The sequence below is a fragment of the Sutcliffiella sp. NPDC057660 genome, from assembly GCF_042800035.1.
Taxonomy (GTDB): domain Bacteria; phylum Bacillota; class Bacilli; order Bacillales; family Bacillaceae_I; genus Sutcliffiella_A.
In genome coordinates, this window is the sequence record NZ_JBHVHV010000014.1 from 1 (window position 1) to 115,343 (window position 115,343).

119 protein-coding genes, 10 tRNA genes, 1 rRNA gene, 3 pseudogenes and 1 riboswitch (1 of these 134 running past the window's edge) are annotated in these 115,343 nt (G+C 43.4%); of the genes and pseudogenes, 43 read left to right on the forward strand and 90 right to left on the reverse strand.

From position 1 onward, the window contains the following. The 12 genes from ACFVAD_RS16485 to ACFVAD_RS16540 all read right to left on the reverse strand — a co-directional run. A 16S ribosomal RNA gene (locus ACFVAD_RS16485) occupies window positions 1-60 on the reverse strand; the annotation flags it as partial. A 124-nt stretch (window positions 61-184) separates the two neighbouring features. After that, a tRNA-Gly gene (locus ACFVAD_RS16490) sits at window positions 185-258 on the reverse strand. An 11-nt stretch (window positions 259-269) separates the two neighbouring features. After that, a tRNA-Pro gene (locus ACFVAD_RS16495) sits at window positions 270-343 on the reverse strand. Window positions 344-357: 14 nt separating this feature from the next. Then, window positions 358-434, reverse strand: a tRNA-Arg gene (locus ACFVAD_RS16500). Between the two features lie 99 nt (window positions 435-533). Then, window positions 534-616 (reverse strand) — tRNA-Leu (locus ACFVAD_RS16505). A gap of 21 nt (window positions 617-637) precedes the next feature. Next, window positions 638-721 (reverse strand) — tRNA-Leu (locus ACFVAD_RS16510). Between the two features lie 24 nt (window positions 722-745). Then, a tRNA-Gln gene (locus ACFVAD_RS16515) sits at window positions 746-820 on the reverse strand. Window positions 821-856: 36 nt separating this feature from the next. Beyond that, window positions 857-932 (reverse strand) — tRNA-Val (locus ACFVAD_RS16520). Between the two features lie 49 nt (window positions 933-981). Next, window positions 982-1,053, reverse strand: a tRNA-Glu gene (locus ACFVAD_RS16525). Between the two features lie 10 nt (window positions 1,054-1,063). Further along, window positions 1,064-1,154 (reverse strand) — tRNA-Ser (locus tag ACFVAD_RS16530). 5 nt (window positions 1,155-1,159) lie between these two features. Then, window positions 1,160-1,234: transfer RNA gene (locus ACFVAD_RS16535), tRNA-Asn, on the reverse strand. Between the two features lie 165 nt (window positions 1,235-1,399). Then, window positions 1,400-1,873, reverse strand: a complete 474-nt coding sequence (locus ACFVAD_RS16540) for a SprT family protein (RefSeq protein ID WP_386642399.1) — start codon at window positions 1,871-1,873, stop codon at window positions 1,400-1,402. 93 nt (window positions 1,874-1,966) lie between these two features. On the opposite strand from ACFVAD_RS16540, the gene cmpA reads away from it, so the two are divergent. Continuing rightward, window positions 1,967-2,077, forward strand: a complete 111-nt coding sequence (gene cmpA, locus ACFVAD_RS16545; protein ID WP_204418464.1) for a cortex morphogenetic protein CmpA — start codon at window positions 1,967-1,969, stop codon at window positions 2,075-2,077. 43 nt (window positions 2,078-2,120) lie between these two features. Here the strand turns inward: cmpA and ACFVAD_RS16550 are convergent, their stop codons facing one another. The 14 genes from ACFVAD_RS16550 to acpS form a co-directional block, all read right to left on the reverse strand. After that, entirely contained in the window at window positions 2,121-4,304 is a 2,184-nt protein-coding gene (locus ACFVAD_RS16550) for a Tex family protein (protein WP_386642403.1), read from the reverse strand. Between the two features lie 101 nt (window positions 4,305-4,405). Further along, the gene (locus tag ACFVAD_RS16555; protein ID WP_386642406.1) at window positions 4,406-5,005 is read right to left on the reverse strand and encodes a PP2C family serine/threonine-protein phosphatase; all 600 of its coding nucleotides are present in this window, start codon (window positions 5,003-5,005) and stop codon (window positions 4,406-4,408) included. Further along, on the reverse strand, window positions 5,002-5,787 hold the full coding sequence (gene sigB / locus ACFVAD_RS16560; protein ID WP_386642409.1) for an RNA polymerase sigma factor SigB: 786 nt from the start codon (window positions 5,785-5,787) through the stop codon (window positions 5,002-5,004). The genes ACFVAD_RS16555 and sigB overlap by 4 nt, the downstream gene beginning before the upstream one ends. Then, a complete protein-coding gene (gene rsbW / locus ACFVAD_RS16565) occupies window positions 5,762-6,238 on the reverse strand; it encodes an anti-sigma B factor RsbW (RefSeq protein ID WP_224841089.1) in 477 nt (158 codons plus the stop codon). Before rsbW ends, sigB begins: the two co-directional genes overlap by 26 nt. Before the next feature lie 22 nt (window positions 6,239-6,260). Then, window positions 6,261-6,569, reverse strand: a complete 309-nt coding sequence (locus tag ACFVAD_RS16570) for an STAS domain-containing protein (RefSeq protein WP_386642412.1) — start codon at window positions 6,567-6,569, stop codon at window positions 6,261-6,263. A gap of 76 nt (window positions 6,570-6,645) precedes the next feature. Further along, window positions 6,646-7,653, reverse strand: coding sequence for a PP2C family protein-serine/threonine phosphatase (locus ACFVAD_RS16575; protein ID WP_386642415.1), 1,008 nt, complete (start codon window positions 7,651-7,653; stop codon window positions 6,646-6,648). Between the two features lie 14 nt (window positions 7,654-7,667). Further along, window positions 7,668-8,069, reverse strand: coding sequence for an anti-sigma regulatory factor (locus ACFVAD_RS16580; protein ID WP_386642787.1), 402 nt, complete (start codon window positions 8,067-8,069; stop codon window positions 7,668-7,670). 3 nt (window positions 8,070-8,072) lie between these two features. Then, a complete protein-coding gene (locus ACFVAD_RS16585) occupies window positions 8,073-8,429 on the reverse strand; it encodes an STAS domain-containing protein (protein WP_010195165.1) in 357 nt (118 codons plus the stop codon). After that, window positions 8,426-9,253, reverse strand: coding sequence for an RsbT co-antagonist protein RsbRA (locus ACFVAD_RS16590; protein WP_386642419.1), 828 nt, complete (start codon window positions 9,251-9,253; stop codon window positions 8,426-8,428). The genes ACFVAD_RS16585 and ACFVAD_RS16590 overlap by 4 nt, the downstream gene beginning before the upstream one ends. Before the next feature lie 254 nt (window positions 9,254-9,507). Further along, entirely contained in the window at window positions 9,508-9,858 is a 351-nt protein-coding gene (gene ndoA, locus ACFVAD_RS16595; protein ID WP_010195163.1) for a type II toxin-antitoxin system endoribonuclease NdoA, read from the reverse strand. Window positions 9,859-9,862: 4 nt separating this feature from the next. Then, window positions 9,863-10,144, reverse strand: a complete 282-nt coding sequence (locus ACFVAD_RS16600; protein ID WP_078382395.1) for a CopG family ribbon-helix-helix protein — start codon at window positions 10,142-10,144, stop codon at window positions 9,863-9,865. A gap of 148 nt (window positions 10,145-10,292) precedes the next feature. After that, entirely contained in the window at window positions 10,293-11,465 is a 1,173-nt protein-coding gene (gene alr, locus ACFVAD_RS16605; RefSeq protein ID WP_386642423.1) for an alanine racemase, read from the reverse strand. Window positions 11,466-11,611: 146 nt separating this feature from the next. Further along, window positions 11,612-12,628, reverse strand: coding sequence for a LolA family protein (locus tag ACFVAD_RS16610; RefSeq protein WP_386642425.1), 1,017 nt, complete (start codon window positions 12,626-12,628; stop codon window positions 11,612-11,614). Window positions 12,629-12,772: 144 nt separating this feature from the next. After that, window positions 12,773-13,132: a holo-ACP synthase gene (gene acpS / locus ACFVAD_RS16615; RefSeq protein ID WP_386642427.1), complete on the reverse strand. Its 360-nt coding sequence runs from the start codon at window positions 13,130-13,132 to the stop codon at window positions 12,773-12,775. 102 nt (window positions 13,133-13,234) lie between these two features. Between acpS and ACFVAD_RS16620 the strand changes: the two genes are divergently transcribed. Continuing rightward, complete coding sequence (locus tag ACFVAD_RS16620) at window positions 13,235-13,942, forward strand: rhomboid family intramembrane serine protease (RefSeq protein ID WP_386642429.1); 708 nt, start codon at window positions 13,235-13,237, stop codon at window positions 13,940-13,942. A gap of 29 nt (window positions 13,943-13,971) precedes the next feature. Here ACFVAD_RS16620 and ACFVAD_RS16625 read toward each other — a convergent pair whose 3' ends face one another. From ACFVAD_RS16625 to ACFVAD_RS16680, 12 genes are all read right to left on the reverse strand, one after another. Then, entirely contained in the window at window positions 13,972-15,441 is a 1,470-nt protein-coding gene (locus ACFVAD_RS16625; protein WP_386642432.1) for a PH domain-containing protein, read from the reverse strand. Then, a complete protein-coding gene (locus ACFVAD_RS16630; protein WP_386642434.1) occupies window positions 15,431-15,910 on the reverse strand; it encodes a PH domain-containing protein in 480 nt (159 codons plus the stop codon). Before ACFVAD_RS16630 ends, ACFVAD_RS16625 begins: the two co-directional genes overlap by 11 nt. 76 nt (window positions 15,911-15,986) lie before the next feature. Beyond that, the gene (gene uvsE / locus ACFVAD_RS16635; protein WP_386642437.1) at window positions 15,987-16,952 is read right to left on the reverse strand and encodes a UV DNA damage repair endonuclease UvsE; all 966 of its coding nucleotides are present in this window, start codon (window positions 16,950-16,952) and stop codon (window positions 15,987-15,989) included. Window positions 16,953-17,125: 173 nt separating this feature from the next. Next, the gene (gene cshA, locus ACFVAD_RS16640; protein ID WP_386642440.1) at window positions 17,126-18,637 is read right to left on the reverse strand and encodes a degradosome RNA helicase CshA; all 1,512 of its coding nucleotides are present in this window, start codon (window positions 18,635-18,637) and stop codon (window positions 17,126-17,128) included. 505 nt (window positions 18,638-19,142) lie between these two features. Continuing rightward, a complete protein-coding gene (locus ACFVAD_RS16645) occupies window positions 19,143-20,507 on the reverse strand; it encodes a UDP-N-acetylmuramoyl-tripeptide--D-alanyl-D-alanine ligase (RefSeq protein WP_386642443.1) in 1,365 nt (454 codons plus the stop codon). 96 nt (window positions 20,508-20,603) lie between these two features. Continuing rightward, complete coding sequence (locus ACFVAD_RS16650) at window positions 20,604-21,674, reverse strand: D-alanine--D-alanine ligase (RefSeq protein ID WP_386642446.1); 1,071 nt, start codon at window positions 21,672-21,674, stop codon at window positions 20,604-20,606. A 513-nt stretch (window positions 21,675-22,187) separates the two neighbouring features. Continuing rightward, window positions 22,188-24,083, reverse strand: coding sequence for a beta-propeller domain-containing protein (locus tag ACFVAD_RS16655; RefSeq protein WP_386642449.1), 1,896 nt, complete (start codon window positions 24,081-24,083; stop codon window positions 22,188-22,190). Window positions 24,084-24,199: 116 nt separating this feature from the next. Further along, a complete protein-coding gene (locus tag ACFVAD_RS16660; RefSeq protein WP_386642451.1) occupies window positions 24,200-24,835 on the reverse strand; it encodes a nitrite reductase in 636 nt (211 codons plus the stop codon). Window positions 24,836-24,847: 12 nt separating this feature from the next. After that, on the reverse strand, window positions 24,848-25,726 hold the full coding sequence (locus ACFVAD_RS16665; RefSeq protein WP_386642454.1) for a hypothetical protein: 879 nt from the start codon (window positions 25,724-25,726) through the stop codon (window positions 24,848-24,850). A gap of 16 nt (window positions 25,727-25,742) precedes the next feature. Further along, window positions 25,743-28,160 carry a heavy metal translocating P-type ATPase gene (locus ACFVAD_RS16670; protein ID WP_386642457.1) on the reverse strand — a complete coding sequence of 806 codons (2,418 nt, stop codon included), beginning with the start codon at window positions 28,158-28,160 and terminating at the stop codon, window positions 25,743-25,745. 84 nt (window positions 28,161-28,244) lie between these two features. Continuing rightward, entirely contained in the window at window positions 28,245-28,451 is a 207-nt protein-coding gene (copZ, locus tag ACFVAD_RS16675) for a copper chaperone CopZ (protein WP_386642460.1), read from the reverse strand. Between the two features lie 21 nt (window positions 28,452-28,472). Next, on the reverse strand, window positions 28,473-28,826 hold the full coding sequence (locus tag ACFVAD_RS16680) for a metal-sensitive transcriptional regulator (protein ID WP_386642463.1): 354 nt from the start codon (window positions 28,824-28,826) through the stop codon (window positions 28,473-28,475). Window positions 28,827-28,932: 106 nt separating this feature from the next. On the opposite strand from ACFVAD_RS16680, the gene ACFVAD_RS16685 reads away from it, so the two are divergent. Then, window positions 28,933-29,481 (forward strand): TVP38/TMEM64 family protein, encoded by a 549-nt coding sequence (locus tag ACFVAD_RS16685; protein WP_386642466.1) that lies wholly within the window; start codon window positions 28,933-28,935, stop codon window positions 29,479-29,481. 370 nt (window positions 29,482-29,851) lie between these two features. On the opposite strand, the gene helD is transcribed toward ACFVAD_RS16685, so the two are convergent. Then, window positions 29,852-32,152, reverse strand: coding sequence for an RNA polymerase recycling motor HelD (gene helD, locus ACFVAD_RS16690; RefSeq protein WP_386642469.1), 2,301 nt, complete (start codon window positions 32,150-32,152; stop codon window positions 29,852-29,854). 262 nt (window positions 32,153-32,414) lie between these two features. Here helD and bioB point away from each other — a divergent pair, with 262 nt between their 5' ends. Next, the gene (gene bioB, locus ACFVAD_RS16695) at window positions 32,415-33,425 is read left to right on the forward strand and encodes a biotin synthase BioB (protein ID WP_386642472.1); all 1,011 of its coding nucleotides are present in this window, start codon (window positions 32,415-32,417) and stop codon (window positions 33,423-33,425) included. Between the two features lie 52 nt (window positions 33,426-33,477). Here the strand turns inward: bioB and ACFVAD_RS16700 are convergent, their stop codons facing one another. Further along, window positions 33,478-33,801, reverse strand: coding sequence for a YciI family protein (locus ACFVAD_RS16700; RefSeq protein WP_386642475.1), 324 nt, complete (start codon window positions 33,799-33,801; stop codon window positions 33,478-33,480). A gap of 156 nt (window positions 33,802-33,957) precedes the next feature. Here ACFVAD_RS16700 and ACFVAD_RS16705 point away from each other — a divergent pair, with 156 nt between their 5' ends. The 3 genes from ACFVAD_RS16705 to glsA all read left to right on the forward strand — a co-directional run bounded on the left by ACFVAD_RS16705 (window position 33,958) and on the right by glsA (window position 36,025). Then, window positions 33,958-34,503 carry a hypothetical protein gene (locus ACFVAD_RS16705; protein ID WP_386642478.1) on the forward strand — a complete coding sequence of 182 codons (546 nt, stop codon included), beginning with the start codon at window positions 33,958-33,960 and terminating at the stop codon, window positions 34,501-34,503. A 134-nt stretch (window positions 34,504-34,637) separates the two neighbouring features. Beyond that, entirely contained in the window at window positions 34,638-34,931 is a 294-nt protein-coding gene (locus ACFVAD_RS16710; protein WP_224841110.1) for a hypothetical protein, read from the forward strand. Window positions 34,932-35,068: 137 nt separating this feature from the next. Next, window positions 35,069-36,025: a glutaminase A gene (glsA, locus tag ACFVAD_RS16715; RefSeq protein WP_386642482.1), complete on the forward strand. Its 957-nt coding sequence runs from the start codon at window positions 35,069-35,071 to the stop codon at window positions 36,023-36,025. Between the two features lie 34 nt (window positions 36,026-36,059). Here the strand turns inward: glsA and ACFVAD_RS16720 are convergent, their stop codons facing one another. From ACFVAD_RS16720 to ACFVAD_RS16735, 4 genes are all read right to left on the reverse strand, one after another. After that, complete coding sequence (locus ACFVAD_RS16720) at window positions 36,060-36,938, reverse strand: SDR family oxidoreductase (RefSeq protein ID WP_386642485.1); 879 nt, start codon at window positions 36,936-36,938, stop codon at window positions 36,060-36,062. An 82-nt stretch (window positions 36,939-37,020) separates the two neighbouring features. Further along, window positions 37,021-37,155 carry a hypothetical protein gene (locus ACFVAD_RS16725; protein ID WP_386642488.1) on the reverse strand — a complete coding sequence of 45 codons (135 nt, stop codon included), beginning with the start codon at window positions 37,153-37,155 and terminating at the stop codon, window positions 37,021-37,023. Continuing rightward, window positions 37,152-37,526: a hypothetical protein gene (locus ACFVAD_RS16730; protein WP_386642491.1), complete on the reverse strand. Its 375-nt coding sequence runs from the start codon at window positions 37,524-37,526 to the stop codon at window positions 37,152-37,154. Before ACFVAD_RS16730 ends, ACFVAD_RS16725 begins: the two co-directional genes overlap by 4 nt. 55 nt (window positions 37,527-37,581) lie before the next feature. Then, window positions 37,582-37,779 (reverse strand): CsbD family protein, encoded by a 198-nt coding sequence (locus ACFVAD_RS16735; protein ID WP_386642494.1) that lies wholly within the window; start codon window positions 37,777-37,779, stop codon window positions 37,582-37,584. A 237-nt stretch (window positions 37,780-38,016) separates the two neighbouring features. On the opposite strand from ACFVAD_RS16735, the gene ACFVAD_RS16740 reads away from it, so the two are divergent. Both ACFVAD_RS16740 and ACFVAD_RS16745 read left to right on the forward strand, forming a co-directional pair. Continuing rightward, the gene (locus ACFVAD_RS16740; protein WP_386642497.1) at window positions 38,017-38,163 is read left to right on the forward strand and encodes a lmo0937 family membrane protein; all 147 of its coding nucleotides are present in this window, start codon (window positions 38,017-38,019) and stop codon (window positions 38,161-38,163) included. Between the two features lie 179 nt (window positions 38,164-38,342). Then, window positions 38,343-38,489 carry a lmo0937 family membrane protein gene (locus ACFVAD_RS16745; protein WP_204418430.1) on the forward strand — a complete coding sequence of 49 codons (147 nt, stop codon included), beginning with the start codon at window positions 38,343-38,345 and terminating at the stop codon, window positions 38,487-38,489. A gap of 70 nt (window positions 38,490-38,559) precedes the next feature. Here ACFVAD_RS16745 and ACFVAD_RS16750 read toward each other — a convergent pair whose 3' ends face one another. Then, complete coding sequence (locus tag ACFVAD_RS16750; RefSeq protein ID WP_386642501.1) at window positions 38,560-39,489, reverse strand: manganese-dependent inorganic pyrophosphatase; 930 nt, start codon at window positions 39,487-39,489, stop codon at window positions 38,560-38,562. Window positions 39,490-39,798: 309 nt separating this feature from the next. Here ACFVAD_RS16750 and ACFVAD_RS16755 point away from each other — a divergent pair, with 309 nt between their 5' ends. Further along, entirely contained in the window at window positions 39,799-40,461 is a 663-nt protein-coding gene (locus ACFVAD_RS16755) for a hypothetical protein (protein ID WP_386642504.1), read from the forward strand. A gap of 89 nt (window positions 40,462-40,550) precedes the next feature. Beyond that, window positions 40,551-41,036 carry a hypothetical protein gene (locus ACFVAD_RS16760; protein WP_386642507.1) on the forward strand — a complete coding sequence of 162 codons (486 nt, stop codon included), beginning with the start codon at window positions 40,551-40,553 and terminating at the stop codon, window positions 41,034-41,036. 34 nt (window positions 41,037-41,070) lie between these two features. On the opposite strand, the gene ACFVAD_RS16765 is transcribed toward ACFVAD_RS16760, so the two are convergent. Then, the gene (locus ACFVAD_RS16765) at window positions 41,071-41,595 is read right to left on the reverse strand and encodes a hypothetical protein (protein WP_386642510.1); all 525 of its coding nucleotides are present in this window, start codon (window positions 41,593-41,595) and stop codon (window positions 41,071-41,073) included. Between the two features lie 116 nt (window positions 41,596-41,711). Then, window positions 41,712-42,010: pseudogene (locus tag ACFVAD_RS16770) on the reverse strand (MBL fold metallo-hydrolase); the annotation flags it as partial. An 86-nt stretch (window positions 42,011-42,096) separates the two neighbouring features. Here ACFVAD_RS16770 and ACFVAD_RS16775 point away from each other — a divergent pair. Beyond that, window positions 42,097-43,647 (forward strand): FAD-dependent oxidoreductase, encoded by a 1,551-nt coding sequence (locus ACFVAD_RS16775; RefSeq protein WP_386642513.1) that lies wholly within the window; start codon window positions 42,097-42,099, stop codon window positions 43,645-43,647. 422 nt (window positions 43,648-44,069) lie between these two features. Here ACFVAD_RS16775 and ACFVAD_RS16780 read toward each other — a convergent pair whose 3' ends face one another. After that, a complete protein-coding gene (locus tag ACFVAD_RS16780; RefSeq protein WP_386642515.1) occupies window positions 44,070-44,621 on the reverse strand; it encodes a general stress protein in 552 nt (183 codons plus the stop codon). Window positions 44,622-44,712: 91 nt separating this feature from the next. After that, window positions 44,713-46,422, reverse strand: coding sequence for an ABC transporter ATP-binding protein (locus tag ACFVAD_RS16785; RefSeq protein WP_386642518.1), 1,710 nt, complete (start codon window positions 46,420-46,422; stop codon window positions 44,713-44,715). Between the two features lie 224 nt (window positions 46,423-46,646). On the opposite strand from ACFVAD_RS16785, the gene ACFVAD_RS16790 reads away from it, so the two are divergent. The 4 genes from ACFVAD_RS16790 (at window position 46,647) to ACFVAD_RS16805 (ending at window position 49,994) form a co-directional block, all read left to right on the forward strand. After that, a complete protein-coding gene (locus ACFVAD_RS16790; protein ID WP_386642521.1) occupies window positions 46,647-47,315 on the forward strand; it encodes a response regulator transcription factor in 669 nt (222 codons plus the stop codon). Between the two features lie 4 nt (window positions 47,316-47,319). Further along, entirely contained in the window at window positions 47,320-48,699 is a 1,380-nt protein-coding gene (locus ACFVAD_RS16795) for a HAMP domain-containing sensor histidine kinase (protein ID WP_386642524.1), read from the forward strand. Further along, window positions 48,689-49,243, forward strand: coding sequence for a PepSY domain-containing protein (locus tag ACFVAD_RS16800; RefSeq protein ID WP_386642527.1), 555 nt, complete (start codon window positions 48,689-48,691; stop codon window positions 49,241-49,243). Before ACFVAD_RS16795 ends, ACFVAD_RS16800 begins: the two co-directional genes overlap by 11 nt. Before the next feature lie 166 nt (window positions 49,244-49,409). Next, complete coding sequence (locus tag ACFVAD_RS16805; protein ID WP_386642530.1) at window positions 49,410-49,994, forward strand: PepSY domain-containing protein; 585 nt, start codon at window positions 49,410-49,412, stop codon at window positions 49,992-49,994. A gap of 291 nt (window positions 49,995-50,285) precedes the next feature. Here the strand turns inward: ACFVAD_RS16805 and cydC are convergent, their stop codons facing one another. Then, window positions 50,286-52,004, reverse strand: coding sequence for a thiol reductant ABC exporter subunit CydC (gene cydC, locus ACFVAD_RS16810; RefSeq protein ID WP_386642533.1), 1,719 nt, complete (start codon window positions 52,002-52,004; stop codon window positions 50,286-50,288). Beyond that, window positions 52,001-53,734 (reverse strand): thiol reductant ABC exporter subunit CydD, encoded by a 1,734-nt coding sequence (gene cydD / locus ACFVAD_RS16815; protein ID WP_386642536.1) that lies wholly within the window; start codon window positions 53,732-53,734, stop codon window positions 52,001-52,003. The genes cydC and cydD overlap by 4 nt, the downstream gene beginning before the upstream one ends. 598 nt (window positions 53,735-54,332) lie before the next feature. Next, window positions 54,333-54,456, forward strand: a riboswitch (SAM riboswitch). 123 nt (window positions 54,457-54,579) lie between these two features. Between cydD and ACFVAD_RS16820 the strand changes: the two genes are divergently transcribed. The 5 genes from ACFVAD_RS16820 to ACFVAD_RS16840 all read left to right on the forward strand — a co-directional run bounded on the left by ACFVAD_RS16820 (window position 54,580) and on the right by ACFVAD_RS16840 (window position 62,760). Further along, a complete protein-coding gene (locus ACFVAD_RS16820; protein ID WP_386642539.1) occupies window positions 54,580-55,710 on the forward strand; it encodes a methionine biosynthesis PLP-dependent protein in 1,131 nt (376 codons plus the stop codon). After that, window positions 55,707-56,903, forward strand: a complete 1,197-nt coding sequence (gene metC / locus ACFVAD_RS16825) for a cystathionine beta-lyase (RefSeq protein ID WP_386642541.1) — start codon at window positions 55,707-55,709, stop codon at window positions 56,901-56,903. Before ACFVAD_RS16820 ends, metC begins: the two co-directional genes overlap by 4 nt. Beyond that, complete coding sequence (locus tag ACFVAD_RS16830; protein WP_386642544.1) at window positions 56,887-58,743, forward strand: bifunctional homocysteine S-methyltransferase/methylenetetrahydrofolate reductase; 1,857 nt, start codon at window positions 56,887-56,889, stop codon at window positions 58,741-58,743. The genes metC and ACFVAD_RS16830 overlap by 17 nt, the downstream gene beginning before the upstream one ends. After that, entirely contained in the window at window positions 58,736-62,191 is a 3,456-nt protein-coding gene (gene metH, locus ACFVAD_RS16835; RefSeq protein ID WP_386642547.1) for a methionine synthase, read from the forward strand. Before ACFVAD_RS16830 ends, metH begins: the two co-directional genes overlap by 8 nt. 110 nt (window positions 62,192-62,301) lie before the next feature. Continuing rightward, complete coding sequence (locus ACFVAD_RS16840; protein ID WP_386642550.1) at window positions 62,302-62,760, forward strand: DinB family protein; 459 nt, start codon at window positions 62,302-62,304, stop codon at window positions 62,758-62,760. A 62-nt stretch (window positions 62,761-62,822) separates the two neighbouring features. Here ACFVAD_RS16840 and ACFVAD_RS16845 read toward each other — a convergent pair whose 3' ends face one another. The 12 genes from ACFVAD_RS16845 to ACFVAD_RS16900 all read right to left on the reverse strand — a co-directional run bounded on the left by ACFVAD_RS16845 (window position 62,823) and on the right by ACFVAD_RS16900 (window position 75,668). Beyond that, window positions 62,823-64,127, reverse strand: coding sequence for a DUF4179 domain-containing protein (locus ACFVAD_RS16845; protein ID WP_386642553.1), 1,305 nt, complete (start codon window positions 64,125-64,127; stop codon window positions 62,823-62,825). After that, the gene (locus ACFVAD_RS16850; protein WP_386642556.1) at window positions 64,114-64,641 is read right to left on the reverse strand and encodes a sigma-70 family RNA polymerase sigma factor; all 528 of its coding nucleotides are present in this window, start codon (window positions 64,639-64,641) and stop codon (window positions 64,114-64,116) included. The genes ACFVAD_RS16845 and ACFVAD_RS16850 overlap by 14 nt, the downstream gene beginning before the upstream one ends. Before the next feature lie 184 nt (window positions 64,642-64,825). Continuing rightward, entirely contained in the window at window positions 64,826-66,820 is a 1,995-nt protein-coding gene (locus ACFVAD_RS16855) for a methyl-accepting chemotaxis protein (protein WP_386642559.1), read from the reverse strand. A 184-nt stretch (window positions 66,821-67,004) separates the two neighbouring features. After that, a complete protein-coding gene (locus ACFVAD_RS16860; RefSeq protein ID WP_386642562.1) occupies window positions 67,005-68,102 on the reverse strand; it encodes an ABC transporter permease in 1,098 nt (365 codons plus the stop codon). Next, a complete protein-coding gene (locus ACFVAD_RS16865; protein WP_386642565.1) occupies window positions 68,103-69,371 on the reverse strand; it encodes an ABC transporter permease in 1,269 nt (422 codons plus the stop codon). Between the two features lie 12 nt (window positions 69,372-69,383). Then, complete coding sequence (locus tag ACFVAD_RS16870; RefSeq protein WP_386642567.1) at window positions 69,384-70,316, reverse strand: ABC transporter ATP-binding protein; 933 nt, start codon at window positions 70,314-70,316, stop codon at window positions 69,384-69,386. 458 nt (window positions 70,317-70,774) lie between these two features. Then, a complete protein-coding gene (locus ACFVAD_RS16875) occupies window positions 70,775-72,055 on the reverse strand; it encodes a DUF58 domain-containing protein (RefSeq protein ID WP_386642570.1) in 1,281 nt (426 codons plus the stop codon). 6 nt (window positions 72,056-72,061) lie between these two features. Beyond that, complete coding sequence (locus tag ACFVAD_RS16880) at window positions 72,062-72,694, reverse strand: response regulator transcription factor (RefSeq protein WP_386642572.1); 633 nt, start codon at window positions 72,692-72,694, stop codon at window positions 72,062-72,064. Then, entirely contained in the window at window positions 72,695-73,822 is a 1,128-nt protein-coding gene (locus ACFVAD_RS16885) for a sensor histidine kinase (protein WP_386642574.1), read from the reverse strand. A gap of 50 nt (window positions 73,823-73,872) precedes the next feature. Then, the gene (locus ACFVAD_RS16890) at window positions 73,873-74,547 is read right to left on the reverse strand and encodes an AlkZ-related protein (protein WP_386642577.1); all 675 of its coding nucleotides are present in this window, start codon (window positions 74,545-74,547) and stop codon (window positions 73,873-73,875) included. A 97-nt stretch (window positions 74,548-74,644) separates the two neighbouring features. Next, a complete protein-coding gene (locus ACFVAD_RS16895; protein WP_386642580.1) occupies window positions 74,645-75,196 on the reverse strand; it encodes a hypothetical protein in 552 nt (183 codons plus the stop codon). Between the two features lie 82 nt (window positions 75,197-75,278). Beyond that, window positions 75,279-75,668 (reverse strand): hypothetical protein, encoded by a 390-nt coding sequence (locus ACFVAD_RS16900; protein WP_386642582.1) that lies wholly within the window; start codon window positions 75,666-75,668, stop codon window positions 75,279-75,281. A 222-nt stretch (window positions 75,669-75,890) separates the two neighbouring features. Between ACFVAD_RS16900 and ACFVAD_RS16905 the strand changes: the two genes are divergently transcribed. Genes ACFVAD_RS16905 through ACFVAD_RS16915 form a run of 3 tightly spaced genes read left to right on the forward strand, consistent with a single transcriptional unit; the run spans window position 75,891 to window position 77,684 of the window. After that, window positions 75,891-76,226: a PadR family transcriptional regulator gene (locus ACFVAD_RS16905; protein WP_386642585.1), complete on the forward strand. Its 336-nt coding sequence runs from the start codon at window positions 75,891-75,893 to the stop codon at window positions 76,224-76,226. Next, window positions 76,219-76,902: a DUF1129 family protein gene (locus ACFVAD_RS16910; RefSeq protein WP_386642588.1), complete on the forward strand. Its 684-nt coding sequence runs from the start codon at window positions 76,219-76,221 to the stop codon at window positions 76,900-76,902. Before ACFVAD_RS16905 ends, ACFVAD_RS16910 begins: the two co-directional genes overlap by 8 nt. 14 nt (window positions 76,903-76,916) lie before the next feature. Further along, window positions 76,917-77,684 (forward strand): HAAS domain-containing protein, encoded by a 768-nt coding sequence (locus ACFVAD_RS16915; protein ID WP_224841141.1) that lies wholly within the window; start codon window positions 76,917-76,919, stop codon window positions 77,682-77,684. Window positions 77,685-77,729: 45 nt separating this feature from the next. Here the strand turns inward: ACFVAD_RS16915 and ACFVAD_RS16920 are convergent, their stop codons facing one another. The 3 genes from ACFVAD_RS16920 to ACFVAD_RS16930 form a co-directional block, all read right to left on the reverse strand. Beyond that, window positions 77,730-78,182, reverse strand: coding sequence for an SRPBCC family protein (locus ACFVAD_RS16920; RefSeq protein WP_386642591.1), 453 nt, complete (start codon window positions 78,180-78,182; stop codon window positions 77,730-77,732). After that, the gene (locus ACFVAD_RS16925; RefSeq protein ID WP_386642593.1) at window positions 78,179-78,523 is read right to left on the reverse strand and encodes a MerR family transcriptional regulator; all 345 of its coding nucleotides are present in this window, start codon (window positions 78,521-78,523) and stop codon (window positions 78,179-78,181) included. The genes ACFVAD_RS16920 and ACFVAD_RS16925 overlap by 4 nt, the downstream gene beginning before the upstream one ends. Before the next feature lie 303 nt (window positions 78,524-78,826). After that, on the reverse strand, window positions 78,827-79,594 hold the full coding sequence (locus ACFVAD_RS16930) for a MerR family transcriptional regulator (protein ID WP_386642596.1): 768 nt from the start codon (window positions 79,592-79,594) through the stop codon (window positions 78,827-78,829). Window positions 79,595-79,896: 302 nt separating this feature from the next. Here ACFVAD_RS16930 and ACFVAD_RS16935 point away from each other — a divergent pair, with 302 nt between their 5' ends. The 4 genes from ACFVAD_RS16935 (at window position 79,897) to ACFVAD_RS16950 (ending at window position 83,162) form a co-directional block, all read left to right on the forward strand. After that, a complete protein-coding gene (locus tag ACFVAD_RS16935) occupies window positions 79,897-81,459 on the forward strand; it encodes a glycoside hydrolase family 10-like protein (protein ID WP_386642598.1) in 1,563 nt (520 codons plus the stop codon). 186 nt (window positions 81,460-81,645) lie between these two features. After that, window positions 81,646-82,515: a cation diffusion facilitator family transporter gene (locus ACFVAD_RS16940; RefSeq protein WP_386642601.1), complete on the forward strand. Its 870-nt coding sequence runs from the start codon at window positions 81,646-81,648 to the stop codon at window positions 82,513-82,515. A 101-nt stretch (window positions 82,516-82,616) separates the two neighbouring features. Continuing rightward, window positions 82,617-82,955 carry a hypothetical protein gene (locus ACFVAD_RS16945; protein ID WP_386642604.1) on the forward strand — a complete coding sequence of 113 codons (339 nt, stop codon included), beginning with the start codon at window positions 82,617-82,619 and terminating at the stop codon, window positions 82,953-82,955. 30 nt (window positions 82,956-82,985) lie between these two features. Next, window positions 82,986-83,162, forward strand: coding sequence for a twin-arginine translocase TatA/TatE family subunit (locus ACFVAD_RS16950; RefSeq protein ID WP_386642606.1), 177 nt, complete (start codon window positions 82,986-82,988; stop codon window positions 83,160-83,162). A 46-nt stretch (window positions 83,163-83,208) separates the two neighbouring features. Here the strand turns inward: ACFVAD_RS16950 and ACFVAD_RS16955 are convergent, their stop codons facing one another. From ACFVAD_RS16955 to ACFVAD_RS16970, 4 genes are all read right to left on the reverse strand, one after another. Continuing rightward, the gene (locus ACFVAD_RS16955) at window positions 83,209-83,733 is read right to left on the reverse strand and encodes a GNAT family N-acetyltransferase (protein WP_386642609.1); all 525 of its coding nucleotides are present in this window, start codon (window positions 83,731-83,733) and stop codon (window positions 83,209-83,211) included. Between the two features lie 6 nt (window positions 83,734-83,739). Next, complete coding sequence (locus ACFVAD_RS16960; RefSeq protein ID WP_386642612.1) at window positions 83,740-84,054, reverse strand: YbjQ family protein; 315 nt, start codon at window positions 84,052-84,054, stop codon at window positions 83,740-83,742. After that, window positions 84,035-84,238 (reverse strand): hypothetical protein, encoded by a 204-nt coding sequence (locus ACFVAD_RS16965; protein WP_386642615.1) that lies wholly within the window; start codon window positions 84,236-84,238, stop codon window positions 84,035-84,037. The genes ACFVAD_RS16960 and ACFVAD_RS16965 overlap by 20 nt, the downstream gene beginning before the upstream one ends. Before the next feature lie 87 nt (window positions 84,239-84,325). Further along, a complete protein-coding gene (locus ACFVAD_RS16970; RefSeq protein ID WP_386642617.1) occupies window positions 84,326-85,243 on the reverse strand; it encodes a bifunctional helix-turn-helix transcriptional regulator/GNAT family N-acetyltransferase in 918 nt (305 codons plus the stop codon). Between the two features lie 157 nt (window positions 85,244-85,400). Between ACFVAD_RS16970 and ACFVAD_RS16975 the strand changes: the two genes are divergently transcribed. The 4 genes from ACFVAD_RS16975 to ACFVAD_RS16990 all read left to right on the forward strand — a co-directional run bounded on the left by ACFVAD_RS16975 (window position 85,401) and on the right by ACFVAD_RS16990 (window position 88,559). Further along, window positions 85,401-86,003, forward strand: coding sequence for a TetR/AcrR family transcriptional regulator (locus ACFVAD_RS16975; RefSeq protein ID WP_386642619.1), 603 nt, complete (start codon window positions 85,401-85,403; stop codon window positions 86,001-86,003). Window positions 86,004-86,118: 115 nt separating this feature from the next. Next, on the forward strand, window positions 86,119-87,060 hold the full coding sequence (locus ACFVAD_RS16980; RefSeq protein ID WP_386642622.1) for an ATP-binding cassette domain-containing protein: 942 nt from the start codon (window positions 86,119-86,121) through the stop codon (window positions 87,058-87,060). After that, complete coding sequence (locus tag ACFVAD_RS16985; protein ID WP_386642625.1) at window positions 87,057-87,833, forward strand: ABC transporter permease; 777 nt, start codon at window positions 87,057-87,059, stop codon at window positions 87,831-87,833. Before ACFVAD_RS16980 ends, ACFVAD_RS16985 begins: the two co-directional genes overlap by 4 nt. Window positions 87,834-87,911: 78 nt before the next feature. After that, on the forward strand, window positions 87,912-88,559 hold the full coding sequence (locus ACFVAD_RS16990; protein WP_386642628.1) for a spore coat protein: 648 nt from the start codon (window positions 87,912-87,914) through the stop codon (window positions 88,557-88,559). A gap of 56 nt (window positions 88,560-88,615) precedes the next feature. On the opposite strand, the gene ACFVAD_RS16995 is transcribed toward ACFVAD_RS16990, so the two are convergent. Further along, entirely contained in the window at window positions 88,616-88,948 is a 333-nt protein-coding gene (locus ACFVAD_RS16995) for a YdeI/OmpD-associated family protein (protein WP_386642630.1), read from the reverse strand. Between the two features lie 168 nt (window positions 88,949-89,116). Between ACFVAD_RS16995 and ACFVAD_RS17000 the strand changes: the two genes are divergently transcribed. Together ACFVAD_RS17000 and ACFVAD_RS17005 are read left to right on the forward strand one after the other, a co-directional pair. Beyond that, complete coding sequence (locus ACFVAD_RS17000; protein ID WP_386642633.1) at window positions 89,117-89,893, forward strand: hypothetical protein; 777 nt, start codon at window positions 89,117-89,119, stop codon at window positions 89,891-89,893. Between the two features lie 21 nt (window positions 89,894-89,914). Further along, window positions 89,915-90,130, forward strand: coding sequence for a hypothetical protein (locus tag ACFVAD_RS17005; protein WP_386642636.1), 216 nt, complete (start codon window positions 89,915-89,917; stop codon window positions 90,128-90,130). Between the two features lie 382 nt (window positions 90,131-90,512). Here ACFVAD_RS17005 and ACFVAD_RS17010 read toward each other — a convergent pair whose 3' ends face one another. Beyond that, a complete protein-coding gene (locus ACFVAD_RS17010; RefSeq protein ID WP_386642639.1) occupies window positions 90,513-91,103 on the reverse strand; it encodes a TetR/AcrR family transcriptional regulator in 591 nt (196 codons plus the stop codon). A gap of 87 nt (window positions 91,104-91,190) precedes the next feature. Here ACFVAD_RS17010 and ACFVAD_RS17015 point away from each other — a divergent pair, with 87 nt between their 5' ends. Both ACFVAD_RS17015 and ACFVAD_RS17020 read left to right on the forward strand, forming a co-directional pair. Then, window positions 91,191-91,742, forward strand: a complete 552-nt coding sequence (locus ACFVAD_RS17015; protein WP_386642642.1) for a hypothetical protein — start codon at window positions 91,191-91,193, stop codon at window positions 91,740-91,742. 120 nt (window positions 91,743-91,862) lie between these two features. Further along, a complete protein-coding gene (locus tag ACFVAD_RS17020) occupies window positions 91,863-93,560 on the forward strand; it encodes a glutamine--tRNA ligase/YqeY domain fusion protein (protein WP_386642645.1) in 1,698 nt (565 codons plus the stop codon). Between the two features lie 56 nt (window positions 93,561-93,616). Here the strand turns inward: ACFVAD_RS17020 and ACFVAD_RS17025 are convergent, their stop codons facing one another. Continuing rightward, window positions 93,617-93,814: a hypothetical protein gene (locus ACFVAD_RS17025; protein ID WP_386642648.1), complete on the reverse strand. Its 198-nt coding sequence runs from the start codon at window positions 93,812-93,814 to the stop codon at window positions 93,617-93,619. Between the two features lie 419 nt (window positions 93,815-94,233). On the opposite strand from ACFVAD_RS17025, the gene katG reads away from it, so the two are divergent. Further along, window positions 94,234-96,420: a catalase/peroxidase HPI gene (gene katG / locus ACFVAD_RS17030; protein WP_386642650.1), complete on the forward strand. Its 2,187-nt coding sequence runs from the start codon at window positions 94,234-94,236 to the stop codon at window positions 96,418-96,420. 47 nt (window positions 96,421-96,467) lie between these two features. On the opposite strand, the gene ACFVAD_RS17035 is transcribed toward katG, so the two are convergent. After that, window positions 96,468-96,926, reverse strand: a complete 459-nt coding sequence (locus tag ACFVAD_RS17035; RefSeq protein ID WP_386642653.1) for a GNAT family N-acetyltransferase — start codon at window positions 96,924-96,926, stop codon at window positions 96,468-96,470. An 89-nt stretch (window positions 96,927-97,015) separates the two neighbouring features. Between ACFVAD_RS17035 and ACFVAD_RS17040 the strand changes: the two are divergent. Next, window positions 97,016-97,570, forward strand: a pseudogene (locus tag ACFVAD_RS17040) (putative glycolipid-binding domain-containing protein). A 75-nt stretch (window positions 97,571-97,645) separates the two neighbouring features. On the opposite strand, the gene ACFVAD_RS17045 reads toward ACFVAD_RS17040, so the two are convergent. Together ACFVAD_RS17045 and ACFVAD_RS17050 are read right to left on the reverse strand one after the other, a co-directional pair. After that, window positions 97,646-98,485 (reverse strand): alpha/beta fold hydrolase, encoded by an 840-nt coding sequence (locus ACFVAD_RS17045; protein WP_386642656.1) that lies wholly within the window; start codon window positions 98,483-98,485, stop codon window positions 97,646-97,648. A gap of 111 nt (window positions 98,486-98,596) precedes the next feature. Beyond that, window positions 98,597-99,268, reverse strand: a complete 672-nt coding sequence (locus ACFVAD_RS17050) for a GntR family transcriptional regulator (protein ID WP_386642659.1) — start codon at window positions 99,266-99,268, stop codon at window positions 98,597-98,599. Between the two features lie 230 nt (window positions 99,269-99,498). Here ACFVAD_RS17050 and brnQ point away from each other — a divergent pair, with 230 nt between their 5' ends. Then, window positions 99,499-100,851, forward strand: coding sequence for a branched-chain amino acid transport system II carrier protein (gene brnQ, locus ACFVAD_RS17055; protein WP_386642662.1), 1,353 nt, complete (start codon window positions 99,499-99,501; stop codon window positions 100,849-100,851). A gap of 1,368 nt (window positions 100,852-102,219) precedes the next feature. Next, window positions 102,220-103,224: pseudogene (locus ACFVAD_RS17060) on the forward strand (DUF3231 family protein). Window positions 103,225-103,721: 497 nt separating this feature from the next. On the opposite strand, the gene ACFVAD_RS17065 reads toward ACFVAD_RS17060, so the two are convergent. The 10 genes from ACFVAD_RS17065 to ACFVAD_RS17110 form a co-directional block, all read right to left on the reverse strand. Then, window positions 103,722-104,027, reverse strand: a complete 306-nt coding sequence (locus ACFVAD_RS17065) for a hypothetical protein (protein ID WP_386642665.1) — start codon at window positions 104,025-104,027, stop codon at window positions 103,722-103,724. Further along, on the reverse strand, window positions 104,027-104,290 hold the full coding sequence (locus ACFVAD_RS17070) for a hypothetical protein (protein WP_386642668.1): 264 nt from the start codon (window positions 104,288-104,290) through the stop codon (window positions 104,027-104,029). Before ACFVAD_RS17070 ends, ACFVAD_RS17065 begins: the two co-directional genes overlap by 1 nt. Next, window positions 104,287-104,742, reverse strand: coding sequence for a hypothetical protein (locus ACFVAD_RS17075; RefSeq protein ID WP_386642670.1), 456 nt, complete (start codon window positions 104,740-104,742; stop codon window positions 104,287-104,289). Before ACFVAD_RS17075 ends, ACFVAD_RS17070 begins: the two co-directional genes overlap by 4 nt. Window positions 104,743-104,899: 157 nt before the next feature. Further along, a complete protein-coding gene (locus ACFVAD_RS17080; RefSeq protein ID WP_386642673.1) occupies window positions 104,900-105,031 on the reverse strand; it encodes a hypothetical protein in 132 nt (43 codons plus the stop codon). Window positions 105,032-105,106: 75 nt separating this feature from the next. Beyond that, window positions 105,107-105,496 carry a hypothetical protein gene (locus ACFVAD_RS17085; protein ID WP_386642676.1) on the reverse strand — a complete coding sequence of 130 codons (390 nt, stop codon included), beginning with the start codon at window positions 105,494-105,496 and terminating at the stop codon, window positions 105,107-105,109. Window positions 105,497-105,571: 75 nt separating this feature from the next. Next, on the reverse strand, window positions 105,572-106,087 hold the full coding sequence (locus ACFVAD_RS17090) for a hypothetical protein (protein ID WP_386642679.1): 516 nt from the start codon (window positions 106,085-106,087) through the stop codon (window positions 105,572-105,574). Between the two features lie 1,060 nt (window positions 106,088-107,147). Next, a complete protein-coding gene (locus ACFVAD_RS17095) occupies window positions 107,148-108,047 on the reverse strand; it encodes a tyrosine-type recombinase/integrase (RefSeq protein ID WP_386642681.1) in 900 nt (299 codons plus the stop codon). Window positions 108,048-108,270: 223 nt separating this feature from the next. Beyond that, on the reverse strand, window positions 108,271-108,606 hold the full coding sequence (locus ACFVAD_RS17100; RefSeq protein WP_386642683.1) for a hypothetical protein: 336 nt from the start codon (window positions 108,604-108,606) through the stop codon (window positions 108,271-108,273). Window positions 108,607-108,681: 75 nt separating this feature from the next. After that, the gene (locus ACFVAD_RS17105) at window positions 108,682-108,933 is read right to left on the reverse strand and encodes a hypothetical protein (RefSeq protein WP_386642686.1); all 252 of its coding nucleotides are present in this window, start codon (window positions 108,931-108,933) and stop codon (window positions 108,682-108,684) included. Window positions 108,934-109,123: 190 nt separating this feature from the next. Next, complete coding sequence (locus ACFVAD_RS17110) at window positions 109,124-109,447, reverse strand: hypothetical protein (RefSeq protein WP_386642689.1); 324 nt, start codon at window positions 109,445-109,447, stop codon at window positions 109,124-109,126. 218 nt (window positions 109,448-109,665) lie between these two features. Here ACFVAD_RS17110 and merR point away from each other — a divergent pair, with 218 nt between their 5' ends. Then, window positions 109,666-110,067, forward strand: a complete 402-nt coding sequence (gene merR / locus ACFVAD_RS17115) for a mercury resistance transcriptional regulator MerR (RefSeq protein ID WP_386642692.1) — start codon at window positions 109,666-109,668, stop codon at window positions 110,065-110,067. Between the two features lie 10 nt (window positions 110,068-110,077). Beyond that, window positions 110,078-110,542, forward strand: a complete 465-nt coding sequence (locus tag ACFVAD_RS17120) for a putative iron-sulfur cluster-binding metallochaperone (RefSeq protein ID WP_386642695.1) — start codon at window positions 110,078-110,080, stop codon at window positions 110,540-110,542. A 135-nt stretch (window positions 110,543-110,677) separates the two neighbouring features. On the opposite strand, the gene ACFVAD_RS17125 is transcribed toward ACFVAD_RS17120, so the two are convergent. From ACFVAD_RS17125 to ACFVAD_RS17140, 4 genes are all read right to left on the reverse strand, one after another. Beyond that, entirely contained in the window at window positions 110,678-110,923 is a 246-nt protein-coding gene (locus ACFVAD_RS17125) for a hypothetical protein (RefSeq protein WP_386642697.1), read from the reverse strand. Between the two features lie 1,716 nt (window positions 110,924-112,639). After that, window positions 112,640-113,065, reverse strand: coding sequence for a hypothetical protein (locus tag ACFVAD_RS17130; protein WP_386642700.1), 426 nt, complete (start codon window positions 113,063-113,065; stop codon window positions 112,640-112,642). Window positions 113,066-113,144: 79 nt separating this feature from the next. After that, window positions 113,145-113,627 (reverse strand): crossover junction endodeoxyribonuclease RuvC, encoded by a 483-nt coding sequence (locus tag ACFVAD_RS17135; protein ID WP_386642703.1) that lies wholly within the window; start codon window positions 113,625-113,627, stop codon window positions 113,145-113,147. 66 nt (window positions 113,628-113,693) lie between these two features. After that, entirely contained in the window at window positions 113,694-114,086 is a 393-nt protein-coding gene (locus ACFVAD_RS17140; protein WP_386642706.1) for a hypothetical protein, read from the reverse strand. Window positions 114,087-114,515: 429 nt separating this feature from the next. Here ACFVAD_RS17140 and ACFVAD_RS17145 point away from each other — a divergent pair, with 429 nt between their 5' ends. Further along, window positions 114,516-115,343, forward strand: the 5' portion of a protein-coding gene (locus ACFVAD_RS17145) for a TOTE conflict system archaeo-eukaryotic primase domain-containing protein (protein ID WP_386642709.1). The gene runs 660 nt beyond the window's last position; 828 of the gene's 1,488 nt are visible here — the first part of the coding sequence; its start codon is at window positions 114,516-114,518; its stop codon lies beyond the right edge, outside the window.

Here is a 115,343-nt window from a genome sequence, read left to right on the forward strand (position 1 = left end):
TTGCATGTATTAGGCACGCCGCCAGCGTTCATCCTGAGCCAGGATCAAACTCTCCAATAAAGAGTTTGAGCTTATGCTCAAATGTTGACTAGCTTATGTTACATTTTTCGTCCTTTGTTAATCCCTATAAGATTAACGTGGACGCTGTTGTTTTGTTTAGTTTTCAAAGATCATTAAATCATTTTGGAGCGGGTGATGGGAATCGAACCCACGACATCAGCTTGGAAGGCTGAGGTTTTACCATTAAACTACACCCGCTAAAAACAAAATCGGGAAGACAGGATTCGAACCTGCGACCCCTTGGTCCCAAACCAAGTGCTCTACCAAGCTGAGCTACTCCCCGTTTAATTTATATGTTGGCGCGCCCGAGAGGACTCGAACCCCTAACCTTTTGATCCGTAGTCAAACGCTCTATCCAATTGAGCTACGGGCGCTAAATTAAGTTGTAATTTTCGCTTGCCGCTCAATGGCGACTTGACTATCATACCAAGTACAGCATTCAATGTCAACACTTTTTTAAAAAGTTATTTCGATGCGGCCGAGAAGAGTCGAACTTCCACGGGGTTGCCCCCACTAGGCCCTCAACCTAGCGCGTCTGCCATTCCGCCACGACCGCATATATAAGGCTGAAAAAATATGGTGCGGGTGAAGGGACTCGAACCCCCACGTCAATGACACTAGATCCTAAGTCTAGCGCGTCTGCCAATTCCGCCACACCCGCAAGGTGTTAATACAAAGATAAAGATGGCTGGGCTAGCTGGATTCGAACCAACGCATGTCGCAGTCAAAGTGCGATGCCTTACCGCTTGGCTATAGCCCATCGAATAGATGCTTTATTAAAAGAACAAGTTCCCTCTGGTGGAGGATGACGGGATCGAACCGCCGACCCCCTGCTTGTAAGGCAGGTGCTCTCCCAGCTGAGCTAATCCTCCAGGATAGAAATGGGAAGCAAAACATGCAGTTTTGCATCCCACTTAGTAGTGACCCGTACGGGATTCGAACCCGTGTTACCGCCGTGAAAGGGCGGTGTCTTAACCGCTTGACCAACGGGCCTTAAATTTTATGGCGGAGAAGGAGGGATTTGAACCCTCGCGCCGCTTACACGACCTACACCCTTAGCAGGGGCGCCTCTTCAGCCACTTGAGTACTTCCCCGAATATGGCTCCACCAGTAGGATTCGAACCTACGACCCTTCGGTTAACAGCCGAATGCTCTACCGCTGAGCTATGGTGGAACGGTACAAAAACCATTAACAAATCGCTATTCTTTCAAATAGGCGACTTCTTTTATTTTAATAAGCTTGCCTTAAAATGTCAAGCCTTTTTAAAACGGTAAAAGATATATGATTATAACGTTTTGTGGGCTTTGTAAAATAGCGACTTAAATAAAATAGCACAGGTTAATCCTTTCTGTCAATACGGTCTGTGACTTCTTTTAACCTTCCTCTGCATTTCCCGCAACGGTACTTCACTATATTAACTCTTCTTACCCGTTTATATACTTGCCGGCATTCTACACATTCATAATAGCGATAGTTTTTCGGTTTGTTGGAAGGGGCTTCTATCGGTGTACAGAAGCGAGGCGCCCCTACCTTTTTCAGGAGGATCCTGAAGTCCTGGTCACGGTGCTTATACCCCATCCCTCTTTGATGAAGGTGATAGTGGCAAAGTTCATGCTTGATAATGCCGATCAGCTCATCCATTCCTAGGGCATCGTAATATCGTTTATTGATTTCGATATCGCCTGAAGATGTCAGGTACCTTCCTCCGGTCGTCTTAAGACGCGGGTTGAAAGAACCTTTATGGATAAATGGAAGGTTGAAGTGTTTTAAGGAGGTTTCTTCAATCAGGGTTTGCAGCTGTTTGTCATCCATGTGTATCTTCCTTTCCTTTGAACCAACACAAGTATACTGCATAAACTACTTATACATAAAGGAAAAGTATTTAAATTTAAGGAGGTAAGCCCTATGCCCTCTTGGTTTAAAAAACAGATGCAACGCGCCTATTTGGAAAAAGACAGATATCAGATTAAGATGCTGAATCAATGTTGGTTTTTTTATCATAAAAAGAACGGATAGAAAAAATGCCGCTCCTGTAAAAGGGGCGACACTTCTTTTATATTTAGACCTCTTGTTTTTCAGGGGCAAGCATGGTGAGGGAGACTCTTCCTTTGTTCACCTCTACACCATCCACCCAGACTGTAACGATATCTCCTACAGAGACGACATCGAGTGGATGCTTAACAAAGCGGTTGCTGAGTTTTGAAATGTGGACAAGTCCATCCTGTTTGACTCCGATATCAACGAAAGCGCCGAAGTCTACGACGTTACGGACGGTTCCTTCGAGCTCCATACCTTTTTTCAGATCTTCAAGCTGCAGGACATCCTGCTTCAATAGAGGTGTAGGCATATTATCTCGCGGATCACGCTCCGGGCGGATCAGAGAATTGATGATGTCCTGAAGCGTAATGTCACCGATGCTCAGGTCTCTGGATAGCGCTTCGATGTTGACATCCTTCAAAGCCAACTGCAGCTTCTCGGTCCCGATTTCCTTTTCAGATACTCCCAATTGCTTTAAGAGCTTTTTTACATCCGGATAGGTTTCGGGGTGGATATCTGTTCGATCTAACGGTTGCTTGCCGTCGATGATACGCAGAAAGCCGATACACTGTTCATAGGTTTTGGCTCCGAGTCTTGGAATCCCCTTCAATTCTGAACGGCTGCTGAACTTTCCTTGCTCATCCCTCTTTTTTATTATATTGTTGGCCACCGTTTTCGATAATCCTGCCACATACTGCAAAAGGGAGGATGATGCGGTGTTAACATTTACGCCTACTTGGTTTACTACTGTTTCGACCACAAAGTTAAGGGATTCAGCCAATCGTTTTTGGGCAACGTCATGCTGGTACTGCCCTACACCTACTGATTTCGGATCGATTTTCACCAGTTCCGCCAATGGGTCCTGGAGACGACGGGCAATGGAAACGGCACTTCTTTCTTCTACTTGAAGGTTAGGGAACTCCTCCCGTGCAAGATCGGAGGCAGAGTAGACGCTTGCTCCGGCCTCATTTACGATCAGGTAGGAGATGCTTTTTCCTGATTGCTGGATTACTTCTGCAATCAATTGTTCTGTTTCCCTTGAAGCGGTTCCATTCCCAATCGCTACCACCTCGATGTTATGGGTACGGAGTACATCCAGTAGTTTCTGAATCGCTTCTTTTCGTTTATTGACCGGGGCATGCGGATAGATAACCCCAATCGTAAGGACCTTACCGGTTTCATCCACCGCGGCAAGTTTACACCCGGTACGATAAGCAGGATCTACACCAAGCACGACTCTGCCCTTCAAAGGTGGTTGCAGCAAAAGATTTCGCAGGTTTTCCGAGAAGATATGAATGGCCTGCTCCTCCGCCTTTTCCGTCAGCTCTTTTCTCAGTTCCCGTTCAATTGAAGGTTCGATCAAGCGCTTATAGCTGTCCTCGATCGCCTCCTTGATTAAGGGTGAGGCTATCGACTGTTCTTTTTTTACCACCTGTTTGTATAAATAAGAAAGAACTCTTTCTGCAGGTGCCTTAATGGAGACGCGTAGGACGTCCTCTTTTTCCCCACGGTTAACAGCGAGTATTCTATGTGGCAGTACTTTATTAATCGGTTCTTCGTATTCGTAGTACATCGCAAAGACTTGTTTTTCATCTTTCTCTTCCGACTTAACAACTGACACGATTCGGCCCTGCTTAAAGGCTAAATCACGGATGTATTGCCGGTAAGCTGCCTCATCCGATACCATTTCCGCAATGATATCCTTTGCACCTTCCAACACTTCCTCCACAGTGGTTACTTCTTTTTCCTCTGACAGGAACTCCTGTGCTTTTTCCTCGATTGATGGTGCGGAAGGAAAGCTCAACAGCCATAATGCATATGGCTCCAATCCCTTTTCCTTTGCAATGGTCGCTTTTGTACGGCGCTTTTGTTTATATGGTCGATAAAGGTCTTCCACCTGTTGAAGCTTCATGGCTTTCATTAAACTGCTCCGAAGCTCTTCTGTCAGTTTGCCTTGTTCATCAATTAATCTGATAACCTCTTCTTTTCTATTCTCTAGATTCTGTATGTATTGCCACTTTTCCATGACTGCCCGTATTTGGACTTCATCAAGTGAGCCGGTTTGCTCTTTTCGATATCTGGCGATAAAAGGAACCGTATTCCCTTCTTCTAATAGTGAGATCACTTTTTTTGCTTGTGATTTTGTAACCTCAACGTCTTTTGCAAGTTGATTGAGTAGCTGTTCGTTTTTCTGATTCCATTCCACTAGTTTTGCCTCCCAACGTTAAATCCCATTTCCATTTTATCAAAGTTTCAGGAAAAAAAGAAAAGACTAACAACATTTGTCGTTAGTCAAAAGCATAAATATTATTGAATTTCACCTGATATGATGGTTACATCGTCCATGCCATCCGTTGTGTAGACAGCTGCAATCTCCAGCAGTGAAGCGGCAGATGGAATATCCTTGATGTATTTGCGCACGGAGGGAATATTCAAACCATCCGAGTATACAAAGAACTTCATTTTTGATGAAAAAGGAAATCGATGAGTTTTCACATTTTGAGGTTTTCCAGATAAGTAGCCTTTGACCGGAAGAGGATAAATAAGCTTTTCTGACGGAGGGTAAAGGAAAAAGCGGATATTACCTACGCAGCTGTAAACAACCTCTTGTTTGTTGTAGTTTACTTTAAAGACAGATACTGCAGCTCCACGCTTATTTTTCATAGCTTCGTTACAAGCTTTCATTATCTCTGTAACGTCTTCCTTTTCATGGGCTTTGGCAGCGGAGATTACCGCTTGCGAAGCATCATGTGCAAATTCCCCACTACCCAAGCCATCAGCTACGACACATATAAAGTAATCCTCTGTAGCGTTCACATAGTAGCTATCTCCACAAAAGTACATTCCGTTTTTGGGATTCTGATAGGCATTCACGTTCACTTTTTCATGTTGGAACTGTTCAATCATGAAAAGATCTCCGCACTAGAGTTATCCGCTAAAAATGCTTGCTTCAATTTTGTTAAAGCTTTTCTTTGCAATCTTGATACATGCATCTGTGAAATTCCCAGCTTCTCACCGGTTTCCTTCTGGCTCATATTATGAAAGAAGGTGCACTCAATGATCTGCTTTTCTCTTTCGGAGAGTACATGGAATATTTTTTGCAGAAGCATCTGTTGATCCACCTGTTCAAAACCACTGTCTTTGTTACCGACAATATCAAGAATCGTGACGGTGCTTCCATCAGAATCAGCTTCTATTGCATTATCGACGGAAAGTGCTTGATAATTCTGGCTCATCTCCATCGCTTCCAATACTTCTTCCTCTGTAACCTCTAGATAATCGGCAATTTCGTACACTTTTGGCGAACGCTGAAGCTCATTCGTCAGCTCTTCTACTGCCGATTTTATTTTCGGACCAATCTCTTTTATTCTGCGCGGAACATGGACACTCCACGTTTTGTCTCTTAGGAATCGTTTAATTTCTCCGATAATAGTTGGAACAGCGAATGCCTCAAAGCTTCTTCCAAAGCTTGGGTCAAAACGCTTCATGGCACCAAGCAATCCAATCATTCCCACTTGGGAAAGATCTTCATGAAAGGATTTTCCTCTCGAATACTTACGAGCGATGGATTCAACAAGTGCAGTATAATGCTCGACTAATTGCAACTGCGATACTTCACAGTTTTCCTGTTGGTACCGCTCCAATAGCATATTAACATCCAATTTATTGGACGGAGATTGTTTCTGCATCCCTTTCCACCTGCTCTCCTTGTACATACTTTGTCATGAAGACTGTAACGCCCTGATTACTGTGTACTTTCACATCATCCATCAGCGTTTGGATTAAGAATAATCCTAACCCTCCTTCAGGCAAAGTTTCTACGGGTTGTGATTCGGTATAAGGTCCAAGCTCCTCTCTGACTTTCTCGAAGTCAAAGCTCTTCCCGTTATCCGCAACCACTAGTTCCAGACGGTCCTTGTAGATTCCAAAACCCAATCTGATATTCCCTTCTTCATCCTGCTTATAGGCATGCTCCACAGCGTTGGTACATGCTTCACTGAGAGCAATTTTGATATCTTCAATTTCATCGTAGGAAAATCCCATACGATTAGCTATTCCAGATAAAGTAAGACGGATAACTCCGACATATTCAGCCTTAGCCGGAAAAGCCATTTCTATATAATCATAAGCCCGGTTCATTGTTCCCCCACCTTTAGTGAACTTATTTAATTTCCATTATTCCTGCTAAACCAGTAATGTCAAACAGCCTTTTCAGACGATCTGAAAGTCCAATCAGACGGAAGATTCCGTTGTTTGCTTTTACTGTTTTAAAAAATCCGACAAACATCCCTAAACCTGTACTGTCCATATAAATAACATTCGTTAAGTCAAAAACGATTTCTCCACTGAAGCCCTCCAGCATCGGGGCAACCTTTTCCTTCACCTTTGGAGCGGTGTAGGCATCGATTTCTCCTTCTAATACAACGATCGTTTGGTTTAATTCTTCTTTTATTTGAATTTCCATATTCATTTACATCGTCACCTCAAACATGAATTAGAATTCCATTTTTGGTCATCCCAATACTAAATACCCGATACATAAATATCTAAACATTTCTTTTTAAAATTATTAAAGTGAAGTCATCCCTTAATTGGAAATCCTGTATCTTTTCAAGGTCCCTGTAAACCAGCTCTACGATTGCTTGGGGAGGCAGGTGAATATAGGACCTGATGAGATCAATGATTTTATCAACCTCGATAAAACCTTCTTCCGTGCGGCATTCCGTTACACCATCGCTGAAGAGGATGACCAAATCATTTATCCCAATCTGCTTTTCGTACTGTTCGTAGGTGGCATGGCGATCGATTCCGAGCACAAGTCCTCTGGCATCAAGTTCAAAAAAACTGTCTGTAGCAGAGTCATAGTATAACGGTGGTTCATGGCCGGCGGACGCAAAGGAAAATAGATGCTTTGTCAGGTCATACATGCCATAGAACATCGTGATGAACATACTGGCATCCACATTCTGCTCTACTACTCTATTTAAATTGCCGAGCACATAGCTTGGTGCAACTCTCGTATCAGGCAAGCTGTCCATTGCATATTTGATCATCGACATACACATGGCAGCGGGAATACCCTTCCCGATGACATCGGCTATCGCCACACTGAACGAGTCATTTTCATTATGCACAAAGTGGTAATAGTCTCCACTCATCAGTTTTGCCGGTACACTGATTGCTCCAATTTCGACAGCATCCGTCTGCGGGATCTTTGTTTCCAGCAAGGTCTGTTGAACATTGACAGCTATCTCGATCTCCGTTTGTATCTCCTGTTGGCGATGACGGAGGCTCTGGTGCTCGCGGTATGCGATCCCGTAGCCGATCATCACTTCAAGCAGCACATCCAAGGAATGCAGAATGTCTTCCGGTATATCCGGGGACAAGTCTTGCAGCATCGCCTTATGAACACTGATTATCTCTTCAGGGGATACCTTTTCTGCCAAAAGCTTGCGGCTGAACTCCTGCCCCTTGTATAAAGCTTCCTCGGATTGCCTGTTTAGATAGGCTGATAATATCTCTTTATATTGTGATTCTATCTCCTCAAAATTCACGGGTTATCTCCCCCTTAACGAACCCACTTTACTGCATTGATTGTTGTTCCTTGACCAGATTCAGAGTCAATCGAAAACGAATCCATCAGACGCTTTACCCCTGGCAAACCCGCTCCAAGTCCCCCTGACGTCGAAAAACCGTCTTCCATCACTTGCCTGATATCCGCAATTCCAGGACCGTCATCCGTCGCGATGACTCTAAGGCCTATCTTTCCGTATTCATTCATTTCTTCGATGCATATTTGACCTGCGCCTGCATACAAATAAATATTCCGCGCCAATTCGGATATGGCTGTGGTGATTCTAGCCTGGTCCACAGTACCGAAGCCTAGATCCTTGGCAACATTCCTACCCATCTGTCTGGCAGCTACAATGTCCCACTCATTCCTTATTTTCACACAGGATTGGACAGTCATCATTTACTCCCCCAATTCCTGTTGTAATTTCTCCAGACCTTTTTCTAAATCCAATGCTGTAAAAACTTCGTCAAGTTGAATTCCGAGTTCAACTAATGTAATGGCAACAGCCGGTTGAATTCCTGTTAAAACAACTTGCGCACCCATAAGTTTTGACATGCTTATTACATCACCAAGCACTTTTGCAATGAATGAGTCGATCATGTCGACAGAAGTCAGATCGATCACTACTCCATTTGCGCCGGTTTCATGTATTCGATTTAGAAGATCTTCTTGAAATTGCAATGCCGTTTGATCATCTAATTCCCATTGAATAGAAATAAGTAGACAGTTATGAAGTTTTAATATCGGAATTCTCACTCTGGATCCCCCGCAGTCACAATTTTCCTATTAGTAATTTCCAACGCTGTTTCAATTCCTTTTTTCAAGGAGTTCTTCGTAATGATCTGATCTAGGTTGATTCCAAGATTTACGATTGTTTGCGCGATTTCCGGCCTGATCCCGACCAATAGGCATTTCGCTCCAACGAGACGCACCGCTTCTGCAGCCTGGATAATATGATGAGCAACCATGGTATCTACTACAGGAACACCCGTGATATCAATCAGTACAACTTCCGCACGATGCTTTACGACACCTTGAAGCAGGTTTTCCATGATTTGTCTCGCACGTTCCGTATCAATTGTACCAACAAGTGGCATGACCGAGATTTTATCGAATACCGGGATCAATGGCGCAGCAAGCTCCTGAAGGGCAATCTTCTGCATGGAAACAGTGTGCTCCCATGTTCCAGTATATGTTTTGACGATTTCGTTATAGACAGGACGCAGCCATTGATCGAAATCATACATGATAGCGATCTTATCGGAATCACTCGCTTCTTCCGTCATTCCCTCAAATACGATTTTCCCAAATAGGGATAGGCCCTCGGTTACATATACTAGCGGCCAGCCGAAACGCACAATCTTTTCCGCAAAGTCCGTCAATTTAATGGAAAGGTTGTCCGTATTTTGGCTGATATTATTTAAGAGTAAATTGATGTATTCTCGACTTGTACTGAGGTACACTTTTTCAGAAATGGCCTTCAGTTCCTTTTTATCCCCAATTTCATCCATACCTTCGATCCACTGGTTAAAAATTGATTCTCGGTTCTTTTCGATATAACTGATTATCTCTCGATTCATTATCCCGGCTCCTTTTAGGTTGAATAATATATAAATTCGACAATAATATAAAAATTCCGCTAACTACACTATAAATTTTTCTTATTTTACCTGTCAAATATCTTCATTGGGAAACTATCCATAATTGTGGTTTATTTACCTAAAATTGGTGGTATCAAATAGTGACAGGAAACCAGCTTTTCCGGACACAAAATAAAAAAGCTACTCACTCGTTTTGGTGAATAGCTTTCATAATAGCAACTAATACAAAATATTTAGAAGTCAATAAGTCCTAAACTTATTTGTAGCGCTTCGTCTACTTTGTCCATCATTTCCTCATCTAGATGAGTTATTTTGTCAGTCAGTCTTTGTTTATCAATGGTTCTAATCTGTTCGAGCAAGATAACCGAGTCACGTTCAAAACCATAACGCTTTGCATCGATCTCCACATGTGTAGGAAGTTTGGCTTTCTGAATTTGAGCAGTAATTGCAGCAACAATAACGGTCGGGCTAAAGCGATTACCTATATCATTTTGGATGACAAGTACTGGTCGAACGCCTCCTTGCTCAGACCCGACTACCGGGGATAAATCAGCAAAATAAACGTCACCGCGTTTGACAATCAAATGATTACCCCCCGCTAACTAAGCGTTCAACCGTATGCTCCGCCTCATATTCTGCAAGAAAAGCTTCAGATGCAATGTTTAAATTAATCTTAGACATTTCCATGTAGCCACGTCTCATGGACTCGCGAATTTGGCGCTTTTTACGCTCGCGAAGGTACATCTTCGTCGCTTGATAAATTAATTCGTTTCGATTGCCGTTTTCTTGTTTTACCAAACCATCTAGCTCCGATACTAGGTTTTGAGGTAATCGAATTAAGATTTCAGTTGTTGCGCTGGATTCAGACACAGCATACACCTCCAAGAACTACAGACACATATAATTAATACTATTCCATATTCCATAATACCATCAATGCCGGAAATTGCAAAGTCAATTTCCTGAATTCCTACCTATTATCGCATCAAAAAGCCTTTTTTATACAAATGCTTCGCTTTTATCCCATTATTGGTTTGTCTTGCAAATAATTTCTCACTTCCATTATACTCCTATTTCTAAGAAACATGCGCGGCACCCGATAGCTGATCATACAAGGGATCTCATAGTTGATGGTATCGAGCTTCTCTGCCACATCGTCAGAGCTTATTGTCAGCCCTTCTTGATTGCCAATTAATGTAACAACCGTTCCTACCGGCAGTTGATATGGAAGCTTTATCATAAATTGATCCATGCAAATTCTTCCAACAATCGGAGCATATTGACCATCAACCAGCACATTCATCCCCTGCAGCTTTCTGGTCCATCCATCGGCATACCCGAGGGGCACCGTTCCGATCCATTCCTCTTCTTCCGTAGTGTAGGTCGCCCCGTAGCTTACACTTTCACCCAAAGTTAGCTTTTTCACATGCACCAATTTTGTATGAAGGGAAAAAGCTTCTTTTAATGGAAATGGCAAGGTTGGCACCATTTCAGGGGACGGAGTGAGTCCGTACATCGCAATCCCCACCCGTACTGCATTAAAAATGCGTTTTGGAAACCTTAGTGTAGCAGCACTGTTGCCGCAATGAATGAATCTGACCGATTGCAGCTCCTCCACCGACTGGATCAGTTCACCAAAACGCTCGAACTGCTTCTCCACATAGGTGGAATGGATCTCATCCGCAGTAGCAAAGTGGGTGTAGACTCCCTCCAATTGAAAGTTATCCATACTCTTGATCAAAGAGACAATCTCCTCGACCTCCTCTTTGGATCTCGCTCCTATCCTGCCCATGCCAGTGTCCAGCTTTAAATGCAATTTGATTCTAGCACCCCCAAGGCTGACCCTGCCCGCTTCTTCCAGCCATTCCCTCTGAAAGACAGTCAGGGTAATATCCTCCTTGGCAGCAAGTTCCAAATCGCTTACCCTTGATGCACCCAAAACAAGGATGGGAGCCTTTACCCCTTGCTGTCTGAGCGACATCGCTTCGTCGAGAAAAGACACGGCCAAATACTTCGCCCCTGCCTCAAGTGCCACGTTTGCCACCTGCACATCACCGTGACCGTAAGCATTAGCCTTCACAACAGCAATGACCGTCACATCATCCGTCACATGCTCCTGCACCGACTTTACATTCTCATAGATACAATCCAAATCAACCTCAACCCAAGTGTCCCGATGAAAGCTCGACATAACCCTTGCACTTCCTTTACCAACAATTCTTATTCCACAATCATACCATGTGGACGGGTCCCTTGTCCCACCTGGAACAAGGGACCCGTCCACGGAAAAAAAATTACAGGCCCCTTTTAGGGGGCCTGCTCGTTTTATATTCCAGCTTATTTTACCGCCGCACCCTGAACGGAGCGCGCAACCATCATCAATTCTTCCTGCGACAAATCCTGGGATGCCAAGGTGAAATCCATACCTTGATAGTTCCAAGTCAAGGTGTTTTCTGTCAGTGCACCTACCGTGAAGCCAAGATCTACCGGCTCTCCGCTTACAAAGGTGGATGTACTTACTTCGGAATAGCGTGCTTTTTCCTGAACAAGAGTAAACGTTTTGTCCCCGGTAAAGGTTGTGACTGCACGGTCGCCTTCATCCGTCGTGATTAGCGATTGCTCTTTGACTTCCGATCCAGCAGGAACATCCGACGGCATCAGCACATTGAATGAAGCATTTTCTTCATTAACCTGGCCTGATGTCGGTAGTCCCACCTGAGCACCAGCCATGTTCTTTTTCACATCGAATGCATCTTCATCGAAGCTTGCATCGAATTTGAAGTCGGAGAACTCGACAAGCACCAACGGCTTTTTATCCGGATCCATCACTTTAACGCTGACCGGAGTCATATCACTTTTATTTATTGTGATTTCCTGTGTAGGCAGTAGCTTGTTATTTTGATAGTTTGTTTTCGTTACGAACACGTAATGCTCTTCCGTTGCAGTGAACGTTGCCTCCGGGTCGTTTTTGATATCGTTCACCAACGATTCAAAAAGGTATGCCTGGCTGCTGTTTTGCGGCCACTCGCTATGAAAACGGAAGCTTTTATTAAGCGCAGGCGTCAGTACGAAGACCCCTTCATCATTGCGAAGGATTATCTGGCTTTGATCCTTTTGGGCATTTTTCAGGTTCACACGGTAATAGCCAGGCTTTTTGTGACCGATCTGCACTTCATACACCTGTGGCTCTGCGCCAGTTTGCAGCGTCATTTTCGCATTGGATTCGTAGCTTTTCATCTGTTCTACCTTCTTACCTAATGCTTGCGTGACGTCTTCTTTCGATTTTGTGCCGCACCCGGCAAGAACAAGGATACTCACAATTCCCACCATTAACAAAAGCCATGCTTTTCTCAATTTTTTCATCCCCTTTGCCTTAATTACATGTTTACCTTAGAGAAAAAGTGAGATTGCAGAGATAACAGAGCTGCCACCTCTTACTTGTACACCTTGTCTCCTTTCTGAACTATGTATATGAGGCAAGCCTAGGGAATATGCAGGCTAGCTTTCCAAGCTTTCAATAATTACTTGGGCAACCGCATATTGCTCGCTATGAGAAATGGATAAATGGACATTACTAGATAATGGTCTTGTAAAAAAGGGTTTTCCCTTTTCCGTGGTGGCGATATTCATATCCTGAAAACTCAGATCCTTCCCGATCCCTGTACCGTATGCTTTCGAAAAAGCCTCTTTCGCGGAGAATCTGCCTGCCAGAAATTCTACTTTTCTTTTATCGCCCAATGCTTGAAATTGTGTCTTTTCTTCATTAGTAAGGACTCTATCCACAAAGCCGGGCTGACGGTTCATTAATTTCCCTATCCGTTCGAGTTCCACAATATCGATACCCGTGCCAATAATCATACAATGACCTCCCTTTGACATATAGTTTATTATGTATGACAAGTTACTTAAAAGACTTTTCACAACAGTCATGGTACTCTAATTTTAGAAGGAGTGAAAAATATGTTTGTCCGGACTGAAAACTTTCGTACTTTCACAAAATTATATCCTATTATTACCACAATCGTAGCCATACATCTAGTACTGTGGCTGATTGTTCAATTCTCCGAGTATTTCCTCCACTTGACAGTAGGCTATAATCTATTGGTCTTTGAAGGGGAATACTGGAGGCTCTTCACCCCCATTTTCCTGCATGAATCCATCACACATCTGCTTTTCAACTCCCTATCCCTTGTCCTATTTGGACCAGGCCTGGAGAGGATGCTCGGAAAAGTAAAGTTCATCTCCATGTATCTGCTCGGAGGGATAGCGGCCAATGTAGCCACTCTATTGCTGGCACCGGTCTACTATTCTCATCTTGGGGCTTCAGGGGCAATATTCGCCTTATTCGGTATCTACTTTTATATGGTATTCTTCCGTCCCGACATGCTGAACACGGCGAATTCCCAAATCGTGCTGACCATATTGGCCATTTCATTGGTCATGACCTTCTTCACGGGTAACGTTAATATCTACGCCCATCTTTTCGGATTCCTGGCGGGAACGATCATGGCACCATTATTTCTTGGCAAGGGAACCTACACCCGCTCGTTAAGCCAGATCTTTCCGAATATAGGGCGTTCCCCTACTCGCGGCAGCAAGGGGCAATCGATTTTCTGGATTGTGCTGATTGTGTTGGTCGCCTTGGGGGCATTGTCCAGATTCATGTAAAAAAAGCAAGGATAAGGAGGGCGTCCCTCCTATCCTTGCTTTTTTTCATACGTATACCAATCAAAGATCTTCACACTGTCCTCTTTTTCCACATCCACCACTCGAAAGCTCTTGGAAGAGACGCTGCTTTTGATGGAAGCATTGATTGTCTGCAAATGTCGCCTCTTTTGGAATTCTGATTCCTTCCACTCAAAGGCCTGGACGCGCTTTCTATGGACCAGCACGATATTTTTATTCACTAACCGATAGGATAACTGAAGTTGCGAGCCTCTGACATTCCATCCTCCTGCCTTATATTGACCATATCCCAAAGCTCCTGCAATGCCTACAAGTATGAATGAAAAGAATCCATAGGGCTGAAAAAAATAGGACACGATGGATGATATGATTATTGCTGGAAGAATCAACCTTATCAGATAGCGGGGCAACGACCGTTTAGGCAGCGGCTGAATATGGTTCAGCATGTTATATTCCGGTGTGAATTCCTGCAAGAGTCCGCCCACTTCTTTTACATTCACCAAAGGAAACAGGATGGTCGAAAAATCCGATTCCTTCCCACCGGCACCACCCGCACTTTCGACAAAGACGGTTGCAAGCCCAAACGGCTGCCTTAACAGATTTTGCGAGATCCGAATGGCCTGGATCCTTGCGAGCGGGATCGTCAGCTGCCTCTTTTCGATGATACCTCTCGAGATTAACAGCTCGTCCCCTTGTTTGACTACGGTGAAGTTCCCGTACTTGATCATGGTCATCGCAATGGAAATCAACCAAGCCAAAAAAAGAACAAAAAATGCAACCGAAGCGATGAAGTACACACTCGTCTGCACCACCAGGTCAAAGCGGTCGACCACATCTTCATACGAAACAAACTGATCGAGCTGTGAAATAAACGCAACCACTGCGGATAATACGACCCCGATCCCCCCGGAGGTTGTCCCGACCAAAAACAAGGATCTCCAAGATATTGTGTATGTGGGCCTGGAAACCTCCCGCTCTTCCAACGGGGCACCGAGATCTCCATCCATCACATCCAAAAGACTTTCGGCCGGTCCTTTCTTGAGTAGCACATCACGGAGACGCTCTGCTTCTTCCTTCGTTACCGCCGAGAGCACCGCTTCCGCCTCCGTACCACCACCTGCTGTTTCCACCTGCACTTTCACCAGGCCGAAAATACGTTGAATGATTCCTTCCGAGGTATCGATCGTCTGGATCCTTTCTTGGGGGATATAACGCCGCTGTCTCACAAAGACGCCATTTTCAATACGCAACTCCCCATCCTCGATCCAATAATAGAAGCGATACCATTCGGCAACACTCCATCCTGATGTCGCAGCAAAAGCAACGACCAGGCCAGCGCCAATTAATAAGAGCCCCAGTGCTTCGCCATCCTTCACAGCAATGAAAATAAGAAATAATAAGGGCAAAACAATGCCTTTCATCCGTTTGAAAACACTTACCGCAATCACTGCAGGGTGCATTCTTCTTTTTTCAGACATCATCTTCTGTCACCCGCGCAAGTCTCGATATATAATCCCGTAACTGATCGGCCTGTTCCTCATCCAAAGCCGGTATCTCATGAATGGTCGCAGCAGTTGATATCGTAACAGTCGACAAATGGTACCTATGTAGAATCGGACCTTGCTTTGTATCAACATGCTGGACACGCACCATCGGGACAAGGGTTCTTCTTTTAATGAAAATACCCCGCTGGATATCTATTTCATGCTCATGAACCTCATATCTCCATCGTTTCCACTGCAAGGTAGGAAAAATAAAAATGGACACTATCAGGATAAGTATTAACAGCCCTGTAGCTATCGTAATAAGCCACCATGGCGTTTCGAAAAACTGCTGAATAAACCAAAAGCCAGCAAATAGCGCTATATAAAATAAACCATTGAGCACAGCCGCTATCCTCCATACGGACAGGGCCTTCCTATTGATTCTCTGACTAGGTTCAGGCCTCATCTCGCCCCCCACCTTTCTTCTTTCTCTAAGTCTCATCTTTACCCAGTATACTATTTATAGAAAGAATATGGAAAATTTAATGGATGATAAACGAACCTCCATCCAATTTTTCAATTTCGGGATATCTCTTCAGATCTTCCATCAGGCGGAACAATGCCTCATCCTTTTTCTTTGCCTCAATCATGCAATGAATCTCCTCCACACTTCCCTTGATCTTTGATAAAAATTCCATAAACATCTTCGGATCGATATAGTCTGCATGGGCCCTGAAATTTTTCTCATCCCTCGGACTCGAGATATGCATTTTTACTGGCAGCGGCGAGTATTCCCACGTCCCTGCCACCCTTTCCCACTCTTCTTCCCACTCTTCCTTTTCAAAATGGGCCAGGTGATGATGATAATCGAACACTAGCGGGACATTGAGCTTTTCACAGACGTATAAAGCATCCCGCAGATGGAATGTGGTATCGTCATTTTCCAGTATCAGCATTTCCTGCAGCGCCTGAGGGACCAGCGCCCAGTTATGTATAAATTGCTCGAGCGCAAGCTCCCTGTCCTCATAACCTCCACCGATATGCAGGACACAGCGGTGTTCAGTCGGCACCCTCATCCCTTTAAGGAGTGACCGATGCATGCTCAGCGTCTTGATGGTCTGGTTCAGGATGTCCTTGTTTTTCGAGTTCAGCAACACAAAATGGTCCGGATGAAAATCCACCCGCATCGGATGCTCCTCGATGTAATCCCCTATTTCATTTAATATTCCTTTCAACGGTCGCATGAACTTCCAGTCACTCAGTTCTTCATGATTCGCCAAAGGAATGAGCTTAGAGCTGAAACGGAAAAACTTTATATCATTCGCTACATTATGCCTCAATAAACGCAAGCAGTTCTCCAAATTCGTGACCGAAATACGCTCCAGCTTATCTATCGCCGCTTCCCGGTCCTTCAGCTTACTGAACTGCGCAAACGTCATTGTCTTCGACGGAGATGCATTATGCAATTGCATACTCATCGCTACATACCCCAACTTTACAAGCGTCATCACCTTCACTCCTTTTTCATTCCTCAGTTTCGGTTTGAAGTTAGTATGCCCAATTGGGGACAGGTCCATTGTCCCTTTTGCAGCAATGCAGGTGATTGCGCTGGGACAAGGAACCTGTCCCCTAAACGCGAAAAAAGCAGAAGAGGCAAGCCTCTTCTGCTTTTTATCATCTATTATACGCGTTCCTTACGGGAAGAGCGTTTGAAGCCTTGACGTTTTGTGCTAGCGTCTCTAGATCCAGATCCGCCACTTGGACGTTTGGACCAGTTTCCTTTACTGCCGCCTTGGCCGCCGCTACGGTTACGGTCTCCACCGCCACGATTGCGATCTCCGCCGCCTCGGTTGCCGCCACGGTCTCTTCTTGAGTGCATAGGCGCTTCTTCTGTTAAGCGGATTGGTGTTTCATCCGGCTCTTTTGTGAACAATTTAAGTGCTGCAGATACTAATGTAATCGCATCATGCTCTTCTAATAATTGTTCTGCTGCACTGCGGTAGAACCCAAGGTTTGACGCTTCAACTGCTTGAGTCAATTTTTCCATGGACATCTTTTGTTGGCCTTCTAGCGCTTCGTCCAGAGTTGGAGCCTTCATTTTGTCCATTTTACGTTTTGTTACTTTTTCCACATGGTGCAGGTAGCTAACTTCACGAGGGCTTACGAAAGTGATCGCCAATCCGCTCTTTCCAGCACGACCTGTACGTCCGATACGGTGAACATAGCTTTCAGGATCTTGTGGAATGTCAAAGTTATATACGTGTGTTACACCTGAGATATCAAGTCCACGAGCTGCTACGTCCGTTGCAACAAGTACATCGATGGAACCTTCTTTGAACTTGCGAAGTACGCTCATACGCTTCGCCTGGGAAAGGTCACCGTGGATTCCTTCTGCAGAGTACCCACGCACGTTCAATGCGTCAGATAGCTCATCTACACGACGTTTTGTACGACCGAAGATGATTGCAAGCTCTGGAGATTGAATGTCAAGAAGACGAGTCAATGTATCGAACTTTTTCTTTTCCGGAACTTCCACATAGTATTGTTGGATGTTGGAAACTGTTACTTCCTTCGTCTTTACCTTTACGCTTACAGGCTCAGTCATGAAGCGCTCAGCGATAGCACGGATTGGTGCCGGCATTGTTGCAGAGAAAAGTAATGTTTGCTTTTTCTCTGGAGTTTCAGCAAGGATCTTCTCGATATCCTCGATGAATCCCATGTTCAACATTTCGTCCGCTTCATCAAGAACAACTGTGTTCACATTTTGAAGACGAAGTGTCTTACGGTTGATATGGTCAAGAAGACGACCAGGCGTACCAACTACGATGTGAGGGTTCTTTTTCAATGAACGGATTTGTCTTGAGATGTCCTGGCCACCAAATACAGAAAGTACGCGTACACGTTTATGGTATGCTGCTTTGTAAATTTCCTCAGCTACTTGAATTGCCAGCTCACGTGTTGGAGCGATAACGATCCCTTGGATGGATTCATTTTTCACATCTACATTTTCCAGTAATGGTAAACCGAACGCGATAGTCTTCCCTGTTCCCGTTTGTGCTTGACCGATTACGTCTTTACCTTCTAATGCAACAGGAATTGTCTCTGATTGGATAGGGGTAGCTTCTTCAAACCCCATTCTGTTGATTGACTGCATAATATCATCTGATAAACCTAAATCTTTAAAAAACGCCAAATTATTCCTACTCCTTTATCTATACAAATTAATAAATTAGGCAAACGTCAGACGCTGCCTAATTCCTTATAAGTAGACATTATTAAACACATTAACTGTAATCATAACACTTCAGCTAATAAATAGCAATAAACGTTAATGCCAACTTATAGGAGAAAACTTCTTCCTCTTGTTCTTTTTCCATAAGAACACCGAACCATTTTCAAGCCATCTTACTGTAGATGGCCTTATCACTCTTATTAAGCATAAGGCCCTTTCTTTGCTTTCACAAGCATTTCCACCATTTTCCCTAAACGGGCAGATCTTTTTTTGCGCCTCCACTTGTTATACGCGCGTTTTTTGAGAAGCTGTAAGTCAGGAAATACGTTTACTTCTATTTTTTTCATTTACATCCGTTTGTATTCCCAACGTCTTTATTCTTTTAGCTCCCTATTTAGTTTTACCCCTTATGTAGGGACGGAAACATCAAGCTATAAATTATTTGAGACATATTCTGCTCAAATAATTATTGCAATCCCTGTACCACTTCTTCCAATCGCATGCCACGGGAGCCTTTCACGATTACCACATCATGAGGCTGCAACACTTTTAGTAGATTCTCTATCAGAATCTTCTTATCAGTGTAGGACTTCACTTTTTCAGAACCAAGGACGGCCGCAGCCCCTTCGGCGATGTTTTTGCCCAAGTCTCCATAGGTAAGAACAAAATCAATCCCTTTGTCCTGTACGTATCTACCCACTTCCTGGTGGAAGGGAATTTCCTGGTCACCAAGCTCCAGCATATCTCCAAGAACAGCAATTTTCTTTGAGTATCCTGTGAGGCTACCCAAAAGATCTATCGCAGCTTTCATCGAGGTAGGACTTGCATTATATGCATCATTTATTACGGTCCATCCGCCACTTGTTTCCACCACTTCATTACGCATGGCAGTCAGCGAGACTTTTTCTAACCCTTTTTTCCTATTTTCTTCATTCACGCCAAAAATTTCACCCACCACAATCGAAGCTAGGGCATTTGTCACGTTATGGGCACCTAAAACAGGAATCATGTAAGCAGTTTCTTCTATTATAAATTGCGTTCCATTCCCTTTAAGCACGATATCTTGTGCAACATAATCATTCTCGTCATTTAAACCGAAAGTAATCACATCACAATCGAAATCGGATACTTTATTTTTAAGCAGCGGCTCATCTCCATTGATAATCAGTTTTCCGCCTGGCTTGAGTCCTGCTGCAATCTCCAATTTTGCCTCTGCAATCCCTTCTCTGGAGCCGAGTTCCTGCATATGGGATTCCCCGATGTTGGTAATGATCGCTGCATCCGGCTTGGCAATATGGGACAGAAGTTCGATTTCCCCTCTGCCGCTCATCCCCATCTCCAAGACCGCTACTTCCGTGTCTTCTCTCATAGAAAGGATGGTGAGTGGTAGGCCAATATGATTATTATAGTTACCCGCAGTCTTATGTACGTTGAAAGTGGTTTGTAGCAGGGAAGTCACCATATCCTTTGTGGTTGTCTTTCCATTGCTTCCTGTTATCCCCACAACCTTCATCCCGATCTGGTCGCGGTAGCTGCTTGCAAGGTGCTGCAGCGCTTCAATCGTATCCTCGACAAAAATCAAATTCACATCTGCCGGAGGCTCCGGCTGATCCTTTTGCCATAGTGAAGCGACCGCACCTTTTTCCACAATCGCCTGTTGGACGAATTTGTGACCGTTAAAGTTTTCACCAATAATAGGAATATATAATTTGCCGCCCATGTTTTCCCGTGTATCTTTAGACACACCTTCAACCATGATTCCCCTATATTCAGGAGCTATTTCTTCACCTTTTGCCATCTCTTGTATTTCTTTCAGGGTTCTTTTTATCATCTTGGTCCACTCTCCTGGTTTTTTATTGCATAGAGAAGGGGCTGACATGGCCGTTTTAATTTCTTAAAACCCCGATGTCATCCCCTATCTGTCTACTTAGAATGTGTGTTTGATTTTCTGTTTATCCGCGTGTCTTTCCTGCGCGTACTGCACAAGCTTCTTGATCAGTTCCGGATAAGAAACATCCGTGTGCTGCCATAAAAGAGGGAACATGCTGAAAGGTGTAAATCCAGGCATCGTATTCACTTCATTGATATACAGTTTCCCTTCCTTTGTTAAGAAGAAATCCGCACGAACCAATCCGGATCCATCAATCGCCTTGAATGCCGTAATCGCCATTTCCTTTACTTGCTCATAAATATCATCGCCAATTTCAGCCGGGATGATCATCGCAGTATCCCCGTCCTCATATTTGGCTTTATAATCGTAGAATTCTGTTTTAGGAGCAATTTCACCCACTACGGAACACTCAGGCTCATCGTTTCCGAGTACCCCGATTTCAATTTCCCGCGCGCCTTCCAGCCCTTGCTCGACAATGATTTTGCGGTCATATTCGAAGGCTTCGCGGAATGCGTTTGCCAATTCTTCACGGTTCTTCGCCTTGCTGATTCCGACACTGGAACCCAGGTTGGCAGGCTTTACGAAGCAAGGGAATCCAAGCTCATTTTCCACCTTCTCATAAGTGGAGTCCGCAGCCTTTTCCCATTCAGAGCGAAGGAAATGAACATATCCTACTTGAGGAAGTCCAGCTTGATCAAAAAGGTTTTTCATGATGACTTTATCCATACCGGCAGAAGATGCCAATACTCCATTACCCACGTATGGAAGGTTGAGCAGTTCTAGCATTCCTTGAACTGTACCATCTTCACCATTCGGTCCGTGTAACAATGGGAATACTACCGTTTGCCGTTCTTCTGTCTGTTCGGATGAAGGCAATGCCAAAGGTGCAATCGTTGTGCCGCCGCCCTCCAATTTAAGCTGCTGAACACTTTCCGCAGGTCCGGATAGAAGACTTCCGCTGCGCCATTCACCTTGTTCGGTTATGTATAACGGATAAACGTCGAATTTTTCTGTATCCAATGCTTTTGTCACTGCCAAAGCAGTCTGTAGAGAAACTTGGTGTTCTGCTGATTTCCCACCATATAGTAAATGCAATTTTGTTTTCATGTTGCTCCCCCTCGCGCGAGTCCTCGATATATTTTCAAAAAAGCAATTTCATTCTTAGTTGTTCCTATTATATCACTTACAAATAAGAATTCGAAACTGGATCTATCATTTAAGTACGTCAATGCCCAAAAATCTTTTCTTAATATATGAATGTCATTCCACTGGCATGTTAAGTACAAACCTAATTACTAAGATAAAATTCGACAAGTTGCTTACCCGGGAAATATATTTGCTGAAATTGGTCGGTTTATTGTGTTTTACAATGAAGAAAGAGCGCGGGTTTTGCGCTCTTTCTGTAGGATGTGGATGTAGCGGTCCTATTGAACACCGCTGTTGATTTCCGCACTAGGCTGCGCTTTCCGCGGGGCGGTGCTTGAGCCTCCTCGGGCTTCGCCCTGTGGGGTCTCCAGCCTACCGCTGCCTCCCGCAGGAGTCTTCGCCTATTGCTCCAATCAACAGCTGGCATACATAAAATAACACTTTTCCTTAACATAGACTTGTTTTAATAAACCATTACCATGTTATTTCCTCAGCGGTTATTTTCTTAGGAGAAACTGCATAAAGGTGATCATTTATATATAACACTCTTTGTATGGTGCTTTCCCAGTCTTCGTATGGGGTGCCTTGTTCTTGATGTGTCATTTTTGTGTGGAGGGTGAAGCCTTTTTCAGGGTCGACTCCGTACACCAGGGCGCCTTCGAATTCGAAGCGGTAATCTTGTTTTTCTTTTTCACGGTACATCACGATTGGAAAGGCGAATATGTCTTTTTCCTTATTGAATAGAAGCGCCTTATGGTCGTAGTTTAATGGCGAATAGGTGGCCTGCCCGCCAATCACTTCCGTATGCTTCTCGATAGGGTTTGCCGGGTCGCTGACATCAAACAGTGAGATTTTCACTCCGTCCGTTACGACCCTTGTGCCGAATTGATCCTTTTCTATTTTCGTGTTGTGGCCAAAACCGATCAGGTGGTTTTCATCATATGGGTGAAGGTAGTTGCTGAAGCCTGGAATCTTCAATTCTCCCAGTACTTTTGGTGCCGTCGGGTCACTGAGATCAAATACGAACAACGGGTCAACTTCTTTAAATGTGACTACATATGCCTTCTCCCCCATGAAACGCACCGAATAGATCCGTTCCCCCCTTGCCAGGTCCTCGACACTGCTGATCACCTTCATGTCTCCATCCATGATGAATAGGTTGTTGCGTGAAGGCGAGGTTTCATCCCATGCCTGCCCATCTGTTGCAGCGACTCGGAAGTAACCATTGTACTCATCCATGGAAAACTGATTGAGCAGGTAGCCCGGTATGCTTCCGGTGCTTGCGTACTGCACATTCAATCCGTTTACGGAAAATTTATAGATGTCTGTATTGACATCAGCAGGCATCATCCGTCCAGTCTGATTGTAGGTTGGTACGGCCACATAGATATTTTCCTTGGACATGTATATCTGTTGCCCACTTCCGATATACGAAAGGACTGTTGCATCCTGATCCGGCTTGGTCATGTCAAAGGAGGCGATGGTCATGAAATTATCCTCCGAGGACTCCGGAAAATAATGAATGTCGGAATAGGCGATGCGCTTCATGTCTTCGGACTCTTCCTCCCCTGTTGTATCGGAAATTCTGGGGCGGAGATCCACTTCCGGATCTTCTTCAAGCATCCAGTAGTTTGGATACTGATTCACGATTACATAGACTTTCTCGTCGATCTTTCTACTTGAAAAGTAGCCACCTTCAAGGGTGAGTGTTTTTTGGACCTTCGGATTTGCCGCATCCGAAATATCATAGACAATCACTCTCGTCGCCTCATTCATAGGCATGATCAGGTCACGCGTGCCCTCTTTTGTAGAATGTGGCGCGAAGGTTTCTTTCCAATGGTGGCCGATAAGCACTAATTGGTTGCCGTCCAAGAACATCTGATAAGGCGAAAAGTCCTGATAGTTTATTTCTGTGATTGTTTCAATCGACTCGACCGGAGTCGCCTTTGTTATTTTCAGCTTTCCGTCAATAGCCTGGTAGATGTATTCACCATCCGTTTTGACGATATCCGCTTCATCCACGCCCTCTACCTGAACATTGGTGTCCGAATGCGCGGATGATGAACTGTCCCCATCCGATTTGCTGGTGTCGGCGGCAGAGCGCTCCGCTTCTGCACCGGCAGAAGAATCCTCAGCTGATTCAAAGACTATTCCAGAGCGCATCTGCTTTTCCCTTTTTTCAAGTCTATCCTGGAAAAGCTTGTTCAGTTCTTTTTTGGAACCTACTGTAGGAAGTCCATTTTCTTTATCCCAGTTGCCCTTGCTTACTGAACCTGTTGCGGAAGTTGGATCATATTTATAGTAAATGAAACCGAACACTGCAGCCATCGCTACAATGATAAGGAAAAAGATAAGTGCCCTTTTTTGCATGAGAATAAAACCCTCCTTTTTTTGTTAGACGAGAGGAGTGGTTAAAAAGTCACATTTTCAAAACAAAAAAACAACGCCCACACGCAATTCTGCGCTAGAACGCTGCTCTTTCTCCATCATAATACTGTCGACACTTCTTCTTTCAAACTTTCCATTCCATATCTGCGAATAAACTTGCCGAACTGCTCGCGCTTTTTGCCATTGGCAGCATAGGTATCTATCAGAAAGCCCACCATGCTGTAGAGCTCTTTTTCGGTTACTTCCCCAGCAAAAAGCTCTGCCGTTTTTGCGTCCAGACCTTTTGCCTTACCTCCCACATACAGGTCGTAGCGGTCATTCTGGCGCTTTATCACTCCGATATCGTTGACCAATGGCTCTCCGCATGCGGTTGGACATCCTGTGTATGCAGGTTTCAACGTGAATGGAACCGGCTTTCCTGCAATGCGTCGGTTCAATTCCTTCGCAATCGGCATGCCCTCCTCCAATTCCCCTTTACAGAAGTTGCAGGTACGGAGGCTTTTCACATAATTTCCGACAGGATAGCATTCAAGCCCTGCCGCTTCAAAGGCCAGCACCGCTTCATCCAGCCTGATTTCCGGAATATCCACATAGAGTTGCTGAAAGGTCGTAAGCTCTATTTCATCTTCTTCCTTCATATAGGCGGCAAGTATGAGCAATTGCTTGCTGGTTAGCTTTGCGCCAAAAGAAATTCCCCCGTTGACCGCGAGTTTCACCGTTTTTTCCTCAGTCATTTGTCTACCCCTTTATTCCGTGATTTCGATGACAAATGGAAAGGCATATACCTTGCCGTCCAATTTGAATTCACCCCAAAGCTTATACATGCCTGGCTTTGTGAAATGGGCCTCGAATACAGGTTCCGTTTCACTTGCTGGATGGACGTGGATGAATTGCTCGAGGGCTTCATCCACCACCACTACATGCCCTAAAGCCCCAAGGTAGTTTTCCGGTTTTGCCCCGTTCAAGTCAAAGGATAGGACTACATTTTCCTTCATCGAAAAGCTTTCCACATTCAGCGTTGCTTTATAGCCGTTCTGTTCTTTGGTCCAATTTGTTTCTGCTTCAAGATGAGCATGGTCATCCTTATGCTCTCCGTCGTCTTCATGCCCCTCATGTTCCCCGATCATCAACGATTTCGGTTCAACCTTATACTCCAGATTGGTTGGCTTAATGTCTACAAACGCTTGATACATTCCTTCCCCCAGATCTGCCTGGACTTCAAACACTCCAGGATCCTTCTTTTCTGGGTGCAGATGATGGAAGCTTTCCAGGTTTTCACTGATCACGATAAGGTGCATCAGCTTTTCATGATTCACGTCAAGCTCATCCATTGGATTGCCATCCTGATCTTCGAGGGAAACAGTGATGGCTCTGTTTTCCGTAACTAATTCCGTTTTCACCTCACTGGCAGACTCGCTGTCGTCATGTTCCCCATGACCACCATGCTCTCCGTCTTCACCTGTAGCTTTCTCATCATCTTCCCCATGTGCATGCCCCTCTGTTTCCGTCTCATGCTCATCATGATTGTTGGTGGCACCCTCGTCCTCCGCATAAAAGGAATAAGCGGTGTAGCCTCCTATCACAACCAATAGATAGATAACTGCGGAAAAAATCCACTTTTTCATCCTTTTCACCTGCTCTTTATAATTTTACTTTCTGCAATCTTAGTGCATTAAGCACAACAGAAACGGAACTGAATGCCATTGCGGCCCCCGCTACCCAAGGTGCCAGGAACCCAAGCGCTGCGATCGGGATTCCGATGGTGTTATAGGCAAACGCCCAGAAAAGGTTCTGCTTGATATTCTTGATGGTCTTTTTGCTCATCATGATGGCGTCGGCAATGCTGTTCAAATCACCGCGCATCAGGGTAATATCGGCGGCTTCCATCGCAACGTCCGTACCTGTACCAATGGCCATTCCGATATCTGCCGTTACAAGGGCAGGTGCATCATTGATACCGTCACCGACCATTGCCACCTTTTTCCCTTCAGCCTGAAGCTTTTTGATCTCCTCGGCTTTCTGCTCAGGCAGTACTTCCGCGATGACACGATCCACACCGGCAAGATCAGCAATTGCCTGCGCAGTGCGTTGGTTGTCACCTGTCATCATCACTACCTCTAAGCCCATATTCTTTAATCGTTTGATCGCAGCGGCAGAAGTTTCTTTGATTGTGTCTGCAACAGCAATGATTCCTTTATAATCGCCATCCACCGCAATCATCATTGCCGTTTTTCCATCAGACTCAAGCTTCTGGATTGTTGTCTCGGCTTCGGTCAAATCAATGCCATGCTTTTTCATAAGCTTGCGTGTTCCGACTACTACTTTTCTTTCTTGTATAACCGCTTCGATTCCATATCCCGGAATTGCTTCAAATGCCGTGGAATCGCCAAGTTCAATTCCTTTTTCCTTGATTCCATCTACCATCGCTTGTGCCAATGGATGTTCGGATTGCTTTTCCGCAGTCCCTACCAAACGCAGGATTTCCTCTTCTTCCCCTTGGTTGACCAGCAGAACATCTGTCAAAACAGGTTTACCATTCGTAACTGTACCAGTTTTATCCAGCACCACCGTTGTGATGCGGTGCGTCTGCTCCAAATGCTCGCCGCCTTTGAAAAGAATACCGAGTTCAGCAGAGCGGCCGGAACCAGCCATAATGGAAGTTGGCGTAGCCAGCCCCAGGGCACATGGGCAGGCGATAACAAGAACTGCAATCAGGTTTACCAAGGCACCTGCAAAGTTTCCTGGGTCCACGATAAAGTACCATACAAGGAATGTCAGTATGGCGATACCAACCACTATCGGAACAAAAATCCCCGAAATCTTATCTGCCAGGCGCTGTATTGGCGCTTTGGAACCTTGCGCCTGTTCCACAATCCGGATGATTTGCGCAAGCGCCGTTTCACGGCCGATCTTTGTTGCTTTCATTTTCAGAAAACCATTTTTATTAATTGTGGATCCATAGACCGTATCACCGATTTGCTTATCGACAGGAATGCTTTCACCAGTCAGCATGGATTCATCGACAGCTGATTGGCCTTCCAAAATCTCACCGTCAACCGGTATTTTCTCACCCGGTTTCACCGATAGGATATCGCCAACCAATACTTCCTCCAACGGAACTTCCATCTCTTTGCCGTCTCGGACCACCAATGCTGTTTTTGCCTGCAGTCCCATCAGCTTTTTGATTGCTTCGGAAGAACGGCCTTTTGCTCTCACCTCGAAAAGCTTTCCTAAAATAATGAGCGTAATGATGACAGCACTTGCCTCAAAATATTGCTCCACCATATGGGCACCAGAACCGATGGATGCGATGGATAGGTAAATGCTGTAGAAGTAAGCCGCACTTGTTCCTAGCGCTACCAGCACATCCATATTGGCACTTTTGTTTTTCAGGGCTTTATAGGCTCCTCTATAGAATTGCCAGCCAATGAAAAATTGGACCGGAGTCGCCAATGCCATCTGCACCCACGGGTTCATCAGCATATCTGGCAAGTAGATGAACGAAGTAAAGGAAAAGTGGCTTACCATCGCCCATAGTAACGGAATCGTGAGAATCAGGGAAAACACAAATTTCCCTTGCTGTTTCTCCAGCTCCTTCTGCCTGAAATCCTCTGCACCTTCATTTTTTTCCACTTTTAATGTCGCACCATATCCGGCTTTCTCGATTCGTGCAATGATGTCGGTTGGTGTAAGTTTGGATGGGTTATATTCCACTGTACCGGTTTCCAATGCAAGATTGACTGTTGCCGTATTGATGCCGTCGAGCTTGTTAAGTACCTTTTCGATTCTGCTTGAGCAGGCGGCACACGTCATTCCGGTAATAAGGAGCTCCGCTTTTTCCTTTACCACCTCATACCCCAGGTCGTGGACTTTTTTCTCGATGTCATGGGGACTCACTTCGTCAGGATTGTATGTTACCGAGGCGTTTTCCAACGCCAGATTTACATTGGCCTTCTCCACACCCTGAAGCTTATTCAAGCCCTTTTCAATTCTGGTGGAGCAGGCCGCACATGTCATTCCCATTATTTGCATCTGGGTTTCTTTTGACTTTTGACTCATAGCTTTCAACCTCCCATATACCTGTATGGGGTATATTTTATTGGTAAGAAAACGCGCTTTGGTTAAAGCACGCTGTTCTCGTAATTATTCTACTTCATAGCCTTCTTCGTCGATTGTTTCTTTGATCTGCTCAAGTGTTACATCTTCACTCTTATATTCAACTGCAACTGTACCGGACGCAAGGTCCACTTTCACGGAATTCACGCCAGATAGTTCTCCGACACTTCCCTCTACCGCTTTAACACAATGCCCACATGACATCCCACTTACTTTTAACGTTACTTGTTCCATTTCTCCATCTCTCCTCTATGTTTATTTCATTAATCTCTTTACGGTCACTAATAGTTCATCAATGACATCCGTGTCGCCCTCTTGGATTCTCTCGACCACACAGGATTTCAAATGCCCTTCAAGTAGCAGCTTTCCGACGCCGTTCAAGGCGGATTGGATCGCAGCGATCTGGGTCAGCACATCATCACAGTACGTATCCTCTTCAATAAGGCGCTTCACTCCCCTGACTTGCCCCTCTACACGGTTCAGTCGGGAGATCAGGCTTTTCTTGACTGTCTCCGAATGGTGGCTTTTCCGCTCCCCATTGTCGACATGGCAACACTCGCTTGATTCTGGATCTTGATTTAAAATAGGTTCTATTGGAAGGTTTTCCATGGTTGTTGACCTCCTCTCGATATTAAAGTAACATACCCCTATACGGTATGTAAAGCCTAATGTTTTATAATTTTAAAACAATTCTTTGATAAGGAAGCGTTCAAATATGTGGAAAGATTTTGTTCTGGAATGGCTGGAGATTGCTGGGCCATTCGCCATTTTACTTAGTATTATCTTCAATACGGTCATCAGCATTCTCGCATTCGTCCCAAGCGTTTTTATCACCGCCGCCAATATTGCCTTTTTCGGGTTTTGGGTGGGAACAATTGTTTCTTTTCTGGGCGAGTCGGTTGGTGCTGTTGTCAGTTTCCTGCTTTACCGGAAGGGATTGAAAGCTTTCTCCCCGAAGGCACTTGAGCGTAATAAATGGCTGGTCCGTTTGCAGGAAACGGAAGGATACCGGGCATTTTTGCTGGTGTTAGGACTCCGAATTTTTCCATTTGCACCATCAGGACTCGTCACATTGGCCGGTGCAACAAGCAGGATCAGCCTGATTCACTTTGCCATCGCAAGCACACTAGGGAAAATCCCTGCTCTCCTCCTCGAAGCCTACTCCGTCTACCGTGTACTCGAATGGGGCATTGAAGGAAAAATCATCCTCACCCTCTTCTCGATAGGGGTGGTGGGTATAATGATTTTTCGAAAAAGAAGATAGGGGGCCTAGGGGCAGGGTGCCAGACCCCGTCCAGAAATCTGGAAAAGCTCCCTCCACTTTGCAGTGGAGGGAGCTTTGTTGGGAATGTGCCTATTTTTCCGATTTGTTAGAATGAATTGGATTTCTGTTAGAATGATTTGCAAATTTGTTAGAATGTTATTGTAACCTGTTAGAATGATTCAGGACTTTGTTAGAATTTGGCCATTAATTCTTAGGATCCCACCAATAATGCAACTTTTTTGCAGTCCAAGAACATCATTTTCATTGAAACCCCTACTTTATCAACTCTTTTAGTAGTTAAAACTTTATTAATCAAACAGATTCAACATATTTTCTACCTTTAAACGTATCGGGCACTCCCTATAGCCTCTTAATCGACCAGTCCCTCGCCCACATGCTCGAGCAGGAAGGCAGAACGGTCCTTTCCATAGAAACTTAGGTGATGCAAAGGTCTTGTCATGGCAACATATAAGAGTTTTACATCGATTTCCGTTTCTGTATAGGCCTCATCGAGCGTACATAGCAGGACCGCATCGAACTCGAGCCCTTTTGCAAGCTGTGCATGTACAATGACGACGTCCTTCTGATTGATTTCTTCATTTTCCTTCAGCAGCTGGACAGACAAGCCTGTATGCTTCCGGAAAAGCGAGTCGATCTTCCCGCATTCTTTCTCCGTCTTGCCGATGATGGCGATCGTTTTCCGGCCCTCCGCATATAGCTTCTCAATATCGCGGGCCATCCCTGCCACCATTTCCGCGTCACTCTCTGTCCACTCCACAAACGCAGGCTTCGCACCATGCCTAACCACAGGCTCCACGCGAGGCAGCTCAAATGGAAGCAGCGCCAAAATGTCATTGGCTGCCTGCATGATTTCCACCGTTGTCCGGTAGCTTTTCTGGAGAGTGGTGTAAGCCGCTCTTGGGAAAATCTCTTCCTTCACCTTATTCCAGTCCTGAATGCCGCGATAGGAGTGGATGCCCTGCGCCAGGTCCCCCACTATCGTAAACATGTCCGTTTCCAGGGCACTTTTCAAAGCAGCCAATTGGAAATAGCTGTAGTCTTGTGCTTCATCGATTACCACATTCCTTGCACGCAGGTCCTTATCGATTCCGAACAGGTTATGCTGAAGGTAAAGAAGACCAGCCAAGTCTTCGAGTTCATAGTTTTTCTGTTTATGTAGGTTAGTCTGGTGGTTGATGAAATATTGGATCTGATAGTCATCCAGATACGTTTTTGCGTATTTCGCAAACCGCTCCCGGTCTGTGACAAGCTGCTCATAATAGTAGAAGAGTGTGTGCTTGGGGAGTTTTCTAATAAAGGCATTCACAGCCGTCCGTGATTCCTTCATGATCTCATTCACGAGCTCATCCTTCTTGTCCATCGCTTTTGTCACATAGCTTTTCCGCTTTGCCGGATCAAGGTTGGAATTGAAAAGAGCCTTATCCAGCTTGTGGTCATAGAACTTTTCCACTTTGAGTATAAGCGTTTTCTTCTCGGTTCGGACGTAGTTCTGCAGGACTTCCTTCACCTTTTCGATACGCCTGTAATAGGGGAGGTAGGTATATTCCCGCTTGATCAGCTGCTCCATTCTCTCAGCTGTATAGAGCTTGAATTTCTCGGTCAGATAGAAGTCTTCTTTTGGCAGCAATGTCTCCAGGATGTCGGACAGATAGGCATCCATTATCTCCTTAAACTCCAGTGACCCTTTGAAGCTTGCCAACCACTGTACCATTTCCGGGTCCTCATACTCGTGGTTGATAAAGCCCATCAGCTTTTCAGAAGGCGGTCTAAGTTTAATTTTCTTACCGATACAGCTCTTCACATAGTCGATAAATGTGGTCTGTAAAATCCGGTCCACCCCGAGCTCCGGGAGAACCTCTGAGATGTAGTCGATGAATAGATTATTCGGTGCCAGGATCATCAGCTGCTCTGGACGGAAATGCTCCTGGTAGGTGTAGATGAAATAGGAGATACGGTGTAAGGCAATAGTCGTCTTCCCGCTTCCCGCCGCTCCTTGGACAATAATTGGCTTATTGAGATCTGCGCGAATGATCCGGTTCTGTTCCTCCTGGATGGTGGATACGATATCGGTCAGACGGTTGCTTGAGCTTCCCGACAAGGATTCCTGCAGAAGTTCATCGGTCGTTGTCAGATCAACATCCCTGATTTCCTGCAGCTCCCCTTCTTCCATGATGTATTGGCGCTTCAAGGAAAGATAGCCATCATAGACTTCTCCCTCCGCCTCGTATTGGACGTCCCCAAGTCTGCCGTCATAGTATAGGTTGGCAATAGGAGAACGCCAGTCCACAATGATGGGATCCTGTGTTTCCCTATCAAACAGGGAAGCTTTCCCGAAATAGAGGACCTCTTCCTGCTCTTTTCCTTCTCGTCTATAATCGACTCTTGCAAAATAGGGCTTATGGTAGATTTTCTTTAAGCTGCGAATTTCCTCTTGTGTCCGCTGCAAAAGGTTGGCGTTGGTCAGCATGTTCATGTAGCTGAAACTGCTGTCACTGAAGTCCATCCCTTCGAGCGCTTCCTTGAAACTTGAGCGAAAGGACTCCTCGTCCATTTCAGACGCCTTGATGACAATATCCATGTATTTCTTCGTAAACAAAAGCCGTTCGACTTCCTGATCGAATTCAGGATGCTTCTTCTTTTTTTCTCCCAACCTCTTCACACTCCTTGCTTGTTTTGGAGACGCAAAAAACCATGAACTAGAGAAAACTCCATTCATGGTACAATCCTTGGGTTACATTTTTCAAAGTACGCAACGCTCTTATGTTCTTTTTTAGCCGGAAGAATTATTATAAACGCTTACAAGACAATTTGCAATTTTCTTTTTAAACTAAAAATAAACCTTGTCTATCCGCTCCCTCATATGTAAACTTTAAATAAGTTTAAGTTAACATATGACATAGGAGTGATACAAAATGACTTGGAAACAGCTTGCGGAAAAAGTGATTGGTGGTTATTCCCTTACTACGGATGAAGCACTTCAGATTCTTACCGAAAGTGATGAAAATGTGCTCGAGCTCGTTCAGGCGGCCTATCAAATCCGAAAACATTATTATAGCAACAAAGTAAAACTCAATCTGATCATTAATGCAAAAAGTGGACTTTGCCCGGAGGACTGCGGATACTGCTCACAATCGATGAAAGCCGATACCGAGATTGATAGTTATCCCCTAGTCAGCAAACAGGTTATCGTCGAAGGGGCCAGGGAAGCGAAGAAAAATAAAATCGGCACCTATTGCATCGTGATGAGCGGAAGAAAGCCGACCAACCGGGATGTCAACACGGTGGTGGCTGCGGTTCAGGATATCAAAAAAGACATTGAAAGCATCAAGATCTGTGCCTGTCTTGGGCTTGTAAATGATGAACAGGCCCATCTTCTAAAAGAAGCCGGGGTGGATCGCTTTAACCATAATATCAATACAAGCAAAGGGCATCACAGTGAAATCACGACGACCCACCAATATGATGACCGGATCAGGACACTGGAAACCTTGAAGAATGCCGGGATCTCCCCCTGCTCCGGCGTCATCTGCGGAATGGGAGAAACCTTGGAGGATATTGTGGAGATGGCGTTCAGCTTAAAAGACCTCCACGTGGATTCCATCCCGGTGAATTTCCTTCATCCTATCGAAGGAACAAAGCTTGAGCATCTCGATGATCTGACACCTCTGAAGTGTCTGAAGATCCTAGCTATGTTCCGCTTTGTCAATCCGACGAAGGAAATCCGTATCTCAGGTGGACGTGAATACAATCTGCGCACTCTGCAAAGCCTGGGACTTTACATGGCAAACTCCATATTTGTTGGTGACTATTTAACAACAAGCGGCCAGGCCTCACAACAGGATTATCAGATGATTGAGGACCTTGGCTTTGAGATTGAAGAGAATGCTTTTGAAACGGAAAGTCAGCATTTCGCCAAAATTTGATAACAAGAAGGCCTGTGACATACCATCGTGATGACGCAGGCTTTTACTTAGTTTAGTTTGCAAGCAGAGAAAATTGTTCATTGAGCAGGGCCAGGCGATAGCGTGATAATTCCGCTGTCATCACACCTTGTTGCACCGCCGGGTCATGATTTTTGAAATGTTCTGCGGCTTCCTTGTTTTCCGCCTGAAAGATGACAATGCCAAAACCTGTTGCGTCTGTCTGGTCGGTTCTTCCAGCCAGGATCACGACACCCTTTTCCACATTCTCTTTTAGATATTGAAAGTGCGCAGATACGATATTGTCCTCTTCCTCTGTCCAGTTAGCTGCGTCATAAAGTCTTTCCGGTAAGCGTAATACATAAATATAAGTATTCAATTTTTCTACCTCCTTTTTGTCTGTATCTTTAATTCTCCACTTTCGCTCAGATAACCTTCGACAAAATAATTCTCATCTTTTACCAGATGATGTATAATTATATTCGAATATTCCGAAACTTAAATTATTTTTTGGTATACAGGGGGATTATTAACGTTGGTAAATTACGAAAAAAAGCATCTTTATATGATGGGCGCCATCGCCGTTTTAATTTTGACACCTTTTTACATACTTGTTGGGCCTTTTATTTTTCAGGGGATCCTGTTTGATGATGTAAGCGTCTGGCTTCTTCAAACTCCAAGTACCGCCTATGGACTGTATGGGATATCAGCCCTGATGCTGGTATTGGGCTTATTCATATCCTCCTTTTTTGTTAAAAAGGCATTCTATTTCACAGGCCTGGGATTGGTATTGGCTGGAGTTTTATTTGTGATGGGGACCTACTCCTTCAAATCTTTGAGTACAGAGGAAATCGCCTGGGGAGAACCGTTTTCTTTTAAAACCCATACCTATTCCTGGGAGGAAGTAAAAGAGGTCATTTTGGTTTCTCCTCCCACCGAGGAAGAAAAGCACACCATGATCTTCTATTTCAAAGATGGGAAAGAAGTGACGTTTGTCAGGAACAATGAATTTCAGGCCGAGTTCTCCAACTTTAATACTGCAAAAAGACAGTACAATTTTCCTTTTAAAGCAAGTGAGTGATAGGAAAAACTAGCCTATATGAACGATTTATGGAAAATTGAAAGGATACTCCCCTCCTCTTGCAGAAACTATTAACAATCAGGTCATATTGTATGGTTGCAAATAGTTTCTACTAGACTATAGGAGGTTGGAAGATGGAATTTCTATTTGTATTGCTTATCCAGCTATTTATTGGCGGTATTATCACATTCGGTGTCTTCGGCATCATTCAAGTTATTTTACCAAAATTCAATGCGCTTTACCTTCTGGGATTGCTCTATGGTGCCGGAAGCGTGTTCGCCATTTTCAACAGCTGGACGCAGGAATGGATTTTCTTTACCATGCTCGCTACCATTGCTTTGTTAGCTATCCTTACAGTTAGATTTTATCGCTACATCTATCATCTGACAGAACAGAAAGCAAATAGTCTGAATGAAATAAATCTATAATGTAAAAAATGCCGTTCCTTTTAGTGGAATGGCATTTTTTTTAGGTTCTGCTCTTGTGCCCTCTGTCTGCTTATATTCCACCATTTTTGGGGTATAGATGTAATAGGAATCAAGCAAGATTTGAGGAGGAAGAATAATTGGTTGAACTTACAAATGAATATATAGAAGAAGTGGTGAAGGCATGCAGGCCTTTTGCCTCCCGCGGCAGGGTCATCGATCATATTCCCGATTTGGACCAGTCCCATCTGACCAATCTGGGAGTAACAATTGTCACGCTTGATGGGGAGACCTATTCTGCCGGTGAAGATCAGGACAACTTTTCCTTTCAAAGCATTTCAAAAGTCATTCTCCTGTTAATGGCTTTGGAGGATTTTGGAAAGGACATTGTCTTCCAGAAGGTCGGCATGGAACCTACGGATGATCTTTTCAACTCCATTTCCAATCTGGAGGAGTACGGTGGAAGGCGACCATATAATCCGATGATCAATTCAGGGGCAATTGCCACCGCAAGTCTGATCAAAGGCTCCACGGTGGAAGAACGCTTTGAAAGGATACTCGATTTCCTCCGTAAAATCACGGAAAACAATAAGATTACTATGAGTGAGGACGTATATAAGGCAGAATGTAAAAATGGCGCTCGCAATAAATCCCTTGCTTATTTCATGGAAAGCACCGGAGTCCTTTCCAGCCAAGAGTCAGATGCCGCGTTGGACCTGTATAATCGAGTGAATTCCATTGAGATCAATTCCCTGGCACTAGCCAAGATGGGCTGCTTCTTATCCAATCATGGAAAGCTGATCGGAGGAAAGAAACAAATCATCCAGCCGGAGAATATCCGAACGGTAAAAGCCATCATGCTGACATCCGGGATGTACAATGAATCCGGGACCTATGCAGTGGAGGTCGGTTTCCCTTTAAAAAGCGGCGTTTCAGGCGGGATTGTCGGATCCGTACCAGGCCGCATGGGCATCGGTATCATCGGTCCTGCCATCAACAAAAAAGGTAACAGCTGTGCAGGAGGGGAAGCACTGAGGATTCTCTCGCGTGACCTTGAATTAAGCCTGCTACATGACCGGAATGTCCGGAATTTATAAAAAATGCCCAGAGTCAGCTCTGGGCATTTTTTCTTTATCCGTTCACGACTGTTCCGCCATTCACATGAATCATTTGCCCGGACACATAGGTGGAATCGTCCGAAGCCAAGTAAACATAGGCTGGTGCAAGCTCCGAAGGCTGTCCTGGACGTCCCATGGGAGAGTCGGTGCCGAAATCCTCCACATCGTCTCCCGGGAAGGAAGCAGGTATTAATGGAGTCCAGATTGGACCAGGCGCCACCCCGTTGACCCTGATTCCGCTTCCTACGATATTGACGGATAAGGAACGGGTCAGCGCGACAATCGCGCCTTTTGTTGCGGCATAATCCATCAGAACCGGCTGTCCTTTATACGCGACAATGGATGCCGTATTGATAATGGAGCTTCCTTCTTTCAGATACGGCATGGCAGCCTGGATAAAATAGAAATAGGAAAAGATGTTCGTTTTGAAGGTTCGGGTCAACTGATCGGATGAGATATCCTCGATTTTCTCCTGGTAATGCTGCTCAGCGGCATTATTCACAAGAATATGTAGACCTCCGAGCTCCTCCACAGTCTGCTTCACTACATCTGTACAAAAACGCTCCTCCCCGACATCCCCGGAATACAGAAGACATCTAGTTCCGTAATTCTCCACCAGACGCTTCGTTTCCTTAGCATCCTCATGCTCATCCAAATACACGATGCTTACATTTGCCCCTTCTTTTGCAAAAGCAATGGCAACTGCCCTGCCAATCCCGCTGTCTCCACCGGTGATGATGGCATTTTTGCCTTCAAGCTTCCCACTCCCTTTATAGGAGGGATTATCAAAAATCGGTTCAGGTACCATTTTATGTTCATCACCTGGCTGCTTTTTCTGCTCCTGTGCCGGCTGTCCGTCTGTTTGCCGTTGTGTAATATCTTCTTTTTTCATATCTTCTCTCTCCTTTTCCACTTCATTTAATTGGAAGAAGCAGCCCTTGTCGGAGGCTGCTTTTTTATTAGTACTTATCACCTTAGTTGGAATTATTGGAGTTATTTGAGTTGTTGGATGTGTTTCCACCTTTTTTTCCGATCTCTGCAAAGTGTTCTGTTCCATATTTCTCTTTGACTTTTTCTCCACCTTTTCTCCCCGCCTCTTCACGGCTCATATTTCCTCCTCTGCTATCGCTGCTGTTACTGCTACTGTTGGTGGAGCTGCTGTTGCTGTTGCTGCTGTTCCCGCTGTTGCTGTTGTTCCCGCTATTGCTGCTGTTCCCGCTATTGCTGCTGTTCCCGCTGTTGCTGCTGTTCCCGCTATTGCTGCTGTTCCCGCTATTGCTGCTGTTCCCGCTGTTGCTGCTGTTCCCGCTGTTGCTGCTGTTCCCGCTATTGCTGCTGTTCCCGCTGTTGCTGTTGTTCCCGCTGTTGCTGCTGTTTCCGCTGTTGCTGCTGTTGCTGTTGTTTCCGCTATTGCTGTTGTTCCCGCTGTTGCTGTTGTTTCCACTGTTGTTATTACTGTTATTGTTATTGTTGTTATCATTATTGTTATTACTATTATTGTTGTTAGCCACTTTATCCATCTCCTCTTTTCATATTTAGTATGTTTTGTTCCAATCGTTCACTTCGCGTTCCGCTTCTTCTTTTGATTTTCCATACCGTTCTTGAATCTTGCCTACTAGCTTGTCGTGATCTCCCTCAACCTGCTGAAGATCATCATCTGTGAGATTGCCCCATTTCTTCTTAGCTTCGCCTTTCATCTGGTTCCACTTTCCTTTCATGGTTGCCTGATTCATGAAAATCACCTCCCAAATGTTTAGTTGTGACATTCTAGCTAGCTTGTCACTAGTTACTGAATTCCACCTTTGACAGTTTTAAAACCTGTAATTTCGCTTGTTCCTGAAATTGATTCCATCTTCCTAGACTATTTCCCGAAATAAATTTTTGTTTAATATTCTGAGCCTTGGGGAATTACCTTCTATGTAGACGTTGAAAAAATTTACCAAAAAACAACTATCGAGGAGGAACTTATTATGTTATGGACAGTATTTGCTGTATTAATCGTACTTTGGATCTTGGGATTCGCAATGGAAATTGGCGGGGGACTTATTCATATCCTTCTTGTACTTGCGTTATTGGCAATTGTATTCAACCTATTTTCAGGACGTCGTCGAGTCTGACCGCGTACACAAACATGAGGACAAGTTGACTGGCTCCATATGGAAAAAACAGTGGAGTCAGTCAGAAAACAGCTATCATATTGATTATCCATTTAGAAACAAATACTACGTTTATTTTGAAATGGCTTAGGGAAAACCAATCATAAGCTTTTAATAAGATTTTGAGGAGGCAACCGCATATGTTATGGACCGTATTTGCAGTTTTAATCATTTTATGGTTACTTGGATTCGCATTTGATGTAGCAGGTAACTTAATCCATATCGTTTTAGTAGTAGCACTTATCGCGCTGGTCTGGAATCTATTTGCTGGACGCAGACGGCCGTAGATATATGAAATAAAAAAGCTGGCAGGCATCGGTTTATTACGATGCCTGCCAGCTTTATTTATGGGTAAGATTATTTTGTTAAGGTATCCGTCAATACCGGAACAACCTGCTTCTTACGGGAAACTACTCCACGCAATAGAGCTGTGTTGTTTTCAAGTGTTACGTTGTAGGCCTTCTCCACAGCTGCTGTCTCTTTACCAAGAGCAAGTGCAATGGAATCATTTGTCAGGATATCTGTTACAACAAATACAAACAGGTCCAATCCTTTGCTCGCGATCGTATTAAGGATAGCCAGCTCCAGCTCTTCCTGCAGCTTTAATACATCAGCAGTATCCACTGTGTTCACCTGTGCGATCTCCACTTTGTAGTCGCCCATCTGGAACTCTTTTGCATCGAGTGTGATCAGCTGCCCGACTGTTTTGTCGCTCAGGTCAGCACCAGCCTTCAGCATGTCCAAGCCATAGCTGTTCGCATCCACTCCCGCAATTGCTGCAAGTTCATTTGCCGCTTGTACGTCCTGCTCGGTGCACGTCGGGGATTTGAATAGCAGGGAGTCAGAAATGATGGCAGAAAGCATCAATCCTGCAACCTCTTTCGTGATTTCCACATTGTTCTCTTTGTAAAGCTTGTTAAGAATCGTAGCTGTACATCCAACAGGCTCTGCACGATAGTACAACGGGTCGCTTGTCTCGAAGTTCGCAATACGGTGGTGGTCGATAACCTCCAGCACACGTACCTGATTAATGTCCCTCACGCTTTGCTGGAATTCATTGTGGTCTACAAGAATCACTTCCTGCACTTCATTTGCTGCCGTCTCAATTAATCGAGGCACTTCCGCATTGAAAGTTTTTAGCGCATATTCCGTTTCCCCGTTCAATTCACCAAGGCGAACCGGTTCTGCGTCCATCCCCAACTGTTTTTTCAATTCTGCATACGCAATAGCGGAACAGATGGAATCTGTGTCCGGATTTTTATGTCCTAATACAAATACTTTTGACATGTTATATTCTCCTTGCATCGTAATCTTTTTAATTGAGCTATCACCTGATTCCTTGATAGCCTTTCCTCTTTGAATTTTACCTTAAATGTGGGAGATTTTCAAAAGAGTATGTGAAATTCTTATATTAGGAGCATCGAATATTCCTAGAAGAATATCCCAAAAAGAAGGATAATTGGAAAAAACATCAAATATTAATAAGCGTGCGCGTACAGTTTTAGCAGATTCATGATTAAATGAATGGCGGCCCATACTTTTGCCTTATGGACGATAGTGTTTAAATTTCATTTAATGAAAAGGAGAGATTTTCTTTTGAGAAAAATTAAAATCTTATTTTTGTCGCTGCTACTTTTGCTAATGGTACCCGTATTTGCTTTTGCCAGCTCAGATTCTATGAATGATACATCAAAGACTCAAAAGGTAAGACTGAGTGACCTTGTCATAAACGAAGTTGATGAATTGCATGATCATGCGGCTGAACATAACATCCCTTTAGAGTTCGATGGAAAAAAATTATATAAAATAGAGTATGAATACATTGAGGAGAAACAAGAAAAAGAAGAAATTAACAATAATATAAACTCATATAGAGTAACGGTAACTGATTATGGCCACGGATTCTATAACAGTTCTGATGATTTGCTCCATCGGTTTGTTGTAGATGGGCCAGATACATTTAAAATTAGTAAAACAGAAGGGCACACTACAGAATTCGGATCTAATTTTGGTGCCAGTTGGTCTGTTATAGAAGCCGGTGTAAGTTTCAAATACAATACGAACTATTCAATCACAATGACAAGTAATACACCTGTTAGTTCCAGTCAAAAACTTGTCGTTAATATCTATAAGACATTTCTGAAGAAAAAGTATAACGTGTATAAGGACCCTCTTTTCGGGAGCGAATATTTAGCTGGATCAAGCTTCGCCTACAAGCCTACAGGGACCTATATCCAAAAAACTTTTTATAAGAAATAGAGTTAAATAACAAATGAAAAGCTAGAAGAGCTTTGCATTCTAGCTTTTCATTTCTACACTCCCAATAAACTTAAAAAGGAAGAAAATGCATGAGATACTTTGTGATTTCAATTTTTTTAATATCTGTATTTCTATCAGGGTGTTCTACACCACCTTCTTCCCCACAAAAGGCAGTGGATACGAAAACGAGCCAACGGATCAAACCTCCTGAAATTCAATTGGCGTTATCGGATGATGCATTACTCTATTCTGAGCACGGCGCATATAATTGGACGGAAAGAAACGGGGATACAGAAGAAAGTGTGTCCGTTGAAGCCGATACTCCAACTGTTATCGGGGCAAGAATGGATGCAGTGGAGCTGAAACCTGAAGAAAAAGTAGCCATTAAATTTGATTCAGATTCCGTTCCGGAGCTTGAGGTGTTTGTTCATTTGGAAGATGGAAATACCGAAGAAGTGGCTCTAGAGGGAAATACGATAGTTCTCCCTTCAGATATAGGGCGTTATATCTATGAGGTTAACGGCGAATGGCCAGAAGGAACAGCAAGTTATATATTTGTGGTTGAAATAAAGTAAGGAATGGTCCATTAACTTAGGGACCATTCCTTTTTTATGCTGCAAGCTGCTTCTTTACTTCATCGATAAAAATGACAACCTGCTCCTGGTATCTTTTGTCCCCTTCGTATTCCTTAGGAATGATCAGGACCTTTGCTTTCATCATTTTACCGAAGTAAAGTAAATGATTGCGTTTTGTCGTTACAAGCTTCAAATTATTATCAATCGGAATTTTGAGATTTTCTTTACCGGCTGTAAAATAGTCATCTCCAAGATGATATGTGATCCTGATCTTTTTTGAAAGATCAGAAAATGTCTTTTTGTATAAAATGCGGCCAAGCACCGATAGTCCGATAAAAATAAACACGTAAAAAACCACAAAAAATATCGCGCAGCCCAATATCAACAAAAGTATTATCTCAAAAGCACTCCATATTCCGGAAGAGATGGCCATAAGAACTACCATCAACGGCAGGATTACATATACCAGCCTTTCAACCAGCTTTGCACGAGGCAGATTTCTTAAGCCCTCTTTTGCATCTCTTGGCCCAAAACGATAACTCAGTTCAATTTTCTCCAACACTCTCCACCCTTTATTCGTTTCTTCTATCTACCATACTAAACGAGTTGGAGATGGAATTCATGGAATAAGGGGATTTTTTATACCGTTTTGGCAATCAACATCTCCGTCATCCATCAGATGAACCTCCCATGGTCGGGTATGGCTATGGTTTCAAAGTCCCGTACCAATTCCTCCAGTGAGCTTGCCAGCAGTTCCCCGGACATCGGTTCGCCATGATCTGTTGCGGCCACAGATGGATTCAGGGTGTGAAGCTTTTTCACCGAATCCCATGCCGCTTTCAATCGGTCGTCAAATAACTTGGAGGACCGCTTATCTCCTGTTCCTGGACCAATACTTTATAGAGTGATTCCTGTTTGACCGTCACAAATGCATCGCCGACAAGCAGCATGCCATCCTTTTCCCGGTACAGGGACACAAAAAATACCCGATATCCTTTGGAGGATTGATTCGAGTTTGATAGGGTACTAATCTTGTATAACAGATTTAAGGAGGCTGCAAATGAAAGAATTAAATGTGGAAATACCAAAATTCAGTAAATCCTTATGGAGAGAATACCCTCCCCTCTCTTCTTTCCAACCCTTAAGAGACAACATCATCACAGATGTCACGATTGTCGGGGCAGGAATCACGGGAATTACAACCGCCTATCTCCTTGCAAAAGAAGGGATTAAGGTTGTACTCGTGGATGCAGGAAAAGTAATCGCTGGAACAACCGGTTATACAACTGCGAAAATCTCTTCCCAGCATGGGTTGATATATAACGAGTTGATCCGGACGGTTGGCGAGGGTGTTGCAAAACAATATTACAACGCAAATCAAAATGCCCTTTCTTTTATCAGAAAAACATCCAAAGAATTGAATATTGACTGTGAGCTGACCTCTCAGAATGCCTATGTTTACGCCTCTTCATCCACCACAGAAAAGGAAATCGAAAAGGAAGCAGAAGCATATGAACGACTTGGCCTGAATGGTGGTTATGCTGCAAGCGTTGATGTTGACCTTCCATTCGAGTGGAAGAGTGCCATAGTGATAAGAGATCAGGCACAGTTCCACCCGGTCATTTACCTTCAGGGCATGTTGGCTGAATTCTTACGGCTCGGTGGAAAGGTGTTTGAACAGACACGGGCAGAGGAAATCGAAAAAGAAAAACAGCCGCTTGTAAAAACGACAGATGGCCATCAGATAAAAAGTAAACACGTCATAGTCAGCTCTCATTTTCCGTTCAATGATTTTGATGGACTTTATTTTTCCAGATTGCATGTGGAACGTTCCTATGCGATTGCGGTTAGTGTTCGTTCGGAGATTCCCGATGGCATGTATCTCAGTGCGGACAAACCATCACGCTCGCTTCGCTATTCCCTCAGTCCTGATGGCGAAAAGCTCCTGCTGCTCGGTGGGGAAGGACACCCTGTCGGACAAAGCAAGCAGGAAACCCTGCAGAACTATGAAAAACTGGCCGATTTCGGCGATCGCTATTTCGGCGGTATTATAGATATCCCTTATCGGTGGTCCTCCCAGGACATCTTTACGCTCGACAAAGTCCCTTATATCGGACAAATGCGTTCCGGCAACAATAACGTGCTGGTTGCAACCGGTTATGCTAAATGGGGCATGACAAACGGAACAGCGGCTGCATTGGTTCTTAAGGACTTGATTCTTCATCAAGCAAATCCCTACAAGGAGTTGTTTGATCCGAGCCGAAGCGAATGGAAGCCTGCCTCCATCAAAAGCTTTGTAAAAGAGAACGCCAATGTCGCCAAAGAGCTTGTAAAAGGTAAAGCAAAGCGACAGGATCGCCTGCTTGAAGACCTGGGTCCCGATGAAGGCGCATTGGTCAAAGTGGACGGCAAAAAAGTCGGCGCCTATAAGGACACCGCCGGACACTGCCACCTCGTCCACCCTACCTGCACCCACATGGGCTGCGACGTCGAATGGAACAACGCCGAACGCTCCTGGGACTGCCCATGCCACGCCTCCCGCTTCAACTACAAAGGAGAAGTCATCGAAGGACCGGCAGTGAAGGATTTGTCGAAATTTGAAGGGGCCTGACCCCTTCTTATTTTTATATAACAATTTAAAAAGTTCATTTTTCGACAATAGGCTGCATGCAATGGGAAGTCTGCATTTTGTTTCTCGTTTAATCAAACGTTTGTTTAAAAATAGCTATATTGGTATATGGGTTTCGGAGGGGCTGGTTCTGGGGTGTACATGGAACATGTGGGTTGTTCGGGGGCTGAATTTTGTTAATCTGTCCAAAAGTGGCAATAATCGGTCCAAAATGTCCAGGAATCGGTCCAAACCACGCCCTAATCTGTCCATTCCACCTGTTAATCGATCCAAAATGACTCATTATCTGTCAACTTTCCAATTAAAGGGAAAATTACATTATCATCGCATTCCACCTGCATCTGCACGTACCCTGCCAACACCCGCCAAAAAAAAGCGCCTACACCAAAGTGTAAGCACCCATCTTATAGCTTATATAGATCTGCCTGCTTCAGCATATCCGCCTCTCTTTTGGCACGGGCGGTCTTTGTTTCTTCATCGATTCCTGTGAAGGGATTATGCTCCTTAGGGTTAGCATGCTCTTCCAATGGATCAACTCGATAGGAAGGTTCAGTCTGTTCCTCCATAACGGAAATCGGCTTTGTACTTTCTACCGGCTTTCCTCTATGATTCGCTTCATCCACCAGTACGACAATTCTGCCGTTCTCGATATCCGTTGCATACATTGGCGCTTCTCGGTCTGATACTCCCATTGCAAGCAGGCGGTTTCCGACACCTTCTGTTTCTTGTGCTTCATCCGGCATAATGGCGTGCTTTATCTTATCCATGACGGAATCATCCTCTGGCTCCGTCGTCACCCTCTCAACATTGGTGCCCTCCGGAAAATCGGAGCTGCTCATTTTATGCTGGGACACTACTGAAATCTCATTTGCAGTATAGCCATGGACAATCAGGCCTTCCACTACATTTTTGGTTTCCAATTCCGAATCGTATACACCTAATATTGTTTTTCTCATCTATAATTCCTCCTAGAAATGTATTAGTTGTTGTTATCTCTTACATTCCCCGGAGGCATTTATTCGAAACGCGGATTACTAATAATTCTCCTTATCCGAACTGGGCAGCATGGAGCCTGCTGTAGATTCCCTCCGCCTCGATCAGTTCTTCATGGCGTCCCTGCTCGGCAATTCCATCCTTCGTGACAACCATGATCCGGTCGGCATTCTTGATGGTGGCCAGTCGGTGCGCAATGACAAGGGTGGTTCTATCCTTGGAGAGCTCATTCAACGCCCCCTGAATGGCGCGTTCTGTTTCTGTATCCAGCGCGGAAGTCGCTTCATCCAGAATCAAGATCGGCGGATTTTTCAGGAAGATGCGCGAAATGGCCAAACGCTGCTTCTGCCCGCCGGATAGCTTCACGCCTCGCTCCCCAATGATGGTATCTAGACCATGAGGCTGCGAGGCAATAAACTCATCCAATTGCGAGCGGCGGGCAGCTTCCATAATTTCCTCATCTGCGGCATCCAGTTTGCCGTATGCGATATTTTCACGCACGGTACCGGAGAATAGGAATACATCCTGCTGGACAATCCCGATCTGGCTTCGCAAGGACTCCAGTGTCAGTTCGCGCGTGTCATAACCATCAATCAGAATGCTACCTTCCTCAAGCTCATAGAACCGCGGCAACAGACTGCACAGCGTCGTTTTCCCGGCACCAGACGGACCGACAAACGCCACTGTCTCCCCTGCACGAATGTTCAAGTTTATATTCTTCAGCACCCGCTCCGTACCCTCATAGCCGAAGGTAACGTTGTGATAATGAATCTCGCCTTCAAGCTCTGCCGCCACGGCCCCCGGTGCATCGGCGATATCCGGCTCCGTATCCAGGATTTCCACATAACGCTTGAATCCGGCAATTCCCTTCGGATAGCTCTCAATGACTGCATTGATTTTCTGAATAGGCCCCATTAAAACATTTGACAGTAAAATAAAGGCGACAAATTCCCCATAAGTCAAATCGCCTCGAATGACGAAGAACGTACCGAACAGCAGTGTGAACAGTGTAACAAGACGCATCAGCATATAGTTCGCCGTCACGTTCTGGGCCATGATTTTATAGGATGCCAGTTTCGTATTACGGTAGTTTTCATTGTTTACGGCAAATTGCTTCTGCTCATGCTTTTCATTGGCAAAGGCCTGCACGACACGGATCCCCCCGATGCTGTCCTCCACCCTCGCATTGATTTCCGCCACATCCCCGAACATTCGGCGGAATGTGCGGGTCATTTTTTTATTAAAATGAATGGCGAGCACCATCAGCAATGGAATGACCAAAAATGAAAGGATCGCGAGCTTCCAGTTGATGGACAGCATGAGCGCAAATGAACCGATCAGGGTCATCACAGCGACGAACACATCCTCCGGTCCATGATGCGCCACCTCGCCGATTTCCTCGAGGTCCTTTGTCAGACGGGAGATGGAATGTCCGGTTTTGTTGTTGTCATAGTAGCTGAAGCTAAGCTTCTGCATATGCTGAAAAAGCTTGCGGCGCATATCGGTCTCAATATTGATTCCGAGCATATGCCCCCAGTAGGTCACGACAAAATGCAGACCTGTGTTGATTGCATATATCGCCATCAGTCCGATGCAGGCCCAGACAATGAGCGTCCAGTTGGATTCCGGCAAGAGTCGGTCGATTACCTGATTGACAGCGAGTGGAAAGGCAAGCTCTAGCAGCCCAACAAGAACCGCGCAGGAAAAATCGAGGATAAACAGCCATTTGTACGGCTTATAGTAAGAAAAAAAACGTCGCAGCACGCTTTTCCCTCCTTTTTTCTATGTAGTATTTTTCTATAGTGTACCTGTAAATCTCATAATCTAGTATTATTTTCTTCGAGACACTAATGAGAATGATTTTCAATTACTCCTAATATACTACTTCCTATCATCTGTCGTCAACGACACTTTCTAGGAATACAGCGATAATTTATGTTATAAAGAATACAAACGGATCCTATTTTTACAGAACAGGAGAAATAGCGATGACCAAAATATTGATTGTGGAAGATGAAAAGAAAATTGCGCGGGTTCTTCAGCTTGAACTGGAGCATGAAGGCTACGAAACGGATGCTGCCTTTACCGGCTTAAGCGGACTGGAAAAATTCAAAGAAGGCAGTTGGGACCTTGTCCTCCTTGATGTCATGCTCCCTGAGCTTAGCGGCATGGAGGTCTTGCGCCGGATACGTGCCACCGGCTCCACCACGCCGGTCATCCTGCTGACAGCGAGAAATTCCATTCCGGACAAAGTCAGCGGACTGGACCTGGGTGCGAACGATTATATGACGAAACCATTTGAAATCGAGGAGCTGCTTGCAAGGGTCCGGGCGACCATCCGTACGGTGAGTGCCCGACCGGATACTAGCGACATCCTCACGTTTCATGACCTTTCCGTTAATGAAAAGACGAGAGAAGTGAAACATCTGGACGAACAGATCGACCTGACCCCAAAGGAATTTGAGCTGTTCGCCTTTTTTATCCAGAATAAGGGCCAGGCCCTGAACCGGGAGCAGATCCTTACAAAGGTATGGGGCTTCGACTATTATGGCGACACCAATATAGTAGATGTGTATGTGAGGCATCTTCGGAAAAAACTGCCCGTCACTGACTCACTTCAGACCATCCGCGGTGTCGGGTATCGCCTAAAGGAGTAGAAGGATGAAGATAAAAAGTAAAATCCTCCTGTTTTCGAGCGTCTGGCTCGTCATCATGCTCCTTTTAATTAACGGGGCTATCTATTTCCTTTTTCAAAAAATCATTTTTGACAATGAAGTCAGCCGTGTGACCGAGCATACCAAAACGGTGGTAAAAGAGGTCAACGATGCGATAGCGGTGGATGATAATCTCGACAATCTGCTGCGTGCCTATCTTCCGGCAAACGGCATGATCCGGGTGATCGACGAAGATACCAAATCCGTCTTCGCCACCTCGCGCAAAGCCTATATGAGGCAATTGCCCACCAAATTTCAAAGCCAGCAATCCATGGAAATCCGCAGGTTCGACGATATTGCCTATGCCGTTGTATCGATTCCTATCATATGGACGGATGGCACCATCGTGATGCTCGAGGTGACGGAAAGTCTCGAGGAATCGCAGAATACGCTGCGGACTTTGCTGATTGTACTTTCCCTGGCATCACTATTTGTCCTATTACCTGCATTGTTCTTTGGGAACATGCTCAGCAGGTTGATTTTGACACCGATCCATGCACTTACCAGCACCATGAAGCAGATCCAATCCACCGGGGACTACCAGAAAATCGAGCTGACCTCCTCCTCCAAGGATGAGCTCTATACAATGGGACTGACCTTCAACCAGATGATCGATCTTCTGGAAAAGAACTATCAAAAGCAGCAAAGGTTTGTTTCCGATGCTTCCCATGAACTGAAGACGCCACTGACGGTCATTGAAAGCTATGCCAGCATGCTGAAGCGCTGGGGAATGCGAAAGCCTGAGCTTCTTGAGGAATCGGTTAATGCGATCTATTCCGAGGCGGTGCGGATGAAGGAGATGACCGAGCAGATGCTGGAGCTCGCGAATGCCGATTCGAGATTGGCGCTTGAAAAGAACGAGCTCGATCTTTTGCAGATATGCGAAAATGCCGCTAAGCATATGAGAGTCACCTTCCAACGTGATATCGAAATTATTACCATTGGTTCAGACTTTCGCCTATGGGCAGATGAAAACAAGATAAAGCAAGTGGTCTATATTTTACTGGACAATGCCCGAAAATATAGTGGGGACAGCATCACGTTGACATTGAACGAAACGTCGGGAACCTGCTCTTTTTCCGTACAGGATAGGGGCGTCGGAATTCCACAGGAAGACAAGGATAAGATTTTCGACCGCTTCTACCGGGTGGATAAAGCACGTACCCGCGAGACAGGCGGGGCGGGACTTGGACTGTCCATTGCCAAAAAAATAGTCGAGGAGCACAAGGGCAGCATCTCCCTCGACAGTACGGAGGGAATCGGTACGACGGTGACGGTCACGCTTCCTAAACAAGGGGAAAGGAAGGCAGAAATAGATGAAAAGTAAATGGATATTGCTTGCAGTTCTATTGTTTGTGTTAGCTGGCGCAACCTCCGTCTACTTCCTCTTTTTCAAGGAGACCGCAGCGCTTGCTTCAGAAGAGGAAATCCAGGAGTTGGTTGAGACGCAATATGAAGACAGTAGCATCCAGTCGATTTCTGTTATGGGCACTGAGTATGTTGTCATGATTGAAAATGAAAAAGGGGTGTACCAGATCGTCATAGACGGAGAATCCCGGGAGGTTACCTCCTTGAAGCGCCTGCAAGCAAATGATGATGCTACGCCTCCTGCTGGCGATGAACCAAAACCGGCCGATCCACCAGCAGAAACTCCGCCATCTGAAGAAGCACCTCCCCCTACGATGTTAACTTCGCAGCAGGCCATGGAAATCGCGTTGCAGGAGGTTTCAGGGAAAGTGGACGACATCGAGCTGGACGAGGAAAATGGCATCAAGATCTACGAAGTGGAAATCGAAGTGGACGAAGAAACGGAGGCACTTGTCATCATTAATGCCTATACCGGAGAGATTCATTCGTTGACTTGGGACTAAAATTAGGACTGTCAGGCAAGCCCTGCTTAATTGTTGCGCGCTTGCCGACGTTCCTTTTTGCTTTCATTAAAATATTTTAATGTTCCACTCCTTTTCTATTAATGTTCGCTGGCTATAGTGTAAGTGTAGCAAGTTACAGTTAGAGAAATTAAAGGAGGAAAATATAATGAAAATTTTCACAGCAGTCATGGCAGGGGCCGTCCTGATCGGCGGAGTCAGTGTTGGAGCAGAGGTTTTGAAGAAGGATAACAAGGAGCAGAACCTTCAGCAGGTGGAAAACGCAGAAACAGAGCAGAAGGGAATCACTCTCGATGAAGCATCCAAGATCGCATTGGCAAAAGTAAAGAACGGCGTCATTACAGAAGCGGAGAAGGACCGTGAAAACGGCCGCTATGTGTATGAAATCGAAGTGGAAGACGACCAGTTTGAATATGATTTCAAAATCTCCCAGGAGAATGGCGAAATTTTAAAAGAGAAAAAGGAAAACCGCGATGACGACAGCAGCCGTCATAAAGAAGCTTCTACAGAAAATAAAGATGTAACGTTGATCACTTTGGAGAAGGCAGAAGAGGTTGCGCTAAAAGAAGTAAAAGGTACTGTTGAAGGTGTAGAGCTTGACCGGGAAAACGGATCCCACGTATACGAAGTGGAGATTGACACAGGCAAGAAAAACGGAGACGACGATGATGACGTGACCGTTTATGTGGATGCCGTGACAGGGAAAATGCTTTATGTAGAGTGGGATGACTAGGATTAATTTTGGGGAGCAGGCAACTCGGTGGAGTTGGCTGCTTTTTGTTTGCCGGTCCGGTCTTCGAAATGCGCGGATCAGCTTGAACCAGTAATTCGAAAAAGTCCGATAGAACGTGAAAAATGTTCGATAGGATAGCTAAATTAGTTCGATAGAAGTTCAAAATTGTCCTATAGACCTCAAAAAAAGTTCGATAGACTCCCACAGCACAGCGACGAACCCTAATACCCTCAGCTTAAAAACGCAAAAAGAGACCGCCCCACTCCAAAATCGGGGCGATCTCCACAAAAGTCACATAAACACGCTCTTCTCTATCTGTTTCATTTCATAAAAGTACCCTTTTCGTCCCATCAACTCGGCAAAGCTTCCCGATTCCACGATGCGTCCCTGTTCCATCACGATGATCTGGTCCATTTTTTCCAAGCCGGTCAAACGGTGGCTCACCAGAACGATCGTATCCTCCTTCGCCTGCTCAAATAGATGGTCAAAAATCATTTTTTCCGTCAACACATCGACAGATGAGGTCGGCTCATCCAAGAGCCATAACCTGCCGCCCTTCAGCATAGCGCGTGCAATGGCCAAACGCTGCTTTTCGCCTCCTGAGAGGTTTTCTCCTTTTTCCAGCACCCTATCATCCAACGAGAAGTGGTCGAGCCGGACTTTCGCAAGAGCTGTCAGCATTGACCAGTCCTCCAGCTCCTCCCCCGCAAGCATCAGATTATCCCTGATGCTGCCGTAGAAAAAGTGATTCTCCTGCAGGACAACATTCGTGTTCTCCCAAAGATTTTCCTGTACCATCTGTGAAATCGGGATACCACCCATACGAACCGATCCGGTGTCCGCCTCCTGGATTTTCAGCAGCAGTTGCAGAACGGTCGATTTACCAGAACCGCTCGGGCCGACAATCGCTGTTTTGGATCCGGCAGGCAAGCTCAAGCTGATTTCATTCAATGTAACCCGCTGCTCGTCGGGAAAAGTAAAGCTGACCTTCTCAAGCTCCACATCCAGTGCTTCGCCAATCGGAAGCATCTCAACAGGCTCCTCACCGTTCACCTTGTTCTCATCCTTCACCACCGAATACAATCTCGCGGCTGCCCTGCGGCTGTCCTCCAGATGGTTCGGGAACACCGCCATCGGAGTGGCATTTTCAAATACGGTCAACGAGATCATCACGAGCATCGCAAGGAACAAACCGTTCAAATCGCCTTTCACCACTAAAAATGCCCCAAGCGCCAGCACCATCCAGGATACAAAAAGTGAAGCAAAGGAGTTCACCGATTGATTGAACATCGCCTGCACACCTTCGCGCTCCTGCTCCTTCAGATAGGAATCGGCCGCCTTCACGAGCTGCTCCTCTTTTCCGGTAAGTTTCTGGTAAATTTTCAAATCACGGAAACCATAAAGCAGCTCCGTTACTTCCGTTGAAAGCTCTCCACGCTCTTCCCTCACCCTGCTTAGTACCTTGCGCTGCTTCCACGCGAAAATCGCCGGGACAACAAACCCTGTTAACAGCAGTCCCAAAAAGATCACGAGTGCAATGTAAACCGAATAGAACGAGAGAAAGAAAATCGTACTTAAAAATACGATGACCAGCACAATCGGCGGATAGAAGATGCGCAAAAAGAAATTCTGCAGGCTTTCCACGTCTCCGACGATTCTTGAAAGCAGGTCGCCGCTCCGGTATTTTTGAAAGATCCCCGGTGCAAGGGGCTCCAGCTTCTCGTAAAAAGAAACCCTCAGGTTGCTAAGAATCGTAAACGTCGCACGGTGGGAAAAATACCGTTCCCCATATCGGCTAAGCGCGCGTGCAAAGCCAAACAGCTTCAAGAGGGCTATCATGACGGTCAGCGCGTAGATCGGAGGCATGAGCGCCGCTTTTGAAATCAAGTATCCGCTTGATGCGAAAAGCCCCACCGCCGCAATTCCTGCTGTGAATCCAAGCAAGATGGAAAGGAAAATATCCTTCTTCTCTATCATCATCAGCTTTATCACGATCGCTAAATCTTTCATTCCGCTCCACCTCCCTGCTGTACGGAAACCATTTGCCTGTAAGCGGGAACTGAGCTGAGAAGCGCTTCATGAGTACCCTCGGCGATCAGCTCCCCACCTTCCAACAAAAGGATTTTATCCGCTTTTTTTATCGTGTGCAGACGATGCGCCACTGTGATGACGGTCGACGTCTTCGCCAATTCCTCCATCGACCTCTGCAAAATCCGCTCCGTCTGCAAATCCAAACCTGTCGTCGGTTCATCGAAAAGAATGATATTCGGCCTCTTCAGGAAAGCCCTCGCCAAGGCAAGCCGCTGCTTTTCGCCTCCTGAAAGGCCTCTACCTGCTTCCCCGATTAATGTATCGAATCCATGCTCCAGTGATTGGATTAGTGGAAGAATGCCCGCCTTTTTCGCCGCGTGCTCCATTTCCTCGCGAGTAGCGTCAGCTTTTCCACCAATGGCGATGTTTTCGGCAATCGTTCCGGAAAAAAGATACGGGTTCTGTGAGATGTAGCTGAGCTGATCGAACCATTCTGATTCCCTGTAGCTATATAACGGTTGACCGTCTACCCGCACTTCCCCTATAGTCGGGGGGATCAGTCCAGCCATCAGATTAAGCAGCGTGGATTTCCCAGCCCCGCTTCTCCCGACAATGGCGATTTGTCCATAAGCAGGGATTTGAGTTTGTATGTTTTTCAGGGTGAAGCCGGTTGGCGCATAACTGAAACCGATGTTTTTCAGTTCGATGACTGGAGGCAATTCCGGGTTGGCCAGCTCTCCGCTGCCCCATTCGATCGGCTCTTCCTCCACCGCCAGCTCGTCTGTCACCTTTTTCGCTGCTCCCATGCTGCCACGCCCTGTATGGAACGCACTCCCTAGATCCTTCAGGTACAAGTAGAATTCAGGTGCCAGCACCAGAACGAAGAACGCCGGAAAGAATGTCATATTTTTAAAAACGACCATTTGCAGACCAATTTCCAATGCGATAAGTCCAATTGCAAGCATCGAAATCAGCTCTAGCATAAGTGAAGAAAGAAACGCAATCTTCAGCACTTCCATTGTCGCTTCACGGAAAGAAAGGCTGCTGTCACGGATGGTTTCCTTTTGCCTTTGTGACCTGCCGAACAGCTTCAAAGTGGTCAAGCCTTGCAGCGTATCAAGAAACCTTCCGGAGAACGCAGCAAGCTTATCCATCTGTTCTTCGGATTTCTTCTTCGTTTTAAGCCCCACTACAATCATAAATATGGGGATGAATGGTGCTGTGACAATAATGATCCATCCCGAATTCATATGCTGCGTGAAAATCGCAATCAGAATCATGATCGGCACTACAGATGACTGGATCATTTGCGGAATATAGCGGCTGAAATAGGGATCTATCTCATCCACCGCATCCATCATCACGCTTACCTTCTGCCCCGACTGACCCTTCAAGGAAGCAGAAATCGGGCTTTTAGAAAATTTATTTAAAAGTGCATGCCGGAAATCCCGTTTTACCTTTGATGCCATCTTCACACCAGCCACCCCGTTCAGATAGGTGAGCAAGGCTCTTGCCGCCATGACAGCCAAAAGTCCACCGAGGAATGGGATGATCTCCTGGAAAGTATGGCCTTTCAGGAAGATGCGATCTACTATCGTCACGAAAAAGTAAGCCTGCCCAATGACAGTGAACCCCGACAGAACAGCCAGAAAAATCAGCACCGCTCTAGTATTCCGTTGTGCCTTTGCTATCGTTTTCAGATCATTCATCGTTTGCCACTTCTCCTTTTAGATTGGCGTATATGTTAAGGTTAGTTAGTTTAAAATTAAGTTCGTGAAACATTTCACATACTATGTTTATTATAATGCATCCTGATTCAGTATGCCCGTCTGGAGATTGACCTTTTTATGACAATTTGTCTGTTCCCGAAAAGGAGAGGAATAAATCTTTTCCAGGCATACAAAGTTGGGCAGAAAATAGATTTGTTAGAATGATGTGGTGATTTGTTAGAATGACGGACCAATTTGTAAGAATGTTATCTAATTTTGTTAGAACGTTCTCTAGTTTTGTTAGAATGAGAGAACAATTTGTTAGAATCAGCAGAAAACAGGGCCTTAAACCAGCTCTATTCACTACCCATCACAAGAAAATCTCCCTCACAGCATGCTTTTCTACCTTTTGTGATCTATTTAAAAGAAGAATCGGCATCGGTTAATCAAAAATGATACCATCACCCAACAATTCATGTCTATTCCCCCCACCCCCAGCATAAAAATAATTTAATCGAGAAAAAAACATTGCATTCCACTCTCACCTGTTGTAAATTAGTTAAATAATCAAAATGATTCGTAAATTTCATAGTGAACTTTCTTATCCAGAGAGGTCGAGGGAAATGGCCCGTAGACACCTCAGCAACCAGCAGCGTCTCCACAGACGACTGAAAAGGTGCTAATTCCAGCAGGTTTTCATTTAAAACCTGTACAGATGAGAAGAATGAACTTTTTTGCAAAAGTCTTCTTCTTACAGAAGGCTTTTTTATATTCCCCCAAAAAAAGTCCCTGTCCTCCTCTCTGGTGATGAACGTTGTCCACTTACCATAGAGGAGGATATTTTTATGTATAAAACAGAAACGAAGCTAGCGCAAATTGGCAATCGCAGTGAAACGGCCACAGGCACCGTGAATCCCCCGGTCTATTTCTCGACCGCTTACCGTCATGAAGGGATCGGCCAGTCATCAGGCTACGATTATGTACGTACCGGAAACCCGACCCGCCAATTGCTCGAGCAGGCAATCGCGGACCTTGAGCATGGCGATCAAGGCTATGCGTGCAGTTCCGGTATGGCAGCAATCCTGACCGTACTTTCCCTTTTCCAATCCGGCGATGAGCTGATTGTCTGCAAGGACCTATACGGTGGGACATATCGTTTGTTTGAAGAGGGCTATAAAAAATGGGGGCTGTGTTGCAAGTATGTGGATACTAGTGATCTATCTTGCATTGAAGAGGCCATCACCCCGCAAACAAAAGCCATTTTTATAGAATCCCCTACCAATCCCCTGATGGTGGAAACGGATATAGAGGCAGTGGCACGCATATCGAAAGCGCATGGGCTGCTATTGATCTGTGACAATACGTTTTATACTCCCATTCTCTTAAAGCCGATCGAGCTTGGCGCAGATATTGTGGTGCATAGTGCAACCAAGTATCTTGGTGGACATAACGATGTGCTTGCAGGACTGATTGTGGCAAAAGGACGTGAGCTGTGTGACTCACTTGCTCTCTATCACAATGCGGCAGGCGCTGTGCTCAGTCCGTTCGATTCCTGGCTGCTCATCCGCGGCATGAAGACGCTCGCCCTCCGGATGGAACGGCATCAACAGAACGCAGCCAAAATAGCGGACTTCCTGAAACAGCACGGAGCGGTTACCGATGTGCTATATCCAGGAAAAGGAGGGATGCTTTCATTCCGCATCAAAGAAGAATCGTGGGTAAACCCATTTCTTCAGAATCTCAATCTCATTACCTTCGCTGAAAGCTTGGGCGGTGTGGAAAGCTTCATCACCTACCCTGCCACACAGACGCATGCCGATATCCCGGAGGAAATCCGATTAAGCACGGGAGTATGCAACCGTCTGCTTCGCTTTTCAGTCGGGATTGAAGATAGTGATGACCTGATCCACGACCTGAACGGAGCATTCGAGCAAGCTGCCAAGATCGCATCCATCACAAAGGAGGTGCTGTCGTGAGCCATTCCTTTCAAACGAAGCTATTACACAACAAGCATAAGGTCGATCCGCAGACTGGCGCGGTGAGTGTACCTATCCAGCACGCGTCCACTTTTCATCAGTTTGATGTCGACCAATTCGGCAAATACGATTACGGACGCTCGGCGAATCCAACCCGAGAGGCACTTGAAGATACGATTGCCCACCTTGAAGAAGGAACGAGGGGATTTGCATTTTCCTCCGGGATGGCAGCCATCTCCACAGCTTTTCTGCTCCTGTCACAGGGGGACCATGTCCTGATTTCAGAGGATGTGTACGGCGGAACCTACCGGATGGTTTCCGAGGTCCTCACACGCTACGGCATTCAATATACGTTCGTGGACATGACAGATCTAGCAAAAGTGGAAGCCGCCATTTTGCCAAATACAAAGGTCCTATACGTCGAGACCCCATCCAATCCGCTCCTTAAAGTGACGGATATCGAGGCGGTTGCAAAGCTCGCAAAATCCATTGGTGCATGGACCTTCGTCGACAATACCTTTTTGACACCGGCGCTTCAGAAGCCACTCACGCTTGGCGCAGACCTTGTGCTCCACAGCGCCACCAAATTCCTTTCCGGCCATAGCGATGTTGTGGCTGGGCTTGCGGTTGCACGAGATGAAGAGCTTTCCAACAAGCTTGGCTTTCTGCAAAATGCATTCGGCGCCATTCTTGGTGTGCAGGATGCCTGGCTCGTCCTCAGGGGCTTGAAAACCCTGCATGTCCGGATGGAACAATCGGTAAAATCGGCAAGCAAAATCGCGGCGTACCTGGAAAAACACCCGCTCGTAAAAAAGGTCTACTACCCTGGGCTCGTCTCCCATAAAGGCTGCGGGCTGCAGCACCGGCAAGCCAAAAGCGCAGGCGCCGTTCTTTCCTTTGAATTGGAAAATGAAGATGCCCTTCGCACCTTCGTCTCCAACGTGGAAATCCCGGTTTTCGCCGTAAGTCTCGGAGCTGTGGAATCGATTCTTTCCTATCCTGCAAAAATGTCCCATGCCGCCATGCCGGAAGTGGAACGCGCAAAACGAGGCATTTCCAACTCCCTGCTCCGTCTATCGGTCGGCTTGGAGGATGAGCAGGACCTGATTCATGATTTTGAAAAAGCATTGCAAGCAACAAATGTTCTAAAAGCAAATGTCAACGGGAGGGTATACCATGGGAATCTTGGATAGCTTACGAGAGGATAAAATATTGATCGCCGACGGTGCGATGGGAACCCTCCTCTATTCCTACGGCTCGGATTGCTGTTTTGAGGAACTGAACCTCTCCCAGCCCAATCAGATCTACAACATCCATCAGGCCTACCTGAATGCAGGGGCCAATATCATCCAGACCAATACGTACGCAGCCAACTATCACAAGCTGGAGCGCTACGGCCTGCAGGATCAGGTAAAAGAAATCAATGGCGCAGCTGTACGATTGGCGAGAAAGGCGGTCACCAAGCACGATGCATTTGTGGTAGGAACAATCGGCGGGATCCGAGGCATCAAGCCCCAGGCAACGCCGATCGAAGAAATCAAGCGCACCTTCCGTGAGCAGCTCTACTGCCTGCTGCTTGAAGGGGTCGATGGCATTCTCCTTGAAACCTTCTATGACCTGGAGGAGCTCGAGACCGTCCTTTCTATAGCAAGAAAAGAGACGACGCTCCCTATCATCGCCCAGGTTTCCTTGCAGGAGGTCGGGTTCATGCAAAACCGTGTGCCCATCTCGGAAGCACTCACTCGCCTTGAAACGCTCGGAGCGGATATCGTCGGGCTCAACTGCCGGCTTGGACCATATCATATGCTTTCCACTCTCGAGGAGGTCGCGATTCCGAAGCACGCCTATCTTTCCGCCTATCCGAATGCCAGCTTGCCTTCTTATGTGGATGGGAAACTGCACTATGAAAGTGATGCGGATTACTTCACGGAGGCCGCCCTCTCCTTCCGCGATCAGGGGGTGCAGCTCCTTGGTGGCTGCTGCGGGACGACGCCTGCACATATCGAGGCATTTTCCACTGCACTGAAAGACACAGCGCCTGTAATAGAAAAACAGGTGAAAACAAGGGAACGAAAGATTGTCATTACCCCACCAGCCAAAAAGACGGCCCCTCCCCTTTTCGAAAAGGCGAAAAAGGAGCAGTCGATCATCGTGGAGCTCGATCCACCAAGAAAGCTGAATACGGACCGCTTCATGCAGGGTGCCCAGGCACTCAAGGATGCAGGAATCGATGCCATTACTTTGGCTGATAATTCATTGGCCTCCCCGCGCGTCTGCAACACGGCGCTTGGATCGATCGTGAAGTCGGAAATCGGCTTGCGCCCGCTCATTCACATTACCTGTCGCGACCGGAACCTTATCGGCCTTCAATCCCATCTGATGGGATTGCACCAATTGGGCATCCATGATGTACTTGCTGTAACCGGCGACCCGACCAAGGTCGGCGACTTTCCTGGTGCATCTTCGGTGTATGATGTGACGTCATTCGGACTGATCGATATGATCAAACAGTTCAATCAGGGGATATCCCTTTCCGGGAAGGATCTTGGGGAACGCACGAGCTTTTCTGTCGGGGCAGCCTTCAATCCAAATGTCCGGGTCATCGATAAAGCGGTGGAGCGATTGGAAAAGAAAATCGAGAGCGGCGCGGATTACTTCATCAGCCAGCCTGTCTTTTCCGAAGAGAAGCTTTTGGAGGTCTATCACGCAACAAGGCATATCGATGCACCTATCTATATCGGCATCATGCCACTGACAAGCAGCCAGAATGCCAATTTCCTTCATCATGAGGTTCCCGGCATCAAGCTGACCAAGGGCATTCTTGAAGCGATGGGCAAGCATAAGGATGACCCGAAACAGGCGAGCCTGGAAGGTTTGACCATTGCAAAAGGACTGCTCGATGCGGCACTTGAGCTATTCAACGGCATCTATCTCATCACTCCATTCATGCGATACGAGCTGACGGTGGAGCTTGCCACCTACGCCAAAAAATATGGACCGTTCCATTCATCAAGGAGGATACAAAATGTCTAACACACTCACATTATTAGAACAACAAATGAAACAGAAGATCCTCATCATGGACGGCGCCATGGGAACGATGCTGCAGCAGGCAAACCTGACAGCCGATGATTTCGGCGGCGAGGAATACGACGGCTGTAATGAGTATCTTAATATCACTGCACCTGATGTCATCGAAACCATCCATCTCGAATATTTAAAAGCCGGAGCCGATATCATAGAAACCAATACGTTTGGTGGGACCGACCTTGTTCTCGATGAATATGGCCTCGGTGCACACGCTTATGAGATTAATAGATTGGGAGCTGAAATTGCCAAGAAAGCTACAGACCAGGTTTCTACAGAAGCATGGCCAAGATTTGTCGCCGGCTCCATCGGACCGACCACCAAAACGCTGAGTGTCACGGGTGGAACCACGTTTGATGCACTTACCAAAGCTTATTCGGAACAGGCAAGAGGCCTGATTGACGGTGGATCCGACTGTCTTTTAATCGAAACAAGCCAGGATCTGCTTAATGTAAAATGTGCGTTCCTTGGCATCCAACAGGCCTTTGAAGCAACCGGCCGCAAGATCCCCATCATCATATCGGGTACGATCGAACCGATGGGAACCACCCTTGCAGGCCAGGCGATCGATGCCTTTTACATTTCCGTCGAGCATATGAAGCCGCTCGCAGTCGGGTTAAACTGTGCGACAGGACCGGAATTCATGCAGGATCACATCCGCACCCTCTCCGGCCTATCAACAAGCGCGGTCAGCTGTTATCCGAATGCAGGGCTGCCCGATGAAGAAGGACACTACCATGAAACGCCGCAATCGCTTGCTGCAAAGCTTGCAGGGTTCGCAGAACAGGGCTGGCTTAACATCGTAGGCGGCTGTTGCGGAACAACACCTGAACATATCCGTGCCATTTCTGAAAAAATGAAGGACTATCCTCCGCGCCAGGTGGAAGCTCCATCAAACCACCGGGTTTCCGGAATTGAATCCTTCATCTATGACGACCCGACCCTCAGACCGATTATGGTCGGGGAAAGAACGAATGTCATCGGCTCCCGCAAGTTTAAGAGATTAATTGCAGAAAAGAAATATGAAGAGGCTGCAGAGGTTGCACGGGCTCAGGTAAAAGGCGGCGCCCATGTCATCGATATCTGTCTCGCTGACCCTGACCGCGATGAGCTCGAGGATATGACGGCTTTTGTTCAGGAGGTTGTAAAGAAGGTCAAAGCGCCGCTTGTCATCGACTCCACCGACGAGGCAGTCATTGAAGCAGCGTTGAAATACTCACAGGGGAAAGCCATCATCAACTCTATCAATCTTGAAGACGGCGAAGAACGCTTTGAAGCGGTGATCCCGCTTGTCCATAAATATGGCGCAGCGCTTGTGGTCGGAACGATCGATGAAGTGGGCATGGGAGTGACGGCTGCGCGCAAGCTCGAAATTGCCAAGCGCTCCTACGACCTTTTGGTCAACAAGTACAAGGTCTCCCCGACAGACCTGATATTCGACCCGCTCGTATTTCCTGTCGGGACAGGAGATGAGCAGTATATCGGCTCTGCCAATGCAACAGTCGAAGGCATTCGCCTCATCAAGGAACATTTTCCGCAATGCTTGACCGTCCTTGGCATCAGCAATGTGTCGTTCGGACTTCCGCCTGTCGGACGCGAGGTGCTAAATGCCGTGTATCTCTACCACTGTACACAGGCAGGACTGGACTATGCGCTGGTTAATACGGAAAAGCTCGAGCGTTTTGCATCCATTCCCAAAGAGGAAGTCGCCATGGCAGAACGATTGCTCTTTGCGACAACAGACGAAGCGTTAGCAGAATTCACGGACTTCTACCGAGGCAAAAAGAAGGAAGTGAAGTCCACCCTTCCCGACATGCCGCTTGAAGAACGCCTAGCCTATTACGTAGTGGAAGGGACAAAGGAAGGACTGATTCCGGACCTGGAGATCGCCCTATCCGCCTATCCTACTCCACTCGATATCATCAATGGACCGTTGATGAATGGCATGAAGGAAGTAGGACGTCTCTTCAATGATAACCAGCTGATCGTCGCCGAGGTGCTCCAAAGCGCAGAGGTCATGAAAGCTTCCGTTGCCTATCTTGAGCCGCATATGGAGAAGAATGATGCGTCCTCCTCCAAAGGGAAGATCCTGTTGGCTACCGTCAAAGGGGATGTGCATGATATCGGGAAAAACCTTGTCGACATCATTTTGAGCAATAACGGATTTGATGTAGTGGACCTTGGAATCAAGGTCACACCGAATGATCTTATTCAAGCAATTCTAAAAGAGAAGCCGGACATTGTCGGCCTATCCGGATTGCTTGTAAAATCAGCACAGCAAATGGTCATCACCGCACACGACATGAAGCAGGCAGGCATCTCGACCCCGATCATGGTCGGAGGCGCCGCACTCTCTCGGAAATTCACTGATAATAAAATTTCCAAAGAATACGAAGGGCTTGTACTATACGCCAAAGACGCGATGAATGGCCTCTCTCTTGCCAACCAACTTCGTTCTCCTGAAGAGCTTGCAGAGCTGACACTGGCTCATCAGGAGAAGAAAAGCAAGCTGGTCGACATTCCCGTCATTCCCGCTGATCAAGGGGCCGTGGCAACGGCAGTAAAGGTTCGCTCCAAGGTCTCACGTGATGTCCGCGTCTTTGAGCCAATCGATACGAAGCGTCATTTGCTGCGGAACTATTCTATTTCGCATGTGGAGCCTTATATCAATATGCAGATGCTGATCGGGCATCATCTTGGGGTAAAAGGAAAGATTGCCAACCTGATTGCCGAAAAGGACGAACGCACCCTTCAGGTAAAGGCAGTCGTCGATCAGTTGTTGTCGGAAGCGAAGCAGAAACAGCTGATCACCCCTGCAGCAGTCTATCAATTTTTCCCGGCCCAGTCGGAGGACAATACCCTCCTGATCTATCACCCGGAGGACCATTCTCAGATTATCGAGAGATTTGACTTTCCTAGACAGGAGAAAGAGCCCTACCTCTGTCTATCCGATTATGTAAAATCAACGGATAGCGGCGTGATGGACTATGTCGGACTTTTTGCCGTCACGGCCGGAAGAGGCATCCGGGAGCTCGCAGCCATCTATAAAAAAGAAGGACGCTTCCTGGAAAGCCATGCGCTTCAGGCCCTGGCCCTCGAAACCGCAGAAGGACTGGCGGAACTGGTCCACCAGCAGATGCGCGACCGCTTTGGCTTTCCGGATCCGGTAAGCTTTACGATGAAAGAACGATTCGCCGCCAAATACCAGGGCCAGCGCTTCTCCTTTGGCTACCCGGCCTGTCCGAATCTCGACGATCAGGAAAAGCTGTTCAAGCTGATCGGACCGGAGGATATTGGCATCGAACTGACAGACGGATGCATGATGGAGCCGGAAGCATCGGTATCCGCCATAGTTTTCGCCCATCCGGAAGCGAGATATTTTAACGTATTATAAACCATAACTCTTTAGCCTGCTGACTATTTTATCAGTAGGCTTTTTTCTTGTAAGCGTGCTATATTGGGAATGTACAGAAAAATTTGAAATTTAACGAGGAGGCTTTACCGATGAATGTAAAAGAAGTGTTTCTCGAGCAGTTAAGCGCATGCCACAACCAGAACGCCTGGTTTGTATCCCTGCACCACGCAATCAAAGATCTTTCAACCGAACAAGCATCATGGAAATTGAATGATTCCTCCAACTCCATCTGGGAGATTGTCAATCACTTAAACTATTACAACGAAAGATACCTCTTACGACTACAGGGAGAAGACATTCCAAAAGGAGTCCACAGCAACGATTATACTTTTCAACCAATAGAAACCGATTGGAAAACAGCGGTCGACCGAATGAACACCATCCTTTCTGACTGGAGCCGTGCCTTGGAGAACTGTGATGAGGCAGCACTGAACAAATGGGTCGGGGACATCACCCAGCTTACCATCCATAACGCCTACCATATCGGGCAGATTGTTCATATAAGGAAGCAGCAGGAGGCGTGGGATCCGAGTCAGGGTGTGCATTAAGTGGTCCAACAAAAAAAGAGAAGCCAGCTGCCCAGAGGCACGTCTCGCTTCTCTTTCAATCTTTATAACTCTATTTCCACTGCCAGATCATCCAAATATAGATCCACTTCTTGATAGGCCAGCTCCAGTTCTTTCATATCCCCAAGCCTCGGATAATGAATTTCCAAGTAACTGTCCTTTATCACGTAGGATAGAGGATCATGGAAATCGCCGTTCCCATCTTTCACACGGAGAGAATGCAAGGCGAAGTTTTCGAGCTTGTTTGACTTCTGGATCCTGATTGTCATTCTACCTTGCTCCTCCGCAACTCCCATCAGCTTCAAAACGGCTCCTTTGGAAGCTAGAGTCGCTCCCTCCTGCAACGGGACAGACACACTCTCATTTTTTATATTCTGAAGAAATGGCACAACAGTAATCGATTCTACATCCCGCGGTGGGGCCAAATCCACCTCCAGTTGTGTATAGGGGGTCCCTTTTTTCAACGCTTCATAAAGGTCCTGATTGGAACCGGATCGGAAATCACGGTGCATCTTCACCATCCCACTTCCATCCTTCATGTAGATGACAGTCCCCTGAATCATTGAATCATTGAGGACACTCCGTTCACTCTCAGATAATTTCAAGGTTGTCTTCAACTTAAGCAAAGAAGGAGTAAGTTCCATGTTTTTGACCCAATACCATCTCTCTTCCCCAGTATCGGATTTTGCATCAACTTTTTCTGATTTATATTCCGATTGCTCCGGCACGTCAAAGCTGAATTTCCACTCTCCTTTAGTGGAGTGGTCTTCCACCAGTTCGATATGCAGGTCAAAATCTCCCCACTCGACCCCATCCAATTTAGGAAAATCAAAGACTCCCTGCTTCCCTTCCCCGGGCTTGATGGACCAAACCGTTCCGCCTCCCCACAGGTTTTTCCCACCAGCAGACAGTTGTACCATCACATCTCCCTCTATACTTCTGTTCGTTTTTACCGTGTAGCCGACAGCCAATTTCCCTTTATCAAGGTATGCCTCCGATAAGGTGATGGACACCCCGTCCGAATGCTGTTGCATTGAATGCTTCTCGATTTTTCCTTCCTGTGCCACTATCTTCAACCCCGGATCCCCATGCCGGAAAATGATGCTTTCATGATAGTTCTGCCCTTGGACCTGATTTGAGTCGAGCAGCGCTGCCTGAAGCAGGATTGTGATAATCCCCAGTACCAGGATGGAAGCGATACTCATTTTGAATTTTTGCATTCTGCCAATCCTTTTCCAATGTTGCTGCCTGCCTTGCTCCAATGCTTTCCGTACTGTGGCATCCAGCATATCCTTTGGGACCGGTATTGCGTCCAGCTCATTTTTCAATTCGCGACTAAGCCTCTCCATACATTTCGCCTCCTTCATTTAAACTCATTTTCACTTGAGCGAGCGTCCGATGCAGCTGGGACTTGACTGTTCCTTCCGGCTTGCCGAGTATCTCTGCCATTTCCTTCATCGAGTAGCCGTGATAAAATCGCATAATCAAAAGACACCTCTGGTCCGGCTTTAGCCTCTCCAGCACTTCCCCGAGATCCAATTTATGAATGGAATGGTAGCGGTCCTTTGTGGCAGGCTCATTTTTATCCAGTTCCAAAAAGGTTACCTTCTTCCTTTTTCTTAGCTCGTTTATGGCAGTATTTATTACGATCCTCGTTATCCAGGTCGTGAAATACTGAGGGTGATCCAATTTATGTAATGACTTATAACCATTTACGATTGCATCCTGGACCACATCAAGGGCATCCTGCTCATTGCGCATATAGCTATAGGCAATCCGATAGAGCTTTTCCTGCTCTTTTTTAATTAGCTCCTCAAAGGCTGTCCGATCGGAACGCTTAAATAAATCTGACAATTTCTTCACTATGTAACCTCCTTTCAACCATTAGACAAACCAAGAGGTAAATTCGTTCCAAACATCATTCATTATTTTCAAAATAAAATACCTTGGCCCGATAAAGAAGGCCAAGGAGGAAAAATCTATTGGACTTTCCCAAAATAAAAAGACTGGGTTTCCGCACCAGCCTTTCGTTTCCTTTTAGAACAAGTTACAGTTTAAATCTTCTAATCAAATCATTTAAATCTTCACTTAATGTTAATAGCTCTTCAGAAGAATAAGCAATGCTATTGATTGCTTTTAGTTGCTCATCTGTTGATGCTGCAATTTCTTCTGTTCCTGCGGCCGATTGCTCTGCAATTGCTGATATGCTTTGAACAGATGCCAACACTTCCTCTTTAGAATCATTCATAGTATTCATATTCTTCATAATTTGATCGATAAAATGAATGATGGATCGAATGTTTGTGGCTATATACTCAAAAGATTCTCCAGTATCTTTGACTGCATAGCTTTGTTCTTCTGAAATTTTGTTCGTTTTCTGCATTTCCTGTAAGATTAAATTGGACTCTTCTTGAATACTGGAAATGGTATTTGTAATATGATTAGTAGATTCTGCAGTTTGTTCAGCCAGCTTTCTAACTTCCGTTGCCACAACAGCAAACCCTCTACCATGCTCTCCAGCTCTTGCAGCTTCGATACTTGCATTGAGTGCTAATAGATTTGTTTGGTTTGAGATCTCATTAATGGTAAGAGTAATCTCCTCAATACTATTAATCTTATCTGTAAATTGATTCATTAGTACATTTAGGCTTTTTACAATCTTTGTTGATTCATTAGTATGGCTCGTTAAAATCTCTATTTTTTTCAATCCGTTGTCATTCGCTTGTACAATTTGACTAGATAGCTCTGTCAAATTATTTTGTTTAGATAGGACATCTTCAATATTAAAGGCAAGATTTTGAGTAATGGTATTTGTGCTTTCTAAATCTGTAGCTTGTTGGACAGCGCCTTTAGAAAGCTCTTCGATTGCCCGATTCATTTCCTCACTTGTAGCTGCAACCTCTTCTGCTACGGCACTCATATCTTCTACTGAAGCTTTCACCTTTTGTGAAGATTCATCCACTGTTCCTAACATCTGACGCATATTAACAAGCATTGTTTGAAAGGATTGTGATAAAACACCAATCTCATCTTTAGAAGATGTAACATTTACCTCACCTGTTAAATCTCCTTCTGCCACTTTGGAAACCGCTGAATTTAATTGGAGGATTGGTCGTGTTATATATTTTGCTAATAAGAAAGTAACAATGCTTGCGATTATTATAGATAATAATCCAATAATGATAATGGTGACTAAAATATCATTAGCCAGTGATAACATATCCTTCTCTAAGTAAACACCCCCCACCTTCCAACCGGTGTTTCCTATCGTTTCATAGACTAGTACTTTATTATCACCTTTATCTGTATAGTTCTGAGTTCCTGATTCATCATCATAAATTCCTTTTATATAGGATAAATCAAGTAAATTCTCTCCCATTGAATTTGGATGAACTAGTGCTGTTCCTTTATTATCCAGTAAAATACTATACCCTTCATATCCTACTTGTTTCTCCTTCACTATTTCCCCTAAAGCCTGAAGACTAAGGTCAGCAGCCATAACTCCCACGACCTTTCCATTCACCTCAATAGCCTTAGCAAGAGTTATTACTGGTTCTTCTGTATCTACATCTATATATACATCTGTATAGATTACTTCATCAGGTTGCTGAATAGCTTGTTGATACCATTCTCTTCCTGTTGGATCAAATCCATCTGGCAAATCGATTGTTGGTGCTGTGTGTATCTCCTTTTCTTCTGTCGCAAAATACAATAATTGAATATCAGGAAAATGATTTAGCAACTTGTTAAAATCTTCTTTGGTAGAAGTGAGTGCTTGATTACTTTGTGTGGCAGATCCTTCTGACAAATAGTCAGCTATGCTTTGACTTTCACTTTGGTAGGAGACGATGTTTGAATAGTTAATTAAATACTGACCGATCGTATTTTCAAGATCTTCCATTGCACCCTTTGCATCCGTCGATACGTTACTTTCGATTTTTGCCTTTGTCTGAAAATAGGTGATCGTACCTACTGCAGAAATAATTAAAAAAATGACTAGAGTAAAAGATAAAATTAACTTGCCTTTTAACGAATGAATCATGACTTATCCCCTTTATGCAACATTTAAATGAATATAATGTATATATCGAAAAAAATATACAAATGTTAATCAGGGTATTCGTCTTGGAAAACTTTTCAACATAATTATGATTTAACCCTCTATGAAATCCAAGGGAATTCAAAATAAAAAGGCATGTAAAGATTTCTTTACATGCCTCCCTTCATTAAGAAGCCCTCCGCTCCATCAAATTCAGGCCTATCCCCATGAACAGCACTCCCATGCAGAACAGTACCGAAGCAGGAAGAAGGAATTGCCCCAAGGACCAATCCAGGATGGTCGCGCCCTTCAGCATATCCATGCCGTATTTGATCGGGACAAGCTTGGAGAGGGTGATCAAGATTTCGGATTGCACAATCTCTAGCGGCCAATAGGCTCCCCCGATCATTGCCATGCTGACGGCGATCAACGGAATGACGGCATCGAGCTGGCGAGTATTGCTCACGACCCCACTGATCAATACTCCCAATGACACAAGCGCAAACAGATAAGGTATCACCGCAATCAATACGAACGGATAGCCACCATACAGATCGACGCCTATTACAAATTCAAAAAAGGTGTAAATCAGAACAAGCTGCGCATAGCCGAGCAGGAAGCTGAATGCAAGATGACCAAAATATATCTGTGTCTTGGAAAGGGGAGAAAGGATCAACCTGTTCCACATTCCATTCTGTTTTTGCTGTAAAATCGTGCTTACAGTAAAAGAAACCGTAAAGACGACGAAGAACAGGGAGAATCCGAACAATGACTGAATGGAAGCATCATAGATGAAATCGTCCTCCTGGAACGACTTCGTGCTCACAGCATAGAGGTTATCGTTGGTAGCGACCAGCTCTTTTAACTCCCCCACACTTTTATCATACGCAAGAGAAGTCTCCTTCAACACCGCTTCTGTCTGAAGAACATTCCTGACATGAGCCTCTACAATCGAGATGCTCGCTGATTCCGCTGCAGTAAAGATGGTATACTTCCCCTCTTCCAATTGAATCGCCATGTCTATTGCGTTTCGTTCTATCTTTTCCTCCAGAAGTTTCTGGTCTTCCAGCTGGAAAACCATGCTTTCCTCTTTATTTAACTCCTCCAGCAGAGCGTTTGTTTCCTCTAGGGAGAGATTTTCCGTAAAAACTGGCACTTCCAACGTGGAGGTCCGATTAACCTGACCGGTTGCCACCGCAAATATCACTGTCAGTACGATCATCCCAAGTACCGCGAATGGCTGACGCAGAAGATGGCGAATATGAATCCAGAGTATCGTTCGCATTTATCTCAACCTCCTTTTCGGAAACAGGGACACCGCAATAATCAATAACAGTACAGCAGTCACACCTAAAGTGAGGAGCGGATCAATGAGATTTCCTAGTGTTTCACCCTGCATAGCTTGAAGGTAACCCTGCAGGGCGGCACCATTTGGTGTGTAAGACCCTATTTTCCACATAACTTCGGATACGTCCTTCCACGGAATGAAGCTGCCTCCCAAAAAAGCAAGGATACTGACTAGAAAACCTGAAAACATGGTGGAAATACGCTCTGTTTCAAAGCGATAGTTCAGGGCCGTGATCAGGACTGCGAACGAGCCGATCACACCGCTGAACATGAGCGTGATCAGCAGGAAATGAAGCACATCCGGCCAATAAACCTTATACAAAAGTGCACTCAAACCGAATAGCACACAAAGCTGGACAAATACGACAAGTACAGCAGAAATCCATTTACTTGCCCCATACAACCATGGGGGGGCGTTTGCCAACAAGATCCGGTCATACACAAACGTCCTCTTTTCATGGTAAGCATAACCTGCAACAAAGGAGACGACATACAGCGCAAACATCACGCTCATCCCTACCGCAAAATAATCGAAGGAATCTATAGGATCCTTCCCATCCAAGGTCACTTTTTCTCCCTGGATTTCCCCCGCAAAAGAAGCAAAGTCAGGCGGAGTTTGACCTGTATTTTGCGCATCCTTATTCAGCACCGTAAACAAGCGCATCTGTTCGGTGAAATTTTCTACCAGATTTGAAACGATATTAGCCTCAAGGCCTCTTTCCTCATTCAGAAAAAGCTCAAATTCATTGTTTTTATCTTCCGCATCGAAAAATTGTCTCTTCCACATTTCATAGCGATAGTTTTTTGGAAAAGACAGCACTGCAGCATATTTCTCTTCCTCGAGAGTTTCTGAGAGCGATTTTTCTTCCGTCACAGTCAAGAGCTCCGTCAATTCCTCTTTCATGACCTTAGACACTAGAATTTCCGGCAACGATGACTGCTCTGCCGCTTCTTTTATCTGCATTCTCGCCGCTTCAGGTATGTTTTGCCCATCCATCCATTCCTCGAGCAACTGCAGGTCCTCGGCTACATCCCCCTGGTCCACCACAGCTACCGCAATATCAAGCTTCGTTTCTTGATTGGTCACCCCTCCAAGTGCAAAGCCGAGGATCGTGATCAGGATAAACGGCATTGCCACCAGAATCATCACTTCTTTTTTATCCCTTAATAGATGCAGGAGGTCTTTCTTAATAAAAGCTAACAGCATTGTCCATCCCTCCTAATCTCTTAATGTTCTGCCTGTCAAATGAAGGAACACGTCTTCAAGCGATGGAGCCTGGATCTGTATCCCCTTTAAGGTGGTTCCGCTTTGGTTCGCTATCGAAAATACGTCCTCAAGCAGATTGATTTCCTTTGGAGCAAGCAGGATGACTTTATGTTCTGTCGAGGTGACCCGAGATATGGCCGGATGCGCCTGAAGCTCTTGAAGGAAATCCTCCTTCACCACCTCCACCTCGACTTCGATCGAGTGCTCCGAGGAAAGGATATTCTTCACTTCCTCATTCGAACCGGAGGCAATCACTTCCCCGCGGTCCATGATATAAATTCGGCGGCACAGGAACTCCACCTCTTCCATGTAATGACTGGTGTACAGCACAGTAATGCCTTTTTCCTCATTCAGCTTTTTTACTGTCTCTAGGATATAATTCCGTGACTGCGGGTCGATTCCCACCGTCGGTTCATCCATAATCAGAAGCTCCGGTTCATGCAGCAGGGCAACGGCAATATTCAGCCTTCTTTTCATCCCGCCGGAAAACGTTTTGACAAGCTCCTTTTGGCGATGCTCAAGGCCGACAAGTGTCAGCACCTCTTCTATCCGTTCCTTCAGCTCAAGTTTAGGCAGCCTATACACCTTCCCGAAAAACTCCATATTCTCCCTTGCTGTCAAGTCAGGAAAAACCGCAATATCCTGCGGCACCACACCGAGTATCTCACGCAAATGCTTTGGCTGCTCCTTCACACTTTCCCCTTTGAGCAGCACATCTCCGGTCGTCGGCCTGACCAGGGACGACAGCATCGAAATCGTCGTCGACTTTCCTGCTCCATTCGGCCCGAGCAGCCCCACCGTCTCGCCTTTTTCCAGATATAAGTTCACGCCCTTGACCGCCTGCGTATTTTTAAAGGTTTTTGTTAAATTGATTGCTTCTAACATCTGATAACCCCCTTTGATACTCTTATCTTACTATCGGTTGATGGCGTGCTAACCTGTAAAAAGTCATTGGATGCTGCTGGTGGGGGTGACTTAAGTCATTTTTTGTTGTTTTGGAGGCGGAATCTAGGATTTTTCACTTCGAAGACGGCGGGAGGACGAGAATCTATGATTTTTTTCACTGCGATGGCGGCGCGGGACAGGAATCTAGGATTTTTTTCACTACGAAGACGGCGCGTGCACATGAATCGATCCAAAACAAGCACTAATCTGTCCAAATGATGCAGTTATCAATCCAAAAGTAGAAGTTATCAATCCAAAACATTGCTTTTTCGATCCAAAACCTTTACTAATCGATCAACTTTACATTTCCTTCCAATGTAACAATACCCCTTACAACCCAGTCACAAAATAAGCGCACAAAAAAACACCGGATCAAGCTGCCCTCCGGTGTTCCCCACTCAACCTCCTATCGCCCTTCGCACCCGCTTGGGCAAAAGGTCCATCACCAAACCGTCCTCTCCGCTCCGCCTTAACGCATATACATCGGAATAAGCAGGCAGCTCCAAGCCGCGGTACCGCTCTTCATCCATACACAAAATTACATAGGGAGAGGATTCCGCATGCTGGTGCACGACACCTTTCAATACGGAAATGTGCAACACTACATTGTCCAGCCTCAACCGTGCAAGCATCGTCAGCCCCTGGTGAAGATGCTGCCTGCCTTCTCCAGTATTCAACACTACATATGAAGGCTTCCCGAACTTCTTGATGTTCACCAGGATGCTAAAAGGAATCCCTTTCTTTGTAGCAATCTGCATCAAATAGGAAATCCCTTTGATTTTCGCTTCTACATCCTCTGTCCGGATATCAAGTACAAAAAGCCACGATAATTGGGACGTGCGCTGGAAAGTCTTAGTCTGCATGCTATTAAGCTTGGCTGATGCCTTCCAATGGATATGATTGAACGGATCGCCGCTCTCATATGCCCTCGCACCTGTCACCGTGGTATAGTCGTCATAAAATGAAGACTTAGAGGGGAAATCGCCTTGCCTTTTCGGGCGGATTCGGTCCATTCCCGCTACCTCGGCGGGGCCAGGATAGATCAGCACCTCAAAATCCTTGTTGTCACGGGACTCCACCAGCACCCGTCCCACTCCGAAAAAATGGGAGATTTCCACGTCAAACAGTAACAGCTTTGCAACTCCGCGTTTTTGGGCGGTGAACGGGAGCTCGATCACCAAATCGGACCTTCCGAATAAGGAAAAAGGAAATTCAACCTGGTTCAGATGAATACGCTCATCACCATTCAAGAAAAGGATATTCTTATCCGTCCCGATACGCAGCTTGCCGAAAATGATGGGAAGCCAGCCCTTTTGTGATATTTTCACAAGCACCATGCCCTCATCCTCGGTGAACATCTTCATCTGCTTTTCCAAAATGGTAATCTCTAGCTTTCTCCACACCATTTCCAGATAGAGAAAGTTTAAGAGAAAATAGAGTGCATACGTCCCCATGATGGCGATCAGAAAGATATCTTTAAAAATAAGGCTAAGAACAATCCCGATAAACAGTGGCCCGGATAATACCGAAGCATTCCTCCTGATGGTGTTATGGTGCCGCCACCCGCTCCATTCCCCTTCATGATAAGGATTTTTTGACTTTCCACCCAGCCTTTTCCGTACACGATCTAGCCTCTTTCTCGCTCTTTCTTCATATTTACTCTGCTTTATCTGGAACACCTCCCATCATATCAACCCATTACGAATCGCATAAATGGCCAGCTGGGTCCGATCGCGCAACCCGAGCTTCTGCAAAATGACGGTCACATGATTTTTCACGGTTCCAATCGATAGATGCAGCACTTCCGCTATCTCTTGATTGTTCTTCCCATCTCCGACCAGCTGCAGGATCGACCGCTCCCGACTTGTCAGCAGCGTCAAGTCTTCCTGTGGCACCCTTGGCTGGATCAGCCTTGGCACCACTTTTCCTGCAACCGAAGCATCAATGGAAATCCCCCCGTCAAGCACACTTTCAATGGACGCAATCAAGCTCGCCGCATCCACATCCTTCAACTGATAGCCCAATGCCCCAAGCTTCAGTGCCTCCATCGCATACTCTTCATCCGCAAACGTGGTAAGAATCAGGATTTTCGCATGCGGATTTCTGCTTTTTATCCGTTGGGTCGCCTCGATTCCCGTCATCACCGGCATCCTAACATCCATCAGCACCAAATCGATGACATGCTTTTCAAACGCCTCCACAGCTTCCTTTCCATTTGCAGCCTCTGCCGCCACTTTAAAATTGGCGTGCTGCTCGATCATCATTTTGATCCCCTGCCGGACAAGCGCCTGATCTTCCGCCAGTAAAATATGTATCATTTATGTATCCCCCTTCAGAGGAAAAATCCCTTTGATCGTAAAATCCCCATCTGTGACAACACGCACTACCCGGCCTTGGAGCGCCTCCATCCGTTTGCGCATATTATCCATCCCGAAGCCTTCTACAAGGTGAAGCGGTCCATCGATTTTATTCACAACAGCAATCTGAAGACTATGCTCCCCGATAATCTCCACCGTCACGGCAATTTCCCGTGAGCTCCCATGCCGCATCGCATTGGTCAGCCCTTCCTGGACAAACCGGTAGATGGCAATATTCTGTTCATTAGTTAACGGAACAGACAGCACGCCAGTTTTGGTTGTCAGCTGGACCCGCATCCGACTTTCCGCCTCAAGCTTACGAATCAGGTGTATCACGGACGCAATCCCCTTCTCCTCTTCTCCCCGCAATGCCTTCACCGCTTTTCTCATACCGTCCAGGCTTTCCCGCGCCAACTGCTTTGACTGTGCAAGAATTCCACTCACATTCTCCGACTCCTTTGCAGACTGCTCCGCCACTGCAAGCTGCATCATCAGCGCCGTCAGCTGGTGCCCGACCGAATCATGAATATCCCTCGCGATCCGGTTCCGCTCCTCGACCCTTGCCACTTCTTCGCTCACCGCCACCTGCCTTTTCAATAGACGGTATTCCACCAAGAGGGCCTTCCACTCTTTATCAATTTTTTCGTTATCACTATAGTAGGCTTGCAAAATAGCCCCAATCCCTATCAAAAGTACACTCAATAACGCATGGAAGAAGCCCTGTTCAGGCTGATTCAAATGGAAAAATACTGTTGAAAAAGGAAGTAGAACAGCAACCAAGTTTAATGTTCTACTCTTTTGGGACTTGGAAACCATGCCATCAATGATCAAAAAATAGAATAGGAGCCACGGAAGGAATTCGGAAGGCTCCAAAACAAATATCTGCAAAACAGCAAGCAAGGAGCTGGCTAGCGCATAGGCAGCCCATCTCATTTTCCATAATGGCAAAGTAAAATAGATGGCCAGAAAAGCCCCGGCTATAACGAAATAAGCTGGTAATGCCGCCTGAGAAAGAGTCTGATAGATCGGGATGAGCACCAAGCACGTGCAGATGAATGCAAGCTTCGCCCATAAAAGCATGCTACGCATAGGATTCACCTATAACCATCTCTGTTCTCCCCTTTTAAACAAACGTTTGATTAACCAATCGCCTTCTTTATTTTTTTCATCGCCTGTTCACTGGCACTGTTGGAAAAGTGTTCTGTAAGCTCCCGTTTCGCCGCTTCCTTTTCCATCTTCAGCACTTCTATATTGTGCTTCTTCATCCATGCACCCATCGTCTCATAGGAGGTGCTGCTCCAGCCGTTCTTCTCGCCTTTCCCATCCTGCTTTTCCTTTGTACCGGACACCACAATATCCAGGCTTCCCTGCAGCTCCAATAAAGCCTGATCAAACGCCTTCTTTTTCTCCTTAGCCTTCATGCCAGCCTTCACCCGCAGGACCCTTGTATCGATTCCCTCTTCTTCTGAAATGATGGAAAACAGATTGAGTGCGTCCTTTGAGATGTTACCAGATTCATATCTTTCCTTTACTGATATGCTGCTGCCAAGCGCCGCTATCATCAAAGGTAGAAGCCCTCGGGAGATGAACACCGCCTTCTTTTTCATGAACTTCCCGTAGGCCGCCACTCCCTCTGATGCGAATCGGGTGCGCCATTTCCAAGGGTCTTGCGCGGTATCGGTGTACCAGTTCTCTTTTTCCGTCACTCCACTCAAGGAAGGATATTCTTCAAAAAGTGGCGCAAGGGGCAGTAATCCCCATTCATTTATGACGTCCACGGCCTCTTCGTATGTATGAATAATAGGTTGTCTCATTCCAATGTCTCCTTTATTTTCCTTTTGCTCATTGACATATTTCTACAAAAAGGAGGGAGAGTCCTGCCACATTCTTAATCAAACGTTTGTTTAAGCTTTAATGATGATGCTCTCCAGAGGAAGGCTTCTTCCCGAAATCATCGCTTAAGTGGAATCCAAAAACCAAATACCCTCCCAAAAGCAGCAGAACCACGATCGGTTTCCATAACCACGTCACCTTTACTTTTTCTTTTTCAGACCGCAGAACGAAACCCAACATAATCGAACAGTAGCACAACACCAGCAATACCATCAGCATCGTCATAGCTTCGGTAACAGACAGCATTTCCCCAAGCATCGCTCCCATCATTCCGCCCATCAGCCCGGACATTGCTCCCTCCACTGCCGGAAGCAGACCGAAAAAGGCACCACAAAGTATGCCGGCGATTACTCCGAGCAGCACGGATATAATTGTGGATTCAAAAAAACTCCCTTTAAAAAGGGCACCAGCAAGTACTCCGATTGTCAGCCCAATGGTCATAGCGGAGCCCATCGCCAGCACCATCTGCTGCATCGTCCCCATTTTTTCTTTCTCTTTTTTCGAAAAGACCACAACCATCACGATAGAAATGCAGATGGAAAAAAGTATATATAGAAAAAATACGTCCATGATATCCCTCCTTACTTCACTTTATTCTGTAGACTAAAAGGACATGCATGTCAGGATTTTTGTGCGTGATGAAATGATTTTTTCACCCCTCCAACAATTGCATATAATACAAGACCTCTCCATCAATCTCGACAAGGATCATGCCTACTCCTTCCTCATCTTCATTAATTGAGTAGATGCTCGTTCCTTCCTGCAGAACCGTTGCATAAAAATTGCGGAACCCGAAGCTGCTTGATGTAGTCTTTTTTATGTCACCTAGGTGTTCACCCTTTGAAAAATTATCTTTATCCTCCTGAATCCAATCCAGGTCTGTCACATTGCTATAGATGAAACCGTTATACATGAGGATATCTGCATCTTCATTATTTTTCAGTACATCCCTTGCCGTCACTTTCCCGCCATCTGCAACCCCACATGCGCCAAGAAGCAAGAATGCAAAGCTTATGACGAGCACTTTTAATAGAACTTTCATCAGAATCCCCCTCTCCCTTTATATATTTCCTATGCATACCCAAACTCCTCTAAAATTAAAATATTTTCCCAAATATACCTTGCATTACAAGATAGCTCCGTATATAATGATGGTATCAGGCAATGCAAGGTAGCTGATGCATGCAGGACAGTACCTCGCAAATTACCGAATTTTTTTACACAACTATCTTGCATAACAAAGTACCGAGGATGAGGTGAGTATATGGCAGCAAGAAGCCAGCTATTAAAAGGGATATTGGATGCATGTGTGATGTCCATCGTCGAGGAGCAGGCCGTTTATGGATACGAGCTGTCACAGAGGCTGCAGAAAGTCGGGCTGCCGGATATCAGCGAGGGTACCATCTACCCTGTTCTGCTAAGGTTGCAGAAAAACGGCTTTATCCGAGGGGAAATGCGGCCTTCCGCAACCGGTCCCAACAGAAAATACTACTATCTGACAGACAGCGGAAAAGAAGAGCTCGAAAGAATAGCGAACGAATGGATGTTAATTGCCGGGCCGGTAAACAAACTACTGCAAAGAGGGGAAAACGATGCTTAAAACAAACGCTACTAAATCCTATATTGAGGAAAACAATGAAAAAAGAGAGCTATTGAATAAAGAAAATCTTAAGCTGTATGAAGACCTCTTATTGTATATCCGCACAGACCTCCGGATTGCAGAACGCGAAGGAGAAGAGCTGTTGCTAGAACTACTTGATCATCTCTTGATAGCTCAGCAGGATGGGAAATCCGCATCTATCCTTTTCGGGGACGACCCCAGGACATATGCAGAAGAACTAATTTCAGGCCTTCCAAGCGAGAAAAAACGCAAGGCCATTCCTTTCATTCTCTCTCAGGTTGCAAGCTCCTTAGCCTGGTTCGGTCTCATTCTTGGGCTGGTTCATTTGATTTTGCCAAGATTTGTTGAGGTCCGTGATGTAATATCTCTTGGTAATCTGATGATTCTTGCTGTGGCAGTCATCATGTTTTCCGGTCTAGGTGTCAATGTCATTTTCAAGCTTATGCGTTCCACTCTATTCAAAGAGAAAAAGGAGCAGCGCAGGGCATACTGGAAAGCCGGACTTTTTGGAGCCGCGGGAATGGCCCTTATTATGTTAGTTACCTGGATCGCTCCTGACTTCGGGCCAAACCTTGACTTGGAATGGTGGGTGTACCTGGTGTCAGGCGGTGTATTCTTTTTAATGAGCAAATTGCTGCAACGGGTTTCAAATTAAGGGGGTAATTTAAAATGGAAAATGTAACGTTAACAAAAGAAAGCCGGGATTTTATCGATAATCTCCGGATCTACCTTTTTTCAAGCGGCAAGAAAACAAAGGAAATCGACGAAATAACACAAGAGCTCGAGCTTCATCTATATGAAGCTGAAAAGCGCAACCAAGGGGTGGAGCATATCATTGGAAGCTCACCAAAAGAGTACATGGAGCAGCTCTCAAATGAAATGTCCTTTGATGTGAAAGGCTGGTCCAAATACGTTCCAATCATTATTTTAGGAGCATTTGCCGGAATTGTACTAAAGGACATTTTCTTTGATTCCTTCGAATATTCCATGTTGCAGCTGGTCGGCTACCCGTTGGTCTGTATCCTTTTGCTTCTGGCCTATATGTTCAGCTTCAAGTCCATCGCAAGCCGGAAGTTATCCAAAACAAAGGAATTCTCCCTGCTTTATTTGGTAAGTTTCCTATCGATTGCCTTGTTCGCTGGCTTGCTATTTGCAGACAACTATGTGAAAACTCCTATTTTTACACTTGGATCGACAGGAAATATGATGGTTGCCGCTTTGGCAATTGCCTTTCTGGTGGGAATCTCCATCTGGAGTAAAACATTGATATCGATAGTCCTCCCTGTCTTCTACATTCTGCCGGAATACTTGGTTGGTCTGACTTCGTTGTCAGAGGCAACAAAAATCACAACCAGTAGCCTGTTGATGTTTGGCGGAATCGGACTGTATTTATTGGTCTCTTCCAAGAACATGAAAAAGGATCCTAGTGTACATTAAACTTCAAGAGCTACTAGCCGCGCAGGCCAGTAGCTCTCTTTCGGATTACAGTTTCATTGCTTCGGTTTCCACCCTATCCATGTATTCCTGCACAACCTTCTGGTTAGCCTTCTCACTTCCAAGCTTCAGCATGGCACGTCCGACAAAATTAGCCCCTTTATTGTAGCCGGAGTAAATGAACTTTGTGTGAGTTTCGTCTATTTTATGAAGCTCGAATGTAAGGTTGATTTCAAAGGCTTTTCCGAGAACAAAGCTGATCTGTTTGAGCTTTTTATCTTCTCGATCCTCATAGGCCAGGGTCTCTACAATATACGTTTCCACCCTTTTTCCCTCTCGATATTTCTGCTGATGCTTCGCTCCGACTTCACCCTCCGTCTTCTCGATCAGGATATGCTCCTCCACTTTCGGCATCGTTTTCGTGATATTTTTATCCAAAAACAGCTCCCATAGCTTTTCGATATGGACCGGGATCACCCGCTCCTCTTTCCACTGAATCATTGTTCTTCCTCCTTCCCAGATGCCAGAAACTCATCGATTTCCTCCATTTTCAATTGAAGGTCCTCCATCTGCATCTGAATGTTCTTCTTCTTTTGTTGTATCAACTCTTCCAAATGTGCGAAGGACTCGTCCTCCATCACCGAAATCATTTCCTGTATCGTAAAACCGAACCGCCTCAGCTTTCCCAAAAGTATCGCCAGAAAAAAGCTGCCATCATCGTAATACCGATAATTATTCTTCGGATCAATGTAAGCCGGCTCGATCAATTTCACCTCTGCATAATACCGGAGCGTCTCCTTGCTCAGCCCCGTCATCTCTGAAAACTCACTGACCTTATACATTCCTTCCCTCCCCCTCCTATCATAAACCGTGGGGTACACCACAGGGTCAACTATTATTTTATTATTTCTTTATTTTGGGGAGGGAAACCTTAAATTTCATGATTATTCGAGATGGGGATTCCTGTTTATTCTCACGCAATTCCCACCTATTCTCACGGAACTCCGTTCTATCCTCACGTAACTGTCCCGGATTCTCACGTTTCCCCGACTTTTCCTCACGCAACCGACATGAATCTTCACGCATCCCTTTTCCCTCATAAAAAAACAGGCAGCACATCCCGCGCAGCCTGCCACACTCTTCCCTCAGTCTTTCTCCGTCCCCGTATAAACAAACACTGCATCGCGTAAAAACGCTGCTGTACCGGGATTCTTTTTGTCATAGTAAGCGGTGAACCGCTCATCATCCACATACATCTGCGCCAATCCGGCGTGTGCTTCCTTGGAGTAGCTGTCCCAGTAGAGGCCCAGCCATTGATGGTGCAGATCGGCCGCTTTTTGGGCCAGCTCCCCGGAAGGATTCCCCTCTAACATCGCCTGCTCCAAGACATCCAGGATCTCCTGCCCGAGTCTTTCCCCTTCTGCATGCTGCTTCTTGGACATGCCTTTGAATTTGGCATTGGATTTGTTGACAGCTTCCTCTCCATATTTGTCCCGAACCTCTTTTCCATATTTCTTTTCGTTATCATCTATCTGCTTCTGCTTGAATGCTTCGAATTTTTCTTTGTCGCTCATTGTGATTCTCCCTTCTTGTGCCGCCAATGTTTGATCGACATTAGCGATTAGTAGATTCAATTGTTCACGTTTTGTCAGAAGTTTTTCACGGTGTTCTTTCAATGCATGCGCTGGGTCAAAGGTTGGGGAGGTCATGATTTTCCTGATGCTCTCCAGATCCACCCCCAGCTCCCTATAAAAAAGGATTTGCTGCAGGCGGTCCACTTCCTTCTGCCCGTAAATGCGGTATCCGGATGAATTGATTCTTGCCGGCTTAAGAATTCCAATTTCATCATAATAGCGCAGGGTTCGACCTGTGATCCCTGCCATTTTCGCTAGCTTCTGCACGGTATATTCCATGTGCTCACCTCCTGACAACTTCACTATACACCTTGACGTAGCGTAAAGGTAAATAGCTATTTACAATAAATTATTTCAATTTCCAAAATAGTTCCAAATGACTATGTCAGCTAAATCAAAACTACTAAAATTATAAGTTAGAATATTCAGTATTTTGCTCCTTTGGATCTATATACCATTTTTGTCATTACTTTTATAATGAAAACAGAAATAATATTTCAACTTTTCTGTCATTTACTGAAATATTATTTCACCGATTTTGTAAGCGTTAACAAACAAAAAATGAAAGCGAGGGGCTACAAATGAAATTTGGACAAGCATGTAAGTACATAATGATTACGGCATTATTGTTTTCCTTCACTCTCCCTCTTTTTACCGCGAAAGGGAGTGCTGAAATGGCTTACCAACCTAAGCATGAAATGAGGGCAGCATGGATTGCCACTGTGCAGAACATCGACGTTAAAGCTGGCATGAATGAAGCCGATTATACAGCTTGGGTTGAACAGACACTTGATTTTCTTAAAGGTAAGAATTTCAATACCATCATCTATCAAGTAAAACCTACCGCTGATGCATTTTATCCATCTGACATTGATCCTTGGTCCAAGTATGTGACTGGAAAAGCACAAGGGACTGATCCTGGCTATGACCCACTTCAGATTATGATTGATGAATCCCATGCGCGCGGTATCGAGGTGCATGCGTGGGTGAATCCATATCGTGTGACGATGCCGTTCGAATCATTGGACAGCCTGTCAGCCGACAGTGTTGCAAAGGAGCATCCGGAGTGGATTGTCAAATACGGCCCTCAATACTACTTGAATCCTGGTATCAAAGGAGTACAGGACTATCTGCTTTCTACTGTCGAAGAGCTTGTAAGCAATTACGATATTGAAGCTGTTCATATGGATGATTACTTCTATCCTTATCGCAGAGCCGGTGAAGAGTTTCCGGACAGAGCACAATATGAAGCGGACCCGCGCGGATTTGATAATATTGATGACTGGAGACGCGACAACGTGAACAATCTGGTGTCTGCCATAAACTCCACCATCAAGGAAACAAAGAGCTGGGTACAGTTCGGTATCTCCCCATTCGGTGTTTGGAGAAATATCGCAATGGACCCGACTGGAAGCCAGACAACGGCCGGCCAAACAAACTATGATGATCTGTATGCCGATACAAGACAATGGATCAAGGACGGAAGCATCGACTATATTACACCGCAAATCTATTGGTCCCGCGGATTTGCAGCAGCCGACTACTCCATCCTGCTTGACTGGTGGAGCAACGAAGTCGAGGAATATGCCTATAACCATCCTGTGAATCTGTATATCGGAACAGCGGATTACAAAGTTGGAGATAACTTCGATCAGAATTGGCATAATCCAAACGAACTTCCTGGCCAGATCCTTGACAACCGCCAGGACGAGAACACACAAGGACAGATGCATTTCTCCTTAAGACAAATCATCAAAAACAATCTGGGGTATGCAGATATCCTAACGAATGAAATCTATACGGAGCCTGCTCTTGTTCCTGCTACAGCATGGAACGGCGGAAAACTTCCGAAGAAACCTAACAAGGTAAAAGCGAACAAGACAGATGAAGGCATCACCCTGACCATCGATGAAAAAAAGCACTCCGACGCAAGAAAATATGTCATCTACCGCTTCGACGGACTTCAAGAAGGGGACTACAGCAATCCAGCGAATATCGTGGATGTCGTTTATTCAGCAGAAGGTGTTACCACTTTTGTGGACAGCACAGTTGAAGAAGGCAAGCGATACACGTATGGCGTGACCTCGGTTTCCAATACTGGTGTGGAAAGCAAAGATGCGAAGACTGTAAAAGTAGTAAAATAGTAGATTCATAGAAATAAGAGGCATTCGTATGGAGGCAAAAGTCTTCCTAGGGTGCCTCTTTTTCCCTTTTCCAACAATATTTCTGTCCTCCTACATATATAAAAATGGGCAAAAAGGTTGCTCTAGACCCACCCGATTTCCTATTGGTATGATAGTCAAAGACCTTTAAGGGAGGCATTATATGAAATGGAACAGGAAAAATATCAGAATCTGAAGCTTGGCGAACGCGGGGCGATCATCAGTATCATCGCCTATCTTGTTCTGTCTGCCATAAAATTGTTTATCGGATACATAAGCGACTCCTCTGCACTCCGAGCGGATGGATTGAATAATGCAACGGATATAATAGCCTCTGTCGCCGTACTGATCGGCCTGAAGCTTGCACAAAGGCCACCTGATGATGATCATGCGTATGGCCATTGGAAAAGTGAAACGATCGCTTCCATGATTGCTTCCTTCATTATGTTTGCCGTAGGTATTCAAGTATTGGTGGACGGAATCAGTACGATATTCCAGGGCAGGAATGAGTCTCCGGATATGTTGGCCGGATATGTCGGCCTTGTCTCTGCGGTTGTCATGTATGGGGTATACCGCTATAACAAACGGTTGGCTCAAAAGATCGACAGCAAAGCAGTCATGGCTGCGGCCAAGGATAACATTTCCGATGCATGGGTCAGTATCGGGGCAAGCATCGGAATTATCGGTTCACAGTTCAACATGCCTTGGCTCGATACATTCACCGCCATCATTGTCGGCGGGATCATTTGTACGACAGCATGGGGCATCTTCCGGCAATCGTCCCATGAACTATCGGATGGATTTGATGAGAAGAAGCTGGCTTTTTACGAAAGTGTCATCCAGAAAGCGGACGGCGTGGAAGAGATCAAGGAACTCAAAGGGCGGAACTACGGCAATAATGAAGTGCTGGACGTAGTCATCCTCGTGAAACCTCACCTCGATATCAAAGAAGCCCATGACATCGCCACCTACGTCGAATCGATACTGATGAAAGAGCACGGCGTCTTCAGTGTCCATGTACATGTCGAGCCGCAATAATTACCAGGGTGCCTTAACAGGGTGCCTGGCCCCTATATTTATTGCGGTTATCGGATTATCAAGTATAATTTAGTGGAATCCATACGAAAGGAGGAAATACGATGAAGAAAGGGTTATTGCTGCCACTGATTGTTGCCATGGCATTTTTCTGGGGTTTCAAGCATGAAACTGCGATCAATCAGACGGGACACATTCTATCCAAAGTCTACATGGAAAACGAGCTGGCACTTGTTCAGCCTTCCAATGGCAATGATACGAATGGTTCTTCAGGCAAAAATGAAACTGCAGCGGTAAAACCAAAATGGCAGGTCTCCCCTATCCTTTCGATGCAAGTACTTCCTTCTTTTTCGCCGGGTGTATTTCCGCATGCCAGGTATTTCTTATCCCCTCATTTCCATCAATCCAACTATTTATCTTTCCACACATCCTTTTTAACCTGATAATCAAAAAGGAAAAGGAAGTGTACACATATGAACCTAGGTGTAGGTGAAATTGCAGTCATCCTGATTGTCGCCCTCCTCATCTTTGGCCCCAACAAGCTCCCTAAGCTCGGAAAAGCGGCAGGACAGGCGCTGTTTGAGTTCAAACGCGAGATGAAGGACATGATCGAGATGGATGATCCTGCTAAAAAGAAAAAGGAGCAATAAGTAAAAGCAAGGGAGCGTCCACTTTCGCTGGACGCTCCCTTGCTGACTATGAAGCCATCTTCTCTTTTTCAATATAAAAATAGATTAAACCATCCTTCGGTTCTTTTTCCTCATGAAAGCCTAACTTTCTTAGTAGTTGAAGCGACTTCCCATTCTCAGGTTCCACCGTGGCATCGATAGCATCGAATCCTGCTTCAAGGAAGCCGAATGCCATTACTTCTATCATCGCTTCAGTCATGAAGCCTTTACCCCAATGCGCCTTTGACAAATCGAAGCCTATTTCTGCTGTAACAACCTGATTCCATCTAATATAATGAAAGCCGATTGTCCCCAAGAAATTCCCGTCACCTTTATCAATCAGTCCCCATCTGCAACCTGAGTCCTCCTGATGATAGCGAATTATTTCCTCCGCTTCGTTTATATCTTTACATGGTTCAATATCCATGAATTCCGTGACATGGCAATCTGCAAAATGTTGATGCACTTCTTTGGAATGTTCCAAGGTTAGAATACGCAGATTCATTCTTTCCGTTTCCAAATCAGGAAACACCACGTTAATACTATTCAACATATTATCCTACTCCACCACAACCGCAGTTCCATAGGCAATGATCTCCGACGCATTCGCCATAATGCTTGAAGTCTCAAGACGTACGCAGATAATGGCGTTTGCATCTTTTCCCTTTGCGTCCTCTACCATTCTGGCAATTGCCTTCTGGCGTGCCTCTGTCATCATTTCCGTATATTCCTTGATTTCGCCGCCAACGATGGTTTTCAAGCCTGCGAGCAAGTCCTTGCCGATATGCTTGGACTGGACGGTATTACCTCGTACAAAGCCCTTCAATTCTTTGATTGCCTTGCCAGGTACCGTTTCAGTAGTCACTATAATCATTCTTGTCATCCTCCTCTTTTTCCTTGTCGCGTTCCACGATCAACACAATAAATAGCGCAACTATGGCCATTCCGTATAATATGTAAAAGATCACTGCAAGCATTACGTTAAAAAACAGAAGTACGATCCCGACAACCTGCCCAATTAACGCGACCGCCAAAAATAGCTTTTTGAGTTTCTCCATGTCTGCCATTTCCTCCCACCACCACTAATGTACCATAAAACGGAAATGTGCTCTTCCTTCATTTTTCGACAAAATCACTCTTCTGACCTATGAAAGCTCCACATCCCAGCGCTCCTCCTTCAATCGTGAGCCGGTCCACTGATCATTCTCCTTTTCCTCTGTCAGGACAAATCCATATTTTCCGTATAGATGGCGTGCTGCATTCAAAATATTTACCGTCCACAGGAATATACTTTGATACTCTTGATCTTTGCTGAACTGTATCGCTGTCTCCATCAATTTTTTGCCAATACCCAATCCGTGATAGCTTTCATCAAGGACAAACCATCTGAGCTGTGCTGTTTTTTCATCGAACCTTGTGATGGCAATAGAGCCTGCCACCTCTCCATCAACCTCTGCAACCCAAAGCTCACCGCCCTCATGGTCCATCATAAATTCGGAAAGTCCCTTCATCACATAATATTCAAAGAGCGGTCCAAAATTATAAGTATTTTTATAGAGTTTTCCATGCAGATGTGCGATATATCCTATATCACCAGCTTGATAGGGACGAATGATCACTTCAGGCTGTAGAGTTTCTCTTTTCAACAAAATGGATTCTATCGTTTTCATGGATTCTGTAAGCCTTGAAAGATTTCTGTCTGGAATCGTATGAAGCATGCTCTCTACTCCCTGATTTGCTTGTTCCACCAGCTCGGAGTATACTTTCTTCCCGTATTCGGTCAAGTAAAGAAGAAATTGGCGTTTATCCTCTGTGGCCTGTTTTTTCAAAATGATATTCTCTTCTTCCAAACGCTGAATCATTCTGCTCATATAACCACGGTCAATCCCCAGATCATCTCTTATCTCCGTAGCTGTACATTCACCCATGGTGCGGATTTCAGTAATCACACGTGCCTCGGTGAGAGAGAAAGGCTGATTGTATATTTCCTGATCGATCCTCCCCAGCACTTTCGCATACTCCCTGTTGAATTTTCTTACCTGCTCCACATATTGCTTTTTCACACTCTCGCCCTCCATTTATTATGAATATTCTCTCTTTTCAGTATACGAAAATTAGTTGACTTAATCAACCATGATATATCGGTTATGCCTCTTGCCTTTCCAATTGTCCAAGCGTACGATATGATAAATATAACGACAATTTAGGAGATTGAATGAAATGGCCCCATTAAATGAAGATCAGTTAGAGCAGATTCGCATAGAACGCAAAAACCAGATTATGGCTGCAGCTCTGAAGGTTTTTGCTGAAAATGGCCTGAAGCTTACAAAGATCAGTATGATTGCCAAGGAAGCCGGTATCAGCCACGGTCTGCTCTATCATTATTTCCAATCCAAAGAGGAGGTTCTCTACAATAGCCTCGAATGGGCCATGACCGGAACAGAAGAATTATTTGACCAGGTGAATAATCTGAATGCCTCCCCCAAGGAAAGAATAAAGCATTTCCTCAAGATTGCCTTTACAGAGGGGAACAGTGACGTGTTTCGAGTCATTCAGCATACGATAAGAGCTAACAGCCCGATTCCGGAACCTGTTAAGATACTTATTGATACATCATCCGCCGAGTATATCAAGCAGCTGTTCCCTCTATTTGCCCAAGCTCAGGAACACGGGGAATTCATCCTAGGAGATACTCAGGAGCTGCTGGAGCTATTCCTTACTATCGTTTCAGGCATCATGATGGAAGGCGACCTGGAATGGTGGAAGAATAATATGGACCGAAAAATTGACCTGCTCCTCAGAATGTTCACTACAAAAGAATAGCATGAACGGATACACCCACTTCTTGTCCCCTAAATTTTGTATTGACAATTGGTGGGTGCCGCTTTATTCTAAGATTGACTGAACCGTTCAATCAAAAATAAAGGAGGGAATATTCATGCAAGGACCGATTATCCAAGTAAAGGGGCTTAGAAAGTCCTATGGAAAAACTAACGTTTTAAATGGTCTTTCATTTCAGGTAGAGCCGGGAACCATTTTTGCATTGCTTGGGGAAAATGGGGCAGGGAAGACAACCACTGTTCGGATTTTATCTACTTTAATCACCGCTGATGAAGGAGCCGCCACCATTGCCGGTAACGATTGCAGACGGGATGCCGACTTGATTAGAAAACGAATAAGTATGACTGGGCAGTATGCAGCGGTAGATGAACTCCTTACTGGGGAAGAGAATCTTTATATGATGGGCCGACTGTATCGTCTGGATTCCAAGATGGCGAAAAAGAGAACAGCAGAGTTGCTTGATGAGTTTGATTTGACCGATGCTGCGAAAAAGCCTGCCAAATCCTATTCAGGAGGCATGCGCCGAAAATTGGACATCGCCATCAGCCTGATTGCGTCCCCATCCATCATATTCCTGGATGAACCCACTACAGGCCTTGATCCACGAAGCAGATTGAATATGTGGCATCATATCAAAGCTCTTGCCAAATCTGGTGTTACCATATTTCTCACGACACAGTATTTGGATGAGGCCGACATGCTTGCAGACAAAATCGCTGTTCTTGATGGTGGGAAAATCATTGTGGAAGGTACAGCCGAAGAGCTGAAGCGTTCGGTCGGTCAGGAGAAAATAGAATTGGGCTTTTTTGAACTAGAGGTTTCACGAAAAGCACAGGAGCTTCTTCAAGGGCATCTGGATGAATCGAACTGCACCCTCTCCATTGCGTCCGATGATTGTTCCACCTTCCTTCGTCCCATCTTGAATACCTTACATGCACAAGGGATAGAACCTACTTCCATTCGTATCCGAAAACCGACTCTGGACGATGTATTCCTGGAGTTCACCGGAAAACCCAATAAGGAGGTTGTCTGCCAATGACCCGAACTATCATTACTTTTTCATTCAGGGAGAGCCTGATCCTGTTCCAACGGAATTTGAAGCATATCTTCCGTAACCCCGAATCCCTCATGATAAGCATGTTTTTGCCGGTCATGCTGATGCTGCTTTTTGTATTTGTGTTTGGAGGGGCCATTCAAACCGGTACTGAGTATGTCAATTACATTGTTCCAGGCATTATCGTTACCTGTGTCGGATATGGCAGCTCCATGACAGCAACAAGTGTCTGCCAGGATATGGTCGGTGGGCTCTTTGACCGTTTCCGCAGTATGCCAATCCGTCCCTCTTCTCTACTATTTGGCCATGTAGCAGGTAGCTTTGTACGTAATGCCATCAGCTCTACGCTCGTGATCTGCGTGGCCATATTGACCGGATTCCGTCCGGACGCTACTTTCGTGGAATGGATTTGGGTCATATTATTGCTTTGTCTGTTTCTGTTTTCGATCTCCTGGTTGTCTGTCGTTTTTGGACTGTTGGCCAAGAATATAGAAACAGCCAGTGCCTTTTCATTTGGCATCATGTTCCTGCCTTACATCAGCAGTGCATTTGTACCGACAGAAACGATGCCTTCGTGGCTACATCCCTTTGCGGAATATCAGCCGATGACTCCCCTGATCGATACACTGAGAGGCCTGCTTATTGGCACATACATCGGGGAAAGCGCCTGGTTATCCGTCCTATGGTTTTGCGCACTTCTTACTGTTTCCTTCGTCCTCGCAAACCTTATCTTCATTCGGAGGGGCAGAACAGGCTAATTTTAGGTTCACTTACATGAAAAATGCTTTGCCGGTTCAAGATAAGCTGGTATGAAACTTCTATTGGAGGGAATAACGATGCAAAATCAAATGAATCAGCAAGGCCAACCTCAGAACCAGATGCCCCCTGCCCAGCCGGTAAACCAAACGGGCGTCAGCACCAATCATGGTGGCCATGAATTGTATGATGCCCATGAGGTTATTGCCGGCATCATCAGTATGCTCGATCAGTACCAGATGTACGACCAGCATACAAAGGACCCTGAACTGAAGGATATTCTGCACCGCCAATCTGCATTCGTGACGCAGATGTACAATACAATTGTTGAAAGCTTTAACACCGGCCAGAAGCCATCTGTTTCCACACAGGTTTATAACATGACACAAAACCATGATCAGGTGGTATACGGTATCAAGCCCTCACAGCCGAAAAAGCCAAACACGTCTGTACAGGATCTCTCAGACAATGGCCTATCCGCCTATATGCTCGGCCATACAAAAGGCTTGGCCACCCTGCTTGCCATGACTGCACTTGAAATGACCAATCCCGTATTGCGTCGCGTCATTGCCGACAGCGTGCCGAACTTTATTGAAATGAGCTATGAGATATTCCTCTATCAGAACAAGCACGAGTACTATCAGGTCCCGCAACTGAATATGCAGGATATGAATGTAATGCTGCAGAGCTATACGACGGTGCCGAATCAAGGAAATCTGCCGCATTAAAAAAAGAGGTATCTGGAAATCATACATTCCGGATACCTCCTTTTTGCTGAACAAAATTATTTACTCTGTCTCCGGTACAAATCGATCGACTTGTAACCTTCCCCAATGATTGTTTCCATTTCAAGCAGCCGCTTCTCCTGCGTCTCTTTTCGTTTGGCACTGTACACATAGCGTGCCCAGTCCTTCTGGTAGCCATAGGTGAGTTCGTTGTATGCCCTTAATATAGCCTCATTGTTATTCAGATGTGCCCGGATATCATCAATATGTACAATATAGTCGTCCACACACTGGCTCTTCTTCGTGCTCTCCGCCTTTTTCGTTTTCTTGGGAGCCGCCTTCAGACCCACTACCGTAAATACCTCATCATTCTTATGTTCCCTTTTGGACAACAGCCAATCTGTTAAACAATCAAATTGGGTATTTCTGCAGATTACAAATCGGGATGGGTCTTCTATTATAAAATGGGCAGAAATTTATCTACACGTGGGATTTTTTTACATCATAACGGGTAAAGAACAAAAGTGTTCAATACATTTTGAAAGGAAGAGATACTGCCTATGGTCGCTATCATGATTATTATCTTTACCCTCCCATTCATCTGGATCGTATGGTCGCTTATGGATGTGAAAAACGGGAAAAGGGAAAAAGCGGAGTGGAAAAAGCCGATGCTGCTTCTGCTTGTTTTAATCCTGTTATCCGGAATCGCCAATTTCTACTTCTATCAAACATACAATCTTTCCATCTTTCCCAACATACACGATTTGACGATCGGGCTAATTGTTACAGGGAGCATCGTACTGATTCTGACCCTGATCAATTTATTTGTTTCATTTTTGCATCGCGGCATGCCAAAGGAAGTACATAATCCCAATGCGGTTTGGGCGTTTACCGGTTCTTTAGGGCTCGTATTTCTTCTATTGTTCGCATGGATCCTGCCTTTTAGTGAGAAGGCGAACTATGTCCTGAATATCGAGGCCGCCATGAATGAAATAGAAGCATCCGAGCAGGAAGAGGAAATGACAGTCCTACTCCTCGAGTCGACGAAGGATTGCATGAGCGATTGCACAGACTATGAATATGACAATATCTTTTTTGTAAAAAACAACCTGGACGAAGAAAAGGAAGTTCAGGTGAAGATCCGGGCCTTGAATAAGGATAGCGAAGAAATGAAAGTAATCGATTCGCTTGTGATGAAAATCGGCCCGAATGAGCTCAAAGTGGTGGAAACAGAGGAAACCATCGATAAGACGAGCGTCTGGAGCAAGTATTCCTTCAAGACCGACGAGCGGACAGTCTATTATGACTCGATGTTCCGGTTTCGCGATCCTGAATAACCATAAGGGGGGAAGGATACTATGAAAGCATTGTATCGAGCATCGGGTTGTCTAGTCGTGGTGGGCAATTTTTTTAGCGGAATTATTTTTGCCGTGATAGGTTTGATTACTGCAATCACTACATATCACTATTTCTTAATCGAGTTTAATCTTCTCTACGCCTTATTCTTTCTTTTCTCAACAGTAGTGTCTTGGGCTGTCAGCTATTTTTCATTCAGGCATCCTAAGGAAGAATAGAAAACAAGAAAACACCCCCAGCGGAAAACAAACTAAAGGGTTCCATTTTCGAGTTCAAGAAGGTTCGCACTTATCGGTTGGGAGATCAGGCTAAGTATTAGAGCTGATAAATTGACGGAGAAATTCCGCTTAATTAGTAATTACCATTAAAAAAGGCTGAAATAGGCGGAGAAATTCCGCCTATTGACTCGAAAAATTAGAAAATGAGGGTTTTTGGTGTGCATAAGCGGAAAAACTTCCCTTATTATCCCTGAAACAAGCTATATTCTGCATTTAACCGGAAATTCTCCGCTTATTTTACTTTTGCTGTTCCTTCGAAACTGTCAAGCACCTCAAAACGGAACGGTTTACAAGCAAGCTGGTTTTTTTGTTCTAAAACAATTCATCGGCAAATCGATTTCATGTAGTGCCTGATGCTGTTTCTCATGACCTCTGCATTCACCTCATCCGGCTGCATGATACCGTGGAGGGCAAGGCCGTCGAGAAGCGAGTACAATATTTCGATTTGTGCGTCCCGGTCCATTTTTTCTTGTGCAAGACCTTTTTCTATCAGCGTATCAATGATAAGGCTTACGGCCATTTTCATTTCCGCATAGACCCGGGAGCTTAATTCATATAGGGTGGTATCCGAAAGTGCTTTGATCGTGAACGCCATCCATACCTCCATTTCCGCACTTTTTTCTTCGTCCAGCGGTAAAAATTCATAGAGCAGCTTCTCTGCATCATCGAGAGGCTCTCCAGTAAATCTCAAACGGGCGATTCGTTCTTTCACCCGCTCCGATACAAGGCTCATCGAAAATGCAAGCAGCTCCGACTGAGTCCCGAAGTAATGCCGGAGCGAGCCGGCAGATACACCCGCTTCCTCGGCAATCTTTCGTACAGTGGCTCCCTCCATCCCTTCCTTTCTAATGATTCTCCATACAGCTTCTGCAACTAATTGTTTTTGTTTTTCATGATCTACTATTTTTGGCATGTATATATTGTATCACATATTGCCTTTTTTAATACAGTTGTGTTATTATCTTTTTAACACACTTGTATTAAAAAGGAGCGGTTAGAAATGATTGGTTGGCTTATCATTGCATGTGAAATTGGTTTTTGGATTTTTATTCTTCTTGGTTTAGTGTCGAGATACATTTTAAAATGGAGAAAAACAGGTATCGTGCTGTTGGCAGGTACCCCAGTCATAGACCTTGTCCTGATTGTGGCAACCATCATCGATCTGAAAAACGGCCAGCAAGCCTCTTCCATCCACGGGTTAGCGGCTATTTACATCGGGATAACCGTTGCCTTTGGAAAAAGTATGATTCGCTGGGCGGATGAACGCTTTGCATACCGTTTTTCAAATGGTCCAAAACCGCAAAAGAAAATCAACCACGGACCTATACATGCTAAAAAGGAACGCAATGGCTGGTTTCGCCACCTTCTCGGCTGGGTAGTCGGAAATGCCTTTTTATTGGGGATGATCCTGTTTGTAGGAGATGCAGAGCGTACAGAGGAATTAGTCAATGTAATGAGAATGTGGGCTTTGATTCTCGGGGCAGATTTCCTTTACAGCTTCAGCTTTACCCTTTTCCCGAAGAAAGAGCCGGTAAACGCGGATAGAAGTTGACAGAATGCCTCCTTATAAGCTTTTGCGCCTCCCATATCTTGTGATACAATATTGACTATCATAAGTGTGGGGGAAATCGTGAAAGCTTCCTCAACATCCAAATAAGGAAGGTTGAAAAACTTGGAACATTCTAACTTCATTAAAAATATCATAAAAGAGGATCTGGAATCAGGTAAACGGAACCATGTGATCACCCGTTTCCCTCCGGAGCCGAACGGTTACTTACATATCGGACATGCCAAGAGCATCGTCATCAACTTCGATCTTGCAGATGAATTCAACGGAAAAACGAATCTGCGCTTTGATGACACCAACCCTTTAAAGGAAGATACGGAATACGTTGAAGCAATAAAAGAAGACGTTAAATGGCTCGGATATGATTGGGACGGACTATTCTTCGCTTCGGATTACTTTGAAGAAATGTACAACAGAGCAGTTCTTCTTATCAATAAAGGAAAGGCATATGTCGATGACCTTTCTCCGGACGACATCCGTGCATACCGCGGAACCTTGAAAGAGCCTGGAAAAGACAGCCCGTACCGCACACGTTCAATCGAGGAGAATCTGGATCTTTTCGAGCGCATGCGCAACGGTGAATTCGGAAACGGCGAAAAGGTACTGCGTGCAAAAATTGATATGAAATCCCCTAACATCAATTTGCGCGACCCGGTCATCTACCGCATTTCTCACGCCACACACCATAATACGGGAGATAAATGGTGCATCTATCCGATGTATGCATTCGCCCACCCGATCGAGGATGCAATCGAGGACGTGACGCACTCCATCTGTACGATTGAGTTTGAAGACCAGCGTCCCCTTTACAACTGGGTGGTGGAAGAGACGGAAATGGCAGCCACGCCACAACAGATCGAATTCGGCCGTTTGAACGTTACCAATGCGGTAATGAGTAAACGTAAACTGAAGAAGCTGGTCGATGAAGGCTTTGTCGATGGCTGGGATGACCCTCGTATGCCAACGATCTCCGGCCTGCGCCGAAAAGGCTACACACCGGAAGCAATCCGTGCATTCGTCCGTGAAACAGGTGTTTCAAAAGGATCCGGCTTTGTTGATTCCCAGATGCTCGATTTCTTCATTCGCGAGGACTTGAAGCTGAAGGCCCCGCGTACCATGGGAATCCTTCGTCCTTTAAAAGTGGTGATCACCAACTATCCGGAAGGCCAAGTGGAAATGCTGGATGCGGAAATCAACCCGGAAAATCCGGAAATGGGCACAAGACAGATTCCATTCGGGAGAGAAATCTACATTGAGCAGGATGATTTCATGGAAGACCCACCAAAGAAATATTTCCGCCTCTTCCCTGGCAATGAGGTCCGCCTGAAGCATGCATATTTCATCAAGTGCGAGGATTTCATCAAAGACGAAGACGGCAATGTCGTGGAGATCCACTGTACGTACGACCCGGAAACAAAGAGCGGTACAGGCTTTACCGGGCGTAAAGTAAAAGGCACCCTCCACTGGGTGGAAGCAACACAGGCCGTACCGGCAGAATTCCGCCTGTTTGAGCCATTGCTTCTGGATGAAGAGCCAGAAGAAGCGGAAGTGAAGGATGTAGCAGATGTAGAAGCAAATGATGATGCAGCTGTGGAATCGGAAAAAACCTTCCTTGACCATGTCAATCCGAACTCCCTTCAAGTGATGAACGGCTTTGTGGAGCCTAATATGAAAGGTGTCGAGCCTCAAGACAAGTTCCAATTCTTCAGACACGGCTACTTTAATGTGGATCCTAAGCTTACAACCAAGGACCAAATCGTGTTTAATGAGATTGTTTCATTGAAGAGTTCGTTTAAATTATAGAATGAAAGGCCCCTGTTCAAAGACAGGGGCCTTTTTATGCTGCGCTTATATACTTGTCACACAATCCATTTTAAATAAATGAAAAAGCCGACGATGATGATGATAAATAACACCATATAAATGAGGGTGAGCCGGGTAACATTTCCCTTTGTTTCATTTTGATATTCTTTGTCCCCGCTTCCCGCTATCTGGATGGTGGCAAAAAGCCCCCCTAATAAAACTAGTACACCTAGAATACCTAAAGCTAACATCATTTTCTCTCTCTCCAATCGGATATTGTTTCTATCTTGAACGTTAGCTTATTTGTGGTGGTTTTTCAATAAAATTAGCTTGGATTCTATCAAAAGTTAGATGAGCATACATTTATTTCGTTTATTCAGCGGGCCTTTTCCTTGTTCTCTACTTTCCCATCAGGAGTAGTTTCTTCTATACTTTTAACTATTATGGTATAAAAACCTATTTTAAAGTTATCTTATTATTAGTAGTAGCACAGCCACTTTTTTGTAATTTACAATGATCATTAAAAATATTCTGTATATTCCTTTTTATTTTGACGATTATTTAATATAATTACAATGTAAGAATTGGTGTTGTCTCTATTTGCAATTTCGTACGTTGAAAGGCATGAATGTTTGCTGTTTACTCTTCTCAAAACAGAAAGGGGAAAAAATGTATGAGCAATGAGAACGTTGGAAAGTGCCCATTTACGGGTGAAAGTGGTTCTGAAAAACCGATTAGAGGGACGAAAAACAAGGACTGGTGGCCGAATCAGCTTGATCTGAATGTGCTTCACCAGCATGACACGAAGACAAACCCGCTCGGGGAAGATTTTAATTATGCAGAGGAATTTCAAAAGCTGGATTATGCCGGCCTGAAGCAGGACCTGCACAATCTGATGACAGACAGTCAGGATTGGTGGCCAGCGGACTACGGTCATTACGGGCCGTTCTTCATCCGGATGTCATGGCACGCTGCTGGTACATACCGTCAGGCGGATGGCCGCGGAGGCGGCGGAAGCGGCTCCCAGCGTTTTGCTCCTCTTAACAGCTGGCCGGACAATGGGAACCTGGACAAGGCCCGTCGTCTTCTTTGGCCGATAAAAAAGAAATATGGCAACAAGCTGTCCTGGGCAGACCTGCTCGTCTTTGCCGGGAATGTTGCTATTGAATCCATGGGTGGAAAGACGATCGGATTTGGCGGCGGCCGTGAGGATATCTGGCACCCTGAAGAGGACGTGAACTGGGGTCCGGAGAAGGAATGGCTTGGTGATAACCGCTATTCCGGTGAGCGTGACCTCGAGAATCCGCTTGCTGCTGTGCAGATGGGCTTGATCTATGTAAATCCGGAGGGTCCAAACGGAAAGCCTGATCCAGTTGCTAGTGCCAGAGATATCCGCGATACCTTCAAGCGCATGGGTATGAACGATGAGGAAACCGTGGCACTCACTGCCGGCGGCCACACCTTCGGAAAGGCACACGGCGCCGGTGACCCGTCTCATGTGACAGAAGAGCCGGAAGGAGCAGGCATTGAACATCAGGGCTTCGGCTGGAAGAGCACACATGAAACCGGCCATGGGGCTTTCACCATCACAAGCGGGATTGAAGGTGCATGGACCCCGACCCCGACTCAATGGGATATGAGCTATTTTGATATGCTGTTAGGCTATGAATGGGAGCTGACGAAGAGCCCAGCTGGCGCCTATCAGTGGGCTCCGATCGATCCTGATGAAGATCACCTGGCTCCAGACGCCCACGATCCGTCCAAGAAAGTAAAAACGATGATGACGACAGCGGACATGGCGATGCGCATGGATCCGGAATATGAAAAAATTTCTCGCCGCTTCTATGAGAATCCGGACGAGTTTGCCGATGCCTTCGCACGCGCATGGTTTAAGCTCCTTCACCGTGATATGGGACCGCGCGACAGATACCTTGGTCCGGAAGTGCCAGAAGAAGAGTTCATTTGGCAGGATCCTGTCCCGAAGGTTGACTACACTTTGACCGATGCTGAAATTGAAGATCTCAAAGGGAAACTTTTGAATTGCGGTCTCTCTGTCAGCGAGCTTGTGAAAACTGCTTGGGCTTCTGCCAGCACCTATCGCCATTCAGACAAGCGCGGCGGCGCAAATGGTGCCCGTGTACGTCTTTCCCCGCAAAAGGACTGGGAAGCAAACGAACCAGAACAGCTTGCTAAGGCCATTAATGTTTTAGAAGATTTGCAACAAAGCCTCGACAAGCCCGTCAGCCTTGCCGATTTGATCGTCCTTGGCGGAAGTGCAGCCGTTGAGAAAGCTGCAAAGGATGCCGGCTTTGATGTTAAAGTTCCGTTTACACCAGGTCGCGGTGATGCCACTCAGGATCAAACGGACGAAGAAAACTTTGAAGTGCTTGAGCCTGTGTCGGACGCATTCCGTAACTACCATAAGAAAGACTATTACTTGAAGCCGGAAGAGTTCATGGTGGACAAAGCCCAACTCATGGACCTTTCTGCAAAAGAATTGACTGTTCTCATCGGAGGGTTGCGTGTGCTTGGTGCCAACCACGGCAACACCAAGCACGGCGTCTTCACCGAACGGGTAGGTACGCTCACAAATGATTTCTTTGTGACCTTACTTGATATGGGCGTGGAATGGAAGCCTGTTGAAGGTGAAGGCTACTACGAAGCACGTGATCGCCGTACAGGCGAACTCGTCCGTACCGGTACAAGAGTAGACCTCGTATTCGGTTCCCACTCCGTCCTCCGCGCACTCGTCGAAGTGTACGCGCAAGACGATAGCCAGGAGAAGTTTGTGAAGGACTTTGTGGCTGCATGGGTGAAAGTGATGGATGCAGATCGTTATGATGTGAAAGTGAAAAAATAATGCAAAAAAATCCGGATGGGGTTATGGCCCTTCATCCGGATTTTCTGTTATTTGGCGGTCCCTTTTTCATAAAGCTTGATCGATCCACCGCCTGCTCCATATACAATACCGCTATTTTTCCAGCCGTACTTCTCATAATAATTTTCTATATCTGTTGTGAGGTATAGATTCTCATAGCCTTTTTCTGCCGCCACGCTTAATCCGTGATCCAAAAGCTTTGCACCTATCCCCTTCCCCCTATGCTCCTCAGCCACATAAAGGCAAGCCAACCATGGACACAGATCCTGACGGCTATTCAAATCATTTCTTAACATGGCATACGTACCGATGATCTCTCCCTCTTCAACTGCCACATAAAATCTTGGTATATCAGATGAGGTTGTAGCTGAATGGAGTATCGCATCTTCATAAAACTTAAAGTTCTCCTCACTTCCCCACTGCTGCCAAAATACTTGGATTGCCTTATCCAATAGTTGACCCTTGTCTCTTAGTTCGATAATTTCCATTGTTATGCCCCATCCTGTCTTGTATTAATTTTGCTATAATTGGAACTATATAGAATTTATTATACAATAACAAGCTGGGGGAAATGTACATGTTTACTAAAGTAGTCTGGAATAGCGAGGAACAGTATGGTTGCGAATATTTAAGTATATTGGAGGCAAACGAAAAACTGGTGGTTCATAGCACCATCATTTATGTAGCTGAAGAGACGGATGATGCACACCTAGTTAATTATCAAGTAAATTTAGATAGCAATTGGATTACTAAAAAGGTTAAGTTAAATGTGAATCAGCGTGCTTTAGAATTACATAGTGATGGAAAGGGCAACTGATTCAATAGTGAAGGAGTAGGAATTGTAACTCTAAAAGGCTGTATGGACATCGATATTTCCGCTACCCCTTTTTCGAACTCTTTGCCAATTAACCGACTGCAATGGACTAGTAACCAAACAGAAAACTTCCACATGGTTTACATAGCTGTACCCTCCTTAGAATTCAAAAAGGTACCCCAGTCCTATCAATTCCTTCGTGAAGAAGACGGATTACGGTATTTTCTCTACCGGTGTTACGACTATGAAACGGCCATCGCTGTTGATTCAAGTGGCTTGGTTGTCAATTATCCTCGGGTGTTTACTAGACGGTTTTAGCTTGTTTGGAGGTTGAGGTTAGGGAGAGAGGTTACATCTCTGTCTTCTCAACCAATATCCCTCCCCCTTTCCCAACTATCTCTCACTGAAAAAATCGACAACTAGCGAATTTATCTCTTCTGACTTTTCTACCACTGTCCAATGGCCACATTCTTCAATTTCGAACAATCGTGCATGTGGTATATAATCTAAAAGCAATGCTTTAATGTTCGTTGGATTTAATATATCGTGGCTTCCTTGTGCTACTAATATAGGAATATTACTCAATCTATGTATCTTAGGGACTAAACTGTAATGTTTGTGTATGTCTGTACCAATTTGATCGTTTACCTCTCTATTGATGGGTGTTTGGTCTTTATTTTTTACATAGTCCTTCTTGTATACATAATACGGATCAATGACCTTGAGCACTTCTTCCACACTTGCTTTCCCTTTTTTCACTTTCCTATCTGTTAAGAAGAGTTTTACTTTATCTTGAAAAGACAATCTTTTTAAAAGTTCCTTTTTAAACTGTTGATAGCCAGTAGCGTCCACTCCAATGGCTGCTGTCAGGAATAGCTTATTCACATTTTCAGGATATTCAGTAGCATAAAGTAATGCTAGCATGGAGCCCCAGGATTCACCGAAGATGTTTAACTTATGTAAGGATAGTTCCTGCCTTAGCAGATCCAGCGTCTTCACTTCATCTTTCATGGAGTACTCGCTTTTCTCTAATATTCCTGACTTTCCACAGCCATTTTGGTCATATAAAACGAGTTGGAACTTCTCCGATAAAGGCAATACATGTGGTAAAAAGAAGGCATGACTGCTTCCTGGACCACCATGAAGGAAAATAATAGCCTCTCCTTCCCCCACCAAATTCACATATATTTCTCTACCGTTTACTTGAACAAATTCCTGCTTACTTTTATACATTTGATTTCCCCCCTGCTAGCAACAATTCGTCTATTACTTACGAAACAACTGCTCATTTGGGTTCACTTTTCCAAAATTAAAACGCCTCTACTAACTGTAGAAGCGTTTTTACTATTCCCCACTATCTTCTTGTCCCGCATAATACTCATCAATCGCACGCAGCCAGTTGGTGCGGGCAATTTTAGCAGCGGTTTCTTTATCACGATTCTCAAATGCTTTTAAGATAGACTCGTGTTCTTCTATAGAGGTATCCGTAAGAATGATGGACTGATAAAAATAGAGACGCAGAACATGTGCCTGAAGGTTTGACACTGAGCTCGCGAGATAAGGGTTTTGTGCATTCTCTACAATAATATTATGAAACTTTTCATCCTGCTTTAAAGCGGAGTAAAAATCACCTTTTTTAATAGCATGAGCGAATTTAGTATTTATCTCACGCAATGTATCAATGGTATGTTGACTAATAATGGGTGTTGCAAGTTCAGCCGACAAGGCCTGTAAAGCCCCTAATGGAGGTAGAATTTTGGTTATGTCTTCTTTATTTACAGAGGTGACTTGAGTGCCTACCCCTGGAAACATTTCCACTAAACCTTGAACATTTAGTAATTGAAGCGCTTCCCTTATAGGCGTTCTGCTTACACCTAAAGCTTGTGCAAGTTCCGCATCATTTAGCTTTTCTTTCGGTTTAAGCGTTCCATCAATAATCCACTCTTGAATTTGAGCAAAGGCGCGCTTTTTTGCAGAAACACGAGTTGGGGAAGAGTAATTGGAAGGTATGGGCATTATAAACAACCACCTTTATTAATTTCACAAAAAAAATTAGTGTATTTAAGTTAGATATGTTAAAAGTGTATAGTATTCTGCTTTTAAATACAATATATTGCATGCATTAAACCTATGTAATATATTGCATAAATATTATGCATGTGATATCTTGTGGTATGCAATATATTACCTTGTCAAATAGTTTTCTATAGAACAACCAGATCACTAGACTACCAGGAGGACATATAATGAATAACAGAATGCCATTTTCATTTGTACTAGCTATTGGTTTTATGCTTTTTGCTTTATTCTTTGGTGCGGGAAATTTAATCTTCCCAGCAATGCTCGGTCAATCTGCAGGAACAAATATTTGGTCTGCTAATGCCGGCTTTATCGTAACTGGAGTTGGATTACCTTTACTTGGAGTATTAGCGCTGGGCTATTCCGGGAAAAGTGATCTCCAGTCATTAGCGAGTAGGGTGCATCCGATTTTTGGGATTGTATTTACGGTTATACTGTATCTAGCAATCGGCCCTCTATTTGCAATCCCGAGAACGGGAACGGCTTCCTTTGAAATGGGAATTAGACCGTTTTTATCAGAAGAAAGCAGTAGCGTCGGTTTAATAATCTATACCCTTCTATTTTTTGGAATAACTGCATTCTTTTCTTTAAAGTCTTCTAAAATAGTAGATATTGTAGGGAAAGTCTTAACGCCACTATTATTAATTTTCTTAGGTATTTTAATAGCAACGGCATTTATCTTCCCTATCGGAAGCTTCCAAGCCCCTGCAGAAAGTTATGTAGATAGCTCCTTTTTCACAGGATTTCAAGAAGGCTACCTTACAATGGATGCCCTTGCTGCATTTGTATTCGGGATCGTTGTCATCAATGCCGTTAAAGCGAAAGGTGCGACAACTAAAAAGGAAATTATGATCGCTGTAACAAAAGCCGGCAGTATTGCCGCAGGTCTTCTTGCCATCATTTACACTTCTCTATCCTATATTGGAGCTTCAAGTGTAGAAGCACTTGGGCAATTAGAAAATGGAGGAGCGGTGCTATCAGGTGCATCCAATCACTTTTTCGGAGCTTACGGTGGGCTTTTACTAAGCCTGATCGTTATTGGCGCTTGTTTAACCACAAGTATTGGCCTTATCATTTCTTGTTCTTCATATTTTAATAAGCTATTGCCAAGCATTTCTTACAAAACCTTTGTCATCATGTTATCCACTATCAGTGCTATTTTTGCAAACGTGGGCTTAACTCAATTAATAGCAGTATCCGTACCGGTGTTAATCGCTATTTATCCATTTGTCGTCTGTTTAATGGCCTTAACATTTCTACATTCATTCTTTAACGGAAGAAAAGAAGTGTATCAGGGAAGTATGATTTTCACTTCCATTGTTGCAATATCTGATGCATTAAAGGCTGCAGGTATGAGCATTATGCCTATTGAAAATCTCTTTACTGCAATCCTTCCTTTATATGAAGTAGGATTAGGCTGGATCTTCCCAGCGATTATAGGTGGTGTGTTAGGGTATGTTTGGGGGAGTTTTATAAAAGAAAAGCCAGAAACTAGACAGATTGAGGAAAAAGCGAGTTAATTATTCCATATAGAAAAGACTCAACCAAAAATTTGTTAAATGAGAATAAAGTTTGCAGAAATAAGTTATTGGGTAAATCCCTTGATACATCTGACCTCAATGGCATTTTCCCAATTTTTCTTTGAGAATAAAGTTTGCTCAAAGATTTGCCCACTTTCAGCCGAAAATGAACACAGAAAATTAGTAATATGAGAATAAAGTTTGCTTAGCGATACCGGGCGAACACCAAATGAATTGAGTATCCTAAAACTAACAAAGGCACCTTACGGTGCCTCCTGTACCATATCCGATTCATGCCTTCGGATGGAGTATCTATGCAATTGTATTGTTTATATTTGCTGAAATTGATGATATTAGTGGAATAGTGTATTGGACTATGGGTTAAGAGAAGGTAGGCCGTTTATTAGGGTAGAGTATATGCTGCGTATGGAGGAGTCCTTCTGTATGTGGGGATGGGGTGCACCGATTTATACGATGGATAGGTGCTAATATAGGTATTTCAGTAATGATATTCGCACTTTGCCAATAAAGGGGGTATCGAAGATACCTTTCCAATTCGATAGTCTAATCTCTCATATATAGTACCTTACGGTTTCTCCTATACCACCGTAAATTCCATACTTACCACGTTACCCATACATAATTATTTATATATATTTATTTATTTTTAGGGGGCGAGAACACTGCTTGGGGTTTATTACATGTTGCCGGACGGGGGGTTACCTTGAAAGATGAAGCACACTACTATACCTTACGGTTTCCCCTGTACCACCGCCATTCCCATACTTACCTCTTGACCGATACCTAATTATTTATTTATTTATTTTTTTATGGGCGAGGAACTTACTAAGGTCGTGTTATTCGTTGCTGGACGTAGGCTTCCATTGAAAGATGAGCACTCTACTATACCTTACGGTTTCCCCTGTACCACCGTCATCCCCTGACTTACCACGTTACTATACCTATTTATATTTTCTACGGGATAGGGCTTTGCTTGGGACTAGTACGCGTTAATGGGCGTGCTTCCCCTTTTTCAGCGCTCCTCATTCAGAGACATACAGGAGCGTCCCCTGTGCTGTGTTAATGAAGGACTTACCCAACCCGTAAGGGGGAACCTTGATCCTCACGAACACATCGATTCGACCACTGTTTAAAATAAAAAGCCCCGTGAATATACCCATACTTTGGATATACACACGAGACCTTGTGCAAACTTTATTCTTCTTATGCAGACTTTATTCCAATACATCAAACTTTATTTTGGTTTTACATAGTTATCTTTTTATATTTGTTGGATAATGACCACTATTTAATCACATTCTAAATAAAAGAATGAAAGGTGAATGAAAGGTGGGATTATTCTATATTATGGATAAAAGCAATATTAAACTAACCACTTCTGAAATAGCAGTACTTTGGTCAACATTTATAGAATCTACTGCAACACGTTGTTTTTATAAACATTTTCTTCAGCACGTTCAAGATGAAGAAATAAAATCCATTCTCGAAGATTGTTTAACGATGGTTGAAGGGAATTTAAATAAAATGGAGTCGATTTTTTCAGATGAAAATTTCCCTAAACCAAAAGGATTTTCGGATATTGATGTTGACTTAACAGCACCACCACTATTTACCGATTTATTTGCATTGAGTTTTGTTTATCGTAGCGGACAGTTAATAATGCCTTATTTTGCTACTGTTCTTAGTAAAGTTTTTCGGCTAGATATCTATAACTTTTTTGCAGAGTGTGCACATAAGGAAATAGAATTACATAGGAAAACGTTAAATCTTATGCTAACTAAAGGATTAATTGATAGATCCCCAAAAATGGAATACCCTGAGAGTGTGGAATTTGTTTCACATAACCCTTCTTTAATTAGCACAATATTTGGCGATAAAAGACCTTTAAACACCTTAGAAATAGGGGAAATATTTGCATGTATCGAAAGAAATGCAATTGGTTTAATCCTATTAATGGGATTAATACAGGTTACCAAAGATAAGCAAATAAAGGACTACTTTATAAAAGGAAAAAAACTTGCTGAAAAGCAAATAGATACATTTAACAAATTAATTAGGGAAAATGACAATTTTATTGGGTTTCCAATAACAATGGAGGTAACTAATTCAACAGTTTCACCGTTTTCTGAAAAATTGATGCTATTTTTTATTGGTTCTTCAAACCAAGTTGGTATATCTACACTTGGATTTGCTTTATCCCTTACAATGTGAAAGGATTTATCAGCCCAGTGGTCACTTTTTATGGCAGACATTATGAGATACGGTGGAGAAGGGTTAAAAATTTTAGTTGAACGAGGATGGATGGAAAAACCTCCACACCCTATTGATAGGAACGAATTTTATAAATCATAAATCTCAAAATAGATTGGAGTAAAAATAATGGAACGCTTATTTTTTATCATTTCCAGCCTTTTATTTACCGTATTAGCGGGTATCCTTCTTCTTTCAAGATGTTTCTTATTGAAAAGGCAAATTCAAAATTGGATAAGAAATACTTATTACAGGTGTCTAATCGCAATTTATAGCCCAACATAGGTTTTATTTTTCCCCCAAACTTTTATGGGCGAGCAACCACCTAAGGCGTTTTACACGTTGTTGAACTTGGTTTTCCGTTAGAATTACCACCCCGAAGTGAACCTTGATACCTTGGTAATCTACAGTTTGAAATATATTGTCCCCGTGAATATACCCATACTCTGGATATACACACGGGATTTTGTGCAAGTCTGTTTCTTTTTAGTAAACTATTTTACATGAATCAAACTTTATTTTAGTTTGTCATAGATGCAACACGATTTAGCCAATCGGAAAATAAACAATTATCCTACACTTTTTATTTCCGATTACTATTAACCTACCCAATATTGTTCCTCTGTCGGCTGTATCGACTTAACGTAAGTATTTAATGCTGTCCTAATGCTAGCCCAATACTTTGGATTCCTAAAAGGAGGACAATGTTTAATAATTTGTTGAAATAAATGTTCTAACTCAAAATCTTCCATTGCAGCATTAACCGATTCCCTCAATTTAAGTTCTTCCTCAAATTCTTTAATGATGGAAAAATCATCAAATTCATAATTACTACTTAAATCTTCAATAAATGAAACGATTATAATTCTGTATAAATGAAATTCAAAGTCCATATTGCGCGCCATTAATTCTCCTCCCCATCAAGTTGGGCTCTTAAAGAATAGTAAGCGTCCATATTGTTAATTTTTACGTACTCATTGACTAAATCAAGAACTTCTTCATAACTTTTCAAACCATCATGTCTAAAACGATATTTCAGTTCTTCACACTTATCAAATTCCTCTAAATACTCAAGCATTGCTTCAGCCTTCCACATTACATGGTAGACATTTCCCTCTGGACCTGACCAATCTATTCTTATAATAGGTACACCGTATTTAGTTTTCATATTGCTACCTCATTTCCAGTTGTTAAACTAATTGGAAAGTAACAAACGTTCGGAATCTTATTCCTTTTTCTTAACTTCAGATACTCTTTTGCTGTCATTTCTTTCATTATCATTGCATTATTTTCACTGTAGAAAGCAAATATAAAGTTAATGTTTTTCAAAGACATTCTTTCAAGTGTTTGTAAACAAAACACATTCAAGAAAATTGGGCTGAATGTAAGTATTGTTTCATTAAAATTTAAAGATTTGACATACTCTTTCATATCTTGAGGGTTGTAATAATAGATGAGTTCTTGTAGTGGTTTAGAGAAAACATCAAACTTACTAAATACAAGTCCTTTCTCCTCTGAAAAATTAATCAATTCATGCTTATGTTCATTTAACTCCACTTGAATCTCATTTTCAGTGCTGTTTTTTCTAATTAATACTGATAATGCTCTAACTTCTTTCATATCAACACACTCCTAATAGTTTTTATGAAGATAAGATTAAAGTTATCTTCCTGTTCATAAGGAATCTTTCTTCAACTATTCAGGCATATATAAAAAGTTAATATGAGTTTTATAACAATAACATGAAATATATAATAGATTTACTATAAACGTGTAACTAAAAATAATATGGAAAATATTTATCGTAAAGGACCTTCATTAAAATAAACTTATCCGGTCCTCTTATTTCTTCAGCCCCCTCCACCATTTGAGCATTTCCCTCTGATAACAATTTTTCAAGTTGTTTCATTTCATACCACCCCTATTCATATTTTTGCTTTCTGCTTGTCCATTTACATCTATTTTTCTAACAAATAGCAATTTTTCACATAGAATTAACTGCATTCTCTTCTGTCGATGATTTTAATTCTTCTAAAAAGAATTCCTTCAAATTTTTTGGTTTTATAAGATAATCACCTTCAATCACCCTGAAGGTTACATCCTTACCGTTGAATAAATTTAGAATTACAGGGTTTGCAACATGTACAGGAGATATTATTAAAACAGTTGATCTTCTTTTAAGTCGCGAAAAGTACTTTTTTCGCATATTAACATCTCCAAGGTTTGAAATTCCACAACCATTAACAATATTGAGGTTGTTTCTCTGAGCAAATATATCCGCCATCATACAATACTCAAAAAATTCCTCAGCAGAACTCCTTGTTCTCCCTAAAATTGTCTCAGGTAATAATGTAAAAAAGGTTACGTTTTTCATAAACAATCATCTCCTTGTTTAGTTTTATGGTCGGTTACTAATAAAATCAGAATCGGTTTTCTTCAATAATGAAACTTAATAGGCGGAAACGTTAATACCAGCAGTAGATTCGAATTTATCTATTAATTCATTCGACATCTTTGCTAATTTTTCATAACTTATTAAAGTCTTTCTATAGTCATATCCTAGGTTTTCCCATTTAACTTTACTGGTTCTGGCTAAATTGTGAAGATCAGACCTCAATTGTTTGTTAGTAATCTCCTCAATCCGATATTTCGTATTGCTGCTATTAACTTCAATCAAAAGGAAATGAAACCCCTCGTTGATAAATAGATTGATGATATCCTTCTTTAATATTGAGCGATCCTGTACAGCAATCGTGTCAATGCCTTGTTTTCTTAAAAAATTGATAAATTTTTGAGCAACTAGTGGATTGCTCTTATAAGAAAGATAATTAGCAACACTAATTCCCCTAACATCACGCAATAATACTTCTAGTACTCGGTGTTTCATTTCTAATTCTATGCTGTCATCCCTATCAGCACTTAAGTGGACCATATAACCAATCTTATAAACCCCTTTTTTCTTCATAGAAAATTCCTCCTTAGATATCAGTAATTTAATTCGAATAACACAGACGATCATTCACTCTAATTGAAAACTTGTCTTTGGCTACCTGCTAATTTGGAATATTCCAAATTTAATTGTCGGATTAGTACCTTTTCCTCCATTCAGCCCACTGAATGCCCGTAATCTTATTCCATTGTTTAGTATTAAACCTGAAGAAACTAGAAAAAACCGCACAAAAAAATCTCCTCCTCTTTATCAAAAACTGAAAAGAACAAAGATATACAACTAATAAACTCAAAGTATGCATGCAAAGTTAAAGTAACAGCCAACATAGGCATACTCATGCACATGGATTATGAGTAAGAATTCATAAAGAATAACAAACTCACCATCATATTTACTTAAGTGTATTAGTATATCTTTTGTTCTCTTCCCTCTAAAGTGATAAAAAGAAAGAGATTTATTTATAATATATTAAAGTTCTAAAAATTAAAATTTAATCATGTATAATAACTTGTTTAAATGTTATCACAATAATTATTTCATGTAAAGGGCCAAGTTGGTTTTTTGTCCATTTTTTTCTAAGAGCAAAATCCACAATAAATTCCACCTATATGAAAACATATTAGAATCTTAAACTACCCTCATATATTCGTATAAATCAAAGAAGTTAAAAACTGAATATCCTAGTATCAATGATAAAGGAATACTAATTATGAGCAGCCTTTCTTGCCATTTGACAGCATTTTCTTTTCCCTGTGATAATTTGTTCGGTAGATACTTAATGCCAATAATCATCATAAACCATAGAAAACCCGCAATACAGAAATAACTGGATACGTAATCTAAATAGTACATTCTATCCTCTCCAATCAATATTACGAACTTAAAGTTCCTCTTTTAATAATATTTTAACGCGTATTGATAATTATTTCCGCAAACAGGAAAAAGGAGAGGCTCCTAGGTAGCCTCTCCTACTCGTATATTCAATATATTAGTATATTACGCCCCCATTATAACGCGTATAAGAACAGGAATAAACATTTTTCACATATTTTCATTCTCCAATAATTTAGGTCAATCAAAATTCTGTTTTCTTAAGGGCGTTCTGCAGTTCTTTAATTGATGGAGTAACATAAATTCGAGTAGTATCCATGGAACTATGACCTGCTAAATCTGCTATAGATTGGAGTCCCACTCCACTATCTGCCAACTGCTTGCAGTAGGTATGCCTTAGAGAATGGGGGGTAATTTCTATACCAAGTAGGGTGCTATATTTTTTCAAAATATGCTGCGCGGCTCTGGTGCTTAATTGACTGCTTCTGCTGCTAACTAAAATATAATCGGAATCATTCTCCCTATTTTCCAACCAGAAAAGTATGTGTGACTTTGTTTTTTCAGTTAGGGGTAAAACTCTGTGCTTAGATCCCTTCCCCAACACATTTACCAAATTATTGCGAAATGAAATTGAATTCTTTGTTAAGGAGCATGCTTCCTCTATTCGTAACCCAACATTCACTAGAAGAATAATAAGTGTTTCATGTAATAACCCTTTTTGGAAGTTTTTAAGTTTTGTTAATTGTACTGCATGTAATAAGCGGCCTACTTCTTGTCTCGTTAACCAACGAATGGTATTCTGTTTTTGAACCTTCATAATTGAAATCTCTTGACCCAAGTTAACCGGAGAAAATTTCGATTCAAATAAATAATTAGCCCATTTTTTTACGGATACTAGTTTTCGGTTAACAGTCGCTGGAGATAAAGAGGAAGTTGTTTTTATTTCTCGTTCGAAATCTTTTAAATCAGTTTTCGTAATTACCTCCACCATAATTGGGTCGGCGTGTCTGGAAAACAACCAATTCTCTAAAATGAGTAAATCTTGAATATAACTTTTAATAGTATTCATACTTCTGTTCGATTCAATCAAATAGTTTCTAAACTCATTAATTGAATGAGAAAAGGTAACTGAAACAATTTCCATTATGGGTACCCTCCTGCGCAATGTTATACGACAAATATTGAATAAAGAATATTTATGTTATGCGACGAAAAAATATAGGCTATGCTATAGGTTTCGTCGCATAAGACATATTATCTGACAAAACTTGTTTGGTCGTATTATAGCGCGTTTTGAACTCATTGCCAGCACCATTTATTCCTTTTACTTGTTCCTACTCTGCGAAACATTCAAGCATAAAATCCATCTAAAATATTATTGGAATTCTAGCACTCCTTCTATTTCTCCAGAGGAAGTCTATCATTTGTTCTTCAGACCAATGTGAAACTTCTTGATCATGCCAATTTCCATTAATCCAATAAATCCCATAACCGTTACCATCTTTCTTCTTGACCGTCTGAAACCAGCCTTCTGGATTTTCTTGTTTCGCTTCAATTACTAGCATATGTCCAAAGATTTCTTCAAATCTTCCACCAATTACAGTAAAATAATAATCGCCATACTCTCCGAATTTTTTATAATCATTCTCCAAAAACTCCTGAACATCATTTTTGCTTTTAAATACTAAATTAATATACTCCATACGTATCTCCTCCTTTTATTTTGTGCTGATCAACCTCCTTGTTTATCAACTTGTAGTTTTCTCTATTGGTGCGTCTTACTTCTTACCTTGTAATATCAATTCTTTTATATAGTTCATAACATTAGTAGCATAATATTCATAATCCTTGTGATTTTCAGAAGTACATATTGATATTAAGGCACCTATAATATTGTTACTTTCTTCCTCTGTAAAAACAATTTGATTATAGGTTGACCTAATATACCCCATTATCATTTTTTTCTTATTAATTAAATCTAGTTGCCCGTTTAATTCAAGATTTAATTGATCATAGATATTGTCTTTCATTAATCATCCTCTCCTCTCATTTTGCCAATCTCTTTGGCTTATATTTGTTATAACATAATAAGAAAAAGACAAGGTCAGTATGTTAAAAGATAATTGTGGCGAATTTATTCAGAAAAAATAAAATGAATATTAATTAAAAAGACCAGACAAAATTAATGTCTGGTCTTTAAACGATTTCTACTCCTACCTATTATATAACCTGCAGAAGATATGACAACTCTACCGCAACATCAGAATGGATATCCTGTTTAATAATCGACAGTTCTAAATTATAGTCTTGACAAAGCAAAAAGACGTTTTGCAATTGTTTAATATTATTAAGTTCCTCATAATCATAAAAAATGACTCTGCAATATTTCTCATGATTTTCTTTTATAAATTTTTCTATAGTATTTGTTTCCGTTAATAAAATCACATCTATTTTTTTATTAACTTTTGCTGCGAAGTTTCTCATACTTTCTTTATAACTTTCAAGGTCACTTTCGTCAGTTATAATACCAAGATATCTTTCCACTTAATCACCCCAGTTTTTGATGATGATGATTATAGCGCGCATCTAATCATCTTCAAGTAATAAGGTATATTTTCCTCAAAAAAGTAACAGGAAATTAGTCCTGAAATAACGGAGAGATTTTTCCTAATGGGGCGGTTAAGTTCAATAAAAATAATTTTAAAATACTCTTTACCTTGTACTATGGTACAGGGTTTATAATTTATATGGGGGGGATTCAGTTGGAATATAAAATCAGTGAACTTGCTGAAAAGTGTAGTGTCAATAAAGAAACAATTAGATATTACGAAAAGATGGGATTACTTTCTGAACCATCCCGTACAGATTCTGGATATAGGGTTTACACAGATGATACTGTTAATCGCATAAACTTTATCAAACGAATGAAAGACTTAGGATTTTCTTTAGCAGAAATTAATAAATTACTTGGAGTTGTTGATAAAGATAGTGAAAGATGTAGGGATATGTATGACTTTGTAAACCTAAAAATTGATGAAGTACAAGTCAAAATTAGAAATTTAAAACGAATTGAATCCATGCTAATGAAATTAAAAGAATGTTGTCCTGATGAAAAATCTCTACATGAATGTCCTATTATTGAAACCGTACTGAATAATAAATAAAGGTGGGAGAATGATGGATTGTTGTAGTAGTAAGGTTTATGAAGTAAAAATAGAAAATGATGGTGTTTGTCCAACTTGTAATAATAAAGCAAAAAACATAAAGTTGATTACACTAAAGTCCTTACTTAAACCAACTGCATTAGAAACTTTAAATGCGAATGTAAATCACTATTTCTGTTCAAGTAAAGAGTGTGATGTAGTTTATTTTGATGCCGATAAAAAGAAGTATCTTGCATCTGACATAAAGGTAGCAGTACATCAAAAAGATGACTATGTAACAACACCTATTTGCTATTGCTTTGATTGGACAAAAGGGAAAATTGAGAAATATGTAAAACAAGAACTTTCACATAATCCAATTGAACATATTAGAGAAAACATAAAGGAAAACCGATGTGGTTGTGAGGTAAACAATCCACAAGGCAGTTGCTGTTTGGGTAATGTTACAAAATATATTAATAGCATTAAAAGTTAATTTGAATCTTCCCTAACGGGTGGTTTAACACAATAAGGAATAATATAGCCTAAAATATGCAGGTTTTTATGCACTACCTACGTATTTTAGGCTTTCTTATACTCATAAAGGTACTACAATTAACAGTATTTCTAATTACCAAATACACCCATCCCAAAGGGTTAAACCAAGAATAATACTCCCAACAAGAAGAAAAAGCACACAATAATTAAAAATATACTTTGAGATAATTAAACTTTTTATATTATCTATCAATGCCCTTTCAACTATAGCATTCATACAAAGTAAAACCCCCCCAAAAAAAATTATTACATATAGTGTTACATTAGAACCTGTCCCTAAATGCTCTATCCATTCTGTGAATTGTTCCCAATCAGTCATGAGTACTCTCCTTTAAGTGAAACTTTTTAATCATCTATTAAACTTTTAGGAGAATAAACCTTTAAAAAATTGTGCATGTCTGATCCGAAAATTGACTTGCTTAGTAGAACGGCACAACTTTAAAATCAGACAAAAAGCATTGAATATCGCCATTTAATGCCCAAATAAATAAATGTTATTGAATTTCTAATTTATTCGCTTTCTTTCACTTTTCTTGATAATAAACCACTATTTTCACTTATATGTATGGATTTTTTTCGGGCATTGAATTTATTATTTTCATTAGTAAAGTTTTACTAATTCCCCATTATGATAAGTCTTCCATCTCTTCTATAAAATTAAGAAAAGACCAAATAGTTATTAAAACCATTTGATCTTTTTTGTGTATTATTATTACAAATCAAAATAGAAGTAAACACAAGAAAGCGGCAAAAGAATTAGAGGACATTGTCAGAAGAATCTAAGGGGAATGATTTATCCTGACATTGTTTATTTCATTTTGTATCGGTAAATCCCTTCTTTTTTTAAAAAAATTTTTTAATGTCTCTTAGATCCTTGATAAAATTAATAATTACTGATCTTTCAGAAGGGTTAATAATCATTAGTATTTGTTCATAGTATTACCCAATCTTAAATCTTGAAATAAAGCCGTTTATTTCCGTTCTCGTCTAAGAAGACCGTATTATAGATTCTTTCTCTTCTTTTCTTAAGTTCCTTCCTTATAAGATTAAGAGGTATATACCAACTCACAGAACCGTAGAAATAAACTAAAACTGTAATTCCCCCAAAAATCAGGTTTCCTGTAAACAGATAAATTAATAACCCAGCGAATGGACCAGTTAAGTTAAACAAAATAAGAGCAATTACATTCCAAAATCTTTCATTTTGATTATTTGCTAAGACTACAACATGATCGTACATATATAAATAGAATCGGTGAAATAGAACACCACTACTAATAAACACTGTAGCAAATGATAAAAAGTAGTAAGTTGGGGTAATCTTTAAAGTTAAATAATTGATTGGATATAATATAATGGAACCAATAAAACAAAAAAGAATAGACCATATAAACAGTACAGAAATAAAGCGTATATTCGAATTAATATCTTTCACAATTAGTTGATTGTGTTCACTGGAATTTTGCAATTTGAATCACCTCTCTTTTAATTCTGCCATAACAGTATAAATGACAAGGTTCCAGCAAATTGCTCCCATGAAGAAAAAGAATGGCATTAAAAAAGTAGAAAATACGCCGTTTCCTCGAAAAAATAATATTACCCCAGATACCAATGAAACAAATAATATTAATGTAAGCATAATCCAAGAAAATATTGGAGGCATTACATCGTTATTATGATTTTCATAGACAGCATAGTGATACGTTGGAATATACATACGCTTATAGATGTAACCCCCAGCCTGCATAGTCAGGTATGCAATAATAAAGTATGTCATAAAACTATTATCCCAGAATTGTAAGGTTAAAGGGGCAAACAATAAGATAGCAAAAAGTCTACATAAGAAATTAAATAAATGAGTGTTCAGCCTCATCTTTTTATTAGGTATAAGTATTTCTATATTGAACGCCCCCCTAATCACCTAAATTTATTTGTATTCTATTATTATACGTCGATCTAAGAATACAGTCAGGGCCAAATAAAAAGTATTAAAAGACACAATCCTTTATATTTTGACATTTGAAAAGGAGCGGGGCTATTGCTCCTTTTTTTTAAATATTATTGCTGGAAGATTTGGAACAAACTTTGCCATATGGAAACTAATTAGCCATATAAAACCACTAACCACGGTATACCAAGTAAAATTTAATGTATCCAATATTTTATGCTGCATTGCAAACCAGTTACCCAATAGGACTATGGAAGAGTTGATAGCAAAAACAGGGAGAATAAATAGGTATCGAACAAAAAAAGCAAGAAATCCTTTATCCTTAATTGATTCGTGTAAACCAAGATATATTTCGCTAAAACAAACTGAGCCAATAATTGAAAATATTAGGGCATTCATGTAGGTGAATTCGTCAACTTGAAAAGATATAGGAACAGTTGGAATAAGAATAAATATCGTTATCATAAAGAAAAATAAGTATGTAAATGATTTATGTATATCGTGTTTATACAAGACAACCACTCCTTTATTGGTATTATTTACAAAATTAAAAAAGAGTAAACGCTAGGTCTACTCTTGAGTAATTAGTAATCTATTCAGTTTTGACCTCAGACTTCTTAATACAATAACAATGCACAAGCCCTAAGGCATCACGAACATGTTCATTTGTTTTTAGTTCGCCATATATCTTTTGAATAGCAAGTTTTATCTCCTTTTTATTTGCCCTACCATTTCCGGTTACAGCCTTCTTTATAGAAGCGGGTGCATATGACTTTATTGGTATCCTTTTTTCTGCTGCCAATAAATAAATAATTCCTATGACCCAATTTACTTCCTTGCTCCCTCCCGTATAATTGTTCTCTATTAATAATAGTTTTATATTATGTTCTTCTATTATCTTCAGTAAGGTCTTATAAACAAATAGAATTCTCTGTTCAATATGGTTTTCAGCACTGGTTTTTATCGTATGGAGACTAATAATTTCTTTACTGAAGGTTGTGATAGCAATTCCTGAGGAAGTTAAAGAGGCATCTATAGCCAAAATAGACGGGACTTTAGTTTCTGTCTGTTTCATAAAATCCCCCCTATCAACAGTACAAAATACAAATTAGGTTATCTATGAAACCTTATAAAAGCAGGGTTAGATAGTTTCACTTCTTTTCTGTTTTTTTAATGCACTATAAATAAATGCTAATTCCCTAAAGTTACAAATGTATCGTTCGTGGATTGATCCCTGATAGGTAAAAATAATCTCCACAGGAAAATGTTCTAAGTTTGGATTAAATTTAACGTTCATCTCCAGTTCATTATCTAAACCACTTAGGATAATATCATTTAATACACTTGAAAAGAAGTCTACTTGAATTGCCTTAAAATCTCTCTTATTGAGGGTAAAACACCTCTTATCACCTTCGTTATCTATTATTTCAAGGTATACATGCTTATTAAGGTTGTGAAATAAAACACTTGCAGCATTATTGAAGGCTTCATTTATTTCAATCAAATCATGAACGTTATATTCAAATTTCCCCATTCAAATCATCTCCTTTCTTTATTCTAAAACCTTATATTTCAAAGGTTTTACTACCTTATAATTTCATTTTCGAAAAGTGAAAACCTTTTTTATTTTTGTTATCAATATAGATATTGTTAGAGATTTTTGTATATAAAAAGAAGCAAGGACACAATCCTTGCCGTAGTAAATCATTCTCCACCTGCATTTCTAATGAACTTATAAATAAACCATTTTAATATGAATTGTAGTAATTGAAAATTATAGACATACAATAACTTATTTATATGTTTTAAATGCTTTTAAGGTTTTTAAGGAGAATATCATTAATATATAGGTATTTCTCATTTTCACAAAACTCGTCACAATTATTTTGCAACATATCAATCTGGTTTTTCCCCATTTATGTTATAAAAATAATAAGCCTTAAACAATTGTTCTAAGGGAGGAATGATATTTCAGAAAGGACGTGGTTTTTTGGAAGAAAATAATGAGATTTTGAACAAAATGAAGGAATTATTCATCACAGTAAGGTACAAGTATATCAAACAAAACAATGATGGCAATGGTTATCAAACGTTTAATCAATACGAAAAAGAGAGACATAAACCTTTGCACGATGGATTTTTAAAGTCCCACTTAATGCGAGAAAATACTTACGGTATTTTTTGTAGAAAAAATCTGACAAAATTTGTGACATTTGATGTAGATGTCCCCGATAAAACAGAGGCAAAGAGAGTGGTTTTGGCTCTTTATGAATCTTTAAGCAACTTGGGAATCCCCACCGATAAAATCTATACAAGTTGGAGCGGGACTAAGGGATATCATGTTGATATTTACTTTTCAAAGGAGATTCCATATAAATATATGGAAAAACTCTATGATGCAGCGGTCAAATCAACACTTAATCTCCTTGGTGGAAATATAGAGGGACAAATTGAAAAAAGGCCATCACCTACTCAAGGTTTAAAACTCCCCTTGAGTATCAACTTTAAAAACAAGAATCAGGTCGATAATATTTGCTGGTATGTTGATGTCCAAGAGAACTTTATGCCTATCCGTTCCTTAGATTTTATTTTATCTATAGAACCTATAGATGCTCAGGTTATAGGTGATTTAATCAATGACCTCCCTGATGTTGAAATAGATCAATCTCTTTCAAAGGGAAAACTTTTAGAGGAAAATAGTGTTAATGTTGATTTTTCTAATTTTGATTTATCTAAAGAAAATCTTAATACTTTAGAAAAATTATATAATGAAGGATTAAAGAAATCTGGA

Bases quoted from the DNA above. Each gene is read 5' to 3' on its own strand.
- ACFVAD_RS16540 (WP_386642399.1), bottom strand. From the start codon at position 1,873: ATGGATGACAAACAGCTGCAAACCCTGATTGAAGAAACCTCCTTAAAA.
- cmpA (WP_204418464.1), top strand. From the start codon at position 1,967: ATGCCCTCTTGGTTTAAAAAACAGATGCAACGCGCCTATTTGGAAAAA.
- ACFVAD_RS16555 (WP_386642406.1), bottom strand. From the start codon at position 5,005: ATGATTGAACAGTTCCAACATGAAAAAGTGAACGTGAATGCCTATCAG.
- sigB (WP_386642409.1), bottom strand. From the start codon at position 5,787: ATGCAGAAACAATCTCCGTCCAATAAATTGGATGTTAATATGCTATTG.
- rsbW (WP_224841089.1), bottom strand. From the start codon at position 6,238: ATGAACCGGGCTTATGATTATATAGAAATGGCTTTTCCGGCTAAGGCT.
- ACFVAD_RS16570 (WP_386642412.1), bottom strand. From the start codon at position 6,569: ATGAATATGGAAATTCAAATAAAAGAAGAATTAAACCAAACGATCGTT.
- ACFVAD_RS16580 (WP_386642787.1), bottom strand. From the start codon at position 8,069: ATGACTGTCCAATCCTGTGTGAAAATAAGGAATGAGTGGGACATTGTA.
- ACFVAD_RS16590 (WP_386642419.1), bottom strand. From the start codon at position 9,253: ATGAATCGAGAGATAATCAGTTATATCGAAAAGAACCGAGAATCAATT.
- alr (WP_386642423.1), bottom strand. From the start codon at position 11,465: ATGTCGAGCTTTCATCGGGACACTTGGGTTGAGGTTGATTTGGATTGT.
- acpS (WP_386642427.1), bottom strand. From the start codon at position 13,132: ATGATTATTGGCACGGGTATCGATATTGTGGAACTCGAACGGATAGGG.
- ACFVAD_RS16620 (WP_386642429.1), top strand. From the start codon at position 13,235: ATGTTTGTCCGGACTGAAAACTTTCGTACTTTCACAAAATTATATCCT.
- ACFVAD_RS16625 (WP_386642432.1), bottom strand. From the start codon at position 15,441: ATGATGTCTGAAAAAAGAAGAATGCACCCTGCAGTGATTGCGGTAAGT.
- ACFVAD_RS16630 (WP_386642434.1), bottom strand. From the start codon at position 15,910: ATGAGGCCTGAACCTAGTCAGAGAATCAATAGGAAGGCCCTGTCCGTA.
- uvsE (WP_386642437.1), bottom strand. From the start codon at position 16,952: ATGACGCTTGTAAAGTTGGGGTATGTAGCGATGAGTATGCAATTGCAT.
- ACFVAD_RS16645 (WP_386642443.1), bottom strand. From the start codon at position 20,507: ATGATAAAAAGAACCCTGAAAGAAATACAAGAGATGGCAAAAGGTGAA.
- ACFVAD_RS16650 (WP_386642446.1), bottom strand. From the start codon at position 21,674: ATGAAAACAAAATTGCATTTACTATATGGTGGGAAATCAGCAGAACAC.
- ACFVAD_RS16655 (WP_386642449.1), bottom strand. From the start codon at position 24,083: ATGCAAAAAAGGGCACTTATCTTTTTCCTTATCATTGTAGCGATGGCT.
- ACFVAD_RS16660 (WP_386642451.1), bottom strand. From the start codon at position 24,835: ATGACTGAGGAAAAAACGGTGAAACTCGCGGTCAACGGGGGAATTTCT.
- ACFVAD_RS16665 (WP_386642454.1), bottom strand. From the start codon at position 25,726: ATGAAAAAGTGGATTTTTTCCGCAGTTATCTATCTATTGGTTGTGATA.
- ACFVAD_RS16670 (WP_386642457.1), bottom strand. From the start codon at position 28,160: ATGAGTCAAAAGTCAAAAGAAACCCAGATGCAAATAATGGGAATGACA.
- copZ (WP_386642460.1), bottom strand. From the start codon at position 28,451: ATGGAACAAGTAACGTTAAAAGTAAGTGGGATGTCATGTGGGCATTGT.
- ACFVAD_RS16680 (WP_386642463.1), bottom strand. From the start codon at position 28,826: ATGGAAAACCTTCCAATAGAACCTATTTTAAATCAAGATCCAGAATCA.
- ACFVAD_RS16685 (WP_386642466.1), top strand. From the start codon at position 28,933: ATGTGGAAAGATTTTGTTCTGGAATGGCTGGAGATTGCTGGGCCATTC.
- bioB (WP_386642472.1), top strand. From the start codon at position 32,415: ATGACTTGGAAACAGCTTGCGGAAAAAGTGATTGGTGGTTATTCCCTT.
- ACFVAD_RS16710 (WP_224841110.1), top strand. From the start codon at position 34,638: ATGGAATTTCTATTTGTATTGCTTATCCAGCTATTTATTGGCGGTATT.
- ACFVAD_RS16720 (WP_386642485.1), bottom strand. From the start codon at position 36,938: ATGAAAAAAGAAGATATTACACAACGGCAAACAGACGGACAGCCGGCA.
- ACFVAD_RS16725 (WP_386642488.1), bottom strand. From the start codon at position 37,155: ATGAGCCGTGAAGAGGCGGGGAGAAAAGGTGGAGAAAAAGTCAAAGAG.
- ACFVAD_RS16730 (WP_386642491.1), bottom strand. From the start codon at position 37,526: ATGATAACAACAATAACAATAACAGTAATAACAACAGTGGAAACAACA.
- ACFVAD_RS16735 (WP_386642494.1), bottom strand. From the start codon at position 37,779: ATGAATCAGGCAACCATGAAAGGAAAGTGGAACCAGATGAAAGGCGAA.
- ACFVAD_RS16740 (WP_386642497.1), top strand. From the start codon at position 38,017: ATGTTATGGACAGTATTTGCTGTATTAATCGTACTTTGGATCTTGGGA.
- ACFVAD_RS16745 (WP_204418430.1), top strand. From the start codon at position 38,343: ATGTTATGGACCGTATTTGCAGTTTTAATCATTTTATGGTTACTTGGA.
- ACFVAD_RS16750 (WP_386642501.1), bottom strand. From the start codon at position 39,489: ATGTCAAAAGTATTTGTATTAGGACATAAAAATCCGGACACAGATTCC.
- ACFVAD_RS16760 (WP_386642507.1), top strand. From the start codon at position 40,551: ATGAGATACTTTGTGATTTCAATTTTTTTAATATCTGTATTTCTATCA.
- ACFVAD_RS16775 (WP_386642513.1), top strand. From the start codon at position 42,097: ATGAAAGAATTAAATGTGGAAATACCAAAATTCAGTAAATCCTTATGG.
- ACFVAD_RS16780 (WP_386642515.1), bottom strand. From the start codon at position 44,621: ATGAGAAAAACAATATTAGGTGTATACGATTCGGAATTGGAAACCAAA.
- ACFVAD_RS16790 (WP_386642521.1), top strand. From the start codon at position 46,647: ATGACCAAAATATTGATTGTGGAAGATGAAAAGAAAATTGCGCGGGTT.
- ACFVAD_RS16795 (WP_386642524.1), top strand. From the start codon at position 47,320: ATGAAGATAAAAAGTAAAATCCTCCTGTTTTCGAGCGTCTGGCTCGTC.
- ACFVAD_RS16800 (WP_386642527.1), top strand. From the start codon at position 48,689: ATGAAAAGTAAATGGATATTGCTTGCAGTTCTATTGTTTGTGTTAGCT.
- ACFVAD_RS16805 (WP_386642530.1), top strand. From the start codon at position 49,410: ATGAAAATTTTCACAGCAGTCATGGCAGGGGCCGTCCTGATCGGCGGA.
- cydC (WP_386642533.1), bottom strand. From the start codon at position 52,004: ATGAAAGATTTAGCGATCGTGATAAAGCTGATGATGATAGAGAAGAAG.
- cydD (WP_386642536.1), bottom strand. From the start codon at position 53,734: ATGAATGATCTGAAAACGATAGCAAAGGCACAACGGAATACTAGAGCG.
- ACFVAD_RS16820 (WP_386642539.1), top strand. From the start codon at position 54,580: ATGTATAAAACAGAAACGAAGCTAGCGCAAATTGGCAATCGCAGTGAA.
- ACFVAD_RS16830 (WP_386642544.1), top strand. From the start codon at position 56,887: ATGGGAATCTTGGATAGCTTACGAGAGGATAAAATATTGATCGCCGAC.
- metH (WP_386642547.1), top strand. From the start codon at position 58,736: ATGTCTAACACACTCACATTATTAGAACAACAAATGAAACAGAAGATC.
- ACFVAD_RS16840 (WP_386642550.1), top strand. From the start codon at position 62,302: ATGAATGTAAAAGAAGTGTTTCTCGAGCAGTTAAGCGCATGCCACAAC.
- ACFVAD_RS16845 (WP_386642553.1), bottom strand. From the start codon at position 64,127: ATGGAGAGGCTTAGTCGCGAATTGAAAAATGAGCTGGACGCAATACCG.
- ACFVAD_RS16855 (WP_386642559.1), bottom strand. From the start codon at position 66,820: ATGATTCATTCGTTAAAAGGCAAGTTAATTTTATCTTTTACTCTAGTC.
- ACFVAD_RS16860 (WP_386642562.1), bottom strand. From the start codon at position 68,102: ATGCGAACGATACTCTGGATTCATATTCGCCATCTTCTGCGTCAGCCA.
- ACFVAD_RS16865 (WP_386642565.1), bottom strand. From the start codon at position 69,371: ATGCTGTTAGCTTTTATTAAGAAAGACCTCCTGCATCTATTAAGGGAT.
- ACFVAD_RS16870 (WP_386642567.1), bottom strand. From the start codon at position 70,316: ATGTTAGAAGCAATCAATTTAACAAAAACCTTTAAAAATACGCAGGCG.
- ACFVAD_RS16880 (WP_386642572.1), bottom strand. From the start codon at position 72,694: ATGATACATATTTTACTGGCGGAAGATCAGGCGCTTGTCCGGCAGGGG.
- ACFVAD_RS16885 (WP_386642574.1), bottom strand. From the start codon at position 73,822: ATGCGTAGCATGCTTTTATGGGCGAAGCTTGCATTCATCTGCACGTGC.
- ACFVAD_RS16890 (WP_386642577.1), bottom strand. From the start codon at position 74,547: ATGAGACAACCTATTATTCATACATACGAAGAGGCCGTGGACGTCATA.
- ACFVAD_RS16895 (WP_386642580.1), bottom strand. From the start codon at position 75,196: ATGGACGTATTTTTTCTATATATACTTTTTTCCATCTGCATTTCTATC.
- ACFVAD_RS16900 (WP_386642582.1), bottom strand. From the start codon at position 75,668: ATGAAAGTTCTATTAAAAGTGCTCGTCATAAGCTTTGCATTCTTGCTT.
- ACFVAD_RS16905 (WP_386642585.1), top strand. From the start codon at position 75,891: ATGGCAGCAAGAAGCCAGCTATTAAAAGGGATATTGGATGCATGTGTG.
- ACFVAD_RS16910 (WP_386642588.1), top strand. From the start codon at position 76,219: ATGCTTAAAACAAACGCTACTAAATCCTATATTGAGGAAAACAATGAA.
- ACFVAD_RS16915 (WP_224841141.1), top strand. From the start codon at position 76,917: ATGGAAAATGTAACGTTAACAAAAGAAAGCCGGGATTTTATCGATAAT.
- ACFVAD_RS16920 (WP_386642591.1), bottom strand. From the start codon at position 78,182: ATGATTCAGTGGAAAGAGGAGCGGGTGATCCCGGTCCATATCGAAAAG.
- ACFVAD_RS16925 (WP_386642593.1), bottom strand. From the start codon at position 78,523: ATGTATAAGGTCAGTGAGTTTTCAGAGATGACGGGGCTGAGCAAGGAG.
- ACFVAD_RS16930 (WP_386642596.1), bottom strand. From the start codon at position 79,594: ATGGAATATACCGTGCAGAAGCTAGCGAAAATGGCAGGGATCACAGGT.
- ACFVAD_RS16935 (WP_386642598.1), top strand. From the start codon at position 79,897: ATGAAATTTGGACAAGCATGTAAGTACATAATGATTACGGCATTATTG.
- ACFVAD_RS16940 (WP_386642601.1), top strand. From the start codon at position 81,646: ATGGAACAGGAAAAATATCAGAATCTGAAGCTTGGCGAACGCGGGGCG.
- ACFVAD_RS16945 (WP_386642604.1), top strand. From the start codon at position 82,617: ATGAAGAAAGGGTTATTGCTGCCACTGATTGTTGCCATGGCATTTTTC.
- ACFVAD_RS16950 (WP_386642606.1), top strand. From the start codon at position 82,986: ATGAACCTAGGTGTAGGTGAAATTGCAGTCATCCTGATTGTCGCCCTC.
- ACFVAD_RS16955 (WP_386642609.1), bottom strand. From the start codon at position 83,733: ATGTTGAATAGTATTAACGTGGTGTTTCCTGATTTGGAAACGGAAAGA.
- ACFVAD_RS16960 (WP_386642612.1), bottom strand. From the start codon at position 84,054: ATGATTATAGTGACTACTGAAACGGTACCTGGCAAGGCAATCAAAGAA.
- ACFVAD_RS16965 (WP_386642615.1), bottom strand. From the start codon at position 84,238: ATGGAGAAACTCAAAAAGCTATTTTTGGCGGTCGCGTTAATTGGGCAG.
- ACFVAD_RS16975 (WP_386642619.1), top strand. From the start codon at position 85,401: ATGGCCCCATTAAATGAAGATCAGTTAGAGCAGATTCGCATAGAACGC.
- ACFVAD_RS16980 (WP_386642622.1), top strand. From the start codon at position 86,119: ATGCAAGGACCGATTATCCAAGTAAAGGGGCTTAGAAAGTCCTATGGA.
- ACFVAD_RS16985 (WP_386642625.1), top strand. From the start codon at position 87,057: ATGACCCGAACTATCATTACTTTTTCATTCAGGGAGAGCCTGATCCTG.
- ACFVAD_RS16990 (WP_386642628.1), top strand. From the start codon at position 87,912: ATGCAAAATCAAATGAATCAGCAAGGCCAACCTCAGAACCAGATGCCC.
- ACFVAD_RS17000 (WP_386642633.1), top strand. From the start codon at position 89,117: ATGGTCGCTATCATGATTATTATCTTTACCCTCCCATTCATCTGGATC.
- ACFVAD_RS17005 (WP_386642636.1), top strand. From the start codon at position 89,915: ATGAAAGCATTGTATCGAGCATCGGGTTGTCTAGTCGTGGTGGGCAAT.
- ACFVAD_RS17010 (WP_386642639.1), bottom strand. From the start codon at position 91,103: ATGCCAAAAATAGTAGATCATGAAAAACAAAAACAATTAGTTGCAGAA.
- ACFVAD_RS17015 (WP_386642642.1), top strand. From the start codon at position 91,191: ATGATTGGTTGGCTTATCATTGCATGTGAAATTGGTTTTTGGATTTTT.
- ACFVAD_RS17025 (WP_386642648.1), bottom strand. From the start codon at position 93,814: ATGATGTTAGCTTTAGGTATTCTAGGTGTACTAGTTTTATTAGGGGGG.
- katG (WP_386642650.1), top strand. From the start codon at position 94,234: ATGAGCAATGAGAACGTTGGAAAGTGCCCATTTACGGGTGAAAGTGGT.
- ACFVAD_RS17035 (WP_386642653.1), bottom strand. From the start codon at position 96,926: ATGGAAATTATCGAACTAAGAGACAAGGGTCAACTATTGGATAAGGCA.
- ACFVAD_RS17045 (WP_386642656.1), bottom strand. From the start codon at position 98,485: ATGTATAAAAGTAAGCAGGAATTTGTTCAAGTAAACGGTAGAGAAATA.
- ACFVAD_RS17050 (WP_386642659.1), bottom strand. From the start codon at position 99,268: ATGCCCATACCTTCCAATTACTCTTCCCCAACTCGTGTTTCTGCAAAA.
- brnQ (WP_386642662.1), top strand. From the start codon at position 99,499: ATGAATAACAGAATGCCATTTTCATTTGTACTAGCTATTGGTTTTATG.
- ACFVAD_RS17065 (WP_386642665.1), bottom strand. From the start codon at position 104,027: ATGGCGCGCAATATGGACTTTGAATTTCATTTATACAGAATTATAATC.
- ACFVAD_RS17070 (WP_386642668.1), bottom strand. From the start codon at position 104,290: ATGAAAACTAAATACGGTGTACCTATTATAAGAATAGATTGGTCAGGT.
- ACFVAD_RS17075 (WP_386642670.1), bottom strand. From the start codon at position 104,742: ATGAAAGAAGTTAGAGCATTATCAGTATTAATTAGAAAAAACAGCACT.
- ACFVAD_RS17080 (WP_386642673.1), bottom strand. From the start codon at position 105,031: ATGAAACAACTTGAAAAATTGTTATCAGAGGGAAATGCTCAAATGGTG.
- ACFVAD_RS17085 (WP_386642676.1), bottom strand. From the start codon at position 105,496: ATGAAAAACGTAACCTTTTTTACATTATTACCTGAGACAATTTTAGGG.
- ACFVAD_RS17090 (WP_386642679.1), bottom strand. From the start codon at position 106,087: ATGAAGAAAAAAGGGGTTTATAAGATTGGTTATATGGTCCACTTAAGT.
- ACFVAD_RS17095 (WP_386642681.1), bottom strand. From the start codon at position 108,047: ATGGAAATTGTTTCAGTTACCTTTTCTCATTCAATTAATGAGTTTAGA.
- ACFVAD_RS17100 (WP_386642683.1), bottom strand. From the start codon at position 108,606: ATGGAGTATATTAATTTAGTATTTAAAAGCAAAAATGATGTTCAGGAG.
- ACFVAD_RS17105 (WP_386642686.1), bottom strand. From the start codon at position 108,933: ATGAAAGACAATATCTATGATCAATTAAATCTTGAATTAAACGGGCAA.
- ACFVAD_RS17120 (WP_386642695.1), top strand. From the start codon at position 110,078: ATGATGGATTGTTGTAGTAGTAAGGTTTATGAAGTAAAAATAGAAAAT.
- ACFVAD_RS17125 (WP_386642697.1), bottom strand. From the start codon at position 110,923: ATGACTGATTGGGAACAATTCACAGAATGGATAGAGCATTTAGGGACA.
- ACFVAD_RS17135 (WP_386642703.1), bottom strand. From the start codon at position 113,627: ATGAAACAGACAGAAACTAAAGTCCCGTCTATTTTGGCTATAGATGCC.
- ACFVAD_RS17140 (WP_386642706.1), bottom strand. From the start codon at position 114,086: ATGGGGAAATTTGAATATAACGTTCATGATTTGATTGAAATAAATGAA.